The organism is Vibrio salinus (assembly GCF_021272385.1).
GTDB lineage: Bacteria > Pseudomonadota > Gammaproteobacteria > Enterobacterales > Vibrionaceae > Vibrio > Vibrio salinus.
In genome coordinates, this window is record NZ_JAJSDZ010000007.1 from 230,686 (window position 1) to 346,028 (window position 115,343).

At 44.9% G+C, this 115,343-nt stretch carries 96 protein-coding genes, 9 tRNA genes and 3 rRNA genes (2 of these 108 only partly in view); 60 read left to right on the forward strand and 48 right to left on the reverse strand.

Annotated features, from left to right (window positions below; translation table 11 throughout):
- Both galK and galM read left to right on the forward strand, forming a co-directional pair.
- A protein-coding gene (gene galK / locus LRQ06_RS06900) for a galactokinase (RefSeq protein WP_232765670.1) crosses the window boundary here: on the forward strand, positions 1-830 show its 3' portion. It extends 325 nt beyond the left edge of the window; the window shows 830 of its 1,155 coding nt (coding positions 326-1,155); the start codon falls outside the window, past its left edge; its stop codon occupies positions 828-830.
- A 15-nt stretch (positions 831-845) separates the two neighbouring features.
- Positions 846-1,922 (forward strand): galactose-1-epimerase, encoded by a 1,077-nt coding sequence (galM, locus tag LRQ06_RS06905; RefSeq protein ID WP_232765671.1) that lies wholly within the window; start codon positions 846-848, stop codon positions 1,920-1,922.
- On the opposite strand, the gene LRQ06_RS06910 is transcribed toward galM, so the two are convergent.
- Complete coding sequence (locus tag LRQ06_RS06910) at positions 1,919-2,923, reverse strand: substrate-binding domain-containing protein (RefSeq protein ID WP_232765672.1); 1,005 nt, start codon at positions 2,921-2,923, stop codon at positions 1,919-1,921. The genes galM and LRQ06_RS06910 overlap by 4 nt on opposite strands.
- 429 nt (positions 2,924-3,352) lie before the next feature.
- Here LRQ06_RS06910 and LRQ06_RS06915 point away from each other — a divergent pair, with 429 nt between their 5' ends.
- From LRQ06_RS06915 to LRQ06_RS06925, 3 genes are all read left to right on the forward strand, one after another.
- A complete protein-coding gene (locus LRQ06_RS06915; RefSeq protein ID WP_232765673.1) occupies positions 3,353-4,987 on the forward strand; it encodes a sodium/sugar symporter in 1,635 nt (544 codons plus the stop codon).
- A gap of 65 nt (positions 4,988-5,052) precedes the next feature.
- Positions 5,053-6,909: a DUF294 nucleotidyltransferase-like domain-containing protein gene (locus tag LRQ06_RS06920; protein ID WP_232765674.1), complete on the forward strand. Its 1,857-nt coding sequence runs from the start codon at positions 5,053-5,055 to the stop codon at positions 6,907-6,909.
- A gap of 1 nt (position 6,910) precedes the next feature.
- Positions 6,911-7,630, forward strand: a complete 720-nt coding sequence (locus LRQ06_RS06925; RefSeq protein WP_232765675.1) for a 3'-5' exonuclease — start codon at positions 6,911-6,913, stop codon at positions 7,628-7,630.
- Between the two features lie 35 nt (positions 7,631-7,665).
- Here the strand turns inward: LRQ06_RS06925 and ilvA are convergent, their stop codons facing one another.
- The 5 genes from ilvA to ilvG are packed head-to-tail and all read right to left on the reverse strand — an operon-like array spanning position 7,666 to position 13,951.
- Positions 7,666-9,195: a threonine ammonia-lyase, biosynthetic gene (gene ilvA, locus LRQ06_RS06930; RefSeq protein WP_232765676.1), complete on the reverse strand. Its 1,530-nt coding sequence runs from the start codon at positions 9,193-9,195 to the stop codon at positions 7,666-7,668.
- A gap of 3 nt (positions 9,196-9,198) precedes the next feature.
- On the reverse strand, positions 9,199-11,040 hold the full coding sequence (ilvD, locus tag LRQ06_RS06935; protein WP_232765677.1) for a dihydroxy-acid dehydratase: 1,842 nt from the start codon (positions 11,038-11,040) through the stop codon (positions 9,199-9,201).
- 17 nt (positions 11,041-11,057) lie between these two features.
- The gene (locus LRQ06_RS06940; protein WP_232765678.1) at positions 11,058-11,996 is read right to left on the reverse strand and encodes a branched-chain amino acid transaminase; all 939 of its coding nucleotides are present in this window, start codon (positions 11,994-11,996) and stop codon (positions 11,058-11,060) included.
- A 12-nt stretch (positions 11,997-12,008) separates the two neighbouring features.
- Positions 12,009-12,293, reverse strand: coding sequence for an acetolactate synthase 2 small subunit (ilvM, locus tag LRQ06_RS06945; protein WP_232765679.1), 285 nt, complete (start codon positions 12,291-12,293; stop codon positions 12,009-12,011).
- A gap of 11 nt (positions 12,294-12,304) precedes the next feature.
- On the reverse strand, positions 12,305-13,951 hold the full coding sequence (gene ilvG / locus LRQ06_RS06950) for an acetolactate synthase 2 catalytic subunit (RefSeq protein WP_232765680.1): 1,647 nt from the start codon (positions 13,949-13,951) through the stop codon (positions 12,305-12,307).
- A 475-nt stretch (positions 13,952-14,426) separates the two neighbouring features.
- On the opposite strand from ilvG, the gene LRQ06_RS06955 reads away from it, so the two are divergent.
- Positions 14,427-15,953 (forward strand): YifB family Mg chelatase-like AAA ATPase, encoded by a 1,527-nt coding sequence (locus tag LRQ06_RS06955; RefSeq protein WP_232765681.1) that lies wholly within the window; start codon positions 14,427-14,429, stop codon positions 15,951-15,953.
- 92 nt (positions 15,954-16,045) lie between these two features.
- Positions 16,046-16,930 (forward strand): 1-acylglycerol-3-phosphate O-acyltransferase, YihG family, encoded by an 885-nt coding sequence (gene yihG / locus LRQ06_RS06960; RefSeq protein ID WP_232765682.1) that lies wholly within the window; start codon positions 16,046-16,048, stop codon positions 16,928-16,930.
- A 48-nt stretch (positions 16,931-16,978) separates the two neighbouring features.
- Here yihG and LRQ06_RS06965 read toward each other — a convergent pair whose 3' ends face one another.
- The 3 genes from LRQ06_RS06965 to LRQ06_RS06975 are packed head-to-tail and all read right to left on the reverse strand — an operon-like array spanning position 16,979 to position 18,909.
- Positions 16,979-17,599, reverse strand: a complete 621-nt coding sequence (locus LRQ06_RS06965; protein WP_232765683.1) for a thiol:disulfide interchange protein DsbA/DsbL — start codon at positions 17,597-17,599, stop codon at positions 16,979-16,981.
- A 34-nt stretch (positions 17,600-17,633) separates the two neighbouring features.
- Positions 17,634-18,614 carry a serine/threonine protein kinase gene (locus LRQ06_RS06970; protein ID WP_232765684.1) on the reverse strand — a complete coding sequence of 327 codons (981 nt, stop codon included), beginning with the start codon at positions 18,612-18,614 and terminating at the stop codon, positions 17,634-17,636.
- 28 nt (positions 18,615-18,642) lie between these two features.
- Positions 18,643-18,909 (reverse strand): YihD family protein, encoded by a 267-nt coding sequence (locus LRQ06_RS06975; RefSeq protein ID WP_232765685.1) that lies wholly within the window; start codon positions 18,907-18,909, stop codon positions 18,643-18,645.
- Positions 18,910-19,500: 591 nt separating this feature from the next.
- On the opposite strand from LRQ06_RS06975, the gene LRQ06_RS06980 reads away from it, so the two are divergent.
- Positions 19,501-20,292, forward strand: a complete 792-nt coding sequence (locus LRQ06_RS06980) for a sporulation protein (protein WP_232765686.1) — start codon at positions 19,501-19,503, stop codon at positions 20,290-20,292.
- 46 nt (positions 20,293-20,338) lie between these two features.
- On the opposite strand, the gene LRQ06_RS06985 is transcribed toward LRQ06_RS06980, so the two are convergent.
- From LRQ06_RS06985 to def, 5 genes are all read right to left on the reverse strand, one after another.
- Positions 20,339-21,784, reverse strand: coding sequence for a TrkH family potassium uptake protein (locus tag LRQ06_RS06985; protein ID WP_232765687.1), 1,446 nt, complete (start codon positions 21,782-21,784; stop codon positions 20,339-20,341).
- A gap of 14 nt (positions 21,785-21,798) precedes the next feature.
- Entirely contained in the window at positions 21,799-23,175 is a 1,377-nt protein-coding gene (gene trkA, locus LRQ06_RS06990; RefSeq protein ID WP_232765688.1) for a Trk system potassium transporter TrkA, read from the reverse strand.
- 40 nt (positions 23,176-23,215) lie between these two features.
- Complete coding sequence (gene rsmB / locus LRQ06_RS06995; RefSeq protein ID WP_232765689.1) at positions 23,216-24,499, reverse strand: 16S rRNA (cytosine(967)-C(5))-methyltransferase RsmB; 1,284 nt, start codon at positions 24,497-24,499, stop codon at positions 23,216-23,218.
- A gap of 69 nt (positions 24,500-24,568) precedes the next feature.
- Positions 24,569-25,516 (reverse strand): methionyl-tRNA formyltransferase, encoded by a 948-nt coding sequence (gene fmt, locus LRQ06_RS07000; protein WP_232765690.1) that lies wholly within the window; start codon positions 25,514-25,516, stop codon positions 24,569-24,571.
- Positions 25,517-25,525: 9 nt separating this feature from the next.
- Entirely contained in the window at positions 25,526-26,041 is a 516-nt protein-coding gene (def, locus tag LRQ06_RS07005) for a peptide deformylase (RefSeq protein WP_232765691.1), read from the reverse strand.
- 233 nt (positions 26,042-26,274) lie between these two features.
- Here def and dprA point away from each other — a divergent pair, with 233 nt between their 5' ends.
- The 3 genes from dprA to LRQ06_RS07020 are packed head-to-tail and all read left to right on the forward strand — an operon-like array spanning position 26,275 to position 28,475.
- Positions 26,275-27,393 (forward strand): DNA-processing protein DprA, encoded by a 1,119-nt coding sequence (gene dprA / locus LRQ06_RS07010; RefSeq protein WP_232765855.1) that lies wholly within the window; start codon positions 26,275-26,277, stop codon positions 27,391-27,393.
- A 2-nt stretch (positions 27,394-27,395) separates the two neighbouring features.
- The gene (locus LRQ06_RS07015) at positions 27,396-27,872 is read left to right on the forward strand and encodes a DUF494 family protein (RefSeq protein WP_308218820.1); all 477 of its coding nucleotides are present in this window, start codon (positions 27,396-27,398) and stop codon (positions 27,870-27,872) included.
- An 18-nt stretch (positions 27,873-27,890) separates the two neighbouring features.
- Complete coding sequence (locus LRQ06_RS07020; RefSeq protein ID WP_232765692.1) at positions 27,891-28,475, forward strand: DNA topoisomerase family protein; 585 nt, start codon at positions 27,891-27,893, stop codon at positions 28,473-28,475.
- Between the two features lie 57 nt (positions 28,476-28,532).
- Here LRQ06_RS07020 and LRQ06_RS07025 read toward each other — a convergent pair whose 3' ends face one another.
- Together LRQ06_RS07025 and purE are read right to left on the reverse strand one after the other, a co-directional pair.
- Positions 28,533-29,663 carry a 5-(carboxyamino)imidazole ribonucleotide synthase gene (locus LRQ06_RS07025; RefSeq protein WP_232765693.1) on the reverse strand — a complete coding sequence of 377 codons (1,131 nt, stop codon included), beginning with the start codon at positions 29,661-29,663 and terminating at the stop codon, positions 28,533-28,535.
- Between the two features lie 3 nt (positions 29,664-29,666).
- Positions 29,667-30,152, reverse strand: a complete 486-nt coding sequence (purE, locus tag LRQ06_RS07030; RefSeq protein ID WP_232765694.1) for a 5-(carboxyamino)imidazole ribonucleotide mutase — start codon at positions 30,150-30,152, stop codon at positions 29,667-29,669.
- Positions 30,153-30,347: 195 nt separating this feature from the next.
- Between purE and tsaC the strand changes: the two genes are divergently transcribed.
- The 4 genes from tsaC (at position 30,348) to LRQ06_RS07050 (ending at position 32,998) form a co-directional block, all read left to right on the forward strand.
- Positions 30,348-30,905 (forward strand): L-threonylcarbamoyladenylate synthase type 1 TsaC, encoded by a 558-nt coding sequence (gene tsaC, locus LRQ06_RS07035; protein ID WP_232765695.1) that lies wholly within the window; start codon positions 30,348-30,350, stop codon positions 30,903-30,905.
- A gap of 1 nt (position 30,906) precedes the next feature.
- Positions 30,907-31,824, forward strand: a complete 918-nt coding sequence (gene hemF / locus LRQ06_RS07040; protein ID WP_232765696.1) for an oxygen-dependent coproporphyrinogen oxidase — start codon at positions 30,907-30,909, stop codon at positions 31,822-31,824.
- Positions 31,825-31,899: 75 nt separating this feature from the next.
- On the forward strand, positions 31,900-32,730 hold the full coding sequence (gene aroE / locus LRQ06_RS07045) for a shikimate dehydrogenase (protein ID WP_232765697.1): 831 nt from the start codon (positions 31,900-31,902) through the stop codon (positions 32,728-32,730).
- 1 nt (position 32,731) lies between these two features.
- Positions 32,732-32,998, forward strand: a complete 267-nt coding sequence (locus LRQ06_RS07050; RefSeq protein WP_232765698.1) for a DUF1488 family protein — start codon at positions 32,732-32,734, stop codon at positions 32,996-32,998.
- Here the strand turns inward: LRQ06_RS07050 and LRQ06_RS07055 are convergent.
- Complete coding sequence (locus LRQ06_RS07055) at positions 32,990-33,544, reverse strand: gamma carbonic anhydrase family protein (RefSeq protein WP_232765699.1); 555 nt, start codon at positions 33,542-33,544, stop codon at positions 32,990-32,992. The two genes, LRQ06_RS07050 and LRQ06_RS07055, sit on opposite strands and share 9 nt — an antisense overlap.
- 511 nt (positions 33,545-34,055) lie before the next feature.
- Between LRQ06_RS07055 and LRQ06_RS07060 the strand changes: the two genes are divergently transcribed.
- The 4 genes from LRQ06_RS07060 to LRQ06_RS07075 all read left to right on the forward strand — a co-directional run bounded on the left by LRQ06_RS07060 (position 34,056) and on the right by LRQ06_RS07075 (position 35,922).
- A 16S ribosomal RNA gene (locus LRQ06_RS07060) occupies positions 34,056-35,597 on the forward strand.
- A gap of 67 nt (positions 35,598-35,664) precedes the next feature.
- Positions 35,665-35,740 (forward strand) — tRNA-Glu (locus LRQ06_RS07065).
- Positions 35,741-35,742: 2 nt separating this feature from the next.
- Positions 35,743-35,818, forward strand: a tRNA-Lys gene (locus LRQ06_RS07070).
- Between the two features lie 28 nt (positions 35,819-35,846).
- A tRNA-Val gene (locus tag LRQ06_RS07075) sits at positions 35,847-35,922 on the forward strand.
- Between the two features lie 92 nt (positions 35,923-36,014).
- Here LRQ06_RS07075 and LRQ06_RS07080 read toward each other — a convergent pair.
- A complete protein-coding gene (locus tag LRQ06_RS07080; protein WP_232765440.1) occupies positions 36,015-36,239 on the reverse strand; it encodes a hypothetical protein in 225 nt (74 codons plus the stop codon).
- A gap of 23 nt (positions 36,240-36,262) precedes the next feature.
- Between LRQ06_RS07080 and LRQ06_RS07085 the strand changes: the two genes are divergently transcribed.
- The 4 genes from LRQ06_RS07085 to LRQ06_RS07100 all read left to right on the forward strand — a co-directional run bounded on the left by LRQ06_RS07085 (position 36,263) and on the right by LRQ06_RS07100 (position 40,557).
- Positions 36,263-39,152, forward strand: a 23S ribosomal RNA gene (locus LRQ06_RS07085).
- Positions 39,153-39,238: 86 nt separating this feature from the next.
- Positions 39,239-39,354, forward strand: a 5S ribosomal RNA gene (gene rrf, locus LRQ06_RS07090).
- The 16S, 23S and 5S rRNA genes sit together here with 4 tRNA genes alongside, the layout of an rRNA operon.
- A 102-nt stretch (positions 39,355-39,456) precedes the next feature.
- A tRNA-Ser gene (locus LRQ06_RS07095) sits at positions 39,457-39,547 on the forward strand.
- 173 nt (positions 39,548-39,720) lie between these two features.
- The gene (locus tag LRQ06_RS07100; RefSeq protein ID WP_232765700.1) at positions 39,721-40,557 is read left to right on the forward strand and encodes a MurR/RpiR family transcriptional regulator; all 837 of its coding nucleotides are present in this window, start codon (positions 39,721-39,723) and stop codon (positions 40,555-40,557) included.
- A gap of 67 nt (positions 40,558-40,624) precedes the next feature.
- On the opposite strand, the gene ilvY is transcribed toward LRQ06_RS07100, so the two are convergent.
- Entirely contained in the window at positions 40,625-41,521 is an 897-nt protein-coding gene (gene ilvY / locus LRQ06_RS07105; RefSeq protein WP_232765701.1) for an HTH-type transcriptional activator IlvY, read from the reverse strand.
- A gap of 144 nt (positions 41,522-41,665) precedes the next feature.
- Here ilvY and ilvC point away from each other — a divergent pair, with 144 nt between their 5' ends.
- Positions 41,666-43,150: a ketol-acid reductoisomerase gene (gene ilvC, locus LRQ06_RS07110; protein WP_232765702.1), complete on the forward strand. Its 1,485-nt coding sequence runs from the start codon at positions 41,666-41,668 to the stop codon at positions 43,148-43,150.
- Between the two features lie 57 nt (positions 43,151-43,207).
- On the opposite strand, the gene ubiK is transcribed toward ilvC, so the two are convergent.
- The 10 genes from ubiK to LRQ06_RS07160 all read right to left on the reverse strand — a co-directional run bounded on the left by ubiK (position 43,208) and on the right by LRQ06_RS07160 (position 51,937).
- The gene (gene ubiK / locus LRQ06_RS07115) at positions 43,208-43,468 is read right to left on the reverse strand and encodes a ubiquinone biosynthesis accessory factor UbiK (RefSeq protein WP_232765703.1); all 261 of its coding nucleotides are present in this window, start codon (positions 43,466-43,468) and stop codon (positions 43,208-43,210) included.
- Between the two features lie 140 nt (positions 43,469-43,608).
- The gene (locus tag LRQ06_RS07120; protein WP_232765704.1) at positions 43,609-44,610 is read right to left on the reverse strand and encodes a TIGR03842 family LLM class F420-dependent oxidoreductase; all 1,002 of its coding nucleotides are present in this window, start codon (positions 44,608-44,610) and stop codon (positions 43,609-43,611) included.
- 25 nt (positions 44,611-44,635) lie between these two features.
- Positions 44,636-45,310 (reverse strand): NADPH-dependent F420 reductase, encoded by a 675-nt coding sequence (gene npdG, locus LRQ06_RS07125; RefSeq protein ID WP_232765705.1) that lies wholly within the window; start codon positions 45,308-45,310, stop codon positions 44,636-44,638.
- Positions 45,307-46,113, reverse strand: a complete 807-nt coding sequence (gene cofE / locus LRQ06_RS07130; protein ID WP_232765706.1) for a coenzyme F420-0:L-glutamate ligase — start codon at positions 46,111-46,113, stop codon at positions 45,307-45,309. Before cofE ends, npdG begins: the two co-directional genes overlap by 4 nt.
- Positions 46,106-46,726, reverse strand: a complete 621-nt coding sequence (gene cofC / locus LRQ06_RS07135) for a 2-phospho-L-lactate guanylyltransferase (protein ID WP_232765707.1) — start codon at positions 46,724-46,726, stop codon at positions 46,106-46,108. Before cofC ends, cofE begins: the two co-directional genes overlap by 8 nt.
- Positions 46,723-47,688: a 2-phospho-L-lactate transferase gene (gene cofD, locus LRQ06_RS07140; RefSeq protein ID WP_232765708.1), complete on the reverse strand. Its 966-nt coding sequence runs from the start codon at positions 47,686-47,688 to the stop codon at positions 46,723-46,725. The genes cofC and cofD overlap by 4 nt, the downstream gene beginning before the upstream one ends.
- A complete protein-coding gene (gene cofH / locus LRQ06_RS07145; RefSeq protein ID WP_232765709.1) occupies positions 47,685-48,908 on the reverse strand; it encodes a 5-amino-6-(D-ribitylamino)uracil--L-tyrosine 4-hydroxyphenyl transferase CofH in 1,224 nt (407 codons plus the stop codon). The genes cofD and cofH overlap by 4 nt, the downstream gene beginning before the upstream one ends.
- A gap of 14 nt (positions 48,909-48,922) precedes the next feature.
- Entirely contained in the window at positions 48,923-50,056 is a 1,134-nt protein-coding gene (cofG, locus tag LRQ06_RS07150; protein ID WP_232765710.1) for a 7,8-didemethyl-8-hydroxy-5-deazariboflavin synthase CofG, read from the reverse strand.
- 310 nt (positions 50,057-50,366) lie between these two features.
- On the reverse strand, positions 50,367-51,011 hold the full coding sequence (locus LRQ06_RS07155; RefSeq protein WP_232765711.1) for a TetR family transcriptional regulator C-terminal domain-containing protein: 645 nt from the start codon (positions 51,009-51,011) through the stop codon (positions 50,367-50,369).
- A gap of 5 nt (positions 51,012-51,016) precedes the next feature.
- A complete protein-coding gene (locus LRQ06_RS07160; protein WP_232765712.1) occupies positions 51,017-51,937 on the reverse strand; it encodes a LysR family transcriptional regulator in 921 nt (306 codons plus the stop codon).
- 476 nt (positions 51,938-52,413) lie between these two features.
- On the opposite strand from LRQ06_RS07160, the gene LRQ06_RS07165 reads away from it, so the two are divergent.
- From LRQ06_RS07165 to hydA, 3 genes are all read left to right on the forward strand, one after another.
- Positions 52,414-53,682 (forward strand): Zn-dependent hydrolase, encoded by a 1,269-nt coding sequence (locus LRQ06_RS07165; RefSeq protein WP_232765713.1) that lies wholly within the window; start codon positions 52,414-52,416, stop codon positions 53,680-53,682.
- Between the two features lie 2 nt (positions 53,683-53,684).
- Positions 53,685-55,205: an NCS1 family nucleobase:cation symporter-1 gene (locus LRQ06_RS07170; protein WP_232765714.1), complete on the forward strand. Its 1,521-nt coding sequence runs from the start codon at positions 53,685-53,687 to the stop codon at positions 55,203-55,205.
- A gap of 70 nt (positions 55,206-55,275) precedes the next feature.
- Positions 55,276-56,718 carry a dihydropyrimidinase gene (gene hydA / locus LRQ06_RS07175; RefSeq protein ID WP_232765715.1) on the forward strand — a complete coding sequence of 481 codons (1,443 nt, stop codon included), beginning with the start codon at positions 55,276-55,278 and terminating at the stop codon, positions 56,716-56,718.
- 68 nt (positions 56,719-56,786) lie between these two features.
- Here hydA and LRQ06_RS07180 read toward each other — a convergent pair whose 3' ends face one another.
- Together LRQ06_RS07180 and LRQ06_RS07185 are read right to left on the reverse strand one after the other, a co-directional pair.
- Positions 56,787-59,846, reverse strand: a complete 3,060-nt coding sequence (locus LRQ06_RS07180) for a multidrug efflux RND transporter permease subunit (RefSeq protein WP_232765716.1) — start codon at positions 59,844-59,846, stop codon at positions 56,787-56,789.
- A 15-nt stretch (positions 59,847-59,861) separates the two neighbouring features.
- A complete protein-coding gene (locus LRQ06_RS07185; protein ID WP_232765717.1) occupies positions 59,862-60,968 on the reverse strand; it encodes an efflux RND transporter periplasmic adaptor subunit in 1,107 nt (368 codons plus the stop codon).
- A 257-nt stretch (positions 60,969-61,225) separates the two neighbouring features.
- On the opposite strand from LRQ06_RS07185, the gene rep reads away from it, so the two are divergent.
- From rep to LRQ06_RS07250, 13 genes are all read left to right on the forward strand, one after another.
- Entirely contained in the window at positions 61,226-63,238 is a 2,013-nt protein-coding gene (gene rep / locus LRQ06_RS07190) for a DNA helicase Rep (protein ID WP_232765718.1), read from the forward strand.
- Positions 63,239-63,503: 265 nt separating this feature from the next.
- Positions 63,504-63,580, forward strand: a tRNA-Arg gene (locus tag LRQ06_RS07195).
- Positions 63,581-63,613: 33 nt separating this feature from the next.
- Positions 63,614-63,689, forward strand: a tRNA-His gene (locus LRQ06_RS07200).
- 6 nt (positions 63,690-63,695) lie between these two features.
- Positions 63,696-63,772, forward strand: a tRNA-Pro gene (locus tag LRQ06_RS07205).
- A 47-nt stretch (positions 63,773-63,819) separates the two neighbouring features.
- Positions 63,820-63,895, forward strand: a tRNA-His gene (locus LRQ06_RS07210).
- 6 nt (positions 63,896-63,901) lie between these two features.
- A tRNA-Pro gene (locus tag LRQ06_RS07215) sits at positions 63,902-63,978 on the forward strand.
- A gap of 708 nt (positions 63,979-64,686) precedes the next feature.
- Positions 64,687-66,399 (forward strand): dipeptide ABC transporter ATP-binding protein, encoded by a 1,713-nt coding sequence (locus LRQ06_RS07220; RefSeq protein WP_232765719.1) that lies wholly within the window; start codon positions 64,687-64,689, stop codon positions 66,397-66,399.
- Between the two features lie 70 nt (positions 66,400-66,469).
- Positions 66,470-68,026 (forward strand): ABC transporter substrate-binding protein, encoded by a 1,557-nt coding sequence (locus tag LRQ06_RS07225; RefSeq protein ID WP_232765720.1) that lies wholly within the window; start codon positions 66,470-66,472, stop codon positions 68,024-68,026.
- Between the two features lie 118 nt (positions 68,027-68,144).
- A complete protein-coding gene (locus LRQ06_RS07230) occupies positions 68,145-69,122 on the forward strand; it encodes an ABC transporter permease (RefSeq protein ID WP_232765721.1) in 978 nt (325 codons plus the stop codon).
- A gap of 2 nt (positions 69,123-69,124) precedes the next feature.
- Positions 69,125-70,063 (forward strand): ABC transporter permease, encoded by a 939-nt coding sequence (locus LRQ06_RS07235; protein ID WP_232765722.1) that lies wholly within the window; start codon positions 69,125-69,127, stop codon positions 70,061-70,063.
- A gap of 134 nt (positions 70,064-70,197) precedes the next feature.
- Positions 70,198-71,073 carry an SPOR domain-containing protein gene (locus tag LRQ06_RS07240; protein ID WP_232765723.1) on the forward strand — a complete coding sequence of 292 codons (876 nt, stop codon included), beginning with the start codon at positions 70,198-70,200 and terminating at the stop codon, positions 71,071-71,073.
- A 247-nt stretch (positions 71,074-71,320) separates the two neighbouring features.
- The gene (locus LRQ06_RS07245; RefSeq protein WP_232765724.1) at positions 71,321-72,223 is read left to right on the forward strand and encodes a substrate-binding domain-containing protein; all 903 of its coding nucleotides are present in this window, start codon (positions 71,321-71,323) and stop codon (positions 72,221-72,223) included.
- Between the two features lie 47 nt (positions 72,224-72,270).
- Entirely contained in the window at positions 72,271-74,256 is a 1,986-nt protein-coding gene (locus tag LRQ06_RS07250; protein WP_232765725.1) for a methyl-accepting chemotaxis protein, read from the forward strand.
- Between the two features lie 113 nt (positions 74,257-74,369).
- Here LRQ06_RS07250 and gorA read toward each other — a convergent pair whose 3' ends face one another.
- Complete coding sequence (gene gorA, locus LRQ06_RS07255; protein ID WP_232765726.1) at positions 74,370-75,722, reverse strand: glutathione-disulfide reductase; 1,353 nt, start codon at positions 75,720-75,722, stop codon at positions 74,370-74,372.
- A gap of 75 nt (positions 75,723-75,797) precedes the next feature.
- Positions 75,798-76,637, reverse strand: coding sequence for a 23S rRNA (adenine(2030)-N(6))-methyltransferase RlmJ (locus LRQ06_RS07260; RefSeq protein WP_232765727.1), 840 nt, complete (start codon positions 76,635-76,637; stop codon positions 75,798-75,800).
- A 158-nt stretch (positions 76,638-76,795) separates the two neighbouring features.
- Here LRQ06_RS07260 and prlC point away from each other — a divergent pair, with 158 nt between their 5' ends.
- The 3 genes from prlC to uvrD all read left to right on the forward strand — a co-directional run bounded on the left by prlC (position 76,796) and on the right by uvrD (position 81,911).
- Entirely contained in the window at positions 76,796-78,838 is a 2,043-nt protein-coding gene (gene prlC, locus LRQ06_RS07265; protein ID WP_232765728.1) for an oligopeptidase A, read from the forward strand.
- A gap of 84 nt (positions 78,839-78,922) precedes the next feature.
- On the forward strand, positions 78,923-79,633 hold the full coding sequence (locus LRQ06_RS07270) for an endonuclease/exonuclease/phosphatase family protein (RefSeq protein ID WP_232765729.1): 711 nt from the start codon (positions 78,923-78,925) through the stop codon (positions 79,631-79,633).
- A gap of 103 nt (positions 79,634-79,736) precedes the next feature.
- Positions 79,737-81,911, forward strand: coding sequence for a DNA helicase II (gene uvrD, locus LRQ06_RS07275; RefSeq protein ID WP_232765730.1), 2,175 nt, complete (start codon positions 79,737-79,739; stop codon positions 81,909-81,911).
- 659 nt (positions 81,912-82,570) lie between these two features.
- On the opposite strand, the gene rarD is transcribed toward uvrD, so the two are convergent.
- Positions 82,571-83,506, reverse strand: a complete 936-nt coding sequence (gene rarD / locus LRQ06_RS07280; RefSeq protein WP_232765731.1) for an EamA family transporter RarD — start codon at positions 83,504-83,506, stop codon at positions 82,571-82,573.
- Between the two features lie 186 nt (positions 83,507-83,692).
- Here rarD and recQ point away from each other — a divergent pair, with 186 nt between their 5' ends.
- From recQ to LRQ06_RS07295, 3 genes are all read left to right on the forward strand, one after another.
- The gene (gene recQ, locus LRQ06_RS07285; protein ID WP_232765732.1) at positions 83,693-85,531 is read left to right on the forward strand and encodes an ATP-dependent DNA helicase RecQ; all 1,839 of its coding nucleotides are present in this window, start codon (positions 83,693-83,695) and stop codon (positions 85,529-85,531) included.
- Positions 85,524-85,847 carry a DUF3630 family protein gene (locus tag LRQ06_RS07290; RefSeq protein WP_232765733.1) on the forward strand — a complete coding sequence of 108 codons (324 nt, stop codon included), beginning with the start codon at positions 85,524-85,526 and terminating at the stop codon, positions 85,845-85,847. Before recQ ends, LRQ06_RS07290 begins: the two co-directional genes overlap by 8 nt.
- Positions 85,848-86,022: 175 nt before the next feature.
- Positions 86,023-86,472 (forward strand): secondary thiamine-phosphate synthase enzyme YjbQ, encoded by a 450-nt coding sequence (locus LRQ06_RS07295; protein ID WP_232765734.1) that lies wholly within the window; start codon positions 86,023-86,025, stop codon positions 86,470-86,472.
- 81 nt (positions 86,473-86,553) lie between these two features.
- Here the strand turns inward: LRQ06_RS07295 and LRQ06_RS07300 are convergent, their stop codons facing one another.
- Genes LRQ06_RS07300 through LRQ06_RS07315 form a run of 4 tightly spaced genes read right to left on the reverse strand, consistent with a single transcriptional unit; the run spans position 86,554 to position 90,185 of the window.
- Positions 86,554-87,684 (reverse strand): ABC transporter permease, encoded by a 1,131-nt coding sequence (locus tag LRQ06_RS07300; RefSeq protein WP_232765735.1) that lies wholly within the window; start codon positions 87,682-87,684, stop codon positions 86,554-86,556.
- The gene (locus tag LRQ06_RS07305; RefSeq protein WP_232765736.1) at positions 87,674-88,603 is read right to left on the reverse strand and encodes an ABC transporter ATP-binding protein; all 930 of its coding nucleotides are present in this window, start codon (positions 88,601-88,603) and stop codon (positions 87,674-87,676) included. The genes LRQ06_RS07300 and LRQ06_RS07305 overlap by 11 nt, the downstream gene beginning before the upstream one ends.
- Entirely contained in the window at positions 88,600-89,544 is a 945-nt protein-coding gene (locus LRQ06_RS07310; RefSeq protein ID WP_232765737.1) for an HlyD family secretion protein, read from the reverse strand. The genes LRQ06_RS07305 and LRQ06_RS07310 overlap by 4 nt, the downstream gene beginning before the upstream one ends.
- Positions 89,545-89,552: 8 nt before the next feature.
- The gene (locus LRQ06_RS07315) at positions 89,553-90,185 is read right to left on the reverse strand and encodes a TetR/AcrR family transcriptional regulator (RefSeq protein ID WP_232765738.1); all 633 of its coding nucleotides are present in this window, start codon (positions 90,183-90,185) and stop codon (positions 89,553-89,555) included.
- Positions 90,186-90,497: 312 nt separating this feature from the next.
- On the opposite strand from LRQ06_RS07315, the gene LRQ06_RS07320 reads away from it, so the two are divergent.
- The 3 genes from LRQ06_RS07320 to LRQ06_RS07330 all read left to right on the forward strand — a co-directional run bounded on the left by LRQ06_RS07320 (position 90,498) and on the right by LRQ06_RS07330 (position 98,486).
- On the forward strand, positions 90,498-92,135 hold the full coding sequence (locus LRQ06_RS07320; protein ID WP_232765739.1) for an NAD(P)-binding protein: 1,638 nt from the start codon (positions 90,498-90,500) through the stop codon (positions 92,133-92,135).
- A 7-nt stretch (positions 92,136-92,142) separates the two neighbouring features.
- Entirely contained in the window at positions 92,143-95,742 is a 3,600-nt protein-coding gene (gene nifJ / locus LRQ06_RS07325; RefSeq protein WP_232765740.1) for a pyruvate:ferredoxin (flavodoxin) oxidoreductase, read from the forward strand.
- Between the two features lie 605 nt (positions 95,743-96,347).
- Entirely contained in the window at positions 96,348-98,486 is a 2,139-nt protein-coding gene (locus LRQ06_RS07330; RefSeq protein ID WP_232765741.1) for a hypothetical protein, read from the forward strand.
- A 243-nt stretch (positions 98,487-98,729) separates the two neighbouring features.
- On the opposite strand, the gene LRQ06_RS07335 is transcribed toward LRQ06_RS07330, so the two are convergent.
- Both LRQ06_RS07335 and LRQ06_RS07340 read right to left on the reverse strand, forming a co-directional pair.
- The gene (locus tag LRQ06_RS07335) at positions 98,730-99,050 is read right to left on the reverse strand and encodes an STAS domain-containing protein (RefSeq protein WP_232765742.1); all 321 of its coding nucleotides are present in this window, start codon (positions 99,048-99,050) and stop codon (positions 98,730-98,732) included.
- A gap of 304 nt (positions 99,051-99,354) precedes the next feature.
- Positions 99,355-100,221, reverse strand: coding sequence for a YicC/YloC family endoribonuclease (locus LRQ06_RS07340; protein ID WP_232765743.1), 867 nt, complete (start codon positions 100,219-100,221; stop codon positions 99,355-99,357).
- A gap of 206 nt (positions 100,222-100,427) precedes the next feature.
- On the opposite strand from LRQ06_RS07340, the gene rph reads away from it, so the two are divergent.
- Together rph and pyrE are read left to right on the forward strand one after the other, a co-directional pair.
- Complete coding sequence (gene rph / locus LRQ06_RS07345; RefSeq protein ID WP_232765744.1) at positions 100,428-101,144, forward strand: ribonuclease PH; 717 nt, start codon at positions 100,428-100,430, stop codon at positions 101,142-101,144.
- 95 nt (positions 101,145-101,239) lie between these two features.
- A complete protein-coding gene (gene pyrE / locus LRQ06_RS07350) occupies positions 101,240-101,881 on the forward strand; it encodes an orotate phosphoribosyltransferase (protein WP_232765745.1) in 642 nt (213 codons plus the stop codon).
- A gap of 120 nt (positions 101,882-102,001) precedes the next feature.
- Here the strand turns inward: pyrE and lpxM are convergent, their stop codons facing one another.
- Genes lpxM through coaBC form a run of 4 tightly spaced genes read right to left on the reverse strand, consistent with a single transcriptional unit; the run spans position 102,002 to position 105,792 of the window.
- Positions 102,002-102,970, reverse strand: coding sequence for a lauroyl-Kdo(2)-lipid IV(A) myristoyltransferase (gene lpxM / locus LRQ06_RS07355; RefSeq protein ID WP_232765746.1), 969 nt, complete (start codon positions 102,968-102,970; stop codon positions 102,002-102,004).
- A gap of 20 nt (positions 102,971-102,990) precedes the next feature.
- Positions 102,991-103,938, reverse strand: a complete 948-nt coding sequence (gene lpxL, locus LRQ06_RS07360; RefSeq protein WP_232765747.1) for an LpxL/LpxP family Kdo(2)-lipid IV(A) lauroyl/palmitoleoyl acyltransferase — start codon at positions 103,936-103,938, stop codon at positions 102,991-102,993.
- A gap of 4 nt (positions 103,939-103,942) precedes the next feature.
- Positions 103,943-104,533: a nucleoid occlusion factor SlmA gene (slmA, locus tag LRQ06_RS07365; protein ID WP_232765748.1), complete on the reverse strand. Its 591-nt coding sequence runs from the start codon at positions 104,531-104,533 to the stop codon at positions 103,943-103,945.
- Positions 104,534-104,589: 56 nt separating this feature from the next.
- Positions 104,590-105,792, reverse strand: coding sequence for a bifunctional phosphopantothenoylcysteine decarboxylase/phosphopantothenate--cysteine ligase CoaBC (gene coaBC / locus LRQ06_RS07370; RefSeq protein WP_232765749.1), 1,203 nt, complete (start codon positions 105,790-105,792; stop codon positions 104,590-104,592).
- A gap of 227 nt (positions 105,793-106,019) precedes the next feature.
- On the opposite strand from coaBC, the gene radC reads away from it, so the two are divergent.
- From radC to mutM, 6 genes are all read left to right on the forward strand, one after another.
- Positions 106,020-106,685, forward strand: coding sequence for a RadC family protein (gene radC, locus LRQ06_RS07375; RefSeq protein ID WP_232765857.1), 666 nt, complete (start codon positions 106,020-106,022; stop codon positions 106,683-106,685).
- 83 nt (positions 106,686-106,768) lie between these two features.
- Positions 106,769-107,113, forward strand: a complete 345-nt coding sequence (locus tag LRQ06_RS07380; protein ID WP_232765750.1) for a four helix bundle protein — start codon at positions 106,769-106,771, stop codon at positions 107,111-107,113.
- Between the two features lie 341 nt (positions 107,114-107,454).
- Positions 107,455-107,691, forward strand: a complete 237-nt coding sequence (gene rpmB / locus LRQ06_RS07385) for a 50S ribosomal protein L28 (RefSeq protein ID WP_124938588.1) — start codon at positions 107,455-107,457, stop codon at positions 107,689-107,691.
- Between the two features lie 13 nt (positions 107,692-107,704).
- Positions 107,705-107,872 carry a 50S ribosomal protein L33 gene (rpmG, locus tag LRQ06_RS07390; protein ID WP_232765751.1) on the forward strand — a complete coding sequence of 56 codons (168 nt, stop codon included), beginning with the start codon at positions 107,705-107,707 and terminating at the stop codon, positions 107,870-107,872.
- Positions 107,873-107,993: 121 nt separating this feature from the next.
- Positions 107,994-108,482 (forward strand): hypothetical protein, encoded by a 489-nt coding sequence (locus LRQ06_RS07395; protein ID WP_373054813.1) that lies wholly within the window; start codon positions 107,994-107,996, stop codon positions 108,480-108,482.
- A 12-nt stretch (positions 108,483-108,494) separates the two neighbouring features.
- Positions 108,495-109,304 (forward strand): bifunctional DNA-formamidopyrimidine glycosylase/DNA-(apurinic or apyrimidinic site) lyase, encoded by an 810-nt coding sequence (mutM, locus tag LRQ06_RS07400; RefSeq protein ID WP_232765753.1) that lies wholly within the window; start codon positions 108,495-108,497, stop codon positions 109,302-109,304.
- Positions 109,305-109,327: 23 nt separating this feature from the next.
- Here mutM and coaD read toward each other — a convergent pair whose 3' ends face one another.
- Complete coding sequence (gene coaD, locus LRQ06_RS07405) at positions 109,328-109,822, reverse strand: pantetheine-phosphate adenylyltransferase (protein ID WP_232765754.1); 495 nt, start codon at positions 109,820-109,822, stop codon at positions 109,328-109,330.
- Between the two features lie 122 nt (positions 109,823-109,944).
- Here coaD and LRQ06_RS07410 point away from each other — a divergent pair, with 122 nt between their 5' ends.
- Positions 109,945-110,979 (forward strand): glycosyltransferase family 9 protein, encoded by a 1,035-nt coding sequence (locus LRQ06_RS07410; protein ID WP_232765755.1) that lies wholly within the window; start codon positions 109,945-109,947, stop codon positions 110,977-110,979.
- Here the strand turns inward: LRQ06_RS07410 and LRQ06_RS07415 are convergent.
- Together LRQ06_RS07415 and LRQ06_RS07420 are read right to left on the reverse strand one after the other, a co-directional pair.
- On the reverse strand, positions 110,948-111,727 hold the full coding sequence (locus LRQ06_RS07415; RefSeq protein ID WP_232765756.1) for a glycosyltransferase family 2 protein: 780 nt from the start codon (positions 111,725-111,727) through the stop codon (positions 110,948-110,950). The genes LRQ06_RS07410 and LRQ06_RS07415 overlap by 32 nt on opposite strands.
- Complete coding sequence (locus LRQ06_RS07420) at positions 111,724-112,806, reverse strand: glycosyltransferase family 9 protein (protein WP_232765757.1); 1,083 nt, start codon at positions 112,804-112,806, stop codon at positions 111,724-111,726. Before LRQ06_RS07420 ends, LRQ06_RS07415 begins: the two co-directional genes overlap by 4 nt.
- A 162-nt stretch (positions 112,807-112,968) precedes the next feature.
- On the opposite strand from LRQ06_RS07420, the gene LRQ06_RS07425 reads away from it, so the two are divergent.
- Positions 112,969-113,679, forward strand: coding sequence for a 3-deoxy-D-manno-octulosonic acid kinase (locus tag LRQ06_RS07425; RefSeq protein WP_232765758.1), 711 nt, complete (start codon positions 112,969-112,971; stop codon positions 113,677-113,679).
- A gap of 8 nt (positions 113,680-113,687) precedes the next feature.
- On the forward strand, positions 113,688-114,428 hold the full coding sequence (locus LRQ06_RS07430; RefSeq protein WP_232765759.1) for a glycosyltransferase family 25 protein: 741 nt from the start codon (positions 113,688-113,690) through the stop codon (positions 114,426-114,428).
- A gap of 38 nt (positions 114,429-114,466) precedes the next feature.
- Here the strand turns inward: LRQ06_RS07430 and LRQ06_RS07435 are convergent, their stop codons facing one another.
- Positions 114,467-115,343 carry the 3' portion of a WavE lipopolysaccharide synthesis family protein gene (locus LRQ06_RS07435; RefSeq protein ID WP_232765760.1) on the reverse strand. The gene runs 56 nt beyond the window's last position, so only the last 877 of its 933 coding nucleotides appear in the window; its start codon lies off the right edge, out of view; it ends in the stop codon at positions 114,467-114,469.

A 115,343-nucleotide genomic window follows, 5' to 3' on the forward strand; every position in this document is an offset into this window, starting at 1 on the left:
TTGAGTTCAAAGGTGTTGATCTTGCGGTGAGTGGTAATGTCCCTCAGGGTGCCGGTCTGAGTTCTTCTGCTGCACTTGAAGTTGTTATCGGTCAGACAATAAAAGAGTTATATGGGTTGTCTATTTCTCAGGCCGAAATTGCACTGAATGGTCAGCAGGCTGAAAATCAGTTTGTCGGATGTAACTGTGGCATCATGGACCAGCTTATTTCGGCTGAAGGACAGGAAAGTCATGCTTTGCTCATTGACTGCCGGTCTTTGGAGACTCAGGCTGTTGAAATGCCGGAAAGCATGTCAGTTGTCATTATTAATTCGAATAAGAAAAGAGGACTGGTGGACAGTGAATATAATGTTCGCAGGGCTCAATGTGAGGAAGCTGCCAGACTGTTTGAAGTAAAAGCGTTAAGAGACGTCACGATTGAGCAGTTTGAACAGGGATGCGATCGTTTATCAGATGTTGTTGCCCGACGGGCTCGTCATGTCATTTCCGAAAATGCCCGGACACTTGAAGCCGTGGATGCTCTGCGTCATGGTGACATGATCCGGATGAGCCAGTTAATGGCCGAGTCTCACCGCTCAATGAGAGATGACTTTGAGATTACGGTTAAAGAAATTGATACGCTGGTTGAGATTGTGAAAAAAGCCGTTGGTGAACAAGGTGGTGTCCGAATGACCGGTGGTGGTTTTGGTGGGTGTGTCGTTGCTTTAGTCCCCGATTCCATGGTTGGCGTTGTAAAAGAAGCGGTAGAAGCTCAGTACAAAGCCGCAACCGGACTTCAGGAAACCATTTATGTCTGCCAGGCACGCAATGGCGCCGGATTAGTCGAATAACAACAGGATGACATCATGACAGACTCTTTATACGAAACGCTGAATAATACAATGGGGCAGACCCCTTCCTATGATGATAAACCAGCACAGCTTGTTCATCTTAGGAATGATAAGGGAATGACCGTGACTCTGATGGATATTGGGGCAACCTGGTTAAGTTGTTCGGTGCCGGTGAAGTCCGGACAAAGAGAAGTATTACTTCGTGCGGGAAATATGAAAGAGCATGTTCGTCAGACAGCCTTTCTCGGGGCTATTGTCGGTCGTTTTGCTAACCGTTTGAAATCCGGTAGATTTACTATCGGTAGTGATACTTTTCAGGTCAGTACAAATGAAGGTGAAAATACCCTTCACGGGGGTAGGAAAGGGTTTGATAAACGTCGCTGGACCATCATAAATCCATCAGAGCGGGAGGTGACGTTTTCTTTGAAGTCTGCTGATGGTGATCAAGGATTTCCCGGCAATTTATCGGCCTCAGTTCGCTATTTTCTGACAGATGATAATCGTCTGGAAATCCATTATCAGGCAGATGTGGACAAGACGTGTCCGGTTAACTTAACCAATCATGCTTATTTTAATTTGTCAGGTATTGATAATCTGCAAAGTTGTCTGGATCATTCGATGCAGATGGATGCACCTTATTATTTACCGACAGAAAAAGACATGTTGCCGACCGGGGAATGTAAGCCGACTCAAGGGACTGTGTTTGATTTTGCCAAAAGAAAACGTATAGGAGAACATTTCCTCGAAGATGAGGATCAAATGACCGCCAGTGGATTTGATCATGCCTTTATTCTGAATGAGACGAAAACAGACGGTCAGCGGGCTGTTGTGTCTCTGATGAGTCCCGATGGTGATCTTGAAATGCAGATAAGAACCACTAAGCCGGCAATTCAGGTCTATTCTGGCAATTTTCTTCAGGGAGTCATTGGAACTAAAGGTGAGTATGCCAATCACGCCGGGATTGCTTTGGAAACGCAATATCTGCCAGATGGCCCCAATCATTCAGAGTGGAAAGGAATGACGGGCGTTATTTCCGCCGGTGAACCTTATCGTCATCTGACTTCGTATACCTTTATTACCAGAGCGCTTTAGTCGGCGTATTTTATTACAGAGTCTCGCCTTACTACTGTAGGCGAGAACCTGAGCAGTTCCGGTTTTATTTCTTCATCATTTGTTAATCTTAGTGCCAGATTAATGGCTTTCTCTGCCATCATTTCAATGGGATAACGCACCGTTGTCAGACGGGGGTAGACGTAACGGGCAATCAAGACATCATCGAAACCGATGACCGATAAATGTTCAGGAACAGCGATGCCATTATCGTGGGCAACCGACAACACGCCAGCGGCCATATTATCGTTATAGCAAACCACACCGGTCATTTGTACCGATTTGGTCAGTAGGTTAGTCATTGCTTCTTCTCCACCTTCACTGCTTGGAGAGCCATAATCAATGTAGCCATCCGGTAGATCAATACCATTGTCTTGCAGAGCGGCCTGATATCCCTGAATACGCTCATCCACATCTTCGATGTCATGGTTTGAGCTGACATATGCAATTTTCTTGTGACCATGGCGGATGAGGTATTGAGTGGCCAGATAAGAACCTTTGAAGTTATCGAGCGAGATACAACGATCCGCAATTTCATCGATATGGCGATTAATCAACACCATGCTTTTAATTTCTCTGGCATAGCTGATTAATTCCTCATCACTTAAGGCTTTTGAATGGATAACAAAAGCATCACAACGGTTGTTAATCAGCAGTTCTATTGCTTCTCTCTCTTTTTTGGAATCGTGGTGTCCGTTGCCTATCAAGGTGTGTTTACCATGTTCATTTGCAATGGCATCAATGGCTTTGATTAATGTACCAAAAAAAGGATCCGATACGTCTCCAACCAATACCCCGACCGTGTTTGTATTTTGACTGACTAATGCTTTTGCCGCCGCATTAGGCCGGTAGCCTAACTTGCTCATGGCTTCTGTTACCGAAGCGATGGCCGCTTTACTGGCTTTCGGGGATTTATTGATGACTCGGGAAACGGTGGCAATTGAAACACCGGCTTCTTTGGCTACATCTTTTATGGTTGACATTCTTTACCTCATCACATTGTTGCGGACAGTATAATATAACTGAATGTAATGGTTTCGTTTCCATTTCCTAAGTGTGCGCTGTTACATATTTATTTTTCTAAATTTGCTTCTTTATAGTCATTATTATCATAAAATGTGTAATTGTTTTCATATATTTCAGATAGACTATTGAAAACAAAACATATCAGAAATTTATTATTATTTAATGTATTGTTTTTACTATATATATATGTAGTAAAAAATCATATTTGAAAGCGTTTACAATTTTTTATTGATGCTTGTTTTTATTGATAATTTCCTATATTTCCAATAAGTATGAAGATTATAAGTAATAGATAGGATCATTTTTTATAGATGTGACAAGGATTACATAATGACTTTTTGGAAACGTTTACAATACTTCGGTAAAAACATAACAACGGGAACAAAATGATGTCGAACATAGATCATGGTTTGAGTTTTATAGACATAATGGTTTTTGCCATTTATGTCTTAATCATTATCGGGGTTGGCCTGTGGGTCTCCCGGGATAAAAAAGGCGTAGAAAAAAGTACTGAAGACTATTTTCTGGCAGGGAAATCATTACCCTGGTGGGCCGTTGGTGCATCTTTGATTGCTGCCAATATTTCTGCTGAGCAATTTATTGGTATGTCTGGTTCGGGCTATTCCATCGGGTTGGCGATAGCATCATATGAATGGATGTCTGCTCTGACACTGATTATTGTCGGTAAGTACTTCCTGCCTATTTTCATTGATAAAGGTATTTACACCATTCCAGAGTTTGTTGAAAAGCGTTTTAATAAGCGGTTGAAAACTATTCTGGCTGTATTCTGGATTGCTCTGTACATTTTCGTCAATTTAACGTCTGTTTTGTATTTGGGTGGTTTGGCACTTGAAACAATTTTGGGTATCCCTTTGATGTACGCGATCATTGGCCTAGCCGTTTTTGCTTTGGTTTATTCCATTTATGGTGGTTTATCTGCGGTTGTTTGGACAGATGTTATTCAGGTTTTCTTCCTAGTTCTTGGCGGATTTATGACAACCTATATTGCTGTCGGTTTCATCGGCGGTTCTGATGGCTGGTTCTCGGGATTGTCAAAAATGGTTGCTGCAGCCCCAGACCATTTTGAGATGATACTGGATCAAAGTAATCCTCAGTTTATGAATCTTCCTGGTATTGCTGTTTTAATTGGTGGTCTTTGGGTAGCAAATCTGTATTACTGGGGTTTTAACCAATATATTATCCAGCGTACTCTTGCTGCTAAATCGGTTCCTGAAGCTCAGAAAGGTATTGTTTTTGCAGCTTTTCTTAAAATGATCGTACCATTTTTGGTTGTACTGCCTGGGATTGCTGCTTACGTTATTACTTCTAGTCCGGAATTAATGGCTAGTCTGAGTGATATGGCGATGACGAATGTACCAAGTGCAGCACATGCTGATAAAGCCTACCCATGGTTGACTCAGTTCCTGCCGGTTGGTGTGAAAGGTATTGTCTTTGCAGCGCTTGCGGCAGCGATAGTTTCTTCTCTGGCATCTATGCTGAATTCAACGGCAACCATCTTTACGATGGATATCTATAAAGAATATATTGCCCCTGATTCTGGTGATCATAAATTGGTGAATGTGGGTCGTCTGACCGCAATTGTAGCATTGATTATCGCCTGTTTTATTGCGCCAATGCTTGGTGGTATCGGACAGGCATTTCAGTATATTCAGGAATATACTGGTCTTGTCAGCCCTGGTATCCTGGCCGTATTCCTTCTTGGTCTTTTCTGGAAAAAAACCACCAGTAAGGGAGCCATCACTGGCGTACTGGCATCCATTCCATTTGCGCTATTCCTGAAATTTATGCCGTTATCTATGCCATTTATGGATCAAATGCTGTACACATTGTTGTTTACTATGACGGTCATTGCCTTTACCAGTCTGAGTACATCAAAACATGATGACCACCCAAGAGGCATCAGTCTGACATCCGAAATGTTTGTGACAGATAAAGGATTTAACATTGCTTCTTATGGCATTATGATCATTTTAGCGGTGCTTTATACTTTGTTCTGGTAATCTGACCAAAACATCTTAGTCAAAAGCCCCTAATGGGGCTTTTTGTATATTGAGGAGAAAAACAGGTGGATGATACCTTACTGCCGAACGTTGTGTCTTTTCTGAAGTCGATTTCGCCTTTTCACTTGCTCCCTGATGATATTCTGGATGTTATTGCTGCTGAAGCTGAAATTTTGTATCTGGCAAAATCTGATTGCCTTCAGACAAATAAAGATCAGCACCACTATCTTTATATCATCCGTTCAGGTGTGATTGAGCAACGCTTGTTGGATGGTAGTCTGCGTTCCCGTCTTGGTGAAAATGATATTTTTGGCTTTAGTTTGCATAATCAGACGGCCGGAGACGAATATCAGGTCAATGCTATTGAAAGCACATTGCTTTACCGTTTTGACTATGTTGCTTTGCTACGAAGTGTTGCCGACTATCCGCTGGTTTCGGAGCAACTGGCGTTGAGTGCGAGTCAAAGGATGAGCTCGACGGTTAGCGTCAAATATTCTCAGGGTGAAAAAGGACTGTTTTTTCAGAAAGTAAAGCAGGTTGCCAGTCAGAATATTGCGATTGCATCTCCGGATATGTCGATTCGGGAGGTGGCGTATTTAATGCGCCATGAAATGGCTTGTTCCTGCTGTGTGATTGTCAATGAGGGTCAGTTGACCGGTATGGTTACGGACAAAGATATGACTAAGAGGGTGGTTGCGGAAGGAATAGATGTCTCGCGTTCTATTATCGATGTGATGACAAAATCGCCTCATACGATTCACTGTGATGCTTTGGTTTTGTCGGCGATGAATATGATGATGCAGTATAAAATGCAGAACATTCCGGTTGTTAATGATAGCAAAAAAGTCATTGGTTTAATTACCCCTCAGCAATTGATTCACAAACACAGTATTCAGGCTATCTTTTTGATTGAAAAAATAACGCGTTGTAAAAGTATTAATCAATTAGAAGCATTATCTGTAGAAAGGCAGGCAATCTTTGAAGCCATGGCGGAAAGTGCGTTGCCTGCTCAGGTTGTCGGGCAGGTGATGAGTATGATTTATGATGCTATTACCCAGCAGTTGCTTCGAATGGCCGAAGATGTGTTTGGTTCTCCTCCCTGCCAGTATGTATGGATTGCTGCAGGCTCTCATGCGAGACATGAGGTTCATCTTGGATCGGATCAGGATAATGCACTGGTACTTGATGATGGTGCGACGGAGTCGGATAAAGTCTATTTCCACCATTTTGCCATGTACGTTTGTAAGGGGCTGGATCAGTGTGGTTATCCTTTGTGTAGCGGACGTTTTATGGCGGCGGTACCCCGCTGGTGCCAAACAGTCAGTATGTGGCAGCAGTATTACCGAAAATGGGCGATGAACCCTGAATATGAAATGTTATTAAATTTGACAGTATTTCTTGATATCAGACCGGTTTATGGGGCAACGGGTTTATTTGAACAACTTGATAAATATCGGTTGCAACAGGTTACGGGAAATCATCATTTAATGGCGGCATTAGTTCGGAATACGCTCCGAACCCGTCCTCCTTTAGGTATTTTTAATCATGTTGTGTTGGAAAAAAATGGGGCTAATGAAAATAAGCTGAACATCAAGCGGGCCGCAATAGGCTGTCTGGTTGATCTTGCCCGGATTTATACGTTGTATGAGGGGGGAGATAAAATGAATACCGAGGACCGTATTCAGTTTGCCCGTGACCGCAATGTCATTAATGAACGTTCAATGCAGGATTTACTGGGATCTTACCGTTTTATTAATCAGCTTCGTTATGCTCATCACCTACAATGCCTCCGTCGTGGTGATGGTATTTCTAATTATCTTGATCCCAATGAATTTGGAAGCTTTGACCGGCAACATATTAAAGATGTTTTCCGGATCATTAATGGGTTTCAGGAGTCAATAAAAATGAAATTCGGATGTTAATATGTGGCCCAGATGTTTTTGTTCGCCAACAACAAAATGGTTTAAATTCAGAGACAATTATCCCCTTGCTGATGTGCCTGATGTGCTGGATAAACTGATGACATTTTCAGAACTGACGCCTAAAGCCAGTCTTAGTGAATTGGACGTGCTGGTTGTTGACTTTGAAACCACGGGCTTTGACCCTGCTCATGATCGTATTCTCAGCATGGGATGGGTGGTGATTGAGCGAGGTATTATCCGATTAAATTCCGCCCGGCATATATTGATAAAAGATGCAGGAGACACATTTTCTGAGGCCGTGAAAGTCCATCAGCTTTTACCTGAAATACTGGATAAAAGAGGTATTTCTTTGTCTTCTGCTTTTAATCAGTTAATAGGAGCAATGGCCGGAAAATTGATACTGGCTCATGGGACGGTTATGGAAGAGCGTTTTTTTAATCAATATATTGAGCAGAATTATCGTCTGTCCCCCCTACCTGTTCCCTGGCTGGATACCATGCAAATCGAAATGGCAAGAAACCGGATACTTAAACGAGCTGCTAATGATAAAGATTGGCGTCTTGGGCCGACAAGGTCACGTTACGGACTGCCTCAATATACTGCTCATAATGCTTTAATTGATGCAATAGCGACCGCAGAGTTGTATCTGGCTCAGATGAAAGTGCTGTTTGGTAATGATCATTACAATTTTGAAATGTTGTATGATTTGTCGAATAAATAAAAAGAGCAGCAATAACCGCTGCTCTTTTCCGGGGGTTATGAAAGGAAGAAACGATAAGCTGGGTTATCGGTTTCATCTTTATAACTATAGCCCAGTTCAACAAGATGTGCCGAGAAACGGGACAGGTCTTCTTCTTCCAGTTCAAAGCCACAGAGAACCCGGCCATAATCCGCACCATGATTACGGTAATTGAACAGACTGATGTTCCAGTGGGTGCCCAGAGTGCTGAGGAATTTCAACAAAGCGCCGGGATATTCTGGAAATTCGAAAGCATATAAGCGTTCTTTCAGTTTTTTCGATGGTTTCCCACCAATCATGTAACGAATATGCTGTTTGGCTATTTCATCGCCGGACAGGTCAATGACCGGGTAGCCTGCTTTGTGTAGATCCTGAATAATTTGAGTCAGCTCTTCTTTTCCGCCCATCAGTCGTAAACCAACGAACAGATTAGCCAGTTGTTCACAGTTGTAACGGTAATTAAACTCGGTGACAGCCCGGTTACCGACAATCTGACAAAAGTCGAAGAATGCGCCTTTTCTTTCCGGAATAGTAACAGCCAGTAAACCTTCCCGTTTTTCACCCAACTCGCACCGCTCGGAGACATAACGCAGTCCATGGAAGTTTGTGTTAGCTCCGGACAGAATCGTTCCCAGTTGTTTTCCTTTCAGTTCATTGAGTTGGGCATATTTTTTCAGCCCGGCCAGCGCTAAAGCGCCGGATGGTTCTGCAATGGCCCGGGTATCCTCAAACAGGTCTTTGACGGCTGAGCAGATTTCGTCACTGGAGACACAGATATGTCCATCTATGAATTTCTGGCAGAGACGGAAAGTTTCATCTCCGATACGTTTAACCGCAACACCGTCGGCAAACATGCTGACCTGATCAAGAACGACCGGTTCTCCGGCATCTAGAGCCGCTTTTAAACAGCAGGAATCTTCCGGTTCAACGGCAATGACCTGAATTTCAGGCATTAGCTGCTTTATCAGTACCGCAACACCCGCAGCAAGACCTCCACCACCGACCGGAACAAAGATGTAATCCAAATGCCCGTTTTGTTGCAGCATTTCCATACCAATTGTTCCCTGACCGGCAATGACCAATGGGTGATCAAAGGGAGGAACAAAGGTATAGTGGTTTTCTTCAGCTAACCTTTCTGCTTCCGCTTTTGCTTCATCAAAATTGGCGCCAAACAGGACTACTTCGCCTCCGAATCCCCGAACCGCATCAACTTTGATAGCAGGAGTTGTTTTTGGCATCACAATCGTTGTTTTGATACCAAGCTTGGTACCTGACAGGGCCATCCCCTGAGCATGGTTACCGGCCGATGCGGCGATAACACCCGCTTTTTTTTGTTCTTCCGTCAGGGAAGAGACCATATTATAAGCCCCCCTTAATTTAAAGGAGTGAACAGGCTGGCGATCTTCCCGTTTAATCTGAACCCGGTTACCTAAGCGTTCTGATAATGTCGGCATATCCTGAAGTGGTGTGACTGTTGCCACTTCGTAGACTGGTGCTCTCAGGATCTGGCGCAGATAATCTGCGCCGGTTTGTATTTTAGAGGTCATGAATCAGCCCTCTAGTTTCGATTTGTCTCTTACGGCGCCTTTGTCAGCACTGGTTGCCATGCTGGCATACGCTTTAAGAGCGAATGACACTTCACGTTGACGACTGACAGGTTTCCAGCCGGCTGCATCTTGTTTGACCCGGCGTTCAGCCAGTTCGTCTTCGGAAACGTTCAGAGTGATTGAACGTCCCGGAATATCGATCGTAACGATATCGCCATTTCTAACCAGACCGATGGTACCACCATTTGCCGCTTCCGGTGATGCGTGACCAATCGACAGGCCGGATGTCCCACCGGAGAAACGGCCATCCGTCAGCAAGGCGCACTCTTTGCCCAGTCCCATTGATTTCAGATAACTGGTCGGATAGAGCATTTCCTGCATGCCCGGCCCCCCTTTCGGGCCTTCATAGCGGATGATCACGACGTCACCGGCTTTGACTTTGCCGTTCAGAATGCCATCAACGGCATCGTCCTGACTTTCATATACCACTGCCGGACCCTCAAACTTCAGAATGCTCGCGTCGACGCCGGCGGTTTTTACAATACAGCCATCTAAAGCAATATTACCGGTCAGCACAGCCAGACCACCATCCTGACTGTAGGCGTTTTCCTTCGAGCGGATACAGCCTTCAGAACGATCATCATCCAGTGTGTCCCAGCGGCAATTTTGCGAAAAGGCTTCAATGGATGGGATACCGGCTGGACCGGCGCGGTAAAAGTCTTTCACGTCTTGCGACTGGGTTTGGATGACATCAAACTGAGCGAGTTGCTCTTTCAGAGAGATACCCAAAACGGTGCGGGTATCGTCATGAACCAATCCGGCCCGGCTGAGTTCGCCCAGAATGCCCATTACCCCACCGGCACGGTGAACATCTTCCATATGATATTTGGGGGTTGACGGTGCGACTTTACACAAGTGAGGAACATGACGGGACAACCGGTCGATATCATCCATGGTGAAGTCCACTTCGCCTTCCTGAGCCGTTGCCAGAAGGTGTAAAACGGTGTTGGTTGATCCGCCCATGGCAATGTCCAGAGTCATGGCATTTTCAAAGGCTTCTTTTGTGGCGATATTGCGGGGCAGGGCGGTTGCATCGTCCTGTTCGTAATACCGTTTGGTGAGCTCCACAATGCGTTTACCGGCATTGATAAACAGTTCTTTACGGTCAGCATGGGTCGCAAGCAGAGAGCCATTCCCCGGCTGAGAAAGCCCCAGCGCTTCGGTCAGGCAGTTCATCGAGTTTGCGGTAAACATACCAGAGCAGGATCCACAGGTCGGGCAGGCGGAACGTTCTACCTGCTGACTCTGTTCGTCAGACACTTTAGGGTCTGCGCCCTGAATCATGGCATCAACAAGGTCAAGCTTAATGATTTGATCCGACAGTTTGGTTTTGCCCGCTTCCATTGGACCGCCGGAAACAAAAATAACCGGGATATTGAGGCGCATTGAGGCCATTAGCATTCCCGGAGTGATTTTGTCGCAGTTAGAAATACACACCATGGCATCCGCGCAGTGAGCGTTGACCATGTACTCAACAGAGTCGGCAATCAGTTCGCGGGAAGGGAGGGAATACAACATCCCCCCATGGCCCATCGCGATACCATCGTCAACGGCAATGGTATTAAATTCTTTGGCGATGCCGCCGGCGGCTTCGATTTCTTTTGCCACCAGCTGACCAAGGTCTTTCAGATGGACGTGACCCGGAACAAACTGAGTAAAGGAGTTTACGACTGCAATAATGGGTTTACCGAAGTCACCTTCTTTGACGCCGGTGGCTCGCCATAATGCACGTGCGCCGGCCATGTTGCGGCCATGCGTTGTGGTTGCCGAACGATATTTAGGCATTGTTCTTTACTCCTTGCTTACTTGTTTTCCGGATTAACATAATCCAGCCAGCCCCATTTATCTTCAGTTTGTCCGCTGAACAAGCCAAAGAAGGTTTCCTGCAGTTTTTTGGTAACAGGTCCGCGTTTGCCGGCACCGACCTCAATACGGTCAACACTGCGTACCGGAACGATTTCCGCTGCGGTACCGGTCATGAACACTTCGTCAGCTAAATACAATGCTTCACGGGAAATGTTGGCTTCTTTGACGGTATAACCCAGATCTTTTGCTAACGTCATGATGGTGTCGCGGGTAATGCCGGGCAGAATCGAATTCGATAGCGGTGGTGTTAACAGCTCACCATTGGAGACAACAAAGATGTTTTCACCGGAACCTTCGGATAAGTAGCCTTCCACACTCAATGCAATACCTTCGTCATAACCGTGACGGCGGGCTTCTCCGCCAACCAGAAGTGATGACAGGTAATTTCCGCCGGCTTTGGCCGCCGTCGGAATGGTGTTTGGTGCTGCCCGGTGCCAGCTGGAAATCATAGCGTCAACACCATTTTCCAGTGCTTCCTCGCCCAGATAGGCACCCCATGGGAATGCAGCAATAATGAGATCCAGTTGAGAGTCAGTTGGAGGGCAAACCCCTAAACCGACATTACCAACAAAGGCTAACGGGCGAATATACGCGTCATTCAGTTTATTGGCTCTTAGTGTTTCCCTGGTTGCTTCCATAATTTCTTCCAGAGAATATGGAATTGGGAATCGGTAAATTTTAGCAGAGTTAATCAGGCGCTGGGCGTGTTCGGTATGACGAAAGACGATAGGACCCTTTGGTGTGTTATAGCAACGTACACCTTCGAATACGGATGTGCCATAGTGTAGAGCATGAGATAATACATGTACGTTTGCTTCGGCCCATGGCACCATTTCGCCATTAAACCATATATAATCTGCTGTTTTTGTTGCCATCAGTTGCCTTCCTTATGCGCAAATTTTTTGCTGTAAATTGTTGTTGGGTAATTCGTTGTTATTGATTTTTGTCACGTCAACAGTACGAATGTCCCATAATTTTTCGATTTGATTGATCAGTGTCGTAATTGGCCGGTCACTGTCCACGATGATTTCCACGCTCGCAATTTTACTCTCGTGGTTTTGGGTTGCGGCTACCTGTTTGATAATAAAACCCCGGTGCCGGACAACACGTAAAACTCGTTCCAGGAGAACCGGTTTATCATCAGCTTTAATGTCGAGAAGATATCTATCCATTACGGTTTCTCCTAGGTGTTTTCTAACATGTCATTATTGGATGCACCAGGTGGTACTAACGGCCAAACGTTTTCTTCTTCGTCGATCATGACCTGAAGAAGATAGGCCGTTTTACTGGCCAGCATTTCTTTTAAGGCGGGCTCAACTTCTTCTTTTTTCGTAATGGTTTTTCCCGGAATTCCAAACGATTGCGCCAGCATGATAAAATCAGGGTTATCATCTAAAATGGTTTCACTATGGCGGCCGTCAAAGAACAGGGATTGCCACTGGCGTACCATGCCTAAACGATGATTGTTCAGAAGAATCATTTTGACCGGAATCTGCCGACGCTTCAGTGTTCCTAGTTCCTGAATGTTCATCATAAAGGAGCCATCGCCGGTGATCAGCACGGATTGATCATCCGGTCGGGCAACGGCGGCACCCATTGCTGCCGGTAAGCCAAATCCCATTGTTCCCAATCCCGCAGAGGTAATATAATTCTGAGGCTCCCGGGGTTGAGTGTGCTGTGCTGCCCACATCTGATGCTGCCCGACATCGGTAGATATGATTGATGTGTCAGGCATCATATCAGAGAGCTGTTTTAAAAGTAATGGGGCATAAATTAGCTCTCCCGGATGGTCATACCGCCATTTAAATCCACTGCGCAGACTTTCGCTGTGATGTAACCATGGTGTAATGTCGTTTGTCAGTTCCAGTTCCGGTAAAATGACATTGATGTCTCCACGAAGGGCCGAATTTACGACGCGAAGTTTGTTGAACTCAGCTGCATCAATGTCGATATGAATGACTTTTGCATGGGGAGCAAACGTATCCAGCTTGCCGGTGACCCGGTCGTCAAAACGGGCACCAACGACGATAAGTAAATCGCATTCCTGTACCACAAGGTTGGCCGCTTTGGTGCCATGCATTCCCAGCATCCCAAGGTAATGAGGATCGTGTCTCTCAACGGTACCAAGCCCTTTTAGCGTGCTGACGGAAGGCATTGGGTTAAGTTTCAGAAATTCTCTGACCGTTTGAGTCGCATGGGCGATTTGCGCACCACCACCGACATAAAGTACAGGACGTTTGCTGTCCCGAATCATTTCTCTGGCTTTATCCAGCTCGCCGGCATCAACCGTCGGAATCGGTGGGGGGGTAAACTTAGGTAACTGCATGACAGGCGTCTCGGCAAGCTGCACGTCTTTCGCAATATCCACAATAACCGGCCCCGGGCGGCCTGTTTTAGCTACTTCAAAGGCTTCAGCCAGTGTCGGGGCCAGGTCATTGATATCGGTAACCAGATAACTGTGTTTAGTACAGGATAAAGACATGCCAATGACGTCCATTTCCTGAAAAGCATCGGTTCCGATTAGAGGACTGGCAACCTGACCGGTAATGGCAACAATAGGCACGGAATCTAAGAATGCATCAGCAAGCCCTGTGACCAGATTGGTTGCGCCCGGTCCTGATGTGGCCATGCATACTGCAACGTCCTGTGTGGCTCTGGCCATACCGATTGCTGCCATGGCGGCACCCTGCTCATGACGGCAGAGGATGTGTTCGACACCGCCATCATAAAGTGCATCATAAATTGGCATGATTGCACCACCCGGATAACCGAAAATGGTTTTAATACCCTGTTGTTTTAAGGCGGCTACGACAAGCTGTGATCCGTTCATCACCACCCTCCCGTGCAGCAAAAGTTCATGCTGCGCAATTGATTATTATTGTGTCTGCACATAGTGTGCTACTCCCATACTTCCCGCTTTGAACTCGTTGAGAGAACTGCGCTTCTTAGTCTTAATATTCTTGAATACAGTAAAAAAAACCCCCGGACTTTTCAGTACGGGGGTTTTTAGAATCTGTTGTTTATTTTACGTCCATAAACCCCCGCGTGGAATCAATAATGACCACGACAATAATGAGGCTAATCAGTGATAGGACGTTTTTAATCATATTACGAATACAGTGTTGTGTTTGATGAATTATTCTTCACCCATAGTGGTATCACATATATCTGTTAGATGACAAGTAAAAACTCATTCTTTTTTCATATTATTGCAAACCGTTTATCAACTATATATGTAAATCAAACTATTAACTGCATTTTTATATTGCATATGAATGTATGAAAATCAGCTGTAAAGGATAGAAATGAGCTTAGCCATCGTACATAGCCGGGCCAGTGTCGGAATAGAGGCGCCGGAGGTCACTGTTGAAGTCTATATTAGCCGGGGGATGCCGGGGTTTAATTTGGTGGGGTTGCCGGAGACGACCGTTAAAGAATCAAGAGACCGGGTGAGAAGTGCCATTATTCATTCCGGTTTTGAATTTCCTTCCAAAAGAATTACCGTAAATCTGGCTCCGGCTGATTTACCTAAAGAAGGTGGTCGGTTTGATTTGCCGATTGCGCTAGGAATTCTGGCCGCGTCAGACCAAATACCGGAAGAAGTATTAAAGCAGTATGAGTTTGTCGGTGAACTGGCGTTATCTGGTGAACTTCGGCCAGTAAAGGGCGTGATCCCTGCGGCATTGTCAGCAAAGAGAGCGTCCCGTAGCCTTGTTGTGCCAAATGATAATGGAGATCAGGCTGCATTGGTTGCTCCGGATGTACATAAATCGGCGGATTCGTTACTGCAGGTTTGTCAGGCTCTATTCGGAGAGCATCAACTGGGTCTGAAAAGGGAGAGAGCCACTATCTCACCGAACAATCAGGAGCGGGATTTAAGAGACATTATCGGGCAACAGCAGGGTAAGCGGGCATTGGAAATTGCAGCGGCAGGTGGACACAATGTGCTTTTCCTCGGACCTCCGGGAACAGGTAAAACCATGCTGGCTTCCCGTTTGTGCGATTTATTACCTGAAATGAGCGATGGAGAAGCGATGGAAACGGCTGCTGTTGCGTCTTTAGTGCAGCAGCAGGATATTAATCAGCACAACTGGAAAATCCGGCCTTTCCGGGCACCACACCATTCAAGTTCAATGGCAGCATTGGTTGGAGGCGGATCGATTCCGCGGCCCGGGGAGATATCTCTTGCGCATAATGGCCTTCTTTTTCTGGATGAAATGCCGGAATTTGAAAGAAAAGTATTAGATTCACTGAGAGAGCCTCTGGAGTCGGGAGAAATCATTATCTCCCGCGCTCAGGGGAAGACCCGTTTCCCTGCCCGGTTTCAGTTAGTGGGGGCACTCAATCCAAGTCCGACTGGATATTATGAAGGAGGTCAGACCCGGACAAATCCACAGTTAATTCTGCGTTATCTTGGGCGGTTATCCGGACCTTTGTTGGATCGTTTTGATATGTCGGTTGAGATTCCTGCGTTACCTAAAGGAACGTTATCTCAGGGAGGCGATCGGGGCGAGTCAACCGTTATGGTTAAAGAAAGAGTACTTTCGGCCCGATCTCGTATGTTAGAAAGAGGAAATAAAATTAATGCAATGCTGGGAAGTCGTGAAATTGAGAAATATTGTCCCCTTCATCCTGAGGATGCTGAGTTTCTTGAGAATGCATTACACACTTTGGGATTATCTATCCGGGCTTACCACCGGTTGATCAAGGTCGCTCGGACAATAGCTGACCTGGATGGAGAAGAACAAATTGTCAGATGTCATTTGGCAGAAGCATTAGGGTATCGTGCAATGGATAGACTCCTGCGGGATGTGAGTGCACAGGTGATATAAGGCAAAGAATGTACAAGTCTGTTATGTTATTTCGGGCTCATATTTGTATAATGCCCGCCAGTCTTAGTTGTTCGGAATGCTGATTTTTTACTATGGTGGGTTATTTTTTACTGATTATTAATGTACTGCTTGTGTTATTGAATACAGCAGTTTGTTCTTTGTTTATATGTCTATGCGCATTATTTAAAGCTCTGATTCCAATTGCGTTCTCTCAGGATTATGCCACCCGGGCTGCGAATTATTTTATGTGGGTCTGGGCCACGGTTAATCTGGGAATTCTTACGCTCTCCAACCGGGTTAAGTGGGATATTCGGGGCGGTGAAACATTGCAACGACAAGGCTGGTATTTGATGATCAGTAACCACATCAGTTGGACTGATATTGTTGTGCTATGTTGTGTTTTTAAAAATAAAATACCTATGCCGAAATTTTTTTTGAAGCAGCAATTATTGTATGTTCCGTTTGTCGGGATGGGATGTTGGGCTCTGGACATGCCGTTCATGCGACGCTATTCCAGAGAGTATTTACTCCGGCATCCGGAAAAAAGAGGGCAGGATTTAGAAACGACCCGACGTTCCTGTGCCAAATTTAAAACGCATCCGACAACTGTGGTGAATTATGTTGAGGGTACCCGCTTTACTCCGGAAAAAAGAAAGAAAGGTAAATCTCCGTATCAACACCTCCTTTCGCCTAAATCCGGAGGCATTGCATACACGCTGGCAGCCATGGGAGAGCAGTTTGATAACGTGCTCGATGTGACGTTGGCTTACCCAGATAATCAGGAAAATCCGTTTAAAGATTTGTTGATGGGACGCATGAAACGCATTGTTGTAAATATTCGTGAATTACCGGTTGATGAGCAGGTGACCGGAGATTATTTCAATGATAAACCTTATAAACGCCAGTTTCAGAAATGGCTCGGTGACGTCTGGCGGGAAAAAGACGAATTTTTAGCAGATGTTTATCAGGATAAGTAAAAAAAGAGGAGTGTTTCTGCTCCTCTTTTTATTACTTGTTTTTTATGGTTATTTTTTTAATAAATATTCAACTAACTCAGTATATATTTGGAAAAAACTATCAACGCTGGTCATATTTCTATTGGGTTTTAATGTTATTAGATACTTATTATTTACAACCACTGAAGGCACGCCTCTCAGTCCACTATCCATAAAGTCTTTATCAAATTTACGAGCCATCGAATCAACCGCAAAACTATTGAATGCATCATTAAAATCTTCAGTACTGACACCATGAGCGGTAAAAATTTGTTTCAGTTCTTCAATATCAAGTGGTGGCTCACGTTTTACTTGAATTTGATTAAACATTGCCGGAATCAGTTTGTCTTCCACATTCAGAGATACCATGGTCGCGTAAGCTTTGGTCATATTCTCTCCCATGTCGCCACCCAAAAAGGATACATGGCTTCTAGTAAATATTGCTTTTCCTAAAAAATGTTGTTTCAGTTGTTCAATATAGTGTTCAAACTGAAAGCAGTGTGGGCAATAGAAAGAGAAAAACTCATTAACAACAGGTTGTTCTGAATGAGGTCGATCTAAGACTTTATAATCGACGCCTTCTTTAAATGTCGTTGCCTGGGCTGACAGGCTGATTAAAATCGTTGCAAAAAGTGCAAACAGTTTTTTCATTATAAACTCCATGTTTATTTTCTCTGATCGGATATCAGGGTATCAGAGTCAGAGTTGGTTCGTTTAGAGCGGCCAGCTGCTCTTTTATTGCCAGAACTTGTCCTTCCCAGTATTTTGGATCATTGAACCAGGGAAATGCGGCTGGAAAAGCGGGATCATGCCAACGTTTCGCTAACCAGGACATATAATGCACCATTCGTAGACCGCGTAAAGGCTCAATAAGTTTCAATTCTGAGTGATTAAAATTGCAAAATTCCTGATAACCTTCCAGTAAGACGTCGAGCTGAGCCAGCTTTTCATGCCGTTCACCACTTAGTAGCATCCATAAGTCCTGAATTGCCGGACCGGTTCTGGAATCATCAAAATCGACAAATATGGGCTCATCCCGCCATAAAATATTGCCAGGATGGCAGTCTCCGTGTAAGCGGATGGGCTGCCAGTCAGAGTTCCAGTTCGATTCAATTCTTTGAATGAGCAGATTCAGATCATTAAAAAAGCTGTTTTCCAGATGAGGAGGGATAAACTCAGAGGATTGCAGGATACTTCTGGCATCATAAAGGTATTCTTGTAATCCTACAGTCGGTCTGTGACTAAACGGTTTACTCATTCCTACCTGATGAATGCGGCCAAGATATCGTCCAACCCATTCCAGATGATCAAAATTATCGACTTCGAACTGGCGTCCTCCCATACTTGGAAAGACAGCAAATAAGAAATGTTCATACTGGTGTAATGTCTGACCGTTAATAGATAATGGAGATACAACCGGAATTTCCTGATCTGCTAGTTCCTGGGTGAATGTGTGTTCTTCGATTATTTGCTCCCGGCTCCATCTTTGGGGCCGGTAAAACTTAGTCACAAAGCGCCGGTTTTCCTCATCCGTGAACTGATAAACGCGGTTTTCATAGCTGTTTAATGCCAGAAAGCCCGATTCAGCGCGAATTCCGATGCTTTCCAGCGCAAACCATAACAGATCTGGTGTTAAGCTATCAAAATGAAAACTGGATTGTGTCATAGTATGTCCTAATGATGAATCATTACGATTATTTGATGATTCCACGGGCTTTAAGAATGGCGGTTTTAAAATCTTCTTCGTAGTCTTTTTTGATCCCCGGAATGACGTCGTCTTTTGCACTGTTGCGCATTTTCAGATGATAGATCAATACGTCATCTGTCAGTTCTTCCAGCGGGCCTTCAAAACCGGCTTCATTTGATAATTTAAGCAGAAACTGAATTAAATTGAGCTCTGAGTCTTTTTGCCACTCTGGCTCAAGAAGTTCAATAAGCTCTTCGATTCGATGGCAGTTCATTACTTTCTCCGTATTTTTATAATGATTTTTATTAAACCTATCAAAATGCGAAGTGAATACCAATGAATTTATGAAGGGGAAAATAGAAAAAGCGCAGTGAAAGTGGACTGCGCTTTCGGGATTTATTTATGCTGCATCAGTTTGTTTGGTTGAATCCAACGTCGATTGTGGATGTTTTTCAACTGGACTTTCTGCTACTGCTGGTCTTTTGTGTTGCATTTGTGTTGCATAGCTGCAACGACGGCGTGAAGCACTCCCGTGGGTGTGCGAACATTTGGCTGCTGTTGGGTGCATTACTATCTTCTTTTGCCTAACGGTCAGACAAGTCCTTTGCCAAAAAAATGACCTAGAATAACTATTGAGTCACTCTTAAAAAAAGGTGCACCTCATGCTGGCAAATGCCGTTCCAAATAATCATCCAGGGCTAGAGTACAATTGCATACTCACAGTGGCTAGAATACCATCAATATATACAGAAATCGATAGAAAACCGATCAATTCATGAGAGAATTTTTTAAATCTGACCGTTACGTAATTGAGTTTATCTTATAAACCTGTTTAGTATGAGCTAAGTCTACCAAGGAGGTGTTTATGTCTTTTATCAAGAAAACGCTTGCAACGTTTGGAATCGGCTCGGCCAGAGTTGATTCCGTATTACAACAGGATGTTCTTTATCCCGGGGATAAACTCAATATTGTTGTTCATGTGTATGGTGGCTCAACAGTACAAGCGATTGATAACATCGAAATGCAGCTTTGTTGTCGGTATGTCGATGAAGAACCCCTTCCGAATAAAGACAGGGATAGCGGTCATCGCCGTAAAGTCCACAAAACGTATGCGTTGGCAAAATGGTCGTTGCCCTATGCATTTAGCCTTGAACCCGGAGAAACCCGGGACTTTGATGTTGAGTTTGATTTGCCGCCAAACATGCCGGTAACCGTCGGTGATACGAAAGTTTGGCTTGAAACCGGTCTGGATATTGAGATGGCGGTTGATCCAACGGATAAAGATAGCCTGACGGTGAGACCAGAGCCATTATTGGATGCTGTTTTTTCTGCTTTTGAAGAGCAGGGGTTGCGATTGAGGCAGGTTGAATGTGAAGCGGCAAAAGGGTTTTCTTTACCTTTTGTTCAGGAATTTGAATTTGTTCCGACAACCGGTCCTTTTCATGGGCGTTGGCGTGAACTGGAGATCATAGCCTATCGGGACGAAGAAGCACTGAAACTCTGGTTTGAAATTGATCGGGCAATGAAAGGTATGAGTGGTATGTTGGTTAGCTTATTGGGGAAAGGTGATTTAAAACGTTATCTGGAGATCCCAATATCGACTGCTATTGAAGATGTAGGCCCTATGGTTCTGGAATACCTTGAACAAGCATCTTAATGAAGATAAAACGCCGGTGGGTTCCTGTGGCCACAGACGTTTGGGGTTATCCTTTCCAGAATGCCGGGAAGAAGAGAACCAGAATGGTCAGAATTTCCAGTCTTCCCATTAACATACCGAAGCTTAAGATCCATTTTGCGGCCGATGGAAGAGGTTCAAAATTGCCTGTTGGGCCAATGACATTTCCCATTCCTGGTCCGACATTTGATACGGCGGTAATTGCTCCGGATATACTGGTCATAGGATCGAGTCCCATCGCACTGAGAGCGCCGGCAATCACAATGATGGTGATAAAGAAGGTAATACCGAACGCGACGACGGAACTGATGATATCGTCATTTAACGGCCTTTGATTGTAGCGGTGGACAAAAATACCATTCGGATGAATCAGTTTCATGATCTGCTTATTCAGCAAGGTAATGGCGACCTGAAAACGGAATATTTTGATTCCTCCTGCCGTTGAACCTGAACAGGCTCCGACCAGCATAACAAAGGCAAAAATAACCGTTGGCAGCGCTCCCCATGCGGTAAAGTCATCCAAGCCAAATCCGGTTGTCGTGATTACGGAAACGATGTTAAACATCGAAACCCGGATGGCATCTAAAGCCTCATAGCCGTTATGAAAGTGTAGCCAGATGGCAATCACGCCACTGGTACTGATGAAAATAAAGAAAAATCCTCTGACCTGCGCATCCATATAAAGTTCTTTTGCCCGGTGCTTCCGAATCGCGCTGACAAATAGCAAAAAAGGCAGCCCACCTAAGAACATGAAAACAATGGCAACCCAGTGAGCGCCGTTGGAAAAGTGATTCATTGATCCATCAGATGTTGAATAACCGCCGGTCGAAAGAGTTGTAAAGGAGTGATTGATAGCCTCAAATGGGGTCATACCTGTGAGAATATAGCCAATACAGCATAACAGAGTCAGCACCAGATAGACGGTGACAATGTTCTTAGCCACCGTTTTTGCTCTGGGACTGGTTTTATCGGACCAGTCTGATGATTCGGTCTGGAACAGTTTCATCCCACCCACGTTTAGCATCGGCAATATTGCCACGGCCATTACGATGAATCCGACACCGCCCAGCCACTGTAGTATTGAGCGCCAGAGTAGGATACTGGGTGCCATGTTATCCAGTCCGCTCAGCACCGTTGACCCTGTTGTTGTGATGCCGGACATGGTTTCGAAATACGCATCTGTGAAGCTGATGTGATTAATAAAAACAAATGGCAGTGCAGCAAAGATACTGGCGACGCTCCATACCAGACTGGTCAGCAGAAACATATCGCGTACATTTAACTTAAAATGAGCTGTGCGGCCCAGAGAGAGCAAAATAAATGAAGTGATATGAGTAATTATGACGGCTTTGGAAAAATCTAAAAAACCAGGCGTACCAGAGAAGAACGAAACAAACGTCGGGACATACATAAACAGGGCCAGTTTTGATAAAACTAACCCCAATACAAATAAAATAGGTTTGAAATTCAACATAACAACAGAGGCAACTATAAAAAGAACGGGCTCGGTTGAAATAGCGCTTCAACGTCAGGCACATATTTTTTATTGACCAGGAACATCACCACATGATCGTCCTGAGCGATGACCGTCTTGTCGTGCGCAATGATGACTTCATCTCCACGAACGATGGCCCCAATGGTGGTACCTGGAGGGAGCTTCATTTCGCCAACGGAGCGGCCAACGACTTTTGATGTGCTTTCATCCCCGTGTGCGATGGCTTCAATGGCTTCGGCTGCTCCTCGGCGTAGTGAGGAAACATTGACAATATCAGCGCGTCGGACGTGAGTTAGCAGCTCAGATATTGTGGCTTGCTGAGGTGAAATCGCCACATCAATAACACCTCCCTGAACTAAATCAACATAAGCGCTGCGCTGAATCAACACCATGGCTTTTTTGGCGCCCAGCTGTTTTGCCAGCATTGCCGACATAATGTTGGTTTCATCTTCATTGGTTAAGGAGATGAAAACATCAATTTGCTCGATGTTTTCCTCAGTCAGTAATTCCTGATCAGCGGCATCTCCGCAGAAAACGATAGTATTTTCCAGTTCTTCAGAAAGTTGCTCGGCTCGTTGATAATTCCGCTCAATCAATTTAACGCTGTAGGTATGCTCCAGGCGCTTTGCGAGACTGGCACCAATGTTCCCCCCCCCAACAATCATTATGCGCCGGTAAGGTTTTTCAAGGCGTTGCAGTTCACTCATAATTGAGCGGATATGGTGGCTTGCTGCAACAAAAAAAACTTCGTCATCAGCTTCAATAATCGTACTGCCCTGAGGCCGGATTGGCCTGCCCTGACGGAAAATAGCGGCAACCCGGGTATCGATATGAGGCATATGTTCACTGAGTGTAGCGAGGGCATTCCCGACTAACGGCCCTCCGTAGTAGGCTTTTACAGCCACTAAGCTGACTTTTTCATCAGCAAAGCTCACCACTTGTAAAGCCCCGGGATACTGAACTAAACGTTCAATATAGCTGGTGACCAGTTCTTCCGGAGCAATCAAATGATCGACAGGGACAGAACCGGTCTGAAAAAGTGCTTCTTTTTCTGTCAGATATTGTGATGATCGGATTCTGGCAACACGGTTCGGTGTATTGAAAAGAGTATAAGCAACCTGACATGCTGCCATATTGGTCTCATCGGTATTGGTGACGGCAACCAACATGTCCGCATCTTGTGCTCCGGCTTCTCTGAGAACATCCGGATGGCTTGCATGACCGGTGACAACACGTAAATCATATTTATCCTGAAGCTCTCTCAGGCGATCACTGCTCTTGTCAACGATGGTGATATCATTATTTTCACCAACAAGGTTTTCTGCTAGGGTGCCACCAACCTGACCCGCCCCAAGAATGATGATTTTCATATTCTTTTCTCTACATTGAACTTACTATCGTATTTTGGATTTACGACTCTTGTTTTCTTAAGACGGCGTAATAGAAACCATCCATATCGTCTTCTCCCGGCAGAATTTGCCTTCCCGGAGAGTTCGGATCTGAATTTACCAATATAGCATCTGGTGTATCGGCCAAAAACCGGCTAATTTGATCTTTATTTTCCTGTGGTGTGACGGAACATGTTGCATACACCATCGTACCGCCTGATTTTAGCTGTTGCCACATCGCGTGCAGGATTTCTTTTTGTAGCAAAGAAAGCTGTTCAATATCCTCGGCACGTCGTAGCCATTTTATATCGGGATGACGGCGAATAACGCCTGTAGCCGAACAGGGAGCATCAAGTAAAATCCGGTCAAACTTATTGCCGTGCCACCATTGCTCTGGATAACGGGCATCACCCTGAATCACACTTGCTTCCAGATTCAGTCGGTTCAGATTTTCTTTTACCCGCTGTAAACGCTTATTATCACAGTCGATGGCAATCACGTTTGCTGTTGGCTCCCTTTCAAGTATGTGAGCCGTTTTCCCTCCGGGAGCTGCGCAGCAATCCAGAATTTGTTCGCCCGGCTGTGGCGCCAGATAATCCACGGACAATTGAGCTGCTCCATCCTGTACGGAAATCCACCCTTCCTCAAAATGAGGTAACTGGTGCACGTCACAAGGTGCGGCTAATTTTATGGCGTTAGGAAGGTGCTCATGTAGACGTGAGTCAATATTTTGCTCATTAAGCAGGGACTGGTAGTCCGGTGCGCTAATGTATTTTTGGTTAACCCGAAGCCACATGGGCGCTTTCTGGTTATTGGCTTCAACAACCTGTTCCCATTGCTCCGGATAGGATTGTCGGAGTATTTTCAACAGCCAGCCCGGATGGCCATATTTTCCGGCATCATGACTTACCGCAATGGTATCTAATCCATCCTTGTTTCGTTGATAATTGCGTAACACTGCGTTAATTAATCCGCGTAAACGTGGACCTTTCAGTGCTTTTGTTGCTTCAACGGTCTCTCCGACGGCTGCATGATCTGGAATTCGCATAAAACGGATCTGATAAATGCCAACCAGCAGAAGGTGATGAAATACCCTTTGTTTTCCCTTTAGAGGTTTATCCATTAATTCTTTCACAATGGATTCCAGCCTCGGAAGGTAACGGAGAACACCAAAGCAAATCTCCTGAAGTAATGCATAATCCCGGGAGTGAATACTTTGTTGGGCTGCGGGTAATGCAGAGGAGAGCGATACGCCTTTATCGACAACCTGAAAAATCACATTTGCTGCAGTGGCACGAACATTCATTTTGGAACCTAAATAATAAAAGAACACAAACAAAGCTGGATGGACCTGTTTGTGTCTGTTTTTTGATAATTAAGACAGTTGACTGCCAACCTCAAACCAATCCGCCCGTGCGTTCAGGATGTCCTGAACCGGAAGAGCCTTTTTACCCGGAATCTGAAGCGTTTCTAAGACTAAAACGCCTTTCCCGGTTGCAATATAAATCCCGGTTTTGTCTGTTTTAAGAATGGTGCCAGCCGGTTTATCTGTTGACGTCTCTGACAGTCTGGCTTGCCAGACTTTAATATTGTTATCCGCCACTTTAAAGTAGCTCATGGGCCATGGGTTAAAGGCCCGGGTACAGCGCTCAATAAATTCGGCATCAGATGACCAGTCGATGAGGGCTTCCTGCTTACTTAATTTCTCAGCATAGTTGGCTCGTTCATCGTCTTGCTTTACCGGGCAAATTCGGTTATCTGCAATATCGGTTAAACAGCGAACCAGAGCTTGAGGTCCAAGGTTCGCGAGTTTTTCATACATAGAAGCACTGGTATCCGATGGTTCAATCGGTGTTGTTGCGACACTTAGCATGTCGCCGGTATCAAGGCCAACGTCCATCTGCATAATGGTTACGCCGGTTTCTTTATCTCCGGCCCAGATAGCACGCTGTATTGGTGCCGCCCCCCGCCATCGTGGTAAAACCGAACCGTGTACATTAATACAGCCTAACTTAGGCATGTCCAAAACTGTTTTTGGCAACAGAAATCCATATGCAACAATAATCATAATATCCGCATCAAGCGATTTTAGTTGCTGTTTGGCTTCGTCTGATTTAAAACCTTCTGGTTGATAAACCGGAATATTATTTTCTAAAGCCATATTTTTGACCGGGCTGGCCGTGAGTTTTTTCCCCCGGCCTGCAGGGCGATCCGGTGGAGTATAAACCCCAACAACCTGATGCTCCGAAGACAACAACGCCGCCAGGTGGCGGGCGGCGAAATCAGGAGATCCTGCAAAGACAATACGTAGTGATTGACTCAAAGTATTACCTCACTTGTTATTTTTCTCATTAAAGCGTTTGATTTTTTCGAGCTTATCTTTGATTCGTTTGCGTTTTAGAGGTGACAAGTAATCGACAAAGAGTTTTCCCTTTAGATGATCAAGTTCGTGTTGTACACAGATTGCCAGAAGGTCTTCTGCATCAAACGTAAACTCGTCGCCATCACGATTCAGTGCTCTGACAGTAACCTCTGCCGCTCTGGGGACAAATGCCCGGGAACCGGGAACGGATAAACAGCCTTCTTCAATACCATCTTCACCTCTTTTCTCAAGGATCTCCGGATTGATTAAAACCAAAGGTTGATTACGGGTATCAGAGATATCAATCACTACTATTCGTTGGTGAACATTTACTTGTGTTGCCGCCAGACCGATACCTTCTTCTTCGTACATGGTATCAATCATGTCATCAACAATTTTTTGAATTTCCGGAGTCACCGACTCTACGGGTTTCGCTACCTTTCTGAGGCGATCATCAGGAAAAGTTAATACTTCTAAAACAGCCATATACACTCAGATGTTGAAATATGTCGAAATAAAACAAAGTTATTGGATCAATTCTAGACATTTTAGACTCTAAATGACAGCATTCCGCACAGATAAATCATATTGATTCTTAGTTCGCTCAATAAAAAGACACACCACTTATCCAAATGTCTCTGTTTTTTCTTATCTTTCGGTGAATTGTTCCCGGAAGGTCATTGTCATCTCAAACATTATTGGTCGGAGAACAAGATAAAATGGACAAGAAATCATTATCTTTCTGGCTTTCTTTATGTCTGGCTCCCCGGGTTGGCATCAAAAAAATTAGTCAGTTACTGAATCATTATTCAGTCGAAGAGCTGCAGTCATTTCAGTTTAATGATTGGTTAGCCCATAAATTCCAGCCACATCAGGCTAAATTTATTATGGCATCGAGTCATAAAGAGGTTGAATATTGTCTGGAATGGCAAGAAAGAGTGTCTGATCATGCCATTGTGACGTATCTTGATGATGACTACCCTTATTTGTTAAAGGAAATAGCGTCTCCTCCGCCGGTAATGTTCGTTCAGGGAGACACGTCTGTTCTGGCCAAGCCGCAGATTGCGGTTGTTGGCAGCCGTCATGCCAGCCACTCTGGTCAACAGAATGCTTTTTCTTTTTCCAGAAATTTATCCGAGAAACAATTTGTGGTTACCAGTGGTCTGGCGTTGGGGGTTGATGGTCATGCTCATGATGGGGCGTTAAAAGCCGGGGGAGAGACGATTGCGGTCCTTGGGTGTGGTTTTGAGCATTTGTATCCTAAAAGCCACCGTAATCTGGCGCAGCGGGTTCGGGAGCAGGGGGCATTAGTTTCTGAATTTCTTCCTGATATCAAACCCAGAGCTGAGTTTTTTCCGAGACGAAACCGTATTATCAGTGGGTTGTCATTAGGTACATTAGTCGTTGAGGCGGCTGAAAAAAGCGGTTCGTTGATTACGGCTAAGTATGCCGTTGAGCAAAACCGGGAGGTATTTGTGATTCCCGGATCTATCCATATGGCAAATTCCCGTGGCAGTAATGAGCTTATCCGGGCCGGTGCCTGTCTGGTTCAAAATACACAACAAATACTGGATGAAATAAAACACTTAGTTACTTGTGGTGATAATCCAGATAGAATAACGAATGAAGCGGCAGCTTCTGCTTCAATAAATGTTCAGGAGCAATTGCCATTTTCTCAACTGTTGGCTAACGTAGGAGAGGAGGCCACGCCAGTTGATATTATTGCCAGCCGGACCCATATACCAGTTCATGAGGTGACTATTCAGCTTTTAGAACTGGAGTTGAAAGGTTTAGTGGTTGCTGTGTCCGGTGGATATATTCGTAATGGGAGGGGCTAGCTATGATGATGGATATACTCATGTATCTGTTCGAAACTTACATCCATAGCGATGCTGAGTTACAAGTGGATCAAGACGAATTGGAAGATGAATTACTTCGTGCCGGCTTCCATCAGAAAGATATCTTTAAAGCCCTGAATTGGCTGGAAGAGCTTGCTGCTCTGCAGAAAGCGGATGTGCACTCTGCTCTTGAGACCAGCGCGACCACATCAATGAGAATTTACACATTTGATGAATGTGCCCGTATCGATACGGAGTGTCGGGGATTTCTTCTTTTTCTTGAGCAAATAAAAGTTCTGACTCCGGAAACAAGAGAAATGGTCATCGATAGGGTGATGGGGTTGGAAACCAATCAGTTTGAACTTGATGACCTTAAATGGATTATCTTAATGGTTCTCTTTAATGTTCCTGGAAATGAAAGCGCGTATACCGTCATGGAAGAATGGTTGTACACAAAAGAGCAGGGACTTCTTCATTAATACAGATTAACAACTTCGATGAGTAAGAAGATAGATCACACGTTATTCTCCATACATGAGCGTACACCGGGTTCAGAGTCTACCTGCCCGAAATGTGGTGGCAAACTGGAAATGCGCTACGGTAAGCGGGGTGCCTTTTTAGGGTGTGTGAATTATCCTTCTTGTGATTATCTTCAGTCATTACAGCAAAATGATGGCCATATTGTTAAACGTCTTGGGGTTCCTTGTCCGGAATGTGGACAGGAACTTGTTTTACGTCAGGGTAAATATGGCATGTTTATTGGGTGTAGTGACTATCCGAATTGTCACCATATTGAATCAACCGGTAATGATGACACCAAAAGTAACGTTAAATCTCTTATCTGTCCGGAGTGTCGTAAAGGACATTTGATTGAGAGGCAATCACGGTTTGGTAAGCAGTTTTGGGCTTGTGATCATTACCCAAAATGCAAATTTGCGCTGAACCATCCTCCGGTTGATGGCCAATGTGAAGCGTGTGGCTATCCACTATTGTTTGAAAAAAAATACTCGGCCGGAAACAAGCTGGTTTGTGCTGATCGCAAGTGCGGTCATGTTCAGGGGCAAGGGAAAGATTCCGAATAAGAAAAGAGATAGTGTTTTTCTCTATCTCTTTTGATTAATAGAGATATAACTCAGAGATTATTGCCATTTATTGGCATATTCATGGATTGCCGGATAGGCATTTTTATCCAAAATTTCTGCCAGAGAGCACATCAGGTGCTGGAGTTCGGAGGTGCTTTTCGCACAGACATTGATATGTCCCATTTTCCTTCCCGGGCGTTTTGTTTTTCCATACCAGTGAACATGGCAACCTTCCGTTGACAGAATGGTGTCCGGAAGCGTGTCTTCACCAAGAATATTAATCATACAGGTTGGGCGGATTAGTGTCGTACTTCCGAGTGGGAGTCCACATACCGCACGTAGATGATTTTCGAACTGGCAGGTTTCTGCACCTTGCTGAGTCCAGTGTCCTGAGTTATGAACACGCGGTGCAATTTCGTTAACCAGCAGTGTTCCTTTAACATCAAAAAACTCCAGAGCCAGTACGCCGGTGTAGTTCAGGCTATTGGCTACTGCGGTAAACATTTCCTTGGCCTGCGCTTGTAATGCTCTGTCTTCAATGGCCGTTGACAGACTCAATACCCCATTCACATGAATATTTTCAGCAAGCGGGTAAACCACCACTTCGCCGTTCTTTCCTCTGGCTCCAACCAGAGAGACTTCACGATCAAATGGGACAAATTCTTCGGCAACAATCGCCTGCCCGGATGATGCCTGAATGCACTGGTCCATTTCGCACCAGACGGCATCCACATCATCCATGGATTTAAGACGCCATTGTCCTTTGCCATCATAGCCACCCAATGCACTTTTTAGCACCATTGGCAGACCGACGTATTGGATTGCTTCATCAAAGTCCTGACGGGTATGAATGACATAGTGTTTGGCATTCTTTACATTGGCACTATCCAGCAATGTTTTTTCCAGACGACGATCGCCACCTGCTTTGATTGCGTCAGTATTCGGGAGAAATTTTCCGCTTTTTTCACAGAGTGTCAGAATGTCGTGAGGGATGTGCTCAAATTCTGCAGTAATGACATCAGCCCGTGAAATGGCGTCTTCTAAGTCATTATTTACTACAGATTGGGTTAACGGATGTACTACCTTTTGGGATATCACATCAAACGCGTTGGTTTCTATGTTAAGGGGAGCGCCGGCTAAGGACATCATTCTTGCCAGTTGTCCTGCCCCCAACACCAATACATTCATGAATTATTCCTCCGCCGGGTTTGGGTTGGCCAGAACAGTGTCGGTTTGTTCCTGACGAAACGCTTCAACTTTTTCCATTACTGACGTATCGTGAATCCCAATAATCTGTGCGGCCAGAATCCCGGCATTAGCGGCGCCTGCTTCACCGATGGCCAGCGTTCCTACCGCAATACCTTTCGGCATTTGCACAATGGATAGAAGAGAATCCATTCCTTTGAGGGCCCGGGACTGAACCGGGACACCAAGAACCGGAATACTGGTAAAGGCGGCAGCCATTCCCGGCAGATGAGCAGCACCACCGGCACCCGCGATGATGACACTGATTCCACGATCTTTAGCACTGGAAGCATAGTCAGCAAGAAGCTGTGGAGTCCGGTGGGCTGATACAACTTTTGTTTCATACTCAACGCCAAATTGTTCCAGCATATCTGCGGCAAGCTTCATCGTAGGCCAATCTGATTTAGAACCCATAATGATTCCGACTTTCATCTCCAAACTCCTTCACTGTGTATTTGGTCGAACATGTTCTTTTCCCGGCGCATTATACGGGGAAAAAACACAAAGGAAAACGTTTGCGTCGGTTCTGATTTCTGATCGATGCCATTTGTTATAAATAGATTTAGGTTTCATGACAGATAATTTGTACACTATGTTCCCGATAATAGTTCAGCCTGAGGAAGTGTCGTGAATAATTTTGATCAAGCCGTAATGGCGCTCCAAAATGGAGACGTCATTGGGTATCCGACGGAAGGCGTTTTTGGCGTCGGGTGCGATCCGGATGATGTTATGGCCATAGAAAAGTTGTTACAAATAAAACAAAGGCCGGTTGAAAAAGGGCTTATTCTCATTGCTGCCAGTTATGAACAGTTACTCCCCTACATTGATGAAGAGCAACTAAGTGATGAACAAATCTGTAGGGTTAAAGAATCCTGGCCGGGTCCTGTTACCTGGATAATGCCTGCAAGCAGCCAGGTTTCATCCTGGCTAAGCGGGAAATTTGATACGATTGCTGTCCGGGTTACTGATCATCTTCTTGTCCGGCGGCTTTGTTGTGCTTTTGGTAAACCAATCACGTCGACCAGCGCAAATTTGTCCGGGCAACCTTCCTGTTTGACGACAGAAGAGGTTCAGCAGCAACTTGGTGGGAAGCTGGCTGTTATTCTCAGAGGTGAAACCGGAGGGCGGAATAAACCAAGTGAAATCCGGGATGCCCGGACATTAGCGGTATTGAGGAAAGGCTGAAATGGAATTAATAGATAAAGAGGCAATAAAGGCTTTTTTACTCGGTTTACAGGACCGAATTTGCCTGGCTTTAGAAACTGTAGATGGCGGCAGTAAGGCGTTTATTAAGGATTCCTGGCAGAGAGAACCAGATTCTGGCCTCAGCGGTGGTGGGTGTTCAAGAGTATTAAAAGATGGACTTGTTTTTGAACAGGGAGGGGTGAATTTTTCTCATGTAAAAGGACAATCCATGCCGGCTTCTGCGACTGCCCATCGTCCGGAACTGGCAGGTCGATCGTTTGAGGCTATGGGGGTTTCACTGGTCATTCATCCGAAAAATCCTTATGTTCCGACTTCTCATGCCAATGTCCGGTTTTTTATTGCAGAAAAAGAAGGAGAAAAACCTATCTGGTGGTTCGGCGGTGGGCTGGACTTAACGCCGTTTTATCCTTTTGATGAAGATTGCCGATTCTGGCACGAGCAGGCAAAAAAATGTTGTCTACCGTTTGGTCAGCATGTTTATCAGGAGCACAAGAACTGGTGTGATAAGTATTTTTATTTACCTCACAGAGATGAAACCAGAGGCGTTGGCGGGTTATTTTTTGATGATTTAAATCAGTGGGGATTTGAAAAAAGTTTCAATTATCTTCAGGCAGTTGGTAATTGTTTTATTCAGGCTTACGTTCCGATTGTTGAAAAAAGGAAAGCCATTCCTTTCGGTTCTCGGGAGAGGGAATTTCAGCTATATCGCCGGGGTCGTTATGTGGAATTTAATCTGGTGTATGATCGTGGAACATTATTCGGTCTGCAAAGTGGCGGGCGTACAGAATCCATTTTGATGTCCATGCCTCCAAGAGTTAGGTGGGAGTACCAGTATCAGCCTGAAGATGGTAGCCCGGAATCGCAATTGCAGGATTATTTAGTTCCGAGAGAATGGTGACAGCAGGAAATTCTGGTGGTAGGGTCGGAAAAGGAATAGACGAAAGTTTGAAATAGTTGTTGTTAAGGCAAGGACATGTCCGAATTATTAGATCGATACGCAGTATTTGGTAATCCAATCAGTCACAGTAAATCTCCTTATATTCATACGTTGTTTGCCCGGCAAACCAGTCAACATATGGAATATACCGCTGAACTTGCCCCTATCGGTAAGTTCAAAGAAACCATGGACCATTTTTTCTCGACAGGAGGAAGAGGGTGTAATGTCACTGTTCCTTTTAAAGAAGAGGCCTATCAGTTCGCTAACCTTCTGACGGAAAGAGCCAGATTGGCGGGAGCAGTGAATACGTTAAAAAAACTGGATGATGGCGGTATCCTCGGTGATAACACTGACGGCGAAGGACTGGTGCAGGATTTATTGTTGCATCAGGTTCCTTTGTTGGATGCAAAAGTTCTGATTATTGGGGCTGGTGGTGCTGCCAGAGGGGTAATTAAACCTCTTTTGGATCAGAAGCCTCAGAGTATTACGATAACTAACCGGACATTTTCTAAAGCGGAACAGGTTGCGTCATTATTTGATGACTTCGGTGAAGTTGATGCTGTTCCTTTGGACGAAATTTGTTCCGGATACGATGTCATTATCAACTCCACTTCGGCAAGTCTTAATGGCGAGTTACCGGATATTTCAACCGCAATCTTTACTGAGAGAAGTGTTTCCTATGACATGATGTATGGAAAAGGTCTGACGGTTTTTAATCACTGGGCTGTGGAAAATGGCTGTGCTAATGCCTATGATGGCCTGGGTATGCTGGTTGGGCAGGCGGCGGAAAGCTATTTATTATGGCGGGGCTACCGACCCGGAACCAAACAGGTGCTCAGAGAGCTAAGACGGAATCTGCAGGGTTAACATGAACCAGTCAATATTATTTCCAGATGTACAATGTTGGGATGATCAGGCTCAGGTTGTGATCTTTCCTGCTCAGTGTCAGGGAGCTTTGATTGATTGTATGGTAGACAGACTGTATCTGGAAAGGATCTCCGGAAAGGTATTAGCCGATGAATCGTCAGTATTATCGGCTTTCTCTAAATTTCGGTTTGATATTGAGGAAGAAGCTCAAGCACTGATTGAAGAGGAAGAATTCAGTGCATCGGGTAAAATTGAGCTCTCAGGCTGAATCGCTATCCAAGGTTTCAGATAGGTAGTCATTTTTCGTGTTTATGTAATTTTTGGCCGATTTTGTTAGAAAAGCGCGTTCTTCTTCTGTCAGAGCCCGGGCTTTTTTGGCGGGTGAGCCCAGATACAGAAAGCCACTTTCTAATACTTTGTTTGGCGGTACTAAGCTACCAGCACCAACGATAACTTCACTTTTTATACAGGCACCATCAAGAATGATGGATCCCATTCCAACTAATACCCGGTCCTCTATTGTACAACCATGCAGCATGACTTTATGTCCGACGGTAACCAGATTACCAATAATAAGTGGATGTCCCTTATGGTTTTCGGCATTTTTATGGCCGACATGTAATACGCTACCATCCTGTATATTCGTTTCTGAACCAATCTTTATATAATTCACATCTCCCCGGGCTGCGACCAGTGGCCATATACTGGATTCATTACCAATATGGATGTCACCAATCAGGACTGACGTCGGATCAATATATACATTTTCTCCCAATGACGGGTAGATGCCTTTATAGCTTCGAATGGAATGCATGGTTTTTCGTTTTCCTTATTGTTATTTCATCACATATTAAACCTCAGCGATTGGAAAAATGGAAAACCTGTTTATAAAATATTCAAACAATGAAAAAAATAGAAAAAAAATAGAAAAAGGGCTTGCCAATGTGAGCTCGATCTCTATAATGCCGCCTCACTGACACGGCAACGGTTCAAAAAGAACGGAAAGCTAGTGACAGCAAGGTCTGACGGTAAGACGAAATAATAAAAAAGTGTTTGACACTTAAGATTATCTCGCTAGAATGACCGCCTCTTCAGTAAGTAATTATGAAGAGAACGCTCTTTAACAATATAAACCTATCAATCTGTGTGGGCACTCGTCGGATAAACATCCAAAAGATTTTATCAATGATACGAGTGACCAAAACGAACAGGATTTCTTTTTAGAATGAATGTTTGGCACAGTCAATTCAACATGACATTACTTTTAATAAAGTAGTGCATGTTATCAGTATTCATTGAGCCGATGCTAAGGCATCAAAAAACTTTAATTGAAGAGTTTGATCATGGCTCAGATTGAACGCTGGCGGCAGGCCTAACACATGCAAGTCGGGCGGTAACAGGAGAAAGCTTGCTTTCTTGCTGACGAGCGGCGGACGGGTGAGTAATGCTTAGGAAGTTGCCCGGTAGAGGGGGATAACCATTGGAAACGATGGCTAATACCGCATAATACCTATGGGTCAAAGCGGGGGCTCTTCGGACCTTGCGCTACCGGATACGCCTAAGTGAGATTAGCTGGTTGGTGAGGTAAGAGCTCACCAAGGCGACGATCTCTAGCTGGTCTGAGAGGATGATCAGCCACACTGGAACTGAGACACGGTCCAGACTCCTACGGGAGGCAGCAGTGGGGAATATTGCACAATGGGGGAAACCCTGATGCAGCCATGCCGCGTGTATGAAGAAGGCCTTCGGGTTGTAAAGTACTTTCAGCAGTGAGGAAGGGTAACAGATTAATACTCTGTTATTTTGACGTTAGCTGCAGAAGAAGCACCGGCTAACTCCGTGCCAGCAGCCGCGGTAATACGGAGGGTGCGAGCGTTAATCGGAATTACTGGGCGTAAAGCGCATGTAGGTGGTTGATTAAGTCAGATGTGAAAGCCCGGGGCTTAACCTCGGAATCGCATTTGAAACTGGTTGGCTAGAGTACTGTAGAGGGGGGTAGAATTTCAGGTGTAGCGGTGAAATGCGTAGAGATCTGAAGGAATACCGGTGGCGAAGGCGGCCCCCTGGACAGATACTGACACTGAGATGCGAAAGCGTGGGGAGCAAACAGGATTAGATACCCTGGTAGTCCACGCCGTAAACGATGTCTACTTGGAGGTTGCGGCCTTGAGCTGTGGCTTTCGGAGCTAACGCGTTAAGTAGACCGCCTGGGGAGTACGGTCGCAAGATTAAAACTCAAATGAATTGACGGGGGCCCGCACAAGCGGTGGAGCATGTGGTTTAATTCGATGCAACGCGAAGAACCTTACCTACTCTTGACATCCAGAAAATCCTTTAGAGATAGAGGAGTGCCTTCGGGAATTCTGAGACAGGTGCTGCATGGCTGTCGTCAGCTCGTGTTGTGAAATGTTGGGTTAAGTCCCGCAACGAGCGCAACCCTTATCCTTGTTTGCCAGCACTTCGGGTGGGAACTCCAGGGAGACTGCCGGTGATAAACCGGAGGAAGGTGGGGACGACGTCAAGTCATCATGGCCCTTACGAGTAGGGCTACACACGTGCTACAATGGCGTATACAGAGGGCGGCCAACTTGCGAGAGTGAGCGAATCCCAAAAAGTACGTCGTAGTCCGGATTGGAGTCTGCAACTCGACTCCATGAAGTCGGAATCGCTAGTAATCGTGGATCAGAATGCCACGGTGAATACGTTCCCGGGCCTTGTACACACCGCCCGTCACACCATGGGAGTGGGCTGCAAAAGAAGCAGGTAGTTTAACCTTCGGGAGGACGCTTGCCACTTTGTGGTTCATGACTGGGGTGAAGTCGTAACAAGGTAGCGCTAGGGGAACCTGGCGCTGGATCACCTCCTTACACGATGATGGTTATTGTCGAGTGTTCACACAGATTGAAGGTTTATGTCGTTTAAGAGTATCTTAGTGTCCCGTTCGTCTAGAGGCCTAGGACACCGCCCTTTCACGGCGGTAACAGGGGTTCGACTCCCCTACGGGATACCATTGGGTCGTTAGCTCAGTTGGTAGAGCAGTTGACTTTTAATCAATTGGTCACAGGTTCGAATCCTGTACGACCCACCATTTCCTGCCACAGGAAAACAAATATTGTGGGCGATTAGCTCAGTTGGGAGAGCACCTGCCTTACAAGCAGGGGGTCACTGGTTCGAACCCGGTATCGCCCACCACTCTCTAACTATTTTTGGACATGGATTCCAAACCACTTCATTGCATGTACGTGGTTGGAATTTTTGACGGCTGAATAGCCATCCGAGAGTCGTTAGAAAGTGCCTTTCTTTTGGTAGAAAGTAGCATTGCTCTTTAACAATTTGGAAAGCTGACAAAGCAGTTTTGTTTTTAAACAAAACTGTTTGTAAAAGTTCTCAATACTTTCTTGTATAAGAAAGACCAACACAATCAAGTGTTCTTGGAAATTGAGTCCGGCAATATCATAGTCTGCCGCATGTATAAAAATGGCAGACAAATCTTGGTGACAAGACCACATTCCGAAACTTTTTCGGGTTGTATGGTTAAGTGACTAAGCGTACATGGTGGATGCCTTGGCAGTCAGAGGCGATGAAGGACGTACTAACTTGCGATAAGCTCAGATGAGGCAGTAAGAGCCACCTGAATCTGAGATTTCCGAATGGGGAAACCCACTTACAGCAGTAAGTATCATTAAGTGAATACATAGCTTAATGAGGCGAACCGGGAGAACTGAAACATCTAAGTACCCCGAGGAAAAGAAATCAACCGAGATTCCGAAAGTAGCGGCGAGCGAAATCGGAGTAGCCCTTAAGCTGATACAGTGTCAGGTGAAGTGTCTGGAAAGGCACGCGATACAGGGTGACAGCCCCGTAACTGACGGCATTGTATGAGTGAAATCGAGTAAGGCGGGACACGTGATATCCTGTTTGAAAATGGGGGGACCATCCTCCAAGGCTAAATACTCCTGACTGACCGATAGTGAACCAGTACCGTGAGGGAAAGGCGAAAAGAACCCCTGTGAGGGGAGTGAAACAGAACCTGAAACCGTGTACGTACAAGCAGTAGGAGCCTACTAGTTAGGTGACTGCGTACCTTTTGTATAATGGGTCAGCGACTTATATTCAGTGGCAAGGTTAACCGATTAGGGGAGCCGTAGCGAAAGCGAGTGTTAACTGCGCGTTTAGTCTCTGGATATAGACCCGAAACCGAGTGATCTAGCCATGGGCAGGTTGAAGGTTGAGTAACATCAACTGGAGGACCGAACCGACTAATGTTGAAAAATTAGCGGATGACCTGTGGCTAGGGGTGAAAGGCCAATCAAACTCGGAGATAGCTGGTTCTCCCCGAAAGCTATTTAGGTAGCGCCTCGGACGAATACTACTGGGGGTAGAGCACTGTTAAGGCTAGGGGGTCATCCCGACTTACCAACCCTTTGCAAACTCCGAATACCAGTAAGTACTATCCGGGAGACACACGGCGGGTGCTAACGTCCGTCGTGGAGAGGGAAACAACCCAGACCGCCAGCTAAGGTCCCAAATTACAGCTAAGTGGGAAACGATGTGGGAAGGCTCAGACAGCTAGGATGTTGGCTTAGAAGCAGCCATCATTTAAAGAAAGCGTAATAGCTCACTAGTCGAGTCGGCCTGCGCGGAAGATGTAACGGGGCTAAGTTGTAAACCGAAGCTGCGGCAATGCGATTTATCGTATTGGGTAGGGGAGCGTTCTGTAAGCCGCTGAAGGTGTGTGGTAACGCACGCTGGAGGTATCAGAAGTGCGAATGCTGACATGAGTAACGATAATGGGGGTGAAAAACCTCCACGCCGGAAGACCAAGGGTTCCTGTCCAACGTTAATCGGGGCAGGGTAAGTCGACCCCTAAGGCGAGGCTGAAAAGCGTAGTCGATGGGAAACGGGTTAATATTCCCGTACTTCTTACTGTTGCGATGGGGGGACGGAGAAGGCTAGATGAGCCTGGCGATGGTTGTCCAGGTTCAAGTGCGTAGGCTTAAGAGTCAGGTAAATCCGGCTCTTTTTAAGGCTGAGACACGACGTCGAGCCACTAAGGTGGTGAAGTCATTGATGCCATGCTTCCAGGAAAAGCCTCTAAGCTTCAGACAGTAAGGAATCGTACCCCAAACCGACACAGGTGGTCGGGTAGAGAATACCAAGGCGCTTGAGAGAACTCGGGTGAAGGAACTAGGCAAAATGGTACCGTAACTTCGGGAGAAGGTACGCTCCTGATGGTGAAGTCCCTTGCGGATGGAGCTGACGGGAGTCGCAGATACCAGGTGGCTGCAACTGTTTATTAAAAACACAGCACTGTGCAAAATCGTAAGATGACGTATACGGTGTGACGCCTGCCCGGTGCCGGAAGGTTAATTGATGCTGTTAGACTTTGGTCGAAGCGGTTGATCGAAGCCCCGGTAAACGGCGGCCGTAACTATAACGGTCCTAAGGTAGCGAAATTCCTTGTCGGGTAAGTTCCGACCTGCACGAATGGCGTAATGATGGCCACGCTGTCTCCACCCGAGACTCAGTGAAATTGAAATCGCTGTGAAGATGCAGTGTACCCGCGGCTAGACGGAAAGACCCCGTGAACCTTTACTACAGCTTGGCACTGAACATTGAGCCTACATGTGTAGGATAGGTGGGAGGCTATGAAACACAGTCGCCAGATTGTGTGGAGCCATCCTTGAAATACCACCCTTGTATGTTTGATGTTCTAACTTGGTCCCCTAATCGGGGATGAGGACAGTGCCTGGTGGGTAGTTTGACTGGGGCGGTCTCCTCCCAAAGAGTAACGGAGGAGCACGAAGGTGGGCTAATCACGGTTGGACATCGTGAGGTTAGTGTAATGGCATAAGCCCGCTTGACTGCGAGAGTGACGGCTCGAGCAGGTGCGAAAGCAGGTCATAGTGATCCGGTGGCTCTGAATGGAAGGGCCATCGCTCAACGGATAAAAGGTACTCCGGGGATAACAGGCTGATACCGCCCAAGAGTTCATATCGACGGCGGTGTTTGGCACCTCGATGTCGGCTCATCACATCCTGGGGCTGAAGTCGGTCCCAAGGGTATGGCTGTTCGCCATTTAAAGTGGTACGCGAGCTGGGTTTAGAACGTCGTGAGACAGTTCGGTCCCTATCTGCCGTGGGCGTTGGAAGATTGAAGGGGGCTGCTCCTAGTACGAGAGGACCGGAGTGGACGAACCTCTGGTGTTCGGGTTGTGATGCCAATCGCATTGCCCGGTAGCTAAGTTCGGAATCGATAACCGCTGAAAGCATCTAAGCGGGAAGCGAGCCCTGAGATGAGTCTTCCCTGGCGCTTTAAGTGTCCTGAAGGGTTGTTCGAGACCAGAACGTTGATAGGCAGGGTGTGTAAGCGTTGTGAGGCGTTGAGCTAACCTGTACTAATTGCCCGTGAGGCTTAACCATACAACACCGAAAAGGTTTTGGCGGACTCAAGAGAGAATCTTGGTTGTGGATTGAGAATAAGACAGCTTTCTGAATTAACGAATTTGCCTGGCGGCCATAGCGATTTGGACCCACCTGACTCCATGCCGAACTCAGAAGTGAAACGAATTAGCGCCGATGGTAGTGTGGGGTTTCCCCATGTGAGAGTAGGACATCGCCAGGCTTTATTTCTGTTTTTAGATGGTAGAAACATTTAGAAACAAAAAAATTAGAAAACCCAATCTGAGCATATCTACAGTATGTATCTGTATTGGTCACAATTTGTGGAGAGATGGCTGAGTGGTTGAAAGCACCGGTCTTGAAAACCGGCATACGTTTGTAGCGTATCTAGGGTTCAAATCCCTATCTCTCCGCCACTTTAAAGAAAAGCCGCTGACTTAGTCAGCGGCTTTTTTGTATATGGTGGAAAACCATACCTATATTGAAGAAATAACACGGGATTATTGTATTAACATAATAATCGGGGAATAATTAACCGTGATTTATAATTTATTAAAATAACAGTAACATTTTTATCAAGGGACATTCCATGCAGACGGCAACAAACTTAACTGAATTACAGGATCAAATTCGAGAGCGTTATAGCCAACTTAGCAAAAGGTTAAAACAAGTAGCTGAATATGTTCTTGATAATGCTCAGAGCACAGCTTTTGATACCGTTGCAGTTATTGCTGATAATGCTGGTGTGCCCCCATCAACGTTAATTCGTTTTGCCAATGCCTTTGGTTACAGTGGCTTTAACGAAATGAAGCAACTGTTTCGAAAAAACTTACTTGAAGAAACGACCAGTTATACCGACAGAGTCAGGCTGCTTAAAGAGCTTGATGAAGATATTGAGCCAGCAGATCAGCCCAGTACTATTCTTCATGAATTCTCGCGGGCTAATTCTCAGGCTATGCATAATCTGGCACTACAGATTGCTGGTGAAGATCTGTCTAAGGCAGTTGATTTATTAGTGAAAGCCAAGTCTGTGCATGTCATTGGTTTGGGTCGTTCATTTAGTGTTGCGTCGTATTTGGCGTATGCTTTACGACATCTGAATAATCGTGTTTTTCTTGTTGATGGTTTAGGAGGAATGTTCAGAGAACAGGTTAATATGATTGAATCGGAAGATGTGCTGATTGCGGTCAGCTTTACACCATATGCAAAAGAAGCGGTAATTGCCACGGAAGCGGCTTCAAAGGTTGGTGCAAAGCAATTGATCATCACAGACAGCCAGATTAGCCCGCTAGCCTCAATGAGTGATATTTGCTTTTATGTTAAGGAAGCCGAAGTGGACGGCTTTCGTTCTCAGGCTGCTTCTATGTGTTTGGCCCAGACACTGGCTGTTTCGTTGGCTTTTCAGGTTAACGATGCAAAGAAGTAAGTCTTGTCAGTGAAGGCTGAGGATGGTGATGTCCTTTGCCTGCCTATTGTAGTTCTGTCTATTGCTGTTACCGAACAATACTCTTTTGTGCAGTAATGACCTTCCAGAGCGCTTTCACTATTGGACTTTCAAGTTGCGAGCGCTTGCAGCAAATTCCGAGTTTGAATGGCTTCATTAGTTCACTCTCCGGAAGTCTTTGAATTTTCTCGCGAACCGGACTGTTATTGATAACCACATCTGGCGCGACCCCAATACCGTACCCTAATGCGACCATGCTAACGATGGCCTCGTGTCCGGAAATTTGAGCATAAATATTAGGCTTGAATGCCATTTTCTTAAACCACGCATTGGCCCTTTCTCTGGCCGTTCCTGATTCCGGGACAATAAATGGTATGTGAGCCCAATCCGGCGTTTCTTTTTTTAGTTCCTCACTGAAACTGGATATGCCTACCGGCCCTATGACCGACATGGGAAGTTCACTGATGGTCTGGAAGATTATCCGTGATGGCAAGGATTCCGGTAATGCAGAAATTGCTATATCGGCCTCATTGTTTAGCACTTTATTGATCGCCTGTGCCGGATCGCCTGTTAATAATTTGAATTCGATAAATGGATAGTGAGCGCGAAATGTGGATAGTAATTCTGGCAAATGGCTATAGCTTGCTGTAACAGAACAAAACAGCCTTATTTCTCCTTTTAGCGTGCTGCTTTCATCCTGTAGAGCAGAAAGGTAATGATCCCATTCACTGATGATTTTCATTGCGACAGGAAGTAATTTTGTTCCGGCAGGGGTTAATTCAACCCGGCGGTTATCCCGGACAAACAGTTGCTGATCAACTTCTTCTTCTAATTTTTGAATTTGACGGCTTAGTGCTGAAGGGCTCATATGCATCGCCGAAGCTGTTTTACTAAAATTTCTGCTATCACTCAGATGCATAAATAACTGAAGTGTTTTGATATTCATCGATGACCCTTTTATGTTGCGAAAAACGCAATACTTAGTTGTAAATATATCACTTTCCGCAATGAAATGTCTGGTTTAGTATGAGTCAATCCGATGTGAACTGCATCGACATGACGGATAAATAATTTAAAGGAGCATCTCCTCATGGGTAATTACTTCAATACGCTAAACCTGCGCCAACAAATTGGTCAGTTGCGCCAGTGCCGCTTTATGGACCCTTCAGAATTTGCAAATGAAGCTGACTATCTGAAAGGCAAAAAAATTGTAATTGTTGGTTGTGGAGCACAAGGTTTGAATCAGGGTCTGAATATGCGTGATTCAGGTCTGGATGTCTCTTATGCTTTACGTCAGTCTGCGATTGATGAGCAACGTAAATCATTCAAGAATGCAAAAGATAATGGTTTTGTTGTAGGTAGCTATGAAGAACTCATTCCTCAGGCTGACCTGGTAGTTAACCTGACTCCTGATAAACAGCATTCAAATGTTGTTGAAACTGTTATGCCTTTGATGAAAAAAGGTGCATCTCTGGGCTATTCTCACGGTTTTAATATCGTGGAAGTTGGTATGCAAATCCGTAAAGACATTACTGTTGTTATGGTTGCACCGAAATGTCCGGGAACCGAAGTTCGTGAAGAATATAAGCGTGGATTTGGTGTTCCGACTCTTGTCGCGGTTCATCCTGATAATGATCCAAACGGTGATGGTCTTGAAATAGCCAAAGCATGGGCGGCTGCAACGGGTGGTCACAGAGCCGGATGTCTTCAGTCATCATTTGTCGCGGAAGTTAAATCCGATTTGATGGGTGAACAGACAATTCTGTGTGGTATGTTGCAGGCGGGTTCGATTGTTTGTTATGAAAAAATGATTGCTGAAGGTGTTGATGCCGGTTATGCCGGTAAGCTGATTCAGTACGGTTGGGAAACTATCACTGAAGCGCTGAAATTCGGTGGTATTACTCACATGATGGATCGTTTATCTAACCCTGCAAAAATTAAAGCATTTGAACTGTCAGAAGAACTGAAAGAACTGATGGCACCGCTTTACTATAAACACATGGATGACATCATTTCTGGTGAGTTTTCAAGCACCATGATGGCTGACTGGGCAAATGATGATGTTAATTTGTTGAAATGGCGTAAGGAAACCGGTGAATCTGAATTTGAAAACTATCCGGAAGCTGATGTGAAAATTTCTGAGCAGGAATATTTTGACAATGGCATTCTCATGATTGCAATGGTTCGTGCAGGAATTGAACTGGCATTCGAAGCTATGACGGAATCAGGCATTATCGATGAATCAGCTTATTACGAATCTTTGCATGAATTACCACTGATTGCGAATACGATTGCTCGTAAGCGTTTGTATGAAATGAACATTGTTATTTCAGATACGGCTGAGTATGGTAACTATCTGTTTGCTAATGTTGCAGTGCCACTGCTTCGTGAAAAATTCATGGATAAAGTGAGTACTGATGTTATCGGTAAAGGTTTAGCGAATGAGTCAAATCAGGTCGATAATGCCCGTCTGATTGAAATTAACCATATTTTGCGCACTCACCCTGTTGAGTTGATCGGAGAAACGCTTCGCGGTTATATGAAAAACATGAAACAAATTGCTGTTGGCGACTAATTAATATTGTCCTTACTTTCAGTAATAAAAAGGCTTGGAATTTCCAAGCCTTTTTTGTTATTCGTCTGATTTTTTTTCCAGTTTGTCCTCAATTTCAGCCAGTTTTTGCTCCATTTGTGTCAGTTTTTCCCGTGTTCTGAGTAACACCTGAGTTTGAACATCAAATTCTTCACGGCTTACGACGTCAAGTTTGTTTAGTTGTCCCTGAATAACCTGACGAATTTTTTGTTCCACATCGTTACCTAAGTCTTTGACTGATTGTGGCATCGACTCATGGATTTGCTTTGCAATTTGCTCTATTTTCTTTGGATCAAACATACGTACCATACTCCCCATATCGTTGTTATTCATTTTATACTGAAATTGGGCTCAGGGGCGAGTTTGAAGTGGATAAACGCCGGATTTTCTCTCACTCAGAAAAGCAACTACGACTAACATAGCCGTAGTTGCCGGAGGGATTACTTAAACTCCGGTATGATGTGATTGCCATATTGAGCAATAATATTTTCTTCATCTCCGTTATCTAAGTAGATATTGTACTGAGTGACCCCTGATTCTTTCAGTTGTTTAATTTTCGTAATATGGTTGTCCGTGTTGCCTAAAATAGAGAAGCTCTCAATGATGTCATCAGAAATGAAATCAAGGTAAGGGTTATCACTTTGCCCATGTTTGGAGTAATCGTACCCTTTACGTTTTTCAATATAATCTGTCAGACTCTTAGGAACTAAGCCGGAATCAGTGCCGTATTTTTCAACGATATCGGCGACATGGTTACCAACCATCGCCGGGAACCAGCGGGTTTTTTCCAGACAAAGTTCTCTATCACCAAAATAAGCGGGAGCGGCAGCCTGAATTTTAAAATCAGACATATCTCTTCCGGCTGCTTTCCCTGCGGATAAGGCTTGATCGGCAAACCATTTTACCAACTGGGGTTCTGCAATTTGTAATATCAGTCCATCCCCAACTTCTCCGGCAGTTGCAAGAGCTTTTGGTCCGTAGGCTCCTATCCATACGGGTAAGTCATAGCCGACCGCCCATGGGAATTTCACGGGTTGTTCGCATTCGCCATAAGTCACTTCTTCACCGGCCACCATGGCTTTCACTTTCTGTGTAAACTCAGCAACCCTGGCCAGTGGCGCGGGTTTTTTGCCCATGACTCTCATGGATGAGTCGCCGCGACCCAGTCCAATATCAAAGCGTCCTTCACTTTGCAGAGCGAGGCTGGCATATAAACTGGCAGCCAAAGACCAGTCACGAATATTCGGGTTGGTGACACAGGGACCAAAGCGCATTTTAGTTGTGTGTTCCATGCACATTGCCATGGCAACAAATGATTCCCGCCATAGGATATGAGAATCGTAGAACCAGCAATAATCAAATCCGGCTTCTTCAGCCTGACGAACCAGATTTCGGGCACGGTTAGGGCTGACGAATCCTTTAAAGGTAATACCAAATTCCATTTTGAATTCCTTCTGTTAAGTAGTGTTAGTGGATGGGAGGCATAATCGAAATACCGGCATGACTGAACGGTACCTCTTTTGAAATATTAAGACGTATCAGGATCGGTGTGATGGCTTCAATGCAGCGGGCGCTTTCTGCCAGCCCGGCGTTGTAGACATTCACTCCCAGTGTTTTTATGACATTCATGACGGTTTTCTTTGCATCCAGTTGGTTTCCACAAACCAGAATGTCACAATTAATCGGGCGGCTGAGATCGTTTAACGTAGAGGCTGATACATTGTGTAAAGCGCCGACCACCGGAATGTCATCTCCCAGAAGGGCTTGTGCTGCTTCCGTGGCTGAGCCTTCCGGTGGCATGTCGACCGCTTTCGGATTCCCCTGAGCCAGAGGGACCACGATATCGACGATTATTTTTCCGGTCAGAAACGGTTTCAGCTCTTTCAGAGTTGCATGATGTCCGGAGTAAGGAACGGCAAGGATAATCAGTTCGCCAGAATCCTTTACCGCTTTGTTGTTTTCCGTTCCAATAATAAGATTGCGGTTATCCTTCAGTTTGTTATTCAGTTCATCGGCACATTGAAGTGCTTTTTCTTCGTCTCTTGAACCGATAGTGACGGGAATACCGGCTTTGGCAAGCCGTAACGCTAAGCCTTTTCCCTGAGGGCCGGTTCCACCAATAATCGTAATGGTTTGTTTCATCTAAATAAATCCTCTTGCTTAGGTCTGATTAGTTGTTGGGTATTGCTTGCCTGAGGTGTCCAGTCCAGTCCCCGGAAGATCATGACAGGGCACTTGCCTTCTTTATCCATTAACAAGCCGGAAGCTGCGGCTAATTCATCTGCAAATGCCGGCGCCGTTACTTTCAGTGTCCGCCCCCATGCATCCGGTTTCCCTTCCATTGTTTTGATTGCTGGGACATTTGCTACCCCGATGGCCACATTGGTTTGCCCCATTCTCCATGGTCGGCCAAATGTGTCACTGATAACGACGCCAAGCTGACACTGAAATTTGTGCTCCAGTGCATGGCAAATATGCTGAGCGCTGTGGTCAGGGTTTTCGGGCAGAGTGATCAACTGTCCGGGACTGTCTGCATTCGATTCATCGACAGCCGAATTTGCACAGATAAACCCAAGTTTATGTTCTGCGATGATGATGCCTTCCGTTTGACCGGGTCTTTTATGACAACGTAAAATCCGCTTTGACTGTCCGAGAATAACTTCGATTTTTCTGGCATCTTTTCCGCTTTCCTTCGCCAGTTCCAGAGCCCGCTTACCAGGCGTGATATCATCAATACAGAAAACATTTCCTTCGGACTTAGAGACCACTTTATGGGCGATTACCAGTATGTCGCCTTGCTGAAGCCGGTTATTTTGTTCTGAAAGTACCTGGTATATTTCTCCGGCTAAATCCATTCCTTCCACAATGTCAGGTAATCCTTCAAGAGAGATCATTTCCATTGTTCTGTTTCGCTTGGGTAATGCGAAGTTAAGTGCTTCATTCATAGGTATAATCTCCGTAAACAGGGAAAGACCAGCGTTGTAAGTCTTGTCCGTTATCGATGTCCAGACTCAGATCCGGCAGCGTCAAAATCTCCGGGATTAGTCCGGCCCGATGAGCTTGCTGCGCATGTTTGGTGGAAGATTGGTGGCCAAAGCAGAACTCGATGGCATCCGGAGGTGAACACAACAGAGCATTGGTTCCCATGTCTTTGGCAGTAACGATAACAACATCGTGTTGCTGCCGTTTGGCCAGAACCATATCCAGTTCCTGTTTATCAAGGTGGCCGATATCGGCAGGAATGATCAGCTGATGTGAATAGTGGTTTTCTTTGCTCCAGATCGTTGCCAGATTCAGGGCACCATTCAGACTTCTGTTTGTGGGTTCATATAACACCGATACGTTAAAACTTTTGGCCTGGAGCGCAATTGCCGAACATTCTGTCACAACCAATACATGATGCATGGGGTAGTGATGAACAAAAAAACGGAGGGTTTCCCGGAATAAAGAGAGCGCCAGAGTTTCTCTCTGATCGTTAGTCAGTACTGAGCGCAGCCGTTGCTTTGAACGATTGAGGCCTTTCATAGGAATGACAATATTCAGTCGTTCTGTGGTCATGCACACCTCCGGTTGAATTGGAGGAGCGAGCGGGCAATGTCGACGGTTTGCTCCATGACCTCAGTCTTTTCCTTTTCATTTTTCATTAAGATGGGCTGACAGGAAACACCAATGCCGAGAGCGCGAATGTCTTTTTCCATATGCGCATCGGAAGAATCAATGAGTAATACATCAATTAAATCCTGATAAAAATGGGCGATACCAATTGCGTTGGCTGGCATACCAAGTTCTTTGAGTAATTTGGCTGCCGGGCCTTTTATGGCTTTGTCGCCTATCAGAGGTGAGATCGCGATGACAGTTGCATTGCTTTCCTGTATTGCTTTTTTAATTCCTGGTATTGCCAGAATAGCACCAATACTTAACAGCGGGTTACTTGGTGCGATAATGATGATGTCAGCATCTTGAATTGCCGATATGGCTTCAGGTGTTGGTTTGGCCTCATGAGCTTTGGTGTAAATGACCTCACTGACTTTAGGTTGACAACGTTTGGCGACGAAATAGTCCTGAAAATCCAGCTCACCGACGGCTGTTTTCAGTCTGGTAGGAACAATGTCATCAGTTGGCAGATAAATGGGAATTGTTACATTTAGTGAGCGGGCAATGTTTTCAGCGATTTTTTGGGGACGGATTCCCTGTGATCTTTGCTCGGTTCTGAAAAGATGTGTGGCAAAATCGATATCACCCAGTTGCATCCAGGTATCCAGACCAAACTGTTTCAGGCGGTTTTGTATCCGGTGACTTTCATCTTTGATTCCCCATCCCTGTTCTCGGTGAATCTCATCGGCAAGGGTATAAGTTAATGTATCGATATCGGGTGAGACCCAGAGCCCGTAAAAAGGTTGATCATCACCAATGTTACCGATAATCGAGAGTGTGTCCGCGTAGCGGCTTTTTGCCAGACCTTCAGCTGCTTTAGCTCCACCGACACCACCGGCGAGTAAGGTTATTTTGGGTGCTTTCATGCTACGGCTCCTACACGAAGAATTTCCTGAGAGGGCAGGATTAAGGACGATGATCCCTGACTGGGATAATCTCGTATAGCTTCATAGCGGGTATTACGCTGAATTGCATTTAATCTGGCTTCGTGAATCATGTTAATCATATCTTCCGGGAAAACTTCCTGTCCATGCTCACCTCCGGCAGATCTTGATATGCTTTCGTTCATCAGCGTTCCACCCAAATCGTTGGCTCCGCTTCTCAGCATTTGAGTCGCGACGTCATGTCCCATTTTTACCCATGAAGCCTGAATGTTATTGATTTCCCCCTGAAACATAAGGCGGGCAACCGCATGCATTTTAAAATGTTCCTGACGGGAAGGACCTGGCCGGACCTGGGTCGGATTCTCGTTATAAAGTTTCGTTTTGTAATGAACAAAGCCAAGCGGAACGAATTCAGTGAAACCACCGGTTTCCCGCTGGATATTACGCAGAAGAGCGAGATGTTCTGCCCATTGTTTCGGAGTATCGATATGACCATACATAATGGTCGACGTGGTGTTTATGTCCAGGTCATGAGCAGTCCTGATAATATCTACCCAGGCTTCGGTGCTCAGCTTGTTATGAGTCAGCTCTTTTCTGACTTCAATATCCAGTATTTCGGCCGCTGTTCCTGGCATGGTATCCAGTCCACAGGCCTTTAGCTCCGTAAGAAATTCCCGATAGGAAACGTTGGCTTTTTTAGCGCCATACCATATCTCAAAAGGTGAAAAAGCATGAATGTGCATTTCCGGCAGTTCGGCTTTAATGGCCAAAAGTAAGTTTCGGTAATAGTCCGCTGTGATTTGTGGATGCAGTCCTCCCTGAATACAGACTTCAGTTGCTCCCCGTTCCGATGCTTCACGAGCCCGGATGACAACCTCTTCAATGGATAAAAATTCAGCTTCTGGATCTTTTATTGGTTTGGAAAAATTACAGAACTTACATCCCATGTAACACACATTCGTAAAATTTATATTCCGGGTAATGATAAAGCTTCCCGTATCGCCACAGTGATTTTGTCGCACTTGATCGGCCACATTCAGCAATGCCTGATAGTCGGCTCCCTGAGTGTAAAACAGCGTCTCGGCTTCGTGTTCAGAAATGGATTTTCCGTCAAGAGAGCGGCGTAAAATATTGGCGATATCTTGTGATAGATGATGCCAGTTTATTGATTCAATAGCTTCGTTCCTTGAATATGAATGCATAATGAGCTCCTTGGTTATGCGATATGACACTGAACAGCCGCCTGTCCTTTATCCGAAGAGAGTGATGCAAGACGGGTTGCGATTTTAGGTTCCAGATATTTTTCTTTATGCTGTAGATAAGCCGGATAAACCGTTAGCCGCTCTGAAAGTTCGTATCCTAAATAACGACATTTTTCAGCAAGCTGAGATATTTGCGGCCAGGCTCTTTCCGGATTGATAAAGTCTCTGGTTACCGGGGAAATCCCCCCCCAGTCATTAATACCAGCTTCCAGATATTTTTGGTGAGACTGTTCCAGATTTGGTGGAGCCTGAAGGCTGATATCAGGATGCAAAATAGATCTGGCAGCTGCCAGAGTCAGCATCATGTCGTGCAGTGTTGGCTCCGGATAGTCAGCCATCGGAGTACCGGCTTTTGCACGGAAGTTTTGGATAATCACTTCCTGAATGTGTCCATATTCAAGGTAGAGATCATTGATAGCGAACAGGCTGTCGATTCGTTGTTGCCAGGTTTCGCCAATACCGATCAAAAGTCCGGTCGTAAACGGGATATTGAGTTTGCCGGCAGAGCGTAAAGTTTCTAATCTGCGTTGGGGTGTTTTATCCGGACAACCATGATGAGCCTGACCTTTTTTCATTAGATGATCGGTTAAACTTTCTATCATCATTCCCATGGAGCCTGCTACAGGGCGAAGTCTTTTCAGCTCCTGATAGCTCAGAGCTCCGGCATTGATATGGGGGACTAATAACGTACGGTTTAATACCAGCTCAGCCATGTCATGCAAATAGTCGATAGTATTGTCATAGCCCTGTTGACGGAGAAGATCTTTTGCCAGACGGTAGCGCAATTCAGGCCTTTCTCCCAGACTGAAAAGGGCCTCTTTGCAGCCTGCATTTTGTCCTTGTAGCGCTGTTCTCAAAACAGCATCGGGAGTCATATAGCGGGCTTTCCCGGAATCCGGCGTCTGGACGAAAGTACAATAACGGCACTGATCGCGGCACATGTTTGTCAGAGGAATAAAGACTTTTCGTGAGTAGGTGATGATGTTTCCCCATGCCTCACTCCGAATGGTGTTTACTTCACGTAAAAAGTTCGCTAACTCGATCTGAGAAAGGTTAATTAAATCATAAGCTTCTGTTCTTTTTATCATTCTTGTATCTCCATCCTTAGAGAAAGAATTCTGTTTAGCAGAAAGTTTTACCAAATGGTACAATTTTTATTGTTAGCACGATTTTTACCAAATGGTAAAGGATTAATTTTCAGGCTTTTTTGGTGCAGAAATGCGTTGATTTGGTGATAAATCACACAATGTTTTGGGGTAAAAAAGAAAGTTAACAGCGTAAACTGCCTGTTAGCTAAAGGTTTTATACTTTTTTTATTGTGCTACAAAGAGAATGGCAATACTTGTGATTTTGTTCACAAAAACCATCTCAAAAAAGCAGAAAAAAAATTTTTTTGCTCTATTTTGGCGCAACTATTCCCCGCAATACCAATTGGGTGAGAAATTGTGTTGCATGCTCAAAATCTTGTTCTTCTAAAGCTGGCTTGTTCAGTAAAAGTTGAATTTGAGTAGAAAAGTCGGCGTATGTCTGGGTGGTAGACCAAATTGTAAAGAACAAATGTTCAGGTTCAAATTCAATAAGATAGCCTTGATCTATCCAGCTTTTTACTATCTGGATGTCTTTTTCAAACAAAGGGCGCAGTTTTTCCTGAAGATAGTTTTTCAGCATGGGGGCGCCGGAAATGATCTCCTGAGCAAAGACTTTAGATGCGTACGGATAATCTCTTGATAACTCAAGTTTTCCCCTGATATAGCTGGTAATAATGGATTCCGGTGTTTTTCCATCGTGTTCAGAAAAAAACATGTGTTCCAGCCACAGATCTACGATGTGTTTTAGTACTCCGCGATAGAGTTCTTCTTTGGAAGAAAAATAATAAATCACGTTTTGTTTGGAGATACCGATGTGCCTGGCAATGGTGTCCATTGATGCTCCCCGGTATCCGTATTCGGCAAAAATTTGTTCCGCTCCCCGTAGAATACGTTGTTCCATCGCAATACGATTGGCTGAAGGGGAGTGATTTTTTTTGGAGGGAATTTGAGACATTCGAGTTACTTCCGTGCCGTGGCTTCCAATGCATTTAAAAACAGCTGAACCAACAGAGGTGGCTGAGGTGATTTTCGGTAAATCGCCGTAAACTGACAATTATATGAAAAGCTTGAGTTATCTATTTTGGAAAGCATACCATTTTTCACCAGTGAATTGGCAAAATGATCTGGCAGAAATCCGATATATCGGCCGGAGCTTATCAGTGTGGCAATCCCTTCCTGATCGGATGCTTCGGCTGTTTTTTGAAATCCCAGAGCCTGACCTTTTCCCATATTGGGGCTGCTGAAGCTCAGGCCTGCGTATCTCTGAGCAATGATTTCAGTATCACTGACCGGCTTTGCTCTGCCGTAAAACGGGTGGTGCCTACCGCAATACAGGAACATTTGTTCACCAAACAGAGGCATGTAATGGAGGCTGGCGGAGCGGCGGTTAGGCGGAATAATCCCGACATGATATTCTCCTTCAAGGACGCCTTTTTCGATTTGATTGACCGGGACAACATGAATATCAATCAAAACGTCGGGAGCTTCGTCAATGTATCTGGCAATGGCTTCATTGACTCTGCATTCGTCGTTCGTGATGGTTTTATCAAACATAGCGATGATCAGCCTGCCTTTTAGAGTGTGGTGTAAATCATTGACCTGATTCCGGAACTCTTCAAGTGATTTGATCAACCGCTTTGCAGCATCGTAAATGTAACGCCCTTCTGCAGTCATTGAAAAACCGGCCCGTCCGCGCAGGCACAGTACCAATCCTAATCTCAGCTCTAAATCCTTCAGATGGCGGCTGATGGTTGAACGTCCGATGTTGAGTTCCATCTCTGCAGCACTCAGTCCTCCACATTCCACTACGGCAATGAATACCCTCAACAGACGAAGATCGGCATCCGTTAATTGAGCGAGAAGCGCTTTCATTTGTTTCATAAAGATCCATCTTTGCTTTGATAATTTGTAATTTATCAAACAAAAAAAGCTTCCTAAAGTAAATTGAAAAGTACATTTTTCTTTCAAGACTGGATTAAAAATTGCTCTGAACCAGGTCGTTTGATGGTTTTTGGGGCCCTTATTGTTCATTAAATAGTGATGATATTTCTGGTGGAAAAAGCAATGATTATCAGTAACTTCATGTAATTAAAGTGAATTTGTACTTATTAGAAAAGTCGCTTCGGAAAGGGAGTCTGGCCGGAATAAAAGCTGCATAGAGAATCATTCCGGAAAATGGCAAGGAGCGGTCAATGGCAGCGCGTTTTTAATTTTCAGTGCTGTCAGGAGAAAAAATTTTGCGTTTTATTTTTACCATTTGGTAAGGCTTTGGCCCTATAGGTTGAGAATGTAGTGAGTGAGAAGGGCATATCGGAGATGGGTAAGGCCCTGTACTGACGAAAGATAAGGATATTGCAATGAAAGACCTGAGAGTAAATGGTGAAAGACTTTGGAACAGTTTAATGGAAATGGCGCAATTTGGCCTGACAGATAAGGGGGGATGCGCCCGGTTAGCCGCCAGCGAATTAGATGGTAAAGCCCGGGATTTATTTGTTCAGTGGTGTAAAGCATGTGGCTGTTCTGTTTCTTATGACCGAATGGGAAATATTTTTGCCCGCCGGGCAGGTAAAAACAATGATCTTCCGGCGGTTGCGACGGGCAGCCACCTGGATACTCAACCGACGGGCGGTAAGTTTGACGGGGTTTTTGGTGTGTTAGCCGGCGTTGAGGTCCTGAGGACACTTCATGAAAATAACATCGAAACTGATACACCGATGGAATTTACGGTCTGGACGAATGAGGAAGGCTCACGTTTTCAGCCCGCGATGCAGGGCTCGGGAGTTTATGTAGGGCGTTTTGATCTCGAAACGGAACTGAATAAAACCGATGTGAATGGCATCCGGTTGGGGGATGAGCTGGAGAAAATTGGTTACCTCGGTGACGCAATGCCGGGAAGCCGAAATTTTGGTGCTTTTTTTGAAACACACATTGAACAGGGTCCAATACTGGAAGATCAGGGCAAGACCATTGGTGTTGTCCGACTTGGTCAGGGTATTCGCTGGTATAACGTGACGGTAAAAGGCCGCGAGTCTCATTCTGGTACCACGCCAATGTACCTTCGTAACGATGCGATGGTGACGGCTTCTAAAATTATGGCTGAAGTCGAAGAAATTGCACATCGTCATGAAAACGGTCTTGGAACCGTGGGATTCATTCAGGTCTTCCCGAACTCCCGCAATGTCATTCCCGGAGAAGTCACTTTTAGTGTTGATTTACGTAATCCGGATGCCGGAGTGTTAGCAGATATGGATAAGGATCTGAGACAGTTTTGTCAGTCTGTAGAAGAAGAGCGCAATATTGAAATTGAAGTGGATAATTTTTGGTATTTTGCGCCTGTTGAATTCAATGCTTCGGATGATGTGAAAAAAGCAACACAGGAATTAGGTTATTCCCATATGGATATTTATGCGGGTGCCGGTCACGATGCCTGCTATATGGCGGATATTGTTCCGACAGGAATGATTTTTACTCCATGTGAAAACGGCATCAGCCATAACGAAATAGAAAATACAGCTCCGGAAGAGTGTGAAGCAGGAGCGAACGTGTTGCTTCATACCATGCTGGAAGCGAGTAAGCGACTTGCACGGCAGCCGTCTGCAGAAGCGGCCTGTGAAATCGCTGAATAATTATGGACGATGATGAATCTCAACTGGATGAGGACATAGTCATGAAAACAGAAATGAAGAAAGTAGGCGACTTCTACGAAATAGAAGTTGGTCAGGATTTGATTAGCAGTAAGAACTTTAACGACGATTTGGCGCCGACCAAAGTCAAGGAACGTACCTGGAGTAAATTTAATATCGCGGCACTTTGGGTCGGAATGTCAATTTGTGTTCCGACATACACTTTGGGTGGTGTACTGACCGCCTATTTCGGCCTTTCAGTTATGGAAGCGCTGGTAACCATACTGATTGCCAATATCGTGGTGCTGATTCCGTTAACGTTAAATGCATTTGCCGGCACCAAATACGGATTGCCTTTTCCAATCCTTTTACGGTCGTCTTTTGGTATTTTTGGTTCTAATGTTCCGTGCCTGATTCGTGGCTTTGTTGCCTGTGGATGGTTCGGAATCCAAACCATGTTTGGCGGACTTGCTATTCATCTTTTTCTTTCGGAGATATCAACAGCCTGGGCTAGTCTCGGTAGCAAAGGGGAAGTGTTTGGCTTTTTTATCTTCTGGCTACTGAATATCGGGGTTGTTCTGAAAGGGTCTGATTCCATTAAGTGGCTGGAAACTCTTTCTGCGCCATTATTGCTGGTGGTCGGTCTTGGATTATTGTTCTGGGCGAGCGATAAGGTTTCTTATGCAGAAATCTTATCAACGCCAGCCTCCCGTCCTGCCGGAGATGGCTTTGCGAAATACTTTTTCTCTGGTTTGACTGCAATGGTTGGTTTTTGGGCTACATTATCACTCAATATCCCGGACTTCAGCCGTTATGCTAAGTCGCAGAAAGATCAGATTATTGGTCAGGCCGTTGGACTGCCTGTGACGATGTTTTTATTTTCCGCATTGGGTGTTGTACTGACGGCGGCGTCTGAAACGATGTTCGGTAAAACTATTTCTGACCCAATTACTCTGATTGGTCAGATACAAAGTCCGTTCTGGGTTGCCATTGCTATGGTGTTGATAGTTATTGCAACATTATCAACGAATACGGCAGCGAATGTGGTTTCTCCTACTAACGATTTCCAGAATATTGCACCGAAACATATCAACCATACGAAAGGGGTTTTACTGACCGGACTCATCGGTATTTTACTGATGAGCTGGGAGTTATTGAAAAAAATGGGGTGGATCGAATCTGATGTCAGCGTTGAAGCCTTTATTTCTAACTGGTTGCTCGGTTATTCCAGTTTATTGGGACCGATTGCCGGTATTATGATTGTGGATTATTTTGTGATGAAAAAGCAGTCACTGAATGTCCCCGCACTTTATCTTGAAGGAGCATATCCATCGATTAACTGGGCAGGCTTCATTGCTTTCTTTATTCCGGTTATTTTTACTGCAATGGCCATCTCATTTAATGTGATGACCTGGTTTTACAGCTATGGTTGGTTTACCGGTGCTTTTTCCGGAGCTCTGCTTTATTACCTGTTTTCCAAACTTCAGTCTCAGCCTGTGTTGACCGCAGGATTCGAGAAAGCCTGATTCTTTCTTTGTCCGGTGAAATCAATGTCCGGGGGAAACGATGTTTCCCCCGGAAAATCGAGGGATATATATGAAAATTATGATTAAGGGCGGTCAGGTGATCACCCATGAGCAGAGTTACTTTGCGGATGTTTATTGCGTTGACGGGAAAATTGAGAAAATCGGTGAAAATCTGAATATTACAGATGTTGATGAAGTCATTGATGCTTCCGGGAAATTGATTATGCCTGGTGGTATCGATCCTCATACTCACATGCAGTTGCCTTTTATGGGGACAGTAGCAAGCGATGATTTTGCATCAGGAACAGCGGCAGCACTGGCGGGAGGAACAACCACGATTATTGATTTCGTTATTCCTGCTCCTCAACAGCCTTTACTTGAAGCCTATCACCAGTGGTGTGACTGGGCAGAGAAATCTCAGTGTAACTACTCTTTTCATGTTGCGATAACCTGGTGGGATGAATCGGTCAGAGAAGAGATGAAAACGCTGGTCGAGGAATACGGTGTAAACAGCTTTAAGCATTTTATGGCTTACAAAAACGCCATTATGGCAACCGATGATATTTTAGTGAATAGCTTCAATCGTTGTTTAGAGCTTGGCGCTATTCCTACCGTTCATGCCGAAAATGGCGAATTGGTTTACCATCTTCAGAATCAGTTACTTGAAAAAGGCATTACCGGTCCCGAAGGGCATCCTTTATCACGGCCACCCAAAGTGGAAGGTGAAGCTTCCAGCCGGGCGATTCAGATTGCCGGTACGCTGGGTGCTCCTATTTATCTGGTGCATGTTTCTGTTGAAGAGTCGGTGGATGCTATTAAATATGCCCGTGATCGTGGGCAGATTGTTTTCGGAGAATGTCTTCCGGGGCATCTTGTGGTTGACGACAGTGTTTATCGTTCGAAAGAATGGGACTTTGCAGCTGCTCATGTGATGAGTCCGCCTTTCCGGCCCAAACATCATCAGGAAGCATTGTGGAACGGTTTACAAAGTGGCACTTTACATACGACCGCGACGGATCACTGTGCATTTTGTGCTGAGCAAAAAGCCATGGGGAAAACGGATTTTACTAAGATCCCAAATGGTACTGCCGGCGTGGAAGAGCGAATGATGGTGTTGTGGGAAAATGGTGTAAATCAGGGGCGAATCACGCCTAATGAGTTTGTTTCTGTTACGTCAACCAATGCGGCTAAAATTTTTAATATTTATCCTCGGAAAGGTGCCGTTGCTGAGGGCGCCGATGCCGATTTGGTGATTTGGGATCCTAATGGTGAGAAAGTTTTGTCGAAAGCAACCCAGTACTCCAGAATTGAGCACAATATCTTTGAAGGTATGAAAATAACCGGGATTCCGGTCACAACGATTTGTAATGGTCAGGTTGCCTGGTCTGATGGCCAGCTTCGAACCAATCCGGGAGATGGTCAGTATGTGATACGTCCAGCTTATGCCGGTTATTATCAAAGTCAGTTAAAAAGGAATGAGTTAGCTGAACCGACGGCCGTTAAACGTTGTTAGTTTGTTGTCGCAATGTATTGAAAATACAAGAGGGCGTTAAATGCCCTCTTGTATTTTTATGTCTTAGTTTATTTCTTATCTTCAATAAAGACGGGGAGTGGTTTATGTTTTTCTGCCAGATAAGTATAAATCACCGGTAACACAAACAGTGTGAACAGTGTACCGATGGATAATCCGGCAACGATAACGATACCAATACTAAAGCGTTGTGCCGCCCCGGCTCCGGTTGCGTACATCAGTGGTACCAAACCGGCAATCATCGATGCTGTTGTCATCAATATAGGACGTAAACGAACGCGGGTTGCTTCCATTACCGCTTCTGTCAGATTGCGTTGATAATTTAATTGCTGCTCCTTCGCCACTTCACAGATCAATATACCGTGTTTAGTGATTAACCCGATGAGTGTGATTAACCCTACTTGCGAGTATATGTTCATTGATGCGGCACCCCAGGCAAGGGCAATTAACGCACCGCAAATCGCCAGAGGAACGGAAATCATGATAACAATCGGATCTCTGAGCGATTCAAACTGAATCGCCAGTACCAGGAAGATAATTGCCAGAGCCAGTCCGAATGTGGCATACAGTGTATTTCCTTCGTGTACATACTGACGTGATTCTCCCATGTAATCGTGCTGATAACCGGAAGGCAGAATTTGATTCGTGGTTTGGTCTAACCAACTGATGGCATCTCCCATTGCAGTTGTTGGCCCGGGTACGGCGCCGATAGTTGCGGAATTAAGTTGGTTAAAATGTGGAAGAGCCCGGGGTTCCGCAATAATCGTAATATGGATGAGGGAGCCCAGAGGAATGGCTTTTCCGTCTCTTGCACGTACATAATAATGATTGAGAGATTCAGGGTTTAACCGGTATTTCCTTTCTACCTGAGGAATCACTTCGTAAGAGCGTCCCCCCATATCAACCCGGTTGACGTAACCGTCGGCTACCATCGTTGATAACGTCAGACCTATGTCTTCCATTGAGACTCCGTAAGCACCGGCCTTATCTTTATCGATGTCGATCCGCATGGTTGCCGAATCAAAATTTAAATCCAGAGTTGAATAGACAAACATCGGATTCTTCTTGATTTTGGCTAAAATTTCAGCAGACAGCGCGAATAAGTTTTCGAAGCTGTTTGGAGTGGTGATGACCATTTGAATCGGAAGACCGGATCCGGCCCCGGGCAGTTCTGGCATCTGGAATGCGGATACTGACATTGCCGGAATATCTTTAACCAGTCCCTGAACCCGCTGAGTGACAACTTTCTGACTTACATCCCGTTGACTCCATGGAACCAGAACCGCGATACCTAATGCCTGATTGGATTTTGGTATCCCGGTAAAAGCCAGTTCCATCTGAACCTCTTTTTGTTTATGCAGAGCCTGATTGACTTCGTCCATGGAATTTTGCAGATAATCCAGGTTAGCGTTAGACGGGCCATTACCAATCAGCATTACCACGCCTTTATCTTCAGAAGGGGCCAGTTCACTTGGTATAAATTTGAATAAGACCGGAAGGCTGGCGAAAACGATAATGGCGAAGATCAGAATCACCGGACGTCTTTGCATAAAACGGGCAAGAACTCTCTGATAAAGATCGGTGATTCTGTCCAGAACTTTGTGCACCCCAAGTTCAAACCGGGTTGGAGTACTATGGTCTTTAAGCATTTTTGAGCACATCATCGGAGAAAGAGTCAGTGCGATAACACTCGAAACTAATACAGCTCCTGCCAAGGTTAATGCGAACTCTTTAAACAAAGAGCCGGTAATACCTGTTGCCAGCGCAATCGGTGAATAAACGGCGACCAGTGCCAGTGTGGTAGCAATAACCGGACTGGCAATTTCGCGGGTACCAATGATGGCTGCCCGGAAGGGTTTTTCTCCCAGTTTAATGTGCCGGTCGACGTTTTCCAGTACGATGATCGCGTCATCAACAACCAGACCGATCGCGAGAACCATGGCAAGTAAGGTCATCAGGTTCCATGAGAAACCACAGGCCTGCATGACAAGAGCGACACCGATCAGTGACAGTGGGATGGTAATGATTGGAATCATTACGGCCCGGACTGAGCCAACAAACAAGGTAATGACGACCAGTACGATTAAGGCTGCCTCACCAATAGTTTTGATAACCTCATTGATCGATTCATTAATTGCGATGGTGGAATCGTACAGAACCTGCATGTTGATATTGGATGGCAGGTTTTTCTGTAATCCCGGAAGGATTTTATTCACATTTTTGGCAATATCGATTGGGTTAGCACTTGGTGCCGCATTAATTGCGACAACAATGGCCTCTTTCCCGTTAGCGGTTGCGCGGTACGTATCGCGGCTTTTTGCCAGAGTGACTTTAGCGATATTTTCCAGGCGGACAATTTGCCCATTTTCCTGGCTGACAACCAGCTTACGAAGAGATTTCGCGGAGTTTACCTGAGTTTTGGCATCACCATTATAGAGAACCAGTTCTCCGGTTGCCTGACCAGTTGCGGACTGATAGTTGTTTGCCTTCAATACACCCATGACATCTTTTGCTGTCAGGTTCAGCGCTGCCATTTTATAAGGGTCTAACCATACGCGTAAGGCGTATTTTATACCGCCATACAGGTCTACTTTGGAGACTCCGGATACCGTAAAGAGCTGGGGGGTGATGACTCGCTGCAGATAATCTGTGATTTGACTGGAATTCAGTTCGTCACTGTCAAAACCGATATACATTACCGCAGTAGAGGAACCTGTGGACATTGTGACACTTGGATCGTCCGCTTCTTTTGGTAGTTGAGAACGGACTGAGTTTGTTTTGGCAAGAATGTCTGCCAAGGCCGCATTTGGATCGGTATTTAGCTTCATTTTAACGGTAATCGTAGAAGCGCCTAACCGTGATTCTGATGTCATGAAATCAATGTTATCGGCCTGAGCTATCGCCTGTTCAAGTGGCTGAGTAATAAATCCCTGAACCAGATCCGCACTGGCCCCATAGTAGTTGGTTGTGACCGTAACTTCAGTATTGGTCATTTCCGGGTATTCCCGGACTGGCAGTTTCATGACGGCCTGAAAACCCAGTAACGCAATGAGGATACTAATGGATGCAGCCAGTACCGGTCTTCTGATAAATATGTCTGTGAAGCGCATAAATTTTCCTCTCCCCTACAGCATTGGAATTTCTGCTGGTGGGTTTGCCGCATCACTCTGAACAACGTGGACTTTCGCCTCATTGCTCAGTCTTACCTGACCGGAAGTAACAATAATATCGCCTTTCTTCAGGCCAGACAGAATACGGACCTTGTCTTTTTTTCTGGCTCCGATTTTAACAATGGCCTGTTTAACCCGCTCAACACCATCTTCCTTCTTCACCACATAAACACTGTCACCGTACAAAGCATAGGTGATGGCTGTCTGAGGAATGACAATCTGATCATGTTTAACCGGGAGCAGAACATTGGCCCGGGCAAACATACCACTCCGAAGTTTTCCGTCTGTATTTGGGATATCGGCTTCAACTTGGATCAGACCGCTTTGTACACTGACCGCTGGTTCAATGGCTGTGATTGAACCGGCAAAGACGTGCTGTGGATACGCATCAACATTGATTTCTATTTTCTGATGTAATGAAATTTTGGATATCTGGGTTTGAGGAACAGTAAAACGCAGACGCATTATATTGGTATCTTCAATCCGGACGATATCCGTTCCGGGTTGCAGATATTGTCCCAGATAGACGTTCCGTATTCCCACGGTTCCTGAAAAAGGCGCTTTAATGGTTCTTCTGTTTATCTGCGCTTTCAGACTTTCGATGTCGGCAGCCAGGGAGAAATAGGCGGCCTCCGCTTCATCAAATGATTCTTTTGATAAGGAACGTTTCCGGTAGAGATCCTGATAACGTAAAAATTTTGCTTTAGCCGCCGGTAAACGTGCCTGGGCACTTTTCAGATTGGCCTCTTCCACACTGGAATCGAGCGTTAGTAATACCTGCCCTTTTTTCGCTTCAATTCCAGATTCAAAATTGATTTTTTTTATGACTCCATTGGATTCGGTTGAAAGCATAACACCCTGATAGGGTTCGATAAAACCAATGGCCTGAATCACCGGAGTCCAGTCCTGATTCTGTACCGTTTTGATGGTGACCGGATAAGAGGGTTCAGGCAGGTTCGCCATGTATTCAGCAATCTTTTTTTGCTTAATGATATTAAAGCCGATCACGCTACCTAAAAGAAGAATAGCGATGAGGAGCATGAAAAAAATCCACTTTTTCATCGTTTTATTTCATCCTACGTCAGTTGTCTTTCTACTTTGTACGAAATTAAAATTCAGTTCTCTGTGTCGAGCTGCATGCTAAGATATTTATAGTTATATGAATATGAAATTAAATTATTATATCTCATATAAACTGGTTATTTACAATACAGTTTCGTAATATTTCACCATCTTCCGCTCCTTAAGAAAATGGCAATTGCCGGCAGAGCGCATTATTATGGATTCCTTTCTGGTAAGTGGTATTAAGTGACAATCAGGTGAAGTTAAATCAAAGACAAGATGACGCCGTAAAATATGTGTCCGGTCCCTGCCTTGTTCTGGCAGGCGCCGGCTCGGGTAAAACTCGTGTTATTACTAATAAAATTGAATACCTGGTCCGGGTATGTGGTTATAAAGCGAGAAATATTGCTGCGGTTACCTTTACCAATAAAGCGGCCAGAGAAATGAAAGAGCGGGTTGCTCAGACATTGGGAAAACATGAATCCAGAGGATTGACTGTTTCAACCTTTCATACTTTGGGGTTGAATATTATCCGCCGGGAGTATAAATCGCTGAGTTTAAAAGCCGGCTTTTCCCTGTTTGACGATCAGGATCAGATGGCGTTGTTGAAAGAGTTAACAGAGAAGCAACTGGATGGTGATAAAGAACTGCTGAGTCAGCTTTTACATACTATTTCGAACTGGAAGAATGATTTATTGTCCCCAGAGCAGGTTCTGACGATAGTTAAAGGTGAGCAACAACAGCTTTTTGCATATTGTTATAGTTTGTATCAAAAGCAGATGCGGGCTTATAACGCGCTTGATTTTGATGATTTAATCCTCATGCCTGTCTTTTTATTCAGGCAGTATCCGGAGATTCTTAGCTACTGGCAAAATAAAATTCTCTATTTACTTGTAGATGAATATCAGGATACCAACACCAGTCAATATGAACTGGTTAAATTGCTGGTTGGTGAAAGAGCCCGATTTACGGTTGTGGGAGATGACGATCAGTCTATTTATTCCTGGCGGGGGGCCAATCCGCAGAATCTGGTATTGCTTGGTCAGGATTTTCCTAATCTGAAAGTCATCAAACTGGAGCAGAATTATCGTTCGACCAGCCGGATTCTTCGGGCTGCTAATATTCTTATTGCCAATAACCCGCATATTTATGAGAAATCGTTGCATTCTGAATTGCCGGAAGGCGAAAAGCTGAAAGTTATCCTGGCGAAAAATGAGGATCATGAAGCGGAACGGGTGGCGGGAGAAATTATCGCTCATAAATTTTTAAACCGAACCGATTACAAAGATTATGCGGTGTTGTACCGGGGAAATCATCAGTCCAGACTGATTGAAAAGTTGCTTATGCAAAACCGTATTCCCTATAAGCTGACCGGGGGAACTTCTTTTTTCTCCCGGGCTGAAATTAAAGATATCATGGCTTACCTGAGAGTTTTGGTGAATCCTGATGATGACAATGCTTTCTTACGAATAGTAAATACGCCGCGTCGGGAAATCGGGCCGGCAACATTAGAGAAGCTTGGTAACTATGCCAATATGCGGGGAAAGAGTCTTTTCGAAGCCAGCTTTGAAATGGGGCTGGAACAGCATTTAGGTGGGCGGGGTCTGGACAATTTACGCCGGTTTACTCAGTGGATTGTCAAGATTGCAGATAATTCCGAAAGAGGGGATACCGTCGATGCTGTCCGCTCTCTTGTCAGGGATATTCATTATGAAGACTGGTTATATGAAACCTCGTCCAGTCCGAAAGCCGCCGAGATGCGGATGAAGAATGTGTCTGATCTTTACTCGTGGATAGTCGCTGATTTGGAGGGGGAAAATGTTGATCAGGAAGAAAAGACCCTAAAAGAAGTCGTTCAGCGTTTAACATTACGTGACATGATGGAACGTGGTGAAGATGAAGATACGGATGCCGTTCAACTGATGACGCTTCATGCAGCAAAGGGACTGGAGTTTCCTTATGTGTACCTGGTCGGAACAGAGGAAGGTATTCTTCCTCACCAAACGAGCGTTGATGAGGATAATGTCGAAGAAGAACGTCGTTTGATGTACGTTGGTATTACACGGGCTCAGCGGGAGCTAACATTCACTATGTGTAAAGAACGACGCCAGTACGGTGAATTGATAAAACCGATACAGAGCCGGTTTCTTGATGAACTCCCATTTGATGATGTGGAATGGGAACAGACGAAAAAAGAGGTGTCACAGGAAGAGCGGATGGCAAAAGGGCAGGCTCATATTGCTAATATCCGGGCCATGTTTAATAAATAGATGGAATTTAACCAGTTATCAGTTTTTATTGGTAATACCGATAAGATAAGTTATTATTTGCGCTTGAAAAATCAGGTGTGATTTTCTACTTTATTGATAAGTCGGTTTGAGACAGTGTTATTCTTCGTTTTTTGCGGTTGACTTATTAAGCACTTTTTCAGTGTGTAACTGATGAAAAACGCACCAAACGATAAAAAAAGTGTAAAAAGTACTAGACGGCATTGGGGGATATACGTATTATTCCTCTCCGCCGATTGGGCATGATGCGCCCGTAGCTCAGCTGGATAGAGCGTTGGCCTCCGGAGCCAAAGGTCGAAGGTTCGAATCCTTTCGGGCGCGCCATCATACCGGAGATATCGGCAAAAATATTTAGTGGTGACTATAGCTCAGTTGGTAGAGCCCTGGATTGTGATTCCAGTTGTCGCGAGTTCGAGCCTCGTTAGTCACCCCATTTTCTCGGTGAATAGCGCAGTTTGGTAGCGCATCTGGTTTGGGACCAGAGGGTCGGGGGTTCGAATCCCTCTTCACCGACCATTTTTATTTATTCGATGCGTCGGATAATACAATTAGTATATATAGTGGTGACTATAGCTCAGTTGGTAGAGCCCTGGATTGTGATTCCAGTTGTCGCGAGTTCGAGCCTCGTTAGTCACCCCATTTTTCCGGTGAATAGCGCAGTTTGGTAGCGCATCTGGTTTGGGACCAGAGGGTCGGGGGTTCGAATCCCTCTTCACCGACCATATTTTTAGCCCTGATCATTCGATCAGGGCTTTTTTATTGTTCTGACGTCATTCTCTGACTGTAATTTTTACGGTTTCACCAACATTTTTCATTTCTATTAATCTTTCATGTCAAAAAAAAGACTTTTTAGTGATTAAGGTCACTTTTATTTGGGTGAATATCGTTGTAAATAGGATTTTCATACTGAATATAAATTGTCTTTTTTTTGAAGCAGAGTCATAAAAACAAACCAAGTGGTCAGCATTTTATGCTTTTTATGGAGTCTCTTATTTTTTGTTTTTTATGTCGATTGTTGCTTATTTTTTGGTGTTTAAATTTTTTTTATATTTATTACCTGGTCTTTTTGTCTGTCATTTACCACTTAACTAAAAATTGTTGACTGTTGTTTTTTAATTAGATGCTATCTGAATTTCGTTGATTTTTTTTATTTTACCCTAATAAATAGATTTTTATTAGGGCAAGATAATGTTATCGATTTCATTGTTAAAGAGTTGTTAATGTTTATCTTTATCCATAGATAGATCATAAAATAGAATAATTATTCACAAAACCACACATTATTATCAATAATTGCTTTTTTATATGCTTTTGATGTATTTTTATTGGGTTTTGTGATTTAAATTCTTTGTTTGTAAGTTGGTTTTTTATGCTGATTTGCAAGGATGCGGGCTAATGTTCAGTAAGCGTCGTTAGCTGAGGTGTAAAAAATGTCATTATTAGAAGTAAAAAATTTACGCATAGAATACCCTTCTCGTCATGGGGTTTTTGCTGCCGTTAACAATCTTTCTTTTCAGATTGAAAGAGGTGAAATTGTTGGTGTGGTCGGTGAATCCGGAGCGGGTAAATCAACGGTTGGTAATGCTGTCATTGATTTGTTAAGTCCTCCCGGAACCGTAGCTGGTGGTGAAGTATTTCTTGATGGTGAAAAAATTTCCGGTCTGAAATCGGAAGCCATGCGTAAAGTCAGAGGTTCTAAGATAGGATTTATTTTTCAGGACCCGATGACATCACTGAATCCGTTATTTACCGTTGAACAGCAGCTAAAAGAAACGATACATGCCAATATGAAGGTATCGGATCGTGAGGCCTATCAGCGTTCTCTCGCACTTATGAAGCAGGTCGGTATTCCACAACCGGAAAACCGGCTTAAACAATATCCTCATCAGTTTTCCGGGGGCATGAGACAGCGGGTTGTGATTGCTATTGCTCTGGCCGGTGAGCCCGATCTGATTATTGCCGATGAGCCAACGACAGCTCTGGACGTTTCCATTCAGGATCAGATTCTGAATCTTATTCGGGATTTATGCATTCAGAATAACGTGGGTTGTATGCTGGTGACCCATGATATGGGCGTAGTATCGAATGTGACCGATAGGGTTGCGGTTATGTACCGGGGGGATTTGGTTGAATTTGGTCCGACTAAAAAAGTACTTGGTGAACCGGATCACCCGTATACCCGCAGTCTGATTTCTGCTGTGCCACGCTCGGATGTGAAATTAGATCGCTTTCCTCTGGTGAGTTACATTGAAGAAGCCGGTGACATTGAGCCTATCGATATAAAAACGCACTGGCTGGGGCAGAGTCAGGATCAACGCACCTACAGCGGTTCGCTGCTTTCTGTTGAAAACGTCAATCTGCGTTTTACCACCAAGGATTCTTTTTTTGAAAGCCGCCGTGAGTATGTTCAGGCCTCCAATAATGTCAGCTTTGATGTGCAGGAAGGGGAAACTTTTGGGCTGGTGGGCGAATCCGGCTCCGGTAAGTCAACCATTGCCCGTGTAATTGCCGGTTTATACATGCCGAATTCAGGAAAAGTCACCTTTGAAGGCGTCGATTTAACCGCGTTACGTTCCGAGAAAGAACGTCGTCCTATGCGTCGTCAGATGCAGATGGTATTCCAGAACCCTTATACGTCAATGAACCCGAGAATGAAAATTTTCGATATCATTGCCGAACCCATTCGTTTTCATAAACTGACGTCCGGTGAAGCTGAAACACGCCAGGTCGTTTATGATCTGCTTGATTATGTTGGTCTCGGCAGAATGGCCGGAATCAAATACCCACATGAATTTTCCGGTGGTCAGCGCCAGCGTATCTCGATTGCCAGAGCGTTGGCAACAAGACCCCGGTTACTGATTTGTGATGAACCTACCTCGGCTCTGGATGTTTCCGTTCAGGCCCAAATTTTGAATCTTTTGAAAGACCTTCAGGATGAACTGAATCTGACGATGCTCTTTATCAGCCACGATTTACCGGTTATTCGTCAGATGTGTGATCGTGTTGGCGTGATGAAAATGGGGACGTTACTTGAAGTCGCCGAAACAGAAAAACTGTTTAACACCCCACAGCATGAATACAGCAAGCAACTGATTTCTCTTATGCCGGAATTCACCGGATTGAGAGAGTCTGTCGCTGTTTAATAAATATAGATAACAATGAAAGCAAGCACACACAGGGGATGAAATTTTGTCCCGCAAAGGAGTTATGCAAATGAAAATAATGAAAAGTAAAATCGCCGTGGCACTGATGGCTGCCGGTTTAAGTTTTGCCGTGAATGCCGCCGATATTACAGTCGCGTATGATGCGGATCCGGTCTCTCTGGATCCTCAGGAACAGTTGTCCGGCGCGACTCTGCAACTTTCCCACATGGTTTTTGATCCCTTAGTCCGTTATACACAGGACCTGAAATTCCAGCCTCGTCTGGCCAAAAAATGGGAGCGTATTGACGACCGTACGGTTCGCTTTGAACTGCGTAAAGGGGTTAAATTCCATTCTGGCAACCCTATGACAGCCGATGACGTCGTATGGACGTTTAAGCGTTTGAAAGACTCTCCGGACTTTAAAGCCATTTTCGAACCTTATGAAAAAATGGTCAAAGTCGACGATTATACGGTTGACCTCGTCTCCAAAGGTCCTTACCCATTGGTGCTTCAGACTGCCACCTACATTTTCCCAATGGACAGTAAGTTCTATTCCGGTAAAACCAAAGAAGGTAAAGAAAAAGACGAAATCATCAAACACGGGAATTCTTTCGCGTCAACTCATGAGTCCGGTACCGGTCCGTTTATTGTGCAATACCGTGAACAAGGTGTAAAAGTCGAGTTTAAGCGCTTTGCCGATTACTGGGATAAAGACTCTAAGGGCAATGTCGATAATCTGACGCTGGTTCCTATCAAAGAAGATGCCACCCGTGTTGCTGCTTTGCTATCCGGTGATGTGGATATGATTGCGCCGGTTGCTCCTAATGATCTGAAACGTGTGAAAAACGCGCCAAACGTCGATTTGATTACGCTTCCGGGTACCCGGGTCATTACGTTCCAGTTGAACCAGGACAGTAATCCTGCCCTGAAAGATGTCCGGGTAAGACAGGCCATCGTGTATGCGATTAACAATAAAGGCATTGTTAAGAAAATCATGAAAGGCTTTGCCACGGCTGCCGGTCAGCAGAGCCCTCAAGGTTACGCCGGTTACAATCCGAAATTAGTACCTCGTTATGACCTGAAAAAAGCGAAAGCGTTAATGAAAGAAGCGGGTTATGAAAAAGGCCTGAATCTGACCATGATTGCGCCGAATAACCGTTATGTAAACGATGCGAAAGTGGCTCAGGCTGTGGCTGCCATGCTGTCCAAAATCGGCATTAAAGTGGATCTGAAAACCATGCCGAAAGCTCAGTACTGGCCGGAATTCGATAAGTGTGCTGCGGACATGCTGATGATTGGCTGGCATGCCGATACGGAAGACTCTGCTAACTTCTCTGAATTTTTAACCATGACCAGAAATGAAGATACCGGTCGTGGTCAGTACAACTGTGGTCATTACTCTAACCCGGTGGTGGATAAACTGGTTGAAGAGGCGAACGTGGAAACCGATCCGGCGAAACGTTCTAAAATGCTGCAAAAAGTGGAAGCAACTCTGTATGACGATGCTGCCTTTGTGCCGCTTCACTGGCAAAACCTGGCCTGGGGTGCGAAATCAACGCTTCAGGTTAAACCAATTATCAACGTGATGAACTTCCCTTATATGGGTGATCTTGTTGTAAAAGAGTAAATGAATATCGGTTAACTTAACCTTTATCTTTGTATTGACGTCTATTCTATCAGTCGGATAGACGTCTCTTTTCAGACTGATAACACAGAAGTTATGTGGTAGAAGAAAGGGGCAAGAAATGTTTACGTTTCTGGTCAAGCGATTGATGCAGGCATTAGTCGTTATGTTTGTCATTAGTATTGTGGCATTTTCAATTCAGGATAATTTGGGTGACCCGCTTCGGGAATTGGTCGGGCAATCCGTCTCTGATGCAGAGCGTCAGGCGTTGCGTGATGAATTGGGCCTTAATGATCCGTTTTTAACTAAATATACGCGGTTTGTCACAAATGCCCTGCATGGTGATTTAGGGACGTCATACTTTTTCAAACGCCCGGCATTAGACGTGATTCTGGAAAAATTAGTCGCCACACTGGAGCTGGTCTTTGGTGCGTCGGTCTTAATTGTGTTCATTTCGATTCCGTTAGGAGTTTATTCTGCGATTAGGCCGAAAAGCTGGTTCACCAAATTTGTTATGGCGGTGAGTAGCGTCGGGATTTCTGTCCCGGTTTTCCTGACCGCGATCTTACTGATGTATCTTTTTTCAATTGAGCTGGGCTGGTTGCCGTCTTATGGCCGGGGCCAGACGGTGGATCTGTTGGGATGGGAATCCGGCTACTTTACCCTCGATGGTTTAAAACATTTAATTCTTCCCTGCGTCTCTCTGGCTTCCATTATGTTGCCGCTTTTCATTCGCTTAGTCCGTTCCGAAATGCTTGAAGTACTGAGTTCGGAATACATTAAATTTGCAAAAGCGAAAGGGCTGGCAATGAAAAAAGTGTATTATCAGCACGCACTGAAAAATACCATGTTGCCGGTTTTAACGGTTGGTGGGGTACAAATCGGAACCATGGTGGCTTATACCATCCTGACGGAGACGGTATTCCAGTGGCCGGGAACCGGCTTTTTATTTCTTGAGGCCATTAACCGGGTCGATACTCCTTTAATCACGGCGTACGTTATTTTTGTTGGATTGATTTTTGTGGTGACCAATACCATTGTCGATCTCTTATATGGTTTGATTAACCCAACTGTAAACCTGACCGGCAAAGGATCATAATCATGGCAAATTCAGTTTCAGCGCCGACCCGTTGGCAGCGTTTCAGACAGTCCGATTTTTTGTATTATTTTCTTCACGATAAAGTGGCGATGTTTAGTTTTGCTGTTTTTATCGTTTTCTTTCTGGCGGCCATACTGGCTCCGGTGCTATCACCGACCAATCCGTATGATCTGACCAGTATCGATATTATGAATTCCGAGCTTCCTCCATCGTGGCTACCGGATGGCGATAGCCAATTTCTTTTGGGGACGGATGACCAGGGGCGTGATATTTTATCGACCATTTTGTATGGTTCCCGTTTATCATTAACGATAGGTTTTCTGGCGGTTGGTCTGCAGCTTTTCCTCGGTATTATTATCGGTTTATCTGCTGGGTATTTTGGTGGCAAAGTAGACAGCTTTTTGATGCGCTTTGCAGATGTTCAGTTGTCATTCTCGACAATGATGGTTGCTATCATTGTTTCTGCTATATTTAAAGCGAGTTTTGGCGATGCTTTTTACAGCGAATATGCCGTTGTCATGCTAATTGTGATTATTGGTGTTGCAGAATGGCCTCAGTATGCCCGGACTATCCGCGCATCGGTATTAGCCGAGAAAAAGAAAGAGTATGTAGAAGCTGCGAAAGTGATGGGATTTAAGGCGCCCAAAATCATGTTTCGTCATATACTGCCGAACTGTTTATCGCCAATATTGGTTATTTCGACGGTTCAGGTAGCGAATGCCATCATGTCTGAAGCCGCCCTTTCATTTCTTGGGCTAGGGTTACCGGTGGATCAGCCATCGCTTGGCTCATTAATTAGTATCGGGTTTAATTATATCTTTTCCGGCTCCTGGTGGATAACGGCGTTCCCCGGAGTTGTGTTGGTGACTCTGGTTCTGGTTATCAATTTGTTGGGTGACTGGTTACGGGATGTTTTCAACCCTAAAATCTATAAGGGATAATTAACTTTTTGTTTTTTATCTATATTTGATATTTTAAAAGAGCCGTAAAAAATTACGGCTCTTTTTTTGCATCAAAGAGTGTTGCACAGTCAAAAAATTGTTGTTTTGTGATTGCATATTTAAGGATATTTGTAGTGACTTCAATTCTTCAAATCACGGTCAGAACGTGGGGCATCATTGCATCTTTTATAGTTCTTTTGATGGCATCATCGGTCAATGCCACCCCTTTTATTTGCGATGCGACACAGTCATCATCGAGTTCATTACCCGTTTTATCGGAAAACTGCCCTATTGGTAAAGGACTGTGGGGAAAGCAATTGCCACCAAAAGGCACTTCTTCGTTCTGGATTCAGTGTGGTGTATTCAAACAGCCGCTTTCTCTGATGAAAGCAAAAGCGATTTACGATGTTATCTCAACAGATGTCTGGATGAAGCCGGAAAATAATGCTTACCGCTGTCTTGTAGGTCCTTACGATAACTATAAACAGGCACAGTCTGAACTGAAACGGGTACAGTCTGTCCCCAGTTATAAAAAATCATTTATCCGCGCTTTTGCTCAGAAAGTTTCTCAACAGCCGGTTTCTTCTGTCCAAAAAGCTAAGGCAGTATCTCCAAAGCTACAAAAAGACGTGAAAAAGCCGTCTGAGAAAGCAGCACCCATTCAGACATTAAAGAATAATATGGTTATTCGTAGAAAAGCAGTCTTGGATGGCATCGAATTTATGATTCCTTTTATTGATGGAGAATCCGTTCAGTTTTACATGGAATATGATAAGCCGTGGAACCGGATGAGTTTTGCAGACGCGACCAAAACCTGTGCGTCTCTTAATATGAAACTGGCAACAGTGCCACAATGGAAAAAATTGCTGAATGCGGGGTTAATGAAAAAAGAAAAATGGCCGATGTATTTACCATATTGGGGAAAACAAAGCACCGGACTTTTTACCAGTGGTAAAACGAGTCAGCTCAAAGGAACCTCATTACTGAATGTTCTGTGCGTTCGTATCTGAACGGAAGTGAAATTGACCATTATTTTTTTGATGTATAACCAATATTTTGCATTGTGATTTCCTTATTGAGAATAATGATATTACATTCATATGTGTTTTCACAGAAAAGGTTGATATGCACAACAAAAATTAGTCAGGACGTCTATAGTATATTTACATAATAATAAATAACATATTAAGTAGTTAATCCAATATCGGAGCAGAAACTATGCCAAATAACTTCCTTTTTAGACGCTTGGTGAGCTCAATGTTTGTTGCGCTTGTTTTTAGCGTTTTGTCATTTCAGGTCAGTGCTAAGTTTATTGCCGTATCAGTTAGTAGTGAAGATAACTTTAAAAATCTGATCGCTAAAAAAATTGAAAAGACCGTTGATCTTAAGGGGGACGATGTCTATATCGATACGGCCCATGGTGATTTTAATTATCAGTATGAGCAGGTAAAAAAATACATTGCAGCTGGCGCAGATGCCATCATTATTTTGAGTGCAGGGGACTATAAACAGAACGAAAAGTTGATTGCTTTGTCGTCGAAGGTTCCTCTTGTGTTCGTAAATGTTGAACCTATTAAAGATTTGTCCAAACTTCCCCCCCGAACCGTGTATGTTGGGTCAAATGAGCTGGAATCCGGGACCATGCAAATGGAAGAGCTGGCTAAGTTAGCTGGTTACGAAGGAAATGTCGCTATTCTGAGGGGGCCTGATAATGCCCATGCGGCAAAGATTAGAACACTGGATGTTCAACATGTCATGGAAAAATATCCGAAACTGAAGTTACTGAAAAGTGAGTCTGCGAACTGGGCTCGTAACCAGGCCTATAAAATTGTGGATAAATGGATAAAGAGTGATATTGATTTTAAGGTCTTAGTTGCTAATAACGACGAAATGGCGGTCGGTGGAATTATGGCATTACGTGATGCCGGGAAGGACGTAAAAAGCTACCTGATAGGTGGTATTGATGCAACGCCGGATGCGTTAAGTGAAATGCAAAAAGGGAATCTGGATGTGACCGTTTTTCAGGATGCTTCTGCTCAGGGCATTACAGCTGTAAATGTGGCTTATAAGTTAATGAACAATACGCCTGTGGATTCTGTTGTATGGGTACCGTTTAAGTTAGTGACGCCAACAAATCTTGATCAGTACACTATGGAATAATAATACAAAAAATAGCTGGCTTTTTAGCTAAGTTTGAGGATAGAACTATGTCTTTAGTCCAAAGAATTATCGGAGGCTTTACGATTCTGTTGCTGGCATTGTTAACGCTGGTAATTGTAAGTTATGTTTCCATTTCCAGGGTGCAGGGTGATCTAAATGCAGTAAATAACGAGATTTTACCCGTATCGAAAATAGCAAATGATATAAAAATAGATATACTCCAACAAAACCAAAATGTTACTGCTATTTTTAGCTCCTCTCACGTCAAAGGGGTTGATCAGCATAAGGCTGAGTTTGAAAAGTTTGATCGGCAGGTTAACGAGTCTTTGGCTTCCATTCTTTCTATGGAGGCGGTAAGTAGCAATTCGGTGTTATCTCAGGAGTTTAAGACTATCAAGGCAGCGCGTTCGGGATACATTAAACAATCGCAAGATCTTTTCAAACTCCGTAGAGAAAATATTCTGATGACAGAAAAGATAAGTCGTGAAATTCGCGTATTGAGTAACGTAGAAAGAAGGCTGACTTATTACCTGAGACGTTATTCTACCCGTAAATATCTTGGTAAAGATTTTTCACTGACGATGGAAGGTTTGGATCGTGAAGTGAAACAGATTTTAACAGCATTTAATAATTATATGGTTGATGGTGATATCAAGAAATTAAAAACGGGTTTGGAAGGCATGGATACAGTAGTCGCTCGTCGTTACGATGAAATTAAAGCGATTGATGTTGATAAAGGAAAGTTATTTAGTCTGATGCTGGTGCCTTTATTAAAAGAGTTGAAAGATAAGGATGGTCTCTATGCCTTATACCTTAGCCAGTATGATAATCAGGTTAAAACTGACTCCATTCTGAAAAAGACCGAAGCCAGTATTACAGGTTTGTTAAAATCGGTTAATCTGTTTGTTGATCAGTCCCGTGCGATTGTAACGGATGCGCAGAATCACACCAATGACACGTTTGGACTGATAAAAAATACCATGTTTATGGTGAGTGCGGTTGCATTGGCGATAGCTATTATTCTGCCATTATGGATGGCGTCATGGATTCGTAAGACACTGAAGAATTTCCGTGATGTTCTGTTAAAAATGACTCAGGGCGATCTGGGTGTAAAATTTGAGCAATCAACGAAAGATGAATTCGGTGAACTGGGCGGTTATCTGAACGGATTGGTTGAAAACTTGAGGGAAGTCTTTAAATCGCTGAATATTTCCGCCGACGAGCTGACGAATGTTGCGGACCGGAATGCGCAAATCAGCGATACTACCACTCAGGCCGTAACCCAGCAGCGGCGTCTGCTTGAATCTACTGCCTCTGCGATGACTGAGATGGAAAGTTCGGTGGCTGAAGTGGCTCAACGTGCCCATGATACGATGATGGCGGCTGAGCAGGCGAATGAAAGCGTGAATGATGTTGGCGTTAGTATTAAGCAGGCGATCGACAATATTCGCGAGCAGGCTGTTCAGATTGAAGAAACCTCTAAAACGGCACTTGAACTGGATGAGTATGGACGCAAGATTGATAGTATTATCGAAACCATTCAGGATATTGCGGAGCAGACAAACCTGCTGGCTCTGAACGCGGCAATTGAAGCGGCCCGGGCCGGTGAACAGGGTCGTGGTTTTGCGGTGGTCGCAGATGAAGTTCGCAATCTGGCAAGCAGAACGAAGAATTCAACGGAAGAAATTCAGAACATGATTGAAATCATGCAGAAATTGATTCAGGCCGTAGTGGAAACTATCAGTATTAACGTAAGTAAAAACGAAACGAATATTGAAGTTGCCGAACAGGCGGATGTGGGTCTGACTCAAATGCGTGACGTGATCGGACAAATCGTTGAGATGAACATGCAGATAGCAACAGCAACGGAAGAACAAAGCACGACCGCTAAAGATATTAGTGCCAGTGTGGTTCATATCAGCGATTCGGCTGATGAGACTGCCAGAGGGGCAGAAGAAAATGCTGAGTCCAGTCAAAGTCTGCAGAGTCAGGCTTTGCAACAGCGTAAGCTGATTGCGAAATTTAATGTCTGACGGCTGAAAAGCTTTACTACGACGAAAAAAGGCCGGGATAACTATCCGGCCTTTTTATTGGACTACAGGTAAACAAGACGCTTGTGATATGTCTACCTAAAATAATACTCCAATTACATGGTAACCCACTCTTCCGAACCGGTAGGGTGAATGGCAACCACAGAATCAAAGTCTGCTTTTGTTGCTCCCATTTTTATGGCAACACCAAAGCCCTGAATCATTTCATCGACGGTGAAACCAATTCCGTGTAAACCTACGACTTTTTCATCCGGGCCTGCACAGACCAGTTTCATACGACATGGCTGGCGGTGTGATGTGACGGCGGTATACATTGCGGTAAAACCGGATTTGTACACTTTAACATTCTCTTCACCGTATTGCTTAATGGCTTCCGGTTCTGTAAGGCCAATAGTACCAATCGGAGGATGGCTGAACACAACAGTGGGTACCAGCTGGTAATCCATTTTTGCGTCAGTTTTGTTATTAAACAGGCGTTCAGATAACTGGCGACCGGCTTTAACGGCAACGGGTGTTAATTCAATACCACCTTCCATAATATCGCCAACGCAGTAAATACCTTTGACATTAGTTTCCTGATACTCATTGACTTTGATGTAGCCGCGGTCATTGGTTTCAACACCTGTAGCCTGAAGGTTAATCGCATCGGTTGCAGGATGACGGCCAATGGCCCAGATTAGCGTGTCAACATTTTGACTTTGACCATTTTCCAGATGAAGGGTCAGACTGCCATCGGCCTCTTTGACGACTTCTTTGGGGATGGAGTTCGTGTGCAGAGACGGTCCTTCAGCTTCCATGACTTCAGTGAGCGTTTCAATGATCATGGGATCAAAGCTTCGAAGCGGAGACTCTTTGCGGACAAAAAGGTGTGTTTCGGATCCCAGCGCGTTCAGAACGCCGGCAATTTCTACAGCAATATAACCGGCACCGACAACTGCCACCCGCTTAGGCAGGTCGTTAAGTTCAAAGAATCCATTGGAGTCAATGCCATATTCAGAGCCAGGGACATTTGGAATACTTGCCCGGCCACCGACGGCAATCAGAATGTGATCAGCAGTGTAATGTTCACCATTGACTTCAACGGTTTTGGCATCGACAAATTTGGCAAATCCTTCGATGACTTCAATTTTGTTGTTGCCAAGTACCCGGTTGTAAGATTCATGAATACGGCCGATATATGCCTGGCGGCTTTCGACCAGTTTAGCCCAGTCAAAGTTTTTGACATCAATATCGAAACCATAGTCTTTTGCGTAAAGATGGACGGCTTCGGCAATCTGAGCACCATGCCACATCACTTTCTTCGGTACACAGCCCACGTTTACGCAGGTACCTCCGAGTGCTTTTGCTTCAATCAGACCGACTTTTGCACCATGCATGGCTGCGCGGTTAGCAGATGCGATACCTCCGCTACCACCACCTATGCAGAGATAATCAAAATGTTTTGTCATTACTTTCTCCAATTTGTTCTGTGATATTTTTATTACTTATTCTGGAACACGTACCTGTATATACTTGGGGGCATATTATTCAGGTACAACCCAGTCTACCTTATAATGTCCGGTGACAGGGGCTATGGCTTGTTGTAAAAACGGTAACAATTCTTTCATTTGTGATTCCAGTTTCCATGGTGGATTGATAACGATCATCCCGGAAGCCGTCATGCCCCGTTCGTTGGTGTCCGGCGAGACCCCAAGTTCTACCTGAAGAATTTTCCGGATACCCAAACCTTTTAATCCATCCAGCATATCATCAATATCGCAGCGGTTAACCACCGGATACCAGATTGCATATATACCGGTCGCCCAGCGTTTGTAACTTTGTGCTATGGCTCTCACTACATCATTGTATTCATGTGCCAGTTCATAAGGAGGGTCGATCAGAACCAGCCCCCGTCTTTCTTTTGGTGGTAAACTGGCTTTCAGATGTTTAAACCCATCCTCTTTGGCAATATGAACCAGTTGATCTCGGTGGAACTCTTGCTTAAGCAGCGGATAATCGGAAGGATGAAGTTCGGTGAGAATCATTCGATCCTGAGGGCGCATGTGTGAACGGGCAATACGTGGAGAGCCAGGATAAAAACGCAGTTCACCCTTAGAATTGAGTTGTTTTATGGCCTCAATATAACCGGTGAGCTCCTGAGGCAGCGTTGTTTGTTGCCAAAGCTTTGCTATTCCCTGTTTGTATTCCCCGGTCTTTTCTGACCATTCGTGAGTCAGGTCATATCGTCCCACCCCGGAATGGGTATCGTGATAGATAAATGGTTTTTCTTTTTGTTGCAGGGCGGACAGAATTAAACTCTGCACAATATGCTTAAGGACGTCAGCATGGTTGCCGGCGTGAAAACTGTGGCGATAACTCAGCAAATTATACTCTCTTACCCTCACAATTCGGGTAACTTATCAGAAAATAGAATTTTCTAATTATACGCGACTATTGAAAATTGGCGAAGCAACCTATATTTAGTATTTAAGTCCTTCGAAAGTCTGTCGAAGCAACATATTCAAATAAAAAGGAATAGTTTATGTCTAATCCACTTCTCTCTTTTACGGGCTTACCTCCGTTTAAAAGTATTAAGCCTGAGCATGTTAAACCAGCCGTAGAGGAAGCGATTAATGACTGCCGCACTACGATTGAAGAGCTCCTGAATGGAAACTCATCTCCGACATGGGAAAATCTGGTTGCGCCAATTGAAGAAGTGGATGATCGCTTAGGTCGTATCTGGTCTCCCGTCAGTCATATGAATTCTGTGGTGAACAGTGAAGCACTACGTGAAGCTTATGAGAGTTGTCTGCCGCTACTGTCTGAATATGGCACCTGGGTCGGGCAACACAAAGGCCTGTTTGAGGCGTATAAAGCAATTAAGGCCAGCGATGCATTTACAAAGCTGACTCAGGCACAGAAGAAAACCATCAATGATGCATTAAGAGATTTTGAACTGTCAGGTATCGGGCTGCCACTGGCTGAGCAGAAACGGTATGGTGAGATCAGCAAGCGGATGTCTGAACTGAGTTCTAAATTTTCCAATAACGTGTTAGATGCAACAATGGGATGGACAAAGCACGTTACTGATGTTGAAGCCTTATCCGGTATGCCGGAAAGTGCGGTTGCGGCGGCAAAGGCAACGGCAGAGTCGAAAGGGTTGGAAGGTTATCTGCTGACTTTGGATATTCCGTCTTACCTGCCTGTAATGACGTATTGCGATAATCAAGCGCTTCGTAAGGAAATGTATGAAGCATATGTTACCCGTGCGTCTGATCGCGGTCCGAATGCCGGTAAGTGGGATAATACGGATATTATTAATGAAGAACTGAAATTACGTTATGAAATATCAAAAATATTGGGCTTCAGTAGTTATAGTGAAAAATCGTTAGCCACTAAAATGGCGGAAACACCGGAACAGGTCCTGACATTCCTCAATGATCTGGCGAAAAAAGCCAAACCTCAGGGTGAAAAGGAAGTGCAGTCGCTTCAGGCGTTTGTTTCTTCTACCTACGATGTCTCCGAGCTTCATTTGTGGGATATTGCGTATTACAGTGAAAAACAGAAGCAGCACCTGTTTCAGATATCGGATGAGGAGCTCCGCCCTTATTTCCCGGAAGAAAAAGTGGTTTCCGGTTTGTTTGAAGTCTTGCACCGCGTGTTCGGAATGACGGTAAAAGAGCGTCAGGGAGTGGAAACCTGGCATGAGTCGGTTCGTTTCTTTGATATTTTTGATGGCAATAATGAGCTTCGGGGAAGCTTTTATCTGGATTTGTATGCCCGTGAACATAAACGTGGCGGAGCATGGATGGATGACTGCCGGGGGCGCCGAATCACAAATGACGGCGAACTTCAGACGCCTGTGGCGTACTTAACCTGTAATTTTAATAAACCGGTCGGAGATAAACCGGCTCTGTTTACTCACAATGAAGTGGTGACGCTGTTTCATGAAACCGGACATGGTATCCATCATATGTTGACTCAGGTAGATGTTGGTGCGGTCTCCGGTATTAACGGGGTTCCATGGGATGCGGTGGAATTACCAAGCCAGTTTTTAGAAAACTGGTGTTGGGAAGAAGAAGCCCTTGCCTTTATTTCGGGTCACTACGAGACCGGTGAGCCGTTACCGAAAGAAATGTTGGATAAAATGTTGGCTGCGAAGAATTTTCAGTCAGCGATGTTCATTTTACGCCAACTTGAGTTTGGTTTGTTCGATTTTACTCTTCATACTAATTACGATCCGGACGAAGGGCCTAAAGTTCTGGAAACTCTGGCGGAGATTAAATCAAAAGTGGCGGTGTTACCAAGTCTGGAATGGAATCGTTTTTCCCACAGTTTCAGTCATATTTTTGCTGGTGGTTATAGCGCGGGATACTATAGTTATCTATGGGCAGAGGTATTATCTTCCGATGCGTTCTCTCGCTTTGAAGAAGACGGTATTTTTAACACGGATACCGGAAAAAGCTTCCTGAACCACATACTGGAAATGGGGGGGAGTGAGGAACCGATGGAATTGTTTAAACGATTCCGGGGACGTGAACCGGAAATCGATGCGCTGTTAAGGCATTCCGGAATTGCCGCATAAACAGGATGTGAGTGGAAAGGGGTATTTGATACCCCTTTCTTTTTGGTATTGGAACACAGAATCACTATTAATGTAGAGGCTTTCGTGTATTCAATTGATTCTCATGGGCACTTGCAGGTTTTGGTTTGGAACTTACACAAACAGACCGGGCGGGACTGGCGGAATGAGCTCAGTCAGTACAGTTTACATTCTCAGATTGTATTACTGCAGGAAGTGAAGCTGACGATGGCCTTTAAGCGGTACATAAAGGAAGCTCACTGGCATGCGAATCATGTTGACGCTTTTACTATTTTTAATAACAGTGCCGGCGTATTGTCAGCCGGGAAATCTCCGGTCGAATCAGTATCCGGTTACCGGATTCCTGAACCCGTCTTCCGTCTTCCCAAGTCTTCCAGTATTGCCCGGTATCAGCTGAGTAATGGTCAGATTTTAACGGCAGTGAATGTGCACCTGATTAATTTTACACTGGGAATGAAGGCTTATCGTAAGCAGATGAGCACGTTGATTACCGATCTCAGGGACGACAACGGGCCAATGATTTTTGCGGGTGATTTTAATACCTGGAGCCGGAAACGTCAGGAGATGATTGCCCTGATGATGATGGATCTCGGCTTAAGCGAAGTGACGTATGCGAATGACATGCGCCGGCATTTTCTGAACCGGTTACCACTAGATCACGTTTATTACCGGGGTTTGGATTTAAAAAAAGCGGAAGTGCTCACTACCACTGCATCTGATCATAACCCGATTCGGGTGACTTTCCATATCGACAATCATTTCAGGTCCCTTCACTGAGCATTCCCTTATCAAAAAGAAATTCCTGAAAAACGAGCATCTCATGGCCGTTTATGGTTATAATTCCGTCTGATATGTATAAATAACCAGTAAGTGATACGTTATGATGGATCCTTCTCTACTACTCGATGGCCTGAACGATAAACAACGTGAAGCGGTTGCTGCTCCACTACAGAATCTGCTTGTATTAGCCGGAGCCGGGAGTGGTAAAACAAGGGTGTTGGTTCATCGTATTGCCTGGTTGATGGCGGTCGAAGATGCCTCGCCGTTTTCGGTTATGTCGGTGACATTTACCAATAAAGCCGCAGCGGAAATGCGGGGACGGATTGAAGAGCTCATGATGGGCAGTGCATCCGGAATGTGGAACGGGACGTTTCATGGCATTTGTCATCGTATTCTTCGTGCACATTATCTTGATGCTAAACTTCCGGAAGATTTTCAGATTCTGGATTCAGATGATCAGCAGCGGTTAATCAAACGTCTGATTAAGGCTCAGAATCTGGATGATAAGCAATGGCCTGCCCGTCAGGTTGCCTGGTGGATTAACGGCAAAAAAGACGAAGGATTACGGCCTCAGCATATTGATAGCTTTCAGGATCCGATTACCAGTATCTATATTCAGCTATACCGGGCGTATCAGGAGGCCTGCGACCGGGCCGGCTTGGTTGATTTTGCTGAAATACTGTTGAGAGTTCAGGAACTGCTGAGAGAAAATAAATTTATCCGTGAGCATTATCAGGCCCGTTTTAAACACATTCTGGTTGATGAATTTCAGGATACCAACAATATTCAGTATGCCTGGTTGCGTTTGATGTGTGGCCCGGATACCCACGTTATGATTGTTGGTGATGATGACCAGTCTATTTACGGCTGGCGCGGAGCAAAAGTTGAAAATATCGAAAAATTCACCCGGGAGTTTTCCGAGGTCAAAACCATTCGTCTGGAACAGAATTACCGTTCCACTAAAACCATTCTGAAAGCGTCGAATACCCTGATTGCCAATAACACGGAGCGTATGGGGAAAAGCTTATGGACAGACGGACAGGAAGGTGAACTAATCTCGGTGTACTCTGCCTATAACGAACTGGATGAAGCCCGCTTCGTTGTGAATAAAATCAAAGAGTGGCAGGACAAAGGCGGGGCATTGACAGAAACGGCATTGCTTTACCGGAATAATGCGCAATCACGGGTATTGGAAGAAGCACTGCTTCAGTCCGGTTTACCGTATCGTATTTATGGCGGTATGCGTTTCTTCGAGCGACAGGAAATCAGAGATGCCCTTGGTTATCTGCGTTTGATTGCTAACCGTAATGATGATGCGGCCTTTGAACGAATCGTGAATACTCCTACCCGGGGGCTGGGAGAAAAGACGCTGGAAACGGTTCGGTTTGCCGCTCGTGACAGAGGGTGTACATTATGGCAGGCGTGCCAGTCATTACTGGATGAAAAAGTTCTGGTTGGCCGGGCCGGAGGCGCTCTGGGGCGGTTTATGGAACTGATTAATGCCTTGGAAGATGATACCGGTGAGATGACATTGAATGGACAAACGGACCATGTTATTAAAGCCTCTGGCCTATACGCAATGTATGAGCAGGAAAAAGGGGAAAAATCCAAGGCCCGGATTGAGAACCTGGAAGAACTGGTGACAGCGACCCGGCAATTTGAAAAACCGGAAGAAGCAGAAGATATGTCCATGCTGACTGCCTTTCTGACACATGCGGCTTTAGAGTCCGGGGAAGGGCAGGCTGATGAATTTGACGATGCTGTCCAGTTGATGACTCTTCATAGTGCTAAAGGCCTTGAATTCCCGATGGTATTTATGGTTGGAGTCGAAGAAGGCATGTTCCCAAGTCAGATGTCAGTAGAAGAAGCCGGCCGGTTGGAGGAAGAGCGGCGTCTTTGCTATGTCGGTATGACACGGGCAATGCAGAAGCTCTATATTACTTATGCTGAGATGCGGCGATTATACGGACAGGATAAGTATCATAAGCCATCTCGGTTTATTAAAGAATTACCCGAATCCTGTCTGGATGAAGTGCGCATGAAAGCGAAAGTCAGCCGGCCTTCGAATAGCGGCCGTTTCAGTCAGAAAGTGGTAAAGGAAAGCTTTAATGAAACCGGATTTAGTCTGGGCTCCCGGGTAAAACATCCTAAATTTGGTGAAGGAACCATTATTAATTTTGAAGGCACCGGTCCGCAAAGCCGGGTTCAGGTGGCGTTCAATGGTGAGGGTATTAAGTGGCTGGTGACGGCTTATGCCAAACTGGAAAAAATGTAAAAAGAAAAACCCCGAGAGCATCGCTCATCGGGGTTATAGTCTCACTCGCAGCAATCCGGCTACTAAGAGGTGCTCCCTGCATCTAATCCTTGATAGTCTGCTGAAAATCCCTCAGCTCAATCCTTACATCGCCTTCCTAGCGGTGTCCTAAACCTTATCCCGGTCAGTTAACAGTCCTCGTTAACTCTCATCACTAATCCTTAGTGGTGTCCTTACATCATCCTGATGTTAAATCCTGCCCTGTCCAGAGGGGTGTCCATTTCCGTCCTTAGTCATCACCATCCTGGTAATGATAAGCATCCCTTCCATGTCCATTTTCAGCGTCCTGCCGATGGATTAATATTATCGAATCTGACTTTTTACGCAATCAAAAGAAAACGATTACAATAAACCGGAAAGTTAAAGATTTTATGGTTTTTATTACAAATCAGCACCTTAATGGCATTCTGTTCGGTTTGTCCGGGAAAAATATAGTCATATCCTTACTTCTTTGTAAGAGATCTCTTACAAAGTGATCAGATAAAGGAAGTGTATTTGCTATGATTTAACATTATTTGAGTGGCTTGAGATGATATAACTATGGCAATTTTATGAATATAAATTCGATAAAATTGCCAATAGGTTAATCTAAATGAATAAAAAATAATCTGAATAATGAATCAGGCCGTGGTATCCGGCCTGTTTTTAAGAGCATTGATGAGTGTTTTTGAACGCCGGTTTTTAAGTCCGTCCAGACTGAAAATGATCAAAGCTCCCCAGATGAATGTAAATGTGATGGCCTTGTCTGTACTGAATGTTTCGCCATAAACGATAACGGCCAGAAGAAACATTATGCTGGGGCCGATATACTGGAAAAACCCCAGTGTTGATAAACGTAATCTTTTTGCCGCTCCGGCAAAACACAGTAAAGGAATGGTGGTAACAATCCCGGCACTGAAAAGCAGAAAATCAAGCCATAAACTGTTATTGGCCAGGTTGCTGGTGGGGGAATTGGCAAATCCTGTCAGGTAAATGGCCGCCACCGGAAACAGAACCAGAGTTTCGATAAACAGGCCTGTCACGGCGTCAACGGCAATTTTTTTTCTCAGTAATCCGTAAAAACCGAAGCTTAAGGCCAGTGCAATGGCAACAAAGGGAATAGAGCCAAAGACAAACAGTTGAACAGCGACACCAGCCATTGCTAAGGTTACGGCTAGCCATTGCATTTTTCTCAAACGTTCCTGAAGAAAAACCAATCCCAGAATGACATTAATGATTGGATTAATAAAATAGCCTAAACTGGCATCCAACATATGATTATTACTGATTGCCCAGATAAAAATCAGCCAGTTGGATCCAACTAACAATGAGGTAATACACAATAATGCGATGGTTTTACCTGAGCGAAATAGCTGCCTTATTAAGCCCCATTGACGGCTGATATGAATGAGCAGGGACAACAATACAAATGACCATACAACACGGTGAGACAGAATTTCAAATGGAGAAACCAGTGTTAGCTGTTTAAAATAGATGGGAGCAATTCCCCACAATAAATAGGCGGCAAGAGCAAATATCACGCCTTTTTGTGCCTGCTGCTGTTCTTCCTGAATCATTACTTTCCTTAATACATCAAAAAAATGGGATCACATTGGCAGTATAACGTGAGTTATTGACATAATGCTCGTATTAATCCGTGTTAATTCATGCGTTGATTTTCGGTTTCAATCCATGGATCGACCGATTACAATACTCACCCTGATATATAATGCTTATTCACCCGTTTTGATGAAAAATCGTTTATGACCACCACTTCGACAGCAGAACAGATAATTGAAATAAATTCAGATTCAGAGAGCATTCTGCGTTCTGTTTTTGGTTATCAGACATTCCGGGTAGGCCAGAAAGAAGTGATTGATGCGGTGCTTGCCGGTCGTGACTGTGTGGTGATTATGCCAACCGGTGGTGGTAAGTCGCTTTGTTATCAGGTCCCAGCGTTGGTTTGTTCTGGCCTGACATTGGTTATTTCACCGCTTATTTCGTTGATGAAAGATCAGGTGGACCAGTTAAAAGCAAACGGTGTGGCAGCTGAGTGTATCCATTCATCTATGGTACGGGATGACCTGATGGATGTGTACCAACGGGTTAATTCCGGTCGGTTAAAACTGCTTTATGTGTCACCGGAACGGGTGTTGATGGACAATTTTATGGACCATCTGACCAATCTACAGCTGTCAATGATCGCGGTCGATGAAGCGCATTGTATTTCTCAGTGGGGGCATGATTTTCGTCCTGAATACGCGGCTTTGGGACAGTTAAAACAACGATTTGATCACGTTCCTGTGATGGCCCTGACGGCAACCGCCGATGAAGCGACACGGGTTGATATCCGGCAACGGCTGCATCTCAGCGATCCTCATGTCTATATGGGAAGTTTTGATCGGCCAAATATTCGCTATACCTTAATTGAAAAGCATAAGCCGGTTTCTCAGGTAATCCGGTTTGTTTCGACTCAAAAGGGGCATTGCGGCATTATTTACTGCGGAAGCCGGAAAAAAGTCGAAATGCTGACAGAGAAATTATGTAATAACCACATTCGGGCTGCCGGTTACCATGCCGGAATGGATGCGGATGAACGGGCTTGGGTACAGGATGCATTCCAGAAAGATGATATCCAGATTGTGGTGGCAACCGTGGCTTTCGGGATGGGAATTAACAAACCCAATGTCCGATTTGTTGTCCATTTCGATATCCCGCGTAATATCGAATCGTATTATCAGGAGACGGGCCGGGCCGGTCGGGATGGTTTGCCGGCAGAAGCGATGATGCTTTACGACCCGGCGGATATTGGCTGGTTGCGGCGATTACTGGATGAAAAGGAAGAGGGCCCGCAGAAGCAGGTTGAAAGTCATAAACTGAATGCAATGAGTGCCTTTGCGGAAGCGCAAACATGCCGTCGTCAGGTGTTACTGAATTATTTTGGTGAATACCGGAAAGAACCCTGTGGTAATTGCGATATCTGTTTGGACCCCCCTAAACGGTTTGATGCAACAGAACAGGCTCAGAAAGCCTTATCCTGCGTTTACCGGGTTAATCAGAATTTTGGTATTGGCTATGTCGTGGAAGTGTTACGAGGCATGCAAAATATCCGGATCCGGGAAAATGGGCATGATAAGCTTTCAACGTACGGTATTGGTAAAGACTACAGTCATGATTACTGGGTCAGTATTTTTCGCCAGTTAATCCATAAAGGATTATTACAGCAAAATATTACCCGTAATTCGACATTGCAACTGACAGAAGAAGCCCGGCCATTATTACGGGGAGAGATAGAACTTGAACTTGCGGTTCCCCGTCTTGATACGGCCGCCCGGACAGCCAAATCCGATAAGCTGTCAGGTAAACATTACGATAAAAAGCTGTTTGCGAAATTACGTAAGCTGAGAAAATCGATTGCAGATGATGAAAATATCCCGCCGTATGTGGTTTTTAATGATGCCACTTTGATTGATATGGCCGAAATTCTACCCACGTCATATGGCGAGATGTTAGCGGTTAACGGTGTCGGGCAACGCAAGCTGGATAAGTATGCGGATTCATTTCTGGATTTAATTCAGGAGCATCTCACGTATCATGGCTGATGTATTGGTTCAGGACTATCTCAGAGACGATGGCAAGATAATACTGATTTATCCGGGTTTCGATTTTGATCAATTTATCGTTATTGCAGAGAAACTGGTTAATGTGTTATCAGCTCAGGTTATTGAAAAACAGTGTGATGCGGATTTGTTATCCTGGTTAATTCGTTATAACGGTCATTCTTTTTTACTTCGTGCTGAACACTATACCGGCTCACTCTGGATTGAATCATTATCCGTCAGACATTCTGTGAGTGTTATGGATGAAATGGTTCGACAAATCGATTACGGTTCATTTCTGAACATTTCAGCAGAATAACACGCCATTTATTTTCCCCGATTATCCGAAATTTCCCCGTTCGGATTTTCAATTTCCGGTTATCAACGTATTAACTGTGATCTCTCCTGATTCTTCACTCAACATAACACGTTAGTATGTGCCTAAATTTTAATCTTATATTTTAACGCCAAACTTAGGTTTGAAAGGAGTCGATATGGCCGTTTATACCGTTGAACGTGATTACCACCTTGATGGCAGGATGAGTAAAACAATTCTTGACGATCATCTCCGGGCTGTGGTTGCTGAAAGTGGTATTCGCGAAGGATATATCATGATTTTTGTTGCCGGTTGTGTGTCGGGACTGGCCATTACCGAGGCAGAGCCGGGAATCATGGAACACGATATGGATTACATGTTTGAAAAAGCAATAGGCGTTCCCTATGGCGATAACTTTGCCGATGGAACCCCGTATCGTCACCATGAAACATGGAATGATGACAATGGCGCAAGTCATCTCAGAGCACTTTTGCTTCATCATTCATTCTCTGTTCCGGTTGTGGATGGCCGGGTAATGCTGGGGCCATGGCAAAATGTTTTGCTGATTGAATGTGATACCGGACCAAGAACCCGGACTATCTGGTATCAGGTTCAGGGAGAGCGTTAATTGTGCAGTTCCGTTACCGAAGCAAGGCTTTGGTCCCACTGATTTATGAAGACCAGAGCCACTAAAAACCGGTGATTCTTTTTATTCCAGACGTTTATGAAAACGTAATGAAGCAACACAAATTCCCAATACGGTGAAACCGGCCAGCCAGAGAACATCATTTTTCAACATCATCAGAGATGCGCTTTTAAGTACGATTGCCCGTATCATCCGCATAAAGTGGGTTGCTGGTAGGGCCTCTGCTATCCATTGAGCCGCCTCTGGCATGGCATCATAAGGAAACATGAATCCGGAAAGAAGAATGGAAGGCAACAGTATAAAGACGGTTAACTGCATGGCCTGTAATTGTGTTTTGGCGATGGTGCTGATCACCAGTCCCAATGTCAGACTGGCGAAAATAAACAGTAACGCGGCGGTGAATAATGTGATTAGCCCTCCCCGGACCGGGACGCCGAACAGAAAGTGACCAACGACCAGAATAATGGTGACCTGAATCAGACCGACCAGAACGAAAGGAATGATTTTCCCAATCATCAATTCCATGGGTTTGATTGGGGTGGTGATCAGAAACTCCATATTGCCATGTTCTCGTTCCCGGACAATGGCAGCAGAGGTGAACATCACCATGGTCATGGTCAGAATAATGGCGAGTAATCCGGGCACTATATTGATGACAGTCCGTTGCTCCGGATTGAAATACTGAACGACTTCAAAGCTTGGTACGGATTGCTGAACGGCCCGGCCGGCCAGCTCATTAAGAGGCATGGAACGTAAACTTCTGACGGTGGAGGCGATTAACGTGTCTGAGCCATCGACTATCCACTGGGCAACCGGACGGGTGAAAGGCGTTTTCTCCTGTTTGGAATTAAACGCCGGATGGCGGACTAAGCGTTGATAGAAATCGTCTGGTATGAATAAAATGGCTTTTATTTCACCAGATGTCAGAGCAGCCTCAGCCTTAGACACAGATGGATAGGTATGTCTGATGTCCACGGCTTGTGATGCATCAACTGACTCAATCAGAGTCCGGCTCATCTGGCTGGAAGATAAGTCTACGACTCCGGCTGGTACATGTCTGACATCGGTATTAATGGCATAGCCGAACAGTAATAGTTGCACCAGTGGGATCATCACGATCATAGCAAATGTCATTCTGTCCCGGGCGAGCTGACGAAATTCTTTTGTCAGCATTGCTGTAATTCTAGCCCACATGCCGGCCTCCGGTACTGGATACAAAAACATCTTCCAGACTTGGTCTGACGTAGTTAAGGGAATGATTTGCCGAAAATGGCCGCAATAAAGCGATCGGATCAGGGTGCGATTCTCTGATCAAAACCCGGAGGCGGCTACCTATCTGAGAGGCGGAAATTACATCAGGGAGGGGAAGCAGGGATTGTTTTAATGCCCTCAGACCGTGCCCTTCAATTTCGATGATGCTGGATTTAAGATTGGACATCAGTTCTGAAGGTGAGCCATCTGCTCTTTTTACGCCATTGTCCAGAATACCGATACGGTGGCAGCGCTCGGCCTCATCCATATAGTGAGTGGAAACCAGAATGGTGGTACCGGAATCACACAAATCAAACAGCCGTTCCCAGAATTCCCGGCGGTTTTCCGGATCAACAGCTGACGTCGGTTCGTCAAGGAAAAGCAGGTCCGGAGAGTGGAGTGTTGCACAGGCCAGAGCCAGGCGTTGTTTTTGACCGCCACTCATAGAGCCGGATAACTGAGATTCTCTCCCTTTTAATTCATACAGATTGAGCAGTTCGGAAATCCGTTGTCTTTTCCGGCTTCCTTTCAGGCCATAAATGCTTCCGACAAAATTTAGGTTCTCCTCTACCGTCAGATTTTCATATAAGGAAAACTTCTGAGTCATGTATCCCAGGCGGGTTTTCAGTTGTTCCTCATTGCCTTTCAGTGGTTTCCCGAAGATATGGATATCGCCTGTCGTGGGCCTTAATAATCCGGTGAGAAGACGGATAGTTGTGGATTTACCACATCCATTCGGGCCAAGAAAACCGTAGATAATCCCTTTGGGGATGTTTAAATCCAATTGGTTGACAGCGGTTTGCCGTCCGAAAGTCCGGGTCAGATTTTCAGTCCGGATAACAGGAGTACCATCGTCATTCATGGCAGATGAACCTCCAGAGTGATCCCTGTAGGCAGGGTTTCAGCTTGCCTGATATCGATTTTGGTCAGATACATAAGACGGGAGCGATCCCGTTCGTTTAACGCATAATAAGGAGTAAAAGCTGGCTGCCGTCGGATATAGCGGATAGTTCCCTGATAGGGATTCGGTTTGCCGTCAATCTGAATCATGACGGTCTGGCCTTCGTGTATTTTGCCTAAAGCGGTTTGTGGTACATAAACCTGTGCATAAGGCCGGGATACGGTTTCAAGGCGAACCAGTGGTTCGTTCATGTTTACCCGGTTGCCTTCGAGCCACGGTAGCTGGACGACAGTACCTGATGATGGCGCAGTGATGGTGAGATCAGCGAGAGATTTTTGGGCCTGTTTGAGTGAACTTTCAGCGGCGGCCACTTTTGCTTTTAATTGTTCCAGAACTTCAGGACGGGTTCCGTTTTTTAAACGTTGCCACTGAGCCAGCGATTGTTCAGATAACTGACGTTTTTGGCGGTAATCGGTCTGAGTATTATCGAGTTCAGCCTGTCCGACGGTTTTGGTTTTGAAAAGTTTCCGGGTTCTCTGGTAAGCCAGCCGGGCTTTTTCTTCGATGGCTTTTGCGGCTTCATACTGGGCCTTGGCTGCCAGCTTGTCTTCTGAGCGTGCACCGTTTTCTTTTTCCTGAAGTGAAAATCTTGCCGTATTCAGATTTGCCTGCGCCTGCGCGACAGCAAGTTGTGCTGTTTCTGCGTTTATTTGCATTAAAGGCTGATGGGCGGAGACGTGATCTCCCTCATTGATATAGATGGACTGAATTTGTTCTGTCACAGGGGAGGATAATGTAATGGTATCTCTTTCCAGTGTTCCCATGGCAATGTGCTCGTCCGTTTGTTGCTGGCATCCGGAAAGAATCAGGGACAAAAAAAAGTAAATTGAAAACAGGCGCATAGCAGTTGTTACTCCCTATTTCCGGGCTCTTTGAACTGAAAAAGCCCTTCCAGCATAACCTGATGATTATGACTGGCCAGTTGATTCAGGAAAAGCTCGTTTGTTTCAATGCCAAACTCCTGAATTAAATATTTTGGGGCAATCAAAGGAAAAACCATCAGACTGATCATACTGAACTGGGCTAATTCCGGTTCAATGTTGTTATTAAAAGACCAATGAGGATTATCCGGTGAAAACCACTGACGAATGTGCATCAGGATATGATTAAAGATACTGCTCATGATATTAAAAGCTTCATCGCTGTCGCCGTGGTACATCACCCGCAGCATCAATCTGGGTAAGTCCGGATTGGCCGACATTACCCGGTAATAGGTTTGCATGATAGTTAAAGGATCGTTGGTCTTTAAAAGATCATGGCGTTTCTGAAGCGTTTGTAATACCGGCTCGATGGTTTCCAGTACCATGGCTTCAAACAGCCCGGCTTTCGACCCGAAATAATAGCGAATCATTGCCGCATCGACACCAGCTCGTCTGGCAATCTGTCTGGTTGACACCCGCTCATATCCTAATTGGGTAAAGCAATCTTTAGCCGCGTCAATCAGGTTATTCCTTGTTTGCGTTTCACCTTTTGGTCGTGACATAGGACGTCCTTTTACTCATCTCAGAAATATTCCCCGCCTGATGAATATAGAATTTTTCTGAATGAGATGACAGGAAGTTAATTCCACAAATTTCATCAAATGGTGAATTATGGAAAAAACGTGATGGTTGTGAAATTAAATTGCAAATGCAAATTAACCGGAAGTATCGGTGACCTCAAATTTATTTCATTCATAGCGTCTATATTTTAAAGCGTATTTTAAGTTTTTCTTAATTACGTAAGCTTAACGGTTTTTTCTGATCTCATCAGGGTGATCCGATACAGGCTTACCGGCTGGAAAGGTAAAATTGATATGCGTACGCCACTCAGAGATATGACTCCACCACCGGATTTGACTCAGAAGAAAGGGACGGGGCCGGTCAGAACTCAATTGCCGGTTTATTCCAATTCCCTGCCGCCCTGTAATTATGCCTGTCCGACCGGAAGTAATATTCAGGAATGGTTGTCCCTTGCTCAGGAAAAACGCTATGAAGAGGCGTTTCAGGAACTGATTCTGAATAATCCCTTGCCTGCTGTTCATGGCCGGGTGTGCTATCACCCCTGTGAAACGGCCTGTAACCGAACTCATGTGGATCAGGCGGTCAGTATTCATGCCGTTGAACGGTTTCTTGGTGATAAAGCATTGGCGGAAGGATGGCCGGTGCGTTATGACGCAAAACCAACAGGGAAAAGAGTGTTAATTGTTGGTGCCGGTCCGAGTGGCCTGGCAGCCGCTTATCATCTGAAACGCAAAGGTCATGATGTGGAAATTCATGAGTCCGCTTCGGTGGCCGGGGGAATGATGTTATTTGGTATTCCGGCTTACCGTCTGCCCCGGGATATCTTAAAACAGGAAATTCAGCGAATTGAAAAAATGGGTATCCGGATTGTGCTTAATCACATGGTAGAAAATTTACTGGCAGAAAAAGTGTCCGGCCAGTTTGATGCGGTGTTTATTGCCATTGGAGCCCATGTCGGCCGGGGTGTCAGCCTTTCCAGTCAGGATCATGACAGTACCTATGATGCGGTTTCTTATCTGCGCAGTAATGAACTAGGTGATGCTCCTGATTTGGGCGCCAGGGTGCTTGTTTACGGAGGCGGTAATACCGCAATGGATGCCGCCCGGACAGCACGGCGTAAAGGCGCTGAGGTGTCAGTTGTTTATCGCCGGGACAGGGAACATATGCCTGCGCATGATTTTGAATGTCAGGAAGCGATGGAAGAAGGCATTAGCTTTCACTGGCTGAGAACCATCAATCAGATTGATGAAACCACGGTTACGCTGGAAAAAATGGAGCTGAACGAAGAAGGATATCCTATGCCTGTCGGGGAGTTTGAGTTGGTTCAGGCCGATTCTCTTATTCTGGCTCTGGGCCAGAATATTGATTCAAAGCTGACCCGTAATTTGCCCGGCGTTGAACATGATCAGGGTGGAGTTGTGACGGTTAATGAGCAAATGATGACCGGGTATCCGGGCGTGTTTGCCGGTGGTGATATGGTTCCCAGTGAAAGAACCGTCACTATTGCGGTGGGGCATGGGAAAAAAGCTGCAGCTCATATCGATGCCTTTTTACATGGACGGACTTATCACAAAGAAAGTAAGAGACCGCTGGTCAAATACGATCAGTTACACCTTTGGTATAAAACGGATGCAGATCAGCAGGCACAACCGGCTATAGCCCCGGAAATCCGAATGGAGAGCTTTGATGAGGTTGTCGGAGGATTAACGGAAGAAGAGGCACATTTTGAGGCACAGCGCTGCTATTCATGTGGTAACTGTTTTGAGTGTGATGGCTGCTATGGAGCCTGCCCTCATGATGCCATTATCAAGTTGGGAAAAGGTCATGGGTATCAGATTAATTATGAAAAATGTACCGGTTGTGGGGCCTGTTATGCTCAGTGTCCCTGCCATGCCATTGAAATGGTTTCGTCTGAAGTGAATCCGGAATAAGGAGTGAATGATGAATCGAACAAAACAGGCCGTCATGCACTCATGTGACGGAAATGAAGCGGCCGCCTATATCGCGTACAGAGTGAGTGAAGTTTGTGGTATTTTTCCGATCACTCCCTCTTCTGCGATGGCCGAATTTGCGGACCAGTGGGCCTCGGAAGGGAAAACTAATTTGTGGCACAATGTACCTCTGATTGCCGAAATGCAGAGTGAAGGAGGGGCTGCCGGTACTGTACACGGAGCACTACAGAGCGGAGCATTGACAACAACGTTTACGGCTTCTCAGGGATTGATGCTGATGTTGCCCAATATGTACAAAATTGCCGGGGAACTGACATCAACGGTTTTTCATGTCGCGGCCCGTTCTCTGGCTGCACAGGCATTATCTATTTTTGGTGATCATCAGGATGTGATGGCTGTGCGGGGAACCGGTTTTGCCCTGTTGGCTTCTTCATCGGTACAGGAAGCTCATGATATGGCTCTGATTGCTCATGCATCTACCCTACAGGCCCGTATCCCTTTTGTGCATTTTTTTGATGGTTTCCGTACTTCCCATGAAGTGAATAAAATCAGTCTGATACCGGATGATGTCATCCGGAGCATGATTTCCGATCAATGGGTAAGGGAGCATCGTGAGCGGGGGTTAAGGCCGGATAATCCGTTCATCCGGGGGACAGCGCAAAATCCGGATGTGTATTTTCAGGCCCGTGAGACGGTGAATCCGTTTTATCTGGCCACTCCGGACATTGTTCAGAAAAGTATGGATCAGCTTGCGGCACTGACCGGAAGACAGTACCGGCTGATGGAGTATTTTGGTGCCGGGGATGCGGAGCATATCGTGATTGCGATGGGGTCGGGGGTCGAAACCATCAAAGAAACTGTCAGTTATCTGGTATCGCAGGGGGAAAAAGTCGGCGGCGTTCAGGTACATTTATACCGGCCGTTGTCTGCCTGCCATTTGCTGGATGCCATACCTGAAACGGTCCGGGTTATCACCGTACTGGATCGCACGAAAGAAACCGGTTCGAATGGCGATCCATTATATCAGGATGTCATGACGGCCGTGGTGGAAAATGCCGACAGGTTTACGGTATTTCCCAGATTGATAGCCGGGCGTTATGGCCTGTCCAGTAAAGAGTTTACGCCGGCGATGGTCAAAGCCATCTTTGATAACCCTAAATCGGAAAAGGTTAAGCAGCATTTTACCGTTGGTATTAATGATGATGTTTGTGATTCCAGTCTGGATGTCGATGAATCGTTTGATATCGAATCCGGTGACATTGTCCGGGCTCTTTTCTTTGGTCTCGGCTCGGATGGTACAGTGGGAGCCAATAAAAATACCATTAAAATTATTGGTGAAGACCCGGATTATTTTGCTCAGGGTTATTTCGTTTATGACTCAAAAAAATCAGGTTCGAAAACCGAATCGCACCTTCGTTTCGGGCATCATCCGATTAATAGTCCATATCTGATTCAGTCTGCGAATTTTATTGCCTGTCATCAGGCTACGTTTATTGAAACGGTGAATATGTTGGATAAAGCAGCGATGGGGGCGACCTTTTTGCTGAATACGTCTGTGGAAAAAGACAAAGTCTGGATGTCGATTCCTGAGGCAATGCAGAAAAAACTGATTGAAAACCGGATGACATTTTACGTGATTGACGCGTATAAGGTTGCCCGTGAGACAGAGATGGGCAACCGGATTAATACCATCATGCAGACCTGTTTTTTTGCATTATCCGGGGTGATCGATAAACAGACTGCCGTGGGGAAAATAAAGCAGGCGATAAAGAAAACGTATTCCCGGAAAGGGGCCGGGTTGGTTGAGAAAAATTTCTCTGCGGTGGATCAGGCACTGGCGCATTTGCATCAGATTGACGTACCCGATGTTGTCTTTTCTTCGGTGACCGATAAAGCGACCGTAGCGGAAACTGCACCGGAATTTGTCCGCCAGGTGACGGCGGAAATGATTCGTGGTAAAGGCGACCGGATTCCGGTGTCGATGCTCCCGGAGGACGGAACATATCCTTCCGGTACCAGTCAGTGGGAAAAAAGAAACATTGCGCAGCGCATTCCTATCTGGGAGTCAGAGGACTGCATTCAGTGTGGAAATTGCAGCATTATCTGCCCGCATGCTGCAATCCGGGCTAAATTTTACGATAAATCCCGATTGAATGATGCTCCGGACGGGTATAAATCCGCAGGTATTACCGCGCGGGGGTTCCCGGATGCCCGGTATACTTTGCAGGTGTACCCGGAAGATTGCACCGGTTGTGGTTTGTGTGTGGATGCCTGTCCGGTGCAGAAACCGGTTAATGTCGGTCAGTTACCGCGTAAAGCGATCAATATGGAACTGAAAGCGCCTTATCTGGAAACGGAGAAAGAAAGCCTGATGTTCTTTGAAACCATTCCTTATAATGATCGTGCCCGGGTTGATTTCTCCCATGTCCGTGGTGTCCAGTTTCTGGAGCCGTTGTTTGAGTTTTCCGGAGCCTGTTCCGGATGTGGTGAAACACCATACCTAAAGCTGATTTCTCAGCTATTTGGTGACCGGATGATGATTGCCAACGCTACCGGATGCTCTTCTATCTATGGTGGTAATCTTCCGACGACCCCATGGGCAAAGAATAGTGCGAACAGGGGACCTGCCTGGTCTAATTCTTTGTTTGAAGATAATGCTGAATTTGGATTCGGGTTTCATCTGGCGGCAACAAAACAAAACGGTTTAGCCAGACAACTCTTAGCTGAGTTCAGGCACTTACTTGACCCTTTACTTGTCGATCAATTGCTGAATGCGGAGCAACTCATGGAATCCGACATTCAGGCCCAGATAAAACGGGTTGATGTTTTGAAACAGCAACTGGAGAGTATAGGTACGAACGACGCATATAACCTTATGTCTGTCGCGGATCAACTAATCAGACGCTCGATCTGGATTGTGGGCGGAGATGGCTGGGCCTATGATATTGGCTATGGTGGTCTGGATCATGTACTGGCAAGTGGTGCTGATGTCAATGTTCTGGTGATGGATACGGAAGTGTATTCGAATACCGGAGGGCAGATGTCAAAATCGACACCACTTGGTGCGGTGGCGAAATTTGCGGCGGCAGGTAAGCATTCGAATAAAAAAGACATCGCGCTTCAGGCGATTGCCTATAACAATGTGTATGTCGGCCGGATTGCTATCGGTGCCGATCCGCAACAGGCCATATTAACGATGCGTGAGGCTGAAGCCTACCGGGGGCCTTCATTGATCATTGCGTACAGTCACTGTATTGCTCATGGTATTAATATGAACGACGGACGACGTCAGCAACAACTGGCGGTTAAATCCGGGCACTGGCCGTTGTTCCGTTATAATCCGGCGTTGAGAGATAGTCATAAAAACCCGTTTACTCTTGACACCTTGCGTCCGACGGTGCCGCTCAGTGAATATCGTTTGAATGAAGCCAGATACCGGGAATTGTACGATGCCGATCCGGAAACATCAAAACAGATTTTAGCTCAGGCTCAGCAGTCCGTTGACAGTAAATGGCAGTTTTATGAAGAACTTGCGATGCGGTCTTCCAGTGTTGCTGTACCTCATTTTGAATACAATGTTCGTTGAAGAAAAATCGCTTAAATAAATCCGGGAAGATATTTAAGCGGTTCTATAAAAGCGAATCGAATTTAAAAATATGAGTTTTTGACAAGCTTATAATATCTGTTGGGTCGGGGTTAGTTTCCTGCCTTCAGAATTGAATAATAGCGAATCATTGTTTCATATTTTATTTATGCTACCGACACTAAATGTATTTTTACTGTGAATATATTTAATTCGAGAAATATTTATTATTAATCATTTAAATGATAGTAAGTTAATTCAATCATGTTACTCATTCACGAGTTATTAAGTATAAGCAGAGAGATTTGAATTGCAGTATCTTTATGAAATGTAGATAAAAATGTAGCTAAAAGCTAACATCTTCCGCTAAATCCTACAGAATTTATTATTTTATCCTGCCCAAAAATCACCACTAATGATTGTTTTGTTAATAAATTAACTATATTCTAACATTTCTGAAATCCATTATTAAGCAGAATAGTTCTTTCCCGAATTATCGGTATTAATTCGTTTCTTAGTCGTCAGGCTATGTAGCTAATACTGGTGTCATATGAGTGGGATAAATGAGCTTTTCGAGTTGTGTTCAATATGCTCTGGGGTTTTATTTTATGAAAAATACACCAAGCGTAAGAGTGTTTGTTCCTTTACTCGTTTTATCCTTATCGGGATGTGGAGGTGGTGATGAAGTGAGTACCGGCACTACCAGCAATAGTAGCTATGCGTATTATATCGATGCTGCTGTTAGTGGGATTAGCTATTCATGTGGTTCATTATCCGGAACGACGGATTCGGATGGAAAATTCTTTTTTGAACCCGGTTCAAGCTGCACTTTCTCTTTAACCTACACGGATTCCGATGGTAACCCGCAGTCTTTTGCGTTAAAGACGATCTCAGCTGACAAGACGGCCGAGCTGATCAGCGGGGCGGAGTATCAGGAAAAAGACAGTACTGTTGCTCAGGTTCTTCAGTCTCTTGATACCGATAGTAATAATAATTCAATCACGATATCCCCGGAGACGGTTGCTTCGGTGATCAATGCAGCGAAAAGGGCGGCGGAAACGAAAGGAGACAGTCTTAATATCAGCAGTGCTGATACCTTTATGTCCGCGTTCAATACCTATGCCGCGGAGATGGAAGCCAGCGTTGATGGTCTTGATGTTGTCACGTCTGAAGAAGCCACGACGCATTTAATCAATACGATTTTGCTGGACCGTAGGTTGCTTGATGTCGGTAATGCCAGTGGCGCCATTTATTCCACTTTCTCTTTTTCCGATTCCGATGAGGACGGACTGGCCGATGCGGTTTCTTATGTGGATCATCTGGGCAGTGACGATGGTGAAGCATCCCTCTCATTTAATGACAGCGAGGGCACAGCGACGTTGACGAAGGCCGATAATACGCAATACACGCTTCGTTATGTCTATGATGAAGACAACGATATTTTCTATCTTGAGATGACGCATGCATTAGCATCCGATGGCAGTACGCTGACGGAACGCCTTTACCCGATCACGGAAAAAGGCGCGGCAGAAAGTTATTTAGTCAGTACGATTCTGTCCGATACGACCATGTATCGCGCGGAAAGTGGTATGTCGTCTCCAAAAACCTGGCAGTCTTCTGACGCACAATCGGTGACTTATAATGCGTTCGTCCCCAGAGTGACCACGGTTGAGGATACTTCCACCACGACGATGTTCATCACCGGTTTCGATGAAGATTATCTGACGTACACCTATACCGAGGTAACCGGTGATGTGACCACCCGGGGACGTGGACGTATGTATTACGACTCAGCAAAAGCGACGGCGTATCTGGTGAGTTTAAATACGGATGATACTTCTGGATCATCGGACTCTTCCGATGCGACAACGACGGCATTCACGTTAGATATGGTGAATGACAAAACATTTTATACCAGTGACTTTCAGGAGCTGGTATTTAGTGATGCAAATACCGTGACCGTGCAAAGCACCAGTATGCTGAACTCAGAAGAAGACGGAACCTTTTCGGCGTCCTATTCGATTAACAGTAGTGGTGGATTAGTGATTGGAGCAGGTAATGGTAATGCGGCCGCGACGTTGACGCTAACCGAGGTGGGTGACGATTATTATAAAGTGACATTAACCGCCGGGCGTAGCTCAAGAGACTTTACGATGTATACCAGTCTTGATGCATTGAAAAACGATTTGGTTGACGATGCGCTTCCCACCAGTGTCACGGATGACAGCGATGATTCGACGAATACAAATCATGCTGGTTTCGAATTGCTCACTCTTAAAGCGGAAGAGCTGTCGGATGATGGGCAGAAAATCAAAATTACAGTAACCGCTAACGGTAGTATTACGGATGCGTTAGCCACCGCGGCTGTTGATGGTGGCAGTAATCGCAATCTATTTGGGATTGAGATTAATGATAGTATCAATTGTGGACTTACTGTTGATGGCAGTACGGTGAGCTCTTTTTGTGTGAAAGGCTCCCGGAATCGTGGCCGGTTTGTGACTGATACGAGTTCAACCATTTCAAATTACACCCACACTGAGGATGGGAAAACCGTGACGTTTACCATTGATGCCAGTGTGATTCCGTCAAATAGTTTTGGTTATCTGGTTGTAGAGGCCACTATTGGTGACAATTTTGCCGGTTTTAACAATTTTGTCACGTTTAACAACGCCAATCCCGGGAATGGTATTTATGACGACATCGAGTTGGCTGCCAACTGGTCTGCAGACACGACGACCAGTGAGTGACAAGTAGATAAACCGATGTAATAAGGTTGGGTTCGATCCGTTCTCAATCCAAAGATAACAAGGACATGGCTCTGGCGATGTCCTTTTCCATCGTTCAGTGCTTCAGACTGGCGAGAGACAGGTTTCTTAACGGCTTCAGGCCGCTGAGTAATCCGGGGTGTTCTATCGTGCTCCGGTGCCGGGTCAGTAGTTGTTCATATAATTGCGTCAGTTTGTTGGTATTGGCACCGAGAGAAAAGGTATTCAGAACCCGTTCCCGGGCACAGGAGGACAGGTTTTCGGCAAGGGCATTATCATCCAGTAACGCCTCTGCCCGCTGACGTTTTCAATTCTCATGCTGCGTTCTTTGGCTATCAGGCGTTTGTACAGATAGACAATCGCGCCGACACCGGAGGAATCGAGGAAGGTGACGTTCGTCAGCTCCACTTCGATTTCGTTAAATTCCGGATTTGCGATCACTTTGTCTAACTGAGGCAGTGCGCTCTGGCTGCCATCGGCATCCAAATTGCCGGAAAAAATCAACGTGATTGTGTTGTCATTGTATGTTCTCGCCAGTAGTCCCATCGTCTTTCTCCTTCTGTCTGGTGGTGTAGTCGGTTGGGATGTACTGGTTTATTCATGATGTATGCCAGAATAAAAATATTTATTATTCAATTTCTTATAATGTTTGTGTGCGAGCTATTCAAAATGACATCACGGATTTCTCAAATTGAGAATCAATATAAAATGAGGGATTGCTGGCCGGAGAAAGGCGAAAAAGGGCTGATATAAAGGCTGGATAGAGTAAGAATAAGCTGGCGGAAATGCACCACACAATCCACGGTGAAAAAGAAAGGATTGTGTGGGTTTAATGGTGAGGGTTTAAGGGTTATTCTATATTTTGGATCTGCTCACGCATCTGTTCGATAAGCACTTTAAGCTCTACGCTGGATGCGGTGACTTCGGTATTGATGGACTTGGATGCCAGCGTGTTGGATTCACGGTTGAATTCCTGCATCATGAAGTCCAGACGACGGCCGATAGCTCCGCCTTTTTTCAGGATGTTCCGGGTTTCTTTTACGTGAGAATCAAGGCGGTCCAGTTCTTCTGCGACATCCGATTTCTGAGCCAGCAGGATAAGCTCCTGTTCGACCCGGTTGCTATCCAGTTCAACTTTGGCTTCTTCAAACTTGGAAAATAAACGGTTGCGCTGCCATTCAATGATTTCCGGCATCATGGTGCGTACTTTGGACACTTCGCCTGTGATTGTATCCAGACGCTGCTCAATTAACGCTTTCATGTTATCGCCTTCGCGGCCACGGGCAGCCAGAAAGTCTTCAATAGCATCATCAAAGGCGACCAGAAGTTCTTTACTGATGGCGTCGATATCCTGCTCCGGCGCTTCCATAACCCCTTGCCATTGCATCACCTGAAACGGATTAATGCGGCTCAGTTCTCCTGTCATATGCATGATGTGATTTGCAGCTTCAATGACCTGTTGCGCCAGTTTTTCATTGATGGTCAGTTCACTTTTTGCCGCCGGGTTGGCCTCATAGCGAAGATGACATTCCACCTTACCACGGGCCAGTTTTTGACGGAATCGATCGCGAAGAACAGGCTCAAGCCCACGAAACAGCTCTGGAAGACGGAAGTACGTTTCCAGATATCGTTGATTTACGGAGCGGATTTCCCATACCGCTGTTCCCCAATCAGCTTTGACTTCTTTGCGTGCGTACGCCGTCATACTGTAAATCATTTACGTTGTCCTTGGTTAAAAAATATCAATCTCTTTCTTTTTGAGATATTAGCATAAATACAAGGTTAAACGTTATCATTCCGACACGTTTGTGACAAAGGGATACAAGGAATGGTAAGCTGAAGGTTCAAACTATTAACAAGCGTTTATTTCCTATATAATCAGCGCCCAAATCATTCGTTCACCCAATTAAAGGTAGAAGCGTCATGCGTCCAAATAACCGTGCTGCCGATCAGGTTCGACCTATAAAAATTACCCGTCACTATACAGCTTATGCCGAAGGCTCTGTTTTGGTGGAGTTTGGTAATACCAAGGTATTGTGTAATGCCACAGTAGAAGACACTGTCCCCCGTTGGCTGAAAGGACAAGGGAAAGGTTGGGTGACCGCCGAATATGGTATGTTGCCAAGAGCAACCCATTCCCGTACCCGCCGCGAAGCAGCCAGTGGTAAACAGGGTGGCCGGACGATGGAAATACAGCGTTTGATCGGCCGTAGCCTTCGTGCCATTGTTGATTTAAAAGCGATGGGTGAAACCATGGTGACGGTCGATTGTGATGTCATCCAGGCTGATGGCGGTACCCGGACTGCATCGATTACCGGTGCGTGTGTGGCGTTGTGTGATGCGTTTGATAAGCTGGTTACCGATGGCAAGATGAAAGCCAACCCGATGAAAGGACTGGTTGCTGCGGTGTCAGTCGGTATTTTAGGTGATGATGTTCTGTGTGATCTTGAATACGTTGAAGATTCTTCCGCTGATACAGACATGAATGTCGTGATGACGGAAGATGGTCGTTTGATTGAAGTTCAGGGAACGGCGGAGGGCGAACCCTTTACCCATGATGAGCTGATGTTGTTGCTGGAATCGGCTAAAAAAGGCATAGAAGCCATTGTCGCCGCGCAGAAAGCGGCACTGGAAGATTAGTTTTGACTGGATAGCTCCTTTGACAGGGGCTATTTTTTTGTTAGTTCATAGTGATTGTTACAAGCGAAGCTTGATTTAGGAAAGAGAGAGAAGCGATGAAAGCGTACCAGCGTGAATTTATAGAATTTGCTTTGGAAAAACAGGTTCTTAAATTTGGGGAATTTACTTTAAAGTCTGGCCGTAAGAGCCCATATTTTTTTAATGCTGGTTTGTTTAATACAGGTCGCGACCTTGCCCGTTTGGGCCGTTTTTATGCGGCAGCATTAGTGGATTCCGGTATTACTTATGATGTGCTGTTCGGCCCTGCTTATAAAGGGATTCCAATTGCAACCACAACGGCGGTGGCTCTGTCTGATCATCACGATGTTGATACGCCATATTGCTTTAACCGTAAAGAAGCCAAAGATCATGGTGAAGGTGGCAATCTGGTGGGAAGTGCTCTGGAAGGGCGTATTATGCTGGTTGATGATGTAATTACCGCCGGTACCGCTATCCGTGAGTCGATGGAAATCATTCAAGCCAATAAAGCGGATTTGGCCGGTGTATTGGTGGCGATTGACCGCCAGGAAAAAGGCAAGGGTGAGTTGTCGGCGATTCAGGAAGTCGAACGTGATTTCGGCTGTTCAGTCGTTTCCATTGTCAGTCTGAGCGATCTGATCACCTATCTGGAAGAAAAAGGGGATGAAGCCGAACATCTGGATGCTGTGAAAGCGTACAGAGCGCAGTATGGGGTTTAGTTTTTCAGTGTTCAGTTTTTCGTATTCGGAAGAAAAGGAAGTTTAGATAAGCTTCCTTTTTAATATATGCGTTGAATCATTAATAGTATTACCAACTGTCTACTGAAAAACTGAAAACTATTAACTATATATCTTCTTCCCGTCTCTTTGCGTTTGCAGAAGAAATAAATTCCACATGTACTGTTCCGGCCTTGGGATCAAAAGATCTTCAATGGCCTTATTCATGGCTCTGGCGTCCTGTTCTTCATCCCCTGTCGGGAAGTTTTCCAGAGCAGGCAGAATATGAACTTCGTATTTGGAGGTTTTATCATTGTATGCGGGCAGGATTGGAATTACCTTGGCTTTTGACAGGCGGGCCATTTTACCAAAGCCTTTCAGCGTGGCCTTTTCTGTAGCAAAGAAAGGGACGAACACCGAATTTTGCGGGCCATGATCTTCATCCGGGAGCCAATAACCGATGTAGCCGTCTTTGATTGAACGGACAAACGGTTTTACGCCGGCATTACGGGCAAAAATCCGGCCGCCATACTGCATGCGCTGGACATGCATCAGCCAGTCTCCGATAGGGTTACGCTGCGGCTTCATGATGGTAGTGACTTTGTAGCCTCTGGCGGCCAGCATCACCGCCGGATAGTCAACGGCCCATGCATGTGGCGCAAGAATGATGACGTTTTCCCCCGCATCCAACAGCGGAATAATATTTTCTTCACCAATCATGACACCACGGTTCTGGTTATGTCTGGTTGAGCGAACCAGAAATTCAGAATAGCCGAGTATATACTGAGCGGCCTTCACAAACGTTTCTTTTACGATTTTTTCCCGTTCCTGAGCTGATTTTTCCGGAAAACAATATTCCAGATTGGTTCTTGCCCGGCGAACAACGCGGCCGTTTTTATTGACGATGAGCGTGGAAATTTTTCTGGCAATGCCATCCCGTAATTTTGGGGGAATATAAGCCAGCAGTGCTGCAAAGAATACGCCCAGCCACATTCCCCAGTGGCGGGGATGCAGAAATGACCACTGAAATCTGGGATCATGCAAATAGGCATCAATACTGTTTTTTTTCGGGGCGTCCTGATCTGAACTCATTCAACAAAAGCCTTTTTATATTATTGGTAGCGGGTTTTTGACTGGGTGCCATCCGGTAAGGACTTAAAACGTTTGTGCAGCCACATCCATTGTTCCGGTGCCCGGAGTATCACCTCTTCAACGTATTTATTCATATAGGCTGCAGCAGCCGTTTTGTCCTTTTTCGGATAATTATCTTCTATTGAGATATCCGCAATTAATTCGTATTTTCCATCCTGATTGCGGAACCCGGAAACCGGCATAATTGCACATTTACTGGCATAAGCAAGAATACTGGTCCCGGTAGTGGTACAGGCGTCCTGAACGGCAAAGAACGGCACAAAAACAGACTGATTATGGCCATAATCCTGATCCGGTAAATAAAACAGGCGCTCCCCCTGTCTCAGTACCCGGATCATCTTCTTTAGATCCCGTCGATAAACCAGCTTATTGCCATCACGGGTTCGTCCCCGGTACTGAATAAATTCATAGGCGGCGTTGGTATGTGGGCGGTAAACGCCATAACCTGGCATGCCGAGAGCCGCAAAGCCACGGGCGCATATTTCCAGGTTAAAAGCGTGTACAGCACAGAGCAGTGCGCCTTTTTTATTTTTTTCATGCTCAAGCAATGGCCGCGTGTCTTTATTGATGAGCAAACGGCGAAAACGCCATGTGGGCCAGAACCAGGCAATACCCGATTCAATTAATGCTGCACCGGTATTTTTGAAGTTTTCGGTCAGTATGGTTTCTATTTCGTCTGCGGGTTTATCAGGGAAAGCCAGTTCAAGGTTCCGCCTTGCGATGTGTAACCTCTTTTTCCCAAATTTAAGGGCTAGTTTGCCTAAACTCTGTCCTAATTTTAACGACATAGAGTAAGGGAGCATATTCACGATCAGCAGGAGCAGACCGAATCCAAACCACACCCCCCAATATCTGGGATGTAAAAGAGACACTGAAAACTCAGGTTTTCCGACGTTATAATCACTCATAGAATTACTTTATTTGTGCACTTAAAAGAGACCAGTACTCTTCAAAGTTTGCTGTTGGTTGATATTTAAAATCTGAGCGGACAAAACGGTTCAGGCTTCCTTCTACCTGACCTAACAGCTGCGAAGCCAGAATGCCTTCTTCGACAGGAAAGGATTTTCCTTCCCGGATTTTACGCTCACGCAGAATTTGCCGTAAAGAGGTTTCAATGCGTTCAAACAACTGATTAATCCGCTCCCGAAGGCGTTCGTTTTCGAACATTAAAGCATGACCGGATAAAATTCGTGTCAGCCCCGGGTTACGTTCCGAAAAAGTAAGAATAAGCTGCATCACCATTTTTAAGCGGTGCAATGTATCTTTTTCTTCATCAAAGATATAGTTGATGCGGGACATCAGCGTTTCTTCAATAAATTCGATCAGCCCTTCAAACATGCGGGCTTTACTCGGGAAATGACGGTACAAAGCGGCCTCAGACACACCCACCCGGTTGGCCAGTTTCGCCGTTGTGATCCGGGATGCGCCATCGTGAGATTCGAGCATTTCAGCGAGTGCCTGAAGAATTTCTTCTCTGCGGTTACTTTTTTTTGTCCCACTCATTCTTTCGTCCTTCTTAACTCAGATGTTAATACTTAGCCTGATTATCTACTTTATTTTTATTGTATTTTTTCACTAATGAATGACATTAATTCCATTGCTAGCTGGTTTTTTGATGTGAGAGGAAAGACATGCTCTCCATTTTTCCAGTAAACGGTTAATGCATTTGAGTCACTGTTAAATCCTTGTCCGGAAACGGAAACATCGTTGGCGCAGATCAGATCGAGATTCTTCTGTTCCAGTTTGTTTCTGGCGTAGTGTTCAAGGTTTTGTGTCTCAGCGGCAAAACCTACAGTATAAGGTCTTCCCTCGGTTAATGATGCCACAGAGGCGACGATATCCGGATTTTTTATCATCCTGATTGTCATGGCATCCTTATCCTTTGTTTTCTTGATTTTCTGTTCGGAGATGCATTCCGGACGATAGTCGGCAACGGCAGCACAACTGATGAAAATTGTATGCTCAGGGGCGAGTTTCATCACTTCTTCATGCATGTTTGTGGCACTGGTAACATCAATGCGACAAACCCCGTCAGGTGTTCTCTGGTTTACCGGCCCGCTGATTAATGTCACTGATGCGCCGGACCTTGCGGCGGCTTCTGCTAACTGAAAGCCCATTTTCCCGGAACTGTGATTAGAGATATACCGCACTGGATCGATGGCTTCCTGCGTCGGACCTGCGGTAATTAAAATGGATTGACCGCTTAGCAAGCGGGGCTGAAAAAATTCTTCACAGTGATGAACCAGTTCCATCGGCTCCAGCATACGTCCCGGGCCAACATCACCACAAGCCTGTTCCCCGGCCCCGGGCCCCCAGATAATGAATTCTCGGCGGATAAGTGTGGCCAGATTTTCCTGGGTGGCAATATTTTTGTACATTTGCTGGTTCATTGCCGGAGCAACAGCAACGGGTGCTTCTGTGGCCAGAACCAGAGTAGAAAGCAAATCATTACCCAGACCGCCGGCAACCCGGGCAATCAAATCCGCTGTTGCCGGTGCGAGCAGAACCAGATCGGCCCATTTGGCCAGCTCAATGTGATTCATCGATCGTTCGGCTTCCGGATCCAGCAGGCTTGACGCAACCTGATGGCCCGATACGGCCTGCATTGTTAAAGGTGTGATAAATTCTTTGGCGGCTTCGGTCATGACGACGCGAATTTCGGTGCCCCGTTCAATTAGCCGCCGGGTGAGCTCTGCACATTTGTAGGCCGCGATTCCACCACTGATGCCAAGAAGAATTTTTTTTCCGGACAAAGTCTGCATTTTCTTATCCTTAAATACTGAACTCTGAAAACCTGCCTATGTTATCACAAGTTTTCAGTGATACATCAATCCGGTGATAACAGCGAAGTAAGTACTTAGTCGCAAAATGGTTGCAAGAACAGGTCTTACCGGGAGGTTTTTGAGTGGACGAACTGCTCTTATCGTTTATTTGTTTTGTGTTTGGGCCGCTGATGGCTCTTGATCCTCTGTGGATAAGGAGGGGGACGATGCTGACGAAAAAACAAATGCCAAGGGAAAAATTACTGAGCAGAGGGCCTCAGTTTTTATCGGATGAAGAATTACTGGCAATTTTTCTGCGAACCGGAACAAGAGAAATGAATGTGCTGCATCTTGCGCACCACTTACTGGGAGAATTTGGTTCTCTGCGTAAATTATTTGCGGCAACACAGGAGGAGTTTTGTCGGTTTAAGGGGTTAGGAGAAGCGAAGTACGTTCAGTTGCAGGCCATTCTGGAAATGACACAACGTTACCTCATGGAGACACTGGAGAGGGGCGATGCGTTAACCAGTCCGGCTCAGACCCGGCTTTATCTTTCCAGCTTACTGAGAGATCGGGCCAGAGAAGCGTTTTATGTTCTCTATTTAGATAATCAGAACCGGGTGATTCAGGGAGAAACGTTGTTCGAAGGTACGATTGACGCTGCCTCTGTTTATCCGAGAGAAATCGTGAAGCAGGCGCTTCATCATAATGCTGCGGCTCTGATTCTGGCTCATAATCACCCGTCCGGTGTTGCTGAGCCGAGTCAGGCTGACCGGCGGATTACCATAAGAATAAAAGAAGCACTGGCGCTGATTGATATCCGGGTTCTCGATCACTTCGTCATCGGAGATGGTGAAATCGTATCGTTTTGTGAAAGAGGGTGGATGGAATAGTGTGTCAGTTATCAGTTATCAGTTATCAGTTATCAGTTATCAGTTATCAGTTATCAGTTATCAGTTATCAGTGAAAAGTGATTATGGAGTATTTTGAAAAATTGAAGGTGTGGCAGGCCGGGATGCAAGTCGCTATCAAAGTTAATCAAGAATTTGAATCCTTTAAATGTAATTTTGGTTTTAAAGATCAGATAACAAGAGCCGCTATTTCCATTCCATCGAATATCGCTGAAGGTGAACAAAGAGGAAGCATTAAAGATTCGGTTCGTTTTTTATACATTGCGAAGGGTTCGGCTTCTGAACTCCTTACTCAAATTATATTGGCGAGGGAGCTCGGGTATCTGACAGGCTCAGATAGTCTTGCTTTAGAAATTAAGGTAAGAGAAATTATAAAAATGTTGTCCGGACTGATTAGAAGTAGATGTTAGTTTACAGTTTTTCAGTGTTCAGTTTACAGAGAGAAGCCTGCCAACTGAGACACTGAAACACTGAAACACTGAAACTAACACTTGTTCCTTCGACTATTTCTGCTATTATTCGCCCACTAAATTTTTAACCTAAATCAGCTCGGCGATAAAAAGATCACAAGATCTTGCAAAAAGGATCTGTTCGGGTCTTGAGCAATGCTCGTCAAGTTAGTATAATGCGCGACCTTTGATAGCCTTGTATGGATTTTCCATAATGGTTTTAACCTCAACTTTTATTTTTAAGTAAAGAGGTTCGGCCACCAAGGTTGATATCGAGCTGAAACGATTTGGAGAAGACATTCATGTCCCGAGTATGCCAAGTAACTGGTAAGCGTCCGGTAACGGGTAATAACCGTTCACACGCAAAAAATGCTACTAAGCGTCGTTTTCTGCCGAACCTACAAACTCATCGTTTCTGGGTAGAGAGCGAAAAACGTTTTGTTAAACTACGTCTGACTGCTAAAGGCATGCGTATCATCGACAAGAAAGGTATCGATGCTGTTATTGCTGATATCCGTGCACGCGGCGAAAACGTTTAAGAGGAATTAAGCAATGGCTAAAGGCAATCGTGAGAAAATCCGTCTGGTATCTTCTGCTGATACTGGTCACTTCTACACAACTGACAAGAACAAACGTAACATGCCAGGTAAATTCGAGATCAAAAAATATGATCCTGTAGCTCGCCGTCATGTTATTTACAAAGAAGCTAAAATCAAGTAATTGATTTTCTTTGTTGCCAGTAAGAAAAACCCAGCTTAGGCTGGGTTTTTTATTGTCTGTTGTTTGCTAATTAGGCTGTATCAATAAGATAATATAGATTATACCGGATTCAGACAGAGGAATGGTGATGCGATACAGTGGTCGTAAGTGGAATAATATTCTTATTTTTTCCGTTATCGCCTTTATTATAATTTTAAATCTGCCGACGTTGATTAAAACGTATTTAATCCCTCCGGATCAGCAGTTTCATATTTCGAACACGCTCTTTAATGCAAATGATACCGTGACGGCGGTTTACAGTGCTGACTGGGCGTTGGAAAAAAAACAAGGGTTCTGGACGCTGACTCCGACTTTAGCTATTTCAGCGACAACGTTGTATGAGCACTGGCATGGTCTGGAAGGCACGCCGGTGAATGAGGAAACTTACCAGTCTTTGTCGAAAAAATTGCCACCGGCACAGACTCTGGAAATCTGGTACAAAGAGCAGGAAGAACCTCAGCGGGTGACATTTTATCAGATGCCGACGTTCTGGCTGTTTAAAAACTGGCAAAACCGGTGGATTGCAGTCTCTGTCGACAAAAATTATCTTTTTCCCCAACAAGTCAAATAAAAGTAGAGAAATATGCCTGAATTACCAGAAGTTGAAGTGAGCCGGATGGGCATCAGCCCTTTTCTTGTTGGTGAAAAGATCAAATCTATTTCCGTTCGTACGCCTAAGCTGCGTTGGGATATTCCCTATGAACTACACAAGCTTGAAGGACAGGTTATTCGTAGTATTAAACGACGGGCAAAGTATCTGTTATTGGAAACGGATGTCGGAACGGCGATTATTCATCTGGGGATGTCCGGCTCTCTGAGAGTGATAGATGCGCCGGTGGCCCCTCAGAAGCACGATCATGTTGATTTGTTTATGTGCAATGGAAAAGTTCTGCGTTATAACGATCCGAGGCGTTTCGGTGCCTGGCTGTGGTCAGAGAAAGGGACGACGGCATCTGTACTGCTTAATCTGGGACCTGAACCGCTTAGTAATGATTTTACCGCAGGCTATATGCAGGAAAAAGCACATGGGAAGAAAATCCGGATTAAGCCATTTATCATGGATAACAAATACGTGGTTGGGGTAGGTAATATTTACGCTAATGAATCCCTGTTCTCTGCTCACATTAATCCAAACCGGCCCGCTGGTCGTCTTTCCGGGGATGAATGGAATGTATTGGTGGCAGAGATTAAATCCGTTCTTGCTCATTCAATTAAACAGGGTGGTACCACCCTTAAAGATTTTGCTCAGGCTGATGGTAAACCCGGGTATTTTGCGCAGGAACTGAAAATTTACGGGAAAGCCGGTGAACCCTGCCCTGAATGCGGTGCCCAGATCCAGGAGCAAAAAATTGGCCAGAGGAATACGTTTTTTTGCCGGATTTGTCAGAAGTAATATTATAAACATCGGAAGTCATTTTATACTTTTTTCTTTTTGACCAGAGCATCCGCAATAATGGCCGGGACAAACGAACTGACGTCTCCACCATGAATGGCAACTTCTCTGACGATGGTTGAGGATAAAAAGGCAAATTCACCTGCCGGAGTCAGAAAAACGCTTTCCAGATGAGGCATTAACTTCCGGTACATCGCGGTTAAGCCAAACTCGTATTCAAAATCCATGGTTGTCCGCAGACCCCGGATGAGGATGTTCGCTTCCACTTCCTTGGCAAAGTCGACCAGCAGACCGGAAAACCCCCGGACGGAAACATTTGGTAAGTGTTGAGTGACTTCTCCGGCAAAGAAAACCCGTTCTGCCAGAGTAAACATCGTATTTTTACTGGGACTGGCCGCAACCGCAATAATAACTTCATCAAACATAGCCGCTGCCCGTTCGACAATATCGATGTGTCCGTTGGTCATGGGGTCAAAGGTGCCGGGGTAAATGACCCGGGAATAGGGTTTCTGGTTCACGAAATGGTCTCTTTAAATACAGAAAATCTCTCATAATAATAACAAAAAGGGTCAAATTTACCTATTGATGCGGGTATGATATTCCCTTTGAGGGATCTCGGTAATCAATTGAGAGTTTTGAAATGAAAAAGTTACTTGTCATCCGGAACGATAAAATCGGTGATTTCATGCTGGCCTGGCCAAGTTTTGCGATGCTGAAAGCGTCCATTCCGGATTGTCATATCACGGCATTGGTTCCTGCATATACGGTGGCGCTTGCCGGATTGTGTCCCTGGATTGACGATGTGATTGAGGATCCGACAAAGAAATCCTCCAAAGCTGCTCAGTTGGCGGTGATTAAGCAAATAAAGCAGTGCCGTTTCGATGCCTCGATCAATTTATTCTCGACCACTTATAACGCAATGTTGGTGTGGAAAGCGAAAATTCCGTATCGTCTGGCACCGGCAACGAAAGTGGCTCAGCTGTTTTATAACCGTCGGATCAGGCAGAAACGTTCTCAATCGAAAAAACCGGAATTTGAATATAATTTGGATCTGATTCGTGCGTTTTTGCATGACAACCACATCCCGGTGGTTGAACCTGACGCTCCTTATTTGTCTTTCAGTCAGAATGATCTGGATAAGCAAAAAAGTAAGCTGGCTTCTCAGCTAAGCCTTTGTCCGGATAAACCCTGGGTATATCTTCATGCCGGGAGTGGTGGTTCAGCAAATAACCTTTCGTTGCAGCAATATTGCCGGTTGATCGATGGTATGGAAGGGGATTTTGATGTGGTGCTGACGGCAGGTCCGGGGGAAGAAGAGAAAGCCTACCAGTTGCAGTCCATGATTAATCGCCGGGGTGAAAAAGCCGTTGTGTATGATAAAAATGACGGTTTAACGGATTTTGCCCGCTCTATTGCCTGTGCCAGTGTGTTTATCGCCGGGTCTACCGGCCCCCTTCATATTGCGGCGGCAATGGATGTGCCGACTATTGGTTTCTTTCCGGCGAAACGTTCGGCGACACCGCTGCGCTGGCGGCCATTAAATTCCAAAGGCCGCCATTTGGCTTTTTGTCCTCCTAAAGAGGGCAGTAAGCAGCAGCAGGAGAACATGGCTAATATCCGTATCAGCGACATTCTTACCGACGTTAACTCCTGGGTGACGACGTATTTGTTCTGACCCATAAGTCTGCGTATTTTACAAATGTGGAATGCGCAGATAAAAATGATAGCAAAAATCCCTGTTTTCCATCCAGAAAGCCAGCTTTGATAATATACATTTTTAAAAAGCATCCGATGGCGTGCATCAGTCCCTGACTGATATTGCTTTTCTTTCCCCGTTTTTCTCTTTGTTCTGCCCAGGCTTTTGCATATCCGGCGGATTTTACCAGATAGTGGTGAATATCATCGTATGTGTAATGAATGGCGTCCCCTCTTAAATCTGCTACCTGCATTTCTGAGGTGACTTCCACTTTCTCATGAACCAGAGCATCATTGTATTGGGTCAGTTTTGTCGGATATAGGCGCAGAACCCGATCCGGATACCAGCCACAATGGCGAATAAAACGGCCGAACACCCAGCTTAAACGAGAAATTTGATAAACCGTGTCGGTTTTATTTTCCTTTAGTGCCTTCTGGATGCTTTCTTTAAGTTCCGGAGTGATCCGTTCGTCAGCGTCCAGCCAGAGAACATAATCGGATTCGACATAAGACTGTGCCAAACGGCGCTGTGGACCAAACCCCGGCCATTCGCAGTTTGTGTAAAATTTTTCCGTGAACTGTTTAGCAATCTCTTCGGTGTTATCGGTACTGCCGGAGTCAAGAATAACAATTTCATCGGCCCAGTCATGTACTGTGTCTAAACAGGGTTTGAGATGTTTGGCTTCGTTCCGCACAATAAGTGCTACGGCTAGCGTTGGCTGGTTCACTGCTCTGATTCTCCATGTTTAGAAGAGGTAATGGTAAAGTCGGTGACAATTTTATCAAACATAGCAATAACCTGCTGGCTTTGAATCCGGTTCATTGCCGATTTGTCTTTAACCCGGCTTCGCCAGTTTAGTTCGGATAATGTTTTTCCGGTTTCTTCTTTAATGGCTTCTTCGTATGCGGAAACCACATAGTCTAGATAGCAGTAAGGACCGGTCCGCATGGGGTTATGATGAGCGTACAGACCAATAACGGGTGTATTCATTGCATTGGCCATATGAGCAGGTCCGGTATCCGGAGCAATCACCAGGTCGCATTTATCCATCAGGGCTAACATTTGCTTCAGGGAACTTGAGCCGACCAGATTGGTGACCGGTGTGATGAGCTTAGTATCGATTTCGTTTGCCAGCTCGGTTTCTACTTTCGCCGGAGAGCCGGCGAGGATGACATTCCAGCCTTGTTTTTGGGCATGCTGTATAACGTCAGTATAGCCATTGGCATGCCAGTTTTTGTAAGCTTTACTGGCGCCGGGAACTACCACAAGATTTGGCTGATGTGCTGACAGTTGAGATTGTGCCCATAATGCTTCCTTCTGAGAGTAAGTGAGCGACCACTTTGGTTTTATATCTTGAATGCCAATGTATTTTGCAAAAGCGAGCATGCCATCAAGGACATGAAACCCATCGGGAGACGGCACTTTTTTATTGGTAAACCAGGTCTGGCAATCCTGACTGCGCAAAGCATCAAAGCCAATTTTATACCGGGCCTTAATTCCCAGAGTGGCAATGCTGGCACGGAAGGCGTACTGCATGTGTAATAACGCATCAAAATGATGGTTTTTCAGAGTTGCCCAAAGTTGTTTATACCCTTTCCAGCCCGATTTTTTATCAAACATAATTACTTCGATGCCAGGAAGATCGTGGATAATCTGGGCTTCCAGTTTGCCAGTGACCCAGGTAATTTTGGTTTTCGGCCATTGTGCCTGAATCGCCTGCACAACCGCTACGGCATTGCAAACATCGCCAATGGCAGAAAGGCGTAAAATACAAATGGATTCAGGAGCCGACTCAAATAGTGCCATATGATTTCCGACCAAAAAGAAAGTGACAAGAATTATGCAGATAGCGCGAGAAAATGTAAAATGGTGATTGGTTAACAGTGTTCCAGTTGGCAGTGTTTTAGTTTTCGGTTTGTCAGTTAGTCGTTAAACTGAAAACTGAGGACTGAAAACTGAAAAACTTTCATGAAACTATTTGAAAATAAAAAACTAAAAGTCTGGTTTGACGAGGCGTTGCTGAATGCTTCACCTGAAAATTGCTTTGATCCGGAATACTGGCAGGAGCAGGGAAAAATTGTCGGTAATGCTAAAGGGCGGGGAACGACCTGGTTCATTCAACTGAACGACATTCAGGGCGCATTACGTCATTACCGTCGTGGTGGATTATTTGGTAGGCTGGTCAGTGATCACTATTTCTTTTCTGGCTGGGAGCAAACCCGGAGCTATCAGGAGTTCCAAATTCTGAACCACTTAAAGCAGTCTGGAGTCAATGTTCCACGTCCGGTTGCTGCCAGAGCAATTAAAAAACACGTTTGTTATCAGGCGGATTTACTTACTGAGAGAGTGCCGGATGCGCGTGACCTTGTGTCTGTTTTACAGGAAAAACCGTTAAGTGATGCGATGTATCAGAAGATCGGTAAAGAAATTCGCAAAATGCACGATGCTCAGGTAAATCATACTGATCTTAATATCCATAATATTTTGATTGATAATCAGGAAAAGGTGTGGATTATTGATTTTGATAAGTGCTTTTGTATGAGAAAAAATAATACCTTATGGAAAGATAATAACTTGAAGCGATTGCATCGCTCTTTTGCTAAAGAATTAGTTAAAAGCAATATACATTTTAATCGATTGGCATGGGAAAAATTAGTGTTAGCTTATAAAGATAAATGAGTCTGGATATGAAATTATTTATTATAAACTTAGATAGAGCAGTTGAGCGACGAAATCGGGTGAAAGAACAACTATCAGGTTTGAATGTTGATTATGAGTTTTTTTCTGCTGTTGATGGATTTAAGGGGTTGCCTGAAGAGTTAAAGAGTAAACCAGATGATAAATATAGAATAAAATTCAGAGGACGTCCCTTAACTCCCGGAGAAAAAGGGGTCTATGCAAGTCACTATCTACTATGGAAAAAATGCATCGAATTAAATGAACCTATTGCTATTTTTGAAGATGATTTTTTGCCTACAGCTTTTTTTGAGCAGGTAATGTTGAAATTGCCTGAGTTGCATCGAAATTTCGATTATCTAAGATTGGAGCCTCAGGATACCAACCATAGAAACAAAATGATTATGAATACTCCAGATGGTTTTCAGGTCGTAATGTGGATGGATAACGCAGGAGGAGCCAGAGGATATAGTCTGACACCAAAAGCAGCTGAGAAATTTGTCAATAAAAGCGAACACTGGCTTTGTGCTGTTGATAATTTTATTGGTGAGTCATTCAGACATAAAATACCCTCATTAGGGCTTCTTCCATATGCGGTGTTCGATCCGGCAGATTTAGAAAGTCAAATTCAGAACCAAGTGTCCAGAACCAGAGTGCCGTTACACTATAAAGTGTTTAGAGAAGCTTCTCGGTTGTATCGTGATACTAAGTTAATGTATTGGAATAAGATAAAGTTTAAGTCATATTTATAATAAAATTAGTATCTTAAGCTGTGGGGCTATTTTTATTATTAAATAAAAGTGGAGAATAGCTTCTGTATAACTTTTCCCTTCCATTCTTTGAATCGGCGACTGATGAGTTTTTTATTTAATGGATGCCTTGCTATTTCATTGAATGCTTTCCAGTCGTCCAGATCGTATTCAAGTGCCAGATTGCCTCGTTTGTAAAAACGTTCAGTGATATCGATCCCTAAATTTTCTGGCTTATCTACTAATAAGTTGTTAGCAATAAATTGTGGCCAGAAAACCGCCCCCAGCCCGGCATCATCTTCAGTTTTGCTGTTGATGTGTAGCGATTGTTGAGTAAGTAAACCAAACCAGTGTAAGAATAAAAACTGTTCGGTGGCTGGATATCGTGCTTTATAAGCTTTGGGAAGCGAGAATGTCAATTCGGGAATCAATTCTTCAGGCCAGATTTTTAGAAGATCTTCTGTTAATCCAAAATCAAAAATATCACTTTTATGGAAGTGAATTGTCCTGCCATAGTGAGAGCAGATAAAGAATGTACTGGTGGTCAGAACCCGACGGGTTAAATAGGACCAAGATTCTTTTCGGGTTTCATCGGAAAATTGTTCATAGCAATCCACAAACTCTCTTCCAATCAATACCGTATCACTGCGAAGTTTGACAGCATAAGGGGTTTTTACATGTAAAAGGCCCTGATGAGTACTATAAATTTGCCGGTTATTATTAAGCTGTTGTTTATCTTTGCCATTAAATACAAAGTTTGGTCCGGGATCCTCTAGTAATAGTAGAGTATCACAGTCAATATTATCGGTATTCTGCCCTTTCCATGTTGAGACAATGATCGTCGATTCCGGAAATAAATTTCTGATATTTTTGATTGAGGTTTGTGTGATATTTTCTCTCTTCGAACGGTCATCTTTA

Bases quoted from the DNA above. Each gene is read 5' to 3' on its own strand.
- lpxM (WP_232765746.1), bottom strand. From the start codon at position 102,970: ATGAGTTCAGATCAGGACGCCCCGAAAAAAAACAGTATTGATGCCTAT.
- LRQ06_RS06965 (WP_232765683.1), bottom strand. From the start codon at position 17,599: ATGAAAAAACTGTTTGCACTTTTTGCAACGATTTTAATCAGCCTGTCA.
- uvrD (WP_232765730.1), top strand. From the start codon at position 79,737: ATGATGGATCCTTCTCTACTACTCGATGGCCTGAACGATAAACAACGT.
- LRQ06_RS06970 (WP_232765684.1), bottom strand. From the start codon at position 18,614: ATGACACAATCCAGTTTTCATTTTGATAGCTTAACACCAGATCTGTTA.
- dprA (WP_232765855.1), top strand. From the start codon at position 26,275: ATGGACAAGAAATCATTATCTTTCTGGCTTTCTTTATGTCTGGCTCCC.
- lpxL (WP_232765747.1), bottom strand. From the start codon at position 103,938: ATGAGTGATTATAACGTCGGAAAACCTGAGTTTTCAGTGTCTCTTTTA.
- LRQ06_RS07180 (WP_232765716.1), bottom strand. From the start codon at position 59,846: ATGCGCTTCACAGACATATTTATCAGAAGACCGGTACTGGCTGCATCC.
- mutM (WP_232765753.1), top strand. From the start codon at position 108,495: ATGCCTGAATTACCAGAAGTTGAAGTGAGCCGGATGGGCATCAGCCCT.
- rph (WP_232765744.1), top strand. From the start codon at position 100,428: ATGCGTCCAAATAACCGTGCTGCCGATCAGGTTCGACCTATAAAAATT.
- cofC (WP_232765707.1), bottom strand. From the start codon at position 46,726: ATGACCACAGAACGACTGAATATTGTCATTCCTATGAAAGGCCTCAAT.
- purE (WP_232765694.1), bottom strand. From the start codon at position 30,152: ATGAAAGTCGGAATCATTATGGGTTCTAAATCAGATTGGCCTACGATG.
- rarD (WP_232765731.1), bottom strand. From the start codon at position 83,506: ATGATTCAGGAAGAACAGCAGCAGGCACAAAAAGGCGTGATATTTGCT.
- LRQ06_RS06975 (WP_232765685.1), bottom strand. From the start codon at position 18,909: ATGAACTGCCATCGAATCGAAGAGCTTATTGAACTTCTTGAGCCAGAG.
- LRQ06_RS07235 (WP_232765722.1), top strand. From the start codon at position 69,125: ATGGCAAATTCAGTTTCAGCGCCGACCCGTTGGCAGCGTTTCAGACAG.
- npdG (WP_232765705.1), bottom strand. From the start codon at position 45,310: ATGAAACAAACCATTACGATTATTGGTGGAACCGGCCCTCAGGGAAAA.
- ilvD (WP_232765677.1), bottom strand. From the start codon at position 11,040: ATGCCTAAATATCGTTCGGCAACCACAACGCATGGCCGCAACATGGCC.
- LRQ06_RS07155 (WP_232765711.1), bottom strand. From the start codon at position 51,011: ATGTCTCAAATTCCCTCCAAAAAAAATCACTCCCCTTCAGCCAATCGT.
- LRQ06_RS07220 (WP_232765719.1), top strand. From the start codon at position 64,687: ATGTCATTATTAGAAGTAAAAAATTTACGCATAGAATACCCTTCTCGT.
- yihG (WP_232765682.1), top strand. From the start codon at position 16,046: ATGGTGGGTTATTTTTTACTGATTATTAATGTACTGCTTGTGTTATTG.
- LRQ06_RS07420 (WP_232765757.1), bottom strand. From the start codon at position 112,806: ATGGCACTATTTGAGTCGGCTCCTGAATCCATTTGTATTTTACGCCTT.
- slmA (WP_232765748.1), bottom strand. From the start codon at position 104,533: ATGAGTGGGACAAAAAAAAGTAACCGCAGAGAAGAAATTCTTCAGGCA.
- LRQ06_RS07020 (WP_232765692.1), top strand. From the start codon at position 27,891: ATGAGTAAGAAGATAGATCACACGTTATTCTCCATACATGAGCGTACA.
- galM (WP_232765671.1), top strand. From the start codon at position 846: ATGACAGACTCTTTATACGAAACGCTGAATAATACAATGGGGCAGACC.
- LRQ06_RS06940 (WP_232765678.1), bottom strand. From the start codon at position 11,996: ATGGCAACAAAAACAGCAGATTATATATGGTTTAATGGCGAAATGGTG.
- LRQ06_RS07250 (WP_232765725.1), top strand. From the start codon at position 72,271: ATGTCTTTAGTCCAAAGAATTATCGGAGGCTTTACGATTCTGTTGCTG.
- recQ (WP_232765732.1), top strand. From the start codon at position 83,693: ATGACCACCACTTCGACAGCAGAACAGATAATTGAAATAAATTCAGAT.
- trkA (WP_232765688.1), bottom strand. From the start codon at position 23,175: ATGAAAATCATCATTCTTGGGGCGGGTCAGGTTGGTGGCACCCTAGCA.
- LRQ06_RS07290 (WP_232765733.1), top strand. From the start codon at position 85,524: ATGGCTGATGTATTGGTTCAGGACTATCTCAGAGACGATGGCAAGATA.
- LRQ06_RS07160 (WP_232765712.1), bottom strand. From the start codon at position 51,937: ATGAAACAAATGAAAGCGCTTCTCGCTCAATTAACGGATGCCGATCTT.
- rsmB (WP_232765689.1), bottom strand. From the start codon at position 24,499: ATGAATGTTCGTGCCACTGCAGCAAATGTGATTTTTCAGGTTGTCGAT.
- cofE (WP_232765706.1), bottom strand. From the start codon at position 46,113: ATGAATGAAGCACTTAACTTCGCATTACCCAAGCGAAACAGAACAATG.
- LRQ06_RS07165 (WP_232765713.1), top strand. From the start codon at position 52,414: ATGAAAGACCTGAGAGTAAATGGTGAAAGACTTTGGAACAGTTTAATG.
- LRQ06_RS06955 (WP_232765681.1), top strand. From the start codon at position 14,427: ATGAGCTTAGCCATCGTACATAGCCGGGCCAGTGTCGGAATAGAGGCG.
- cofG (WP_232765710.1), bottom strand. From the start codon at position 50,056: ATGATAAAAAGAACAGAAGCTTATGATTTAATTAACCTTTCTCAGATC.
- prlC (WP_232765728.1), top strand. From the start codon at position 76,796: ATGTCTAATCCACTTCTCTCTTTTACGGGCTTACCTCCGTTTAAAAGT.
- LRQ06_RS07120 (WP_232765704.1), bottom strand. From the start codon at position 44,610: ATGGAATTTGGTATTACCTTTAAAGGATTCGTCAGCCCTAACCGTGCC.
- LRQ06_RS07055 (WP_232765699.1), bottom strand. From the start codon at position 33,544: ATGCATTCCATTCGAAGCTATAAAGGCATCTACCCGTCATTGGGAGAA.
- LRQ06_RS07050 (WP_232765698.1), top strand. From the start codon at position 32,732: ATGAACCAGTCAATATTATTTCCAGATGTACAATGTTGGGATGATCAG.
- ubiK (WP_232765703.1), bottom strand. From the start codon at position 43,468: ATGTTTGATCCAAAGAAAATAGAGCAAATTGCAAAGCAAATCCATGAG.
- hemF (WP_232765696.1), top strand. From the start codon at position 30,907: ATGGAATTAATAGATAAAGAGGCAATAAAGGCTTTTTTACTCGGTTTA.
- rpmB (WP_124938588.1), top strand. From the start codon at position 107,455: ATGTCCCGAGTATGCCAAGTAACTGGTAAGCGTCCGGTAACGGGTAAT.
- LRQ06_RS07430 (WP_232765759.1), top strand. From the start codon at position 113,688: ATGAAATTATTTATTATAAACTTAGATAGAGCAGTTGAGCGACGAAAT.
- LRQ06_RS07225 (WP_232765720.1), top strand. From the start codon at position 66,470: ATGAAAATAATGAAAAGTAAAATCGCCGTGGCACTGATGGCTGCCGGT.
- LRQ06_RS07330 (WP_232765741.1), top strand. From the start codon at position 96,348: ATGAAAAATACACCAAGCGTAAGAGTGTTTGTTCCTTTACTCGTTTTA.
- LRQ06_RS07170 (WP_232765714.1), top strand. From the start codon at position 53,685: ATGGACGATGATGAATCTCAACTGGATGAGGACATAGTCATGAAAACA.
- LRQ06_RS07335 (WP_232765742.1), bottom strand. From the start codon at position 99,050: ATGGGACTACTGGCGAGAACATACAATGACAACACAATCACGTTGATT.
- pyrE (WP_232765745.1), top strand. From the start codon at position 101,240: ATGAAAGCGTACCAGCGTGAATTTATAGAATTTGCTTTGGAAAAACAG.
- LRQ06_RS07230 (WP_232765721.1), top strand. From the start codon at position 68,145: ATGTTTACGTTTCTGGTCAAGCGATTGATGCAGGCATTAGTCGTTATG.
- LRQ06_RS06985 (WP_232765687.1), bottom strand. From the start codon at position 21,784: ATGTTGAATTTCAAACCTATTTTATTTGTATTGGGGTTAGTTTTATCA.
- LRQ06_RS07300 (WP_232765735.1), bottom strand. From the start codon at position 87,684: ATGTGGGCTAGAATTACAGCAATGCTGACAAAAGAATTTCGTCAGCTC.
- ilvA (WP_232765676.1), bottom strand. From the start codon at position 9,195: ATGACCTCTAAAATACAAACCGGCGCAGATTATCTGCGCCAGATCCTG.
- LRQ06_RS07320 (WP_232765739.1), top strand. From the start codon at position 90,498: ATGCGTACGCCACTCAGAGATATGACTCCACCACCGGATTTGACTCAG.
- LRQ06_RS06915 (WP_232765673.1), top strand. From the start codon at position 3,353: ATGATGTCGAACATAGATCATGGTTTGAGTTTTATAGACATAATGGTT.
- ilvC (WP_232765702.1), top strand. From the start codon at position 41,666: ATGGGTAATTACTTCAATACGCTAAACCTGCGCCAACAAATTGGTCAG.
- def (WP_232765691.1), bottom strand. From the start codon at position 26,041: ATGGCTGTTTTAGAAGTATTAACTTTTCCTGATGATCGCCTCAGAAAG.
- gorA (WP_232765726.1), bottom strand. From the start codon at position 75,722: ATGACAAAACATTTTGATTATCTCTGCATAGGTGGTGGTAGCGGAGGT.
- LRQ06_RS06980 (WP_232765686.1), top strand. From the start codon at position 19,501: ATGTCTTTTATCAAGAAAACGCTTGCAACGTTTGGAATCGGCTCGGCC.
- LRQ06_RS07015 (WP_308218820.1), top strand. From the start codon at position 27,396: ATGATGATGGATATACTCATGTATCTGTTCGAAACTTACATCCATAGC.
- LRQ06_RS07315 (WP_232765738.1), bottom strand. From the start codon at position 90,185: ATGTCACGACCAAAAGGTGAAACGCAAACAAGGAATAACCTGATTGAC.
- LRQ06_RS07100 (WP_232765700.1), top strand. From the start codon at position 39,721: ATGCAGACGGCAACAAACTTAACTGAATTACAGGATCAAATTCGAGAG.
- coaBC (WP_232765749.1), bottom strand. From the start codon at position 105,792: ATGCAGACTTTGTCCGGAAAAAAAATTCTTCTTGGCATCAGTGGTGGA.
- LRQ06_RS07410 (WP_232765755.1), top strand. From the start codon at position 109,945: ATGAAAAAGTTACTTGTCATCCGGAACGATAAAATCGGTGATTTCATG.
- LRQ06_RS07380 (WP_232765750.1), top strand. From the start codon at position 106,769: ATGGAGTATTTTGAAAAATTGAAGGTGTGGCAGGCCGGGATGCAAGTC.
- LRQ06_RS07340 (WP_232765743.1), bottom strand. From the start codon at position 100,221: ATGATTTACAGTATGACGGCGTACGCACGCAAAGAAGTCAAAGCTGAT.
- LRQ06_RS07295 (WP_232765734.1), top strand. From the start codon at position 86,023: ATGGCCGTTTATACCGTTGAACGTGATTACCACCTTGATGGCAGGATG.
- cofD (WP_232765708.1), bottom strand. From the start codon at position 47,688: ATGAAAGCACCCAAAATAACCTTACTCGCCGGTGGTGTCGGTGGAGCT.
- ilvM (WP_232765679.1), bottom strand. From the start codon at position 12,293: ATGGATAGATATCTTCTCGACATTAAAGCTGATGATAAACCGGTTCTC.
- rpmG (WP_232765751.1), top strand. From the start codon at position 107,705: ATGGCTAAAGGCAATCGTGAGAAAATCCGTCTGGTATCTTCTGCTGAT.
- LRQ06_RS07305 (WP_232765736.1), bottom strand. From the start codon at position 88,603: ATGAATGACGATGGTACTCCTGTTATCCGGACTGAAAATCTGACCCGG.
- LRQ06_RS07185 (WP_232765717.1), bottom strand. From the start codon at position 60,968: ATGAAAAAGTGGATTTTTTTCATGCTCCTCATCGCTATTCTTCTTTTA.
- hydA (WP_232765715.1), top strand. From the start codon at position 55,276: ATGAAAATTATGATTAAGGGCGGTCAGGTGATCACCCATGAGCAGAGT.
- LRQ06_RS06910 (WP_232765672.1), bottom strand. From the start codon at position 2,923: ATGTCAACCATAAAAGATGTAGCCAAAGAAGCCGGTGTTTCAATTGCC.
- LRQ06_RS07080 (WP_232765440.1), bottom strand. From the start codon at position 36,239: ATGTGGTCTTGTCACCAAGATTTGTCTGCCATTTTTATACATGCGGCA.
- radC (WP_232765857.1), top strand. From the start codon at position 106,020: ATGCTGACGAAAAAACAAATGCCAAGGGAAAAATTACTGAGCAGAGGG.
- cofH (WP_232765709.1), bottom strand. From the start codon at position 48,908: ATGCATTCATATTCAAGGAACGAAGCTATTGAATCAATAAACTGGCAT.
- aroE (WP_232765697.1), top strand. From the start codon at position 31,900: ATGTCCGAATTATTAGATCGATACGCAGTATTTGGTAATCCAATCAGT.
- ilvG (WP_232765680.1), bottom strand. From the start codon at position 13,951: ATGAACGGATCACAGCTTGTCGTAGCCGCCTTAAAACAACAGGGTATT.
- LRQ06_RS07245 (WP_232765724.1), top strand. From the start codon at position 71,321: ATGTTTGTTGCGCTTGTTTTTAGCGTTTTGTCATTTCAGGTCAGTGCT.
- LRQ06_RS06925 (WP_232765675.1), top strand. From the start codon at position 6,911: ATGTGGCCCAGATGTTTTTGTTCGCCAACAACAAAATGGTTTAAATTC.
- LRQ06_RS07395 (WP_373054813.1), top strand. From the start codon at position 107,994: ATGGTGATGCGATACAGTGGTCGTAAGTGGAATAATATTCTTATTTTT.
- LRQ06_RS07025 (WP_232765693.1), bottom strand. From the start codon at position 29,663: ATGAATGTATTGGTGTTGGGGGCAGGACAACTGGCAAGAATGATGTCC.
- LRQ06_RS07425 (WP_232765758.1), top strand. From the start codon at position 112,969: ATGAAACTATTTGAAAATAAAAAACTAAAAGTCTGGTTTGACGAGGCG.
- ilvY (WP_232765701.1), bottom strand. From the start codon at position 41,521: ATGAATATCAAAACACTTCAGTTATTTATGCATCTGAGTGATAGCAGA.
- nifJ (WP_232765740.1), top strand. From the start codon at position 92,143: ATGATGAATCGAACAAAACAGGCCGTCATGCACTCATGTGACGGAAAT.
- LRQ06_RS07310 (WP_232765737.1), bottom strand. From the start codon at position 89,544: ATGCGCCTGTTTTCAATTTACTTTTTTTTGTCCCTGATTCTTTCCGGA.